The organism is Pseudomonas sp. SK (assembly GCF_012975065.1).
Classification (GTDB): Bacteria; Pseudomonadota; Gammaproteobacteria; order Pseudomonadales; family Pseudomonadaceae; genus Aquipseudomonas; species Aquipseudomonas anuradhapurensis.
This window is the reverse complement of sequence record NZ_CP051857.1, coordinates 4,550,721-4,663,363: the sequence shown is the minus strand read 5'-3', so window position 1 is coordinate 4,663,363 and position 112,643 is coordinate 4,550,721. Positions and strand designations below refer to the sequence as shown.

106 protein-coding genes, 1 other RNA gene and 2 pseudogenes (2 of these 109 cut by a window edge) are annotated in these 112,643 nt (G+C 63.3%); 66 read left to right on the top strand and 43 right to left on the bottom strand.

All coding sequences use genetic code 11. The features are described from left to right. The 7 genes from HG549_RS21325 to HG549_RS21295 form a co-directional block, all read right to left on the bottom strand. A protein-coding gene (locus tag HG549_RS21325; RefSeq protein WP_170032503.1) for an alginate O-acetyltransferase crosses the window boundary here: on the bottom strand, positions 1-878 show its 5' portion. It extends 565 nt beyond the left edge of the window; 878 of the gene's 1,443 nt are visible here — the first part of the coding sequence; it begins with the start codon at positions 876-878; its stop codon lies beyond the left edge, outside the window. A gap of 13 nt (positions 879-891) precedes the next feature. Beyond that, complete coding sequence (gene algG, locus HG549_RS21320) at positions 892-2,451, bottom strand: mannuronan 5-epimerase AlgG (RefSeq protein ID WP_170032501.1); 1,560 nt, start codon at positions 2,449-2,451, stop codon at positions 892-894. A 22-nt stretch (positions 2,452-2,473) separates the two neighbouring features. Beyond that, positions 2,474-3,952 (bottom strand): alginate export family protein, encoded by a 1,479-nt coding sequence (locus HG549_RS21315; RefSeq protein WP_170032499.1) that lies wholly within the window; start codon positions 3,950-3,952, stop codon positions 2,474-2,476. Further along, the gene (gene algK, locus HG549_RS21310) at positions 3,949-5,376 is read right to left on the bottom strand and encodes an alginate biosynthesis TPR repeat lipoprotein AlgK (protein WP_170032497.1); all 1,428 of its coding nucleotides are present in this window, start codon (positions 5,374-5,376) and stop codon (positions 3,949-3,951) included. The genes HG549_RS21315 and algK overlap by 4 nt, the downstream gene beginning before the upstream one ends. A gap of 12 nt (positions 5,377-5,388) precedes the next feature. Further along, positions 5,389-6,555 carry an alginate biosynthesis protein Alg44 gene (locus HG549_RS21305; RefSeq protein ID WP_170032496.1) on the bottom strand — a complete coding sequence of 389 codons (1,167 nt, stop codon included), beginning with the start codon at positions 6,553-6,555 and terminating at the stop codon, positions 5,389-5,391. 36 nt (positions 6,556-6,591) lie between these two features. Beyond that, positions 6,592-8,073: a glycosyltransferase family 2 protein gene (locus tag HG549_RS21300; RefSeq protein WP_170032494.1), complete on the bottom strand. Its 1,482-nt coding sequence runs from the start codon at positions 8,071-8,073 to the stop codon at positions 6,592-6,594. A gap of 86 nt (positions 8,074-8,159) precedes the next feature. Further along, the gene (locus HG549_RS21295; protein ID WP_170032492.1) at positions 8,160-9,476 is read right to left on the bottom strand and encodes a nucleotide sugar dehydrogenase; all 1,317 of its coding nucleotides are present in this window, start codon (positions 9,474-9,476) and stop codon (positions 8,160-8,162) included. Between the two features lie 854 nt (positions 9,477-10,330). Here HG549_RS21295 and HG549_RS21290 point away from each other — a divergent pair. From HG549_RS21290 to HG549_RS21280, 3 genes and pseudogenes are all read left to right on the top strand, one after another. Further along, positions 10,331-10,846 carry a hypothetical protein gene (locus tag HG549_RS21290; protein ID WP_256665987.1) on the top strand — a complete coding sequence of 172 codons (516 nt, stop codon included), beginning with the start codon at positions 10,331-10,333 and terminating at the stop codon, positions 10,844-10,846. A gap of 97 nt (positions 10,847-10,943) precedes the next feature. Continuing rightward, complete coding sequence (locus tag HG549_RS21285; protein WP_170032490.1) at positions 10,944-11,732, top strand: hypothetical protein; 789 nt, start codon at positions 10,944-10,946, stop codon at positions 11,730-11,732. A gap of 14 nt (positions 11,733-11,746) precedes the next feature. Beyond that, positions 11,747-12,085: pseudogene (locus HG549_RS21280) on the top strand (ATP-binding cassette domain-containing protein); the annotation flags it as partial. A 46-nt stretch (positions 12,086-12,131) separates the two neighbouring features. On the opposite strand, the gene yaaA reads toward HG549_RS21280, so the two are convergent. After that, positions 12,132-12,911 carry a peroxide stress protein YaaA gene (gene yaaA / locus HG549_RS21275; protein WP_170032486.1) on the bottom strand — a complete coding sequence of 260 codons (780 nt, stop codon included), beginning with the start codon at positions 12,909-12,911 and terminating at the stop codon, positions 12,132-12,134. 137 nt (positions 12,912-13,048) lie between these two features. Between yaaA and HG549_RS21270 the strand changes: the two genes are divergently transcribed. The 5 genes from HG549_RS21270 to moaE all read left to right on the top strand — a co-directional run bounded on the left by HG549_RS21270 (position 13,049) and on the right by moaE (position 17,107). Then, positions 13,049-14,185 carry a polysaccharide deacetylase family protein gene (locus tag HG549_RS21270; protein ID WP_170032484.1) on the top strand — a complete coding sequence of 379 codons (1,137 nt, stop codon included), beginning with the start codon at positions 13,049-13,051 and terminating at the stop codon, positions 14,183-14,185. Between the two features lie 272 nt (positions 14,186-14,457). Further along, positions 14,458-15,852, top strand: coding sequence for a PhoH family protein (locus HG549_RS21265; RefSeq protein WP_170032482.1), 1,395 nt, complete (start codon positions 14,458-14,460; stop codon positions 15,850-15,852). 90 nt (positions 15,853-15,942) lie between these two features. Further along, positions 15,943-16,413, top strand: a complete 471-nt coding sequence (gene moaC / locus HG549_RS21260) for a cyclic pyranopterin monophosphate synthase MoaC (RefSeq protein ID WP_170032480.1) — start codon at positions 15,943-15,945, stop codon at positions 16,411-16,413. Then, a complete protein-coding gene (locus HG549_RS21255) occupies positions 16,413-16,658 on the top strand; it encodes a MoaD/ThiS family protein (protein WP_170034283.1) in 246 nt (81 codons plus the stop codon). Before moaC ends, HG549_RS21255 begins: the two co-directional genes overlap by 1 nt. Positions 16,659-16,660: 2 nt before the next feature. Then, complete coding sequence (gene moaE / locus HG549_RS21250; protein WP_170032478.1) at positions 16,661-17,107, top strand: molybdopterin synthase catalytic subunit MoaE; 447 nt, start codon at positions 16,661-16,663, stop codon at positions 17,105-17,107. A gap of 161 nt (positions 17,108-17,268) precedes the next feature. Here moaE and rhlB read toward each other — a convergent pair whose 3' ends face one another. Both rhlB and HG549_RS21240 read right to left on the bottom strand, forming a co-directional pair. Further along, positions 17,269-18,726 carry an ATP-dependent RNA helicase RhlB gene (rhlB, locus tag HG549_RS21245; RefSeq protein WP_170032476.1) on the bottom strand — a complete coding sequence of 486 codons (1,458 nt, stop codon included), beginning with the start codon at positions 18,724-18,726 and terminating at the stop codon, positions 17,269-17,271. Between the two features lie 100 nt (positions 18,727-18,826). Further along, complete coding sequence (locus HG549_RS21240) at positions 18,827-19,483, bottom strand: alpha/beta hydrolase (protein WP_170032474.1); 657 nt, start codon at positions 19,481-19,483, stop codon at positions 18,827-18,829. A 332-nt stretch (positions 19,484-19,815) separates the two neighbouring features. On the opposite strand from HG549_RS21240, the gene HG549_RS21235 reads away from it, so the two are divergent. The 4 genes from HG549_RS21235 (at position 19,816) to HG549_RS21220 (ending at position 23,973) form a co-directional block, all read left to right on the top strand. Next, complete coding sequence (locus tag HG549_RS21235) at positions 19,816-20,844, top strand: amino acid ABC transporter substrate-binding protein (protein ID WP_170032472.1); 1,029 nt, start codon at positions 19,816-19,818, stop codon at positions 20,842-20,844. A 67-nt stretch (positions 20,845-20,911) separates the two neighbouring features. Next, positions 20,912-22,090, top strand: a complete 1,179-nt coding sequence (locus tag HG549_RS21230) for an amino acid ABC transporter permease (protein ID WP_170032470.1) — start codon at positions 20,912-20,914, stop codon at positions 22,088-22,090. A 10-nt stretch (positions 22,091-22,100) separates the two neighbouring features. Further along, on the top strand, positions 22,101-23,198 hold the full coding sequence (locus HG549_RS21225; RefSeq protein ID WP_170032468.1) for an amino acid ABC transporter permease: 1,098 nt from the start codon (positions 22,101-22,103) through the stop codon (positions 23,196-23,198). 10 nt (positions 23,199-23,208) lie between these two features. Next, the gene (locus tag HG549_RS21220; protein ID WP_170032466.1) at positions 23,209-23,973 is read left to right on the top strand and encodes an amino acid ABC transporter ATP-binding protein; all 765 of its coding nucleotides are present in this window, start codon (positions 23,209-23,211) and stop codon (positions 23,971-23,973) included. Between the two features lie 163 nt (positions 23,974-24,136). Here the strand turns inward: HG549_RS21220 and algW are convergent, their stop codons facing one another. Next, the gene (algW, locus tag HG549_RS21215) at positions 24,137-25,297 is read right to left on the bottom strand and encodes a Do family serine endopeptidase AlgW (RefSeq protein WP_170032464.1); all 1,161 of its coding nucleotides are present in this window, start codon (positions 25,295-25,297) and stop codon (positions 24,137-24,139) included. A 168-nt stretch (positions 25,298-25,465) separates the two neighbouring features. Here algW and HG549_RS21210 point away from each other — a divergent pair, with 168 nt between their 5' ends. The 3 genes from HG549_RS21210 to cysN all read left to right on the top strand — a co-directional run bounded on the left by HG549_RS21210 (position 25,466) and on the right by cysN (position 29,245). After that, positions 25,466-26,224: a Nif3-like dinuclear metal center hexameric protein gene (locus HG549_RS21210; protein WP_170032462.1), complete on the top strand. Its 759-nt coding sequence runs from the start codon at positions 25,466-25,468 to the stop codon at positions 26,222-26,224. 186 nt (positions 26,225-26,410) lie between these two features. Beyond that, on the top strand, positions 26,411-27,328 hold the full coding sequence (gene cysD, locus HG549_RS21205; RefSeq protein ID WP_170032460.1) for a sulfate adenylyltransferase subunit CysD: 918 nt from the start codon (positions 26,411-26,413) through the stop codon (positions 27,326-27,328). Positions 27,329-27,343: 15 nt separating this feature from the next. Next, positions 27,344-29,245 (top strand): sulfate adenylyltransferase subunit CysN, encoded by a 1,902-nt coding sequence (gene cysN / locus HG549_RS21200; RefSeq protein ID WP_170032458.1) that lies wholly within the window; start codon positions 27,344-27,346, stop codon positions 29,243-29,245. A 93-nt stretch (positions 29,246-29,338) separates the two neighbouring features. On the opposite strand, the gene HG549_RS21195 is transcribed toward cysN, so the two are convergent. After that, positions 29,339-29,818, bottom strand: a complete 480-nt coding sequence (locus tag HG549_RS21195; protein WP_170032456.1) for an Lrp/AsnC family transcriptional regulator — start codon at positions 29,816-29,818, stop codon at positions 29,339-29,341. Positions 29,819-29,945: 127 nt separating this feature from the next. Here HG549_RS21195 and HG549_RS21190 point away from each other — a divergent pair, with 127 nt between their 5' ends. Then, entirely contained in the window at positions 29,946-31,142 is a 1,197-nt protein-coding gene (locus tag HG549_RS21190; protein WP_170032454.1) for a methionine gamma-lyase, read from the top strand. A 162-nt stretch (positions 31,143-31,304) separates the two neighbouring features. Here the strand turns inward: HG549_RS21190 and HG549_RS21185 are convergent, their stop codons facing one another. Beyond that, positions 31,305-31,739: a YhcB family protein gene (locus HG549_RS21185; protein ID WP_003257164.1), complete on the bottom strand. Its 435-nt coding sequence runs from the start codon at positions 31,737-31,739 to the stop codon at positions 31,305-31,307. Positions 31,740-31,874: 135 nt separating this feature from the next. On the opposite strand from HG549_RS21185, the gene HG549_RS21180 reads away from it, so the two are divergent. From HG549_RS21180 to zapE, 3 genes are all read left to right on the top strand, one after another. Then, positions 31,875-32,510, top strand: coding sequence for an alpha/beta hydrolase (locus HG549_RS21180; RefSeq protein WP_170032452.1), 636 nt, complete (start codon positions 31,875-31,877; stop codon positions 32,508-32,510). Between the two features lie 25 nt (positions 32,511-32,535). Next, complete coding sequence (locus HG549_RS21175) at positions 32,536-33,885, top strand: tryptophan--tRNA ligase (RefSeq protein WP_170032450.1); 1,350 nt, start codon at positions 32,536-32,538, stop codon at positions 33,883-33,885. A gap of 155 nt (positions 33,886-34,040) precedes the next feature. After that, the gene (zapE, locus tag HG549_RS21170; protein ID WP_170032448.1) at positions 34,041-35,135 is read left to right on the top strand and encodes a cell division protein ZapE; all 1,095 of its coding nucleotides are present in this window, start codon (positions 34,041-34,043) and stop codon (positions 35,133-35,135) included. A gap of 114 nt (positions 35,136-35,249) precedes the next feature. Here the strand turns inward: zapE and HG549_RS21165 are convergent, their stop codons facing one another. Then, a complete protein-coding gene (locus HG549_RS21165; RefSeq protein ID WP_170034281.1) occupies positions 35,250-36,170 on the bottom strand; it encodes a GlxA family transcriptional regulator in 921 nt (306 codons plus the stop codon). 188 nt (positions 36,171-36,358) lie between these two features. Next, positions 36,359-37,399 carry an NADP(H)-dependent aldo-keto reductase gene (locus tag HG549_RS21160; protein ID WP_170032446.1) on the bottom strand — a complete coding sequence of 347 codons (1,041 nt, stop codon included), beginning with the start codon at positions 37,397-37,399 and terminating at the stop codon, positions 36,359-36,361. Between the two features lie 258 nt (positions 37,400-37,657). Between HG549_RS21160 and rplM the strand changes: the two genes are divergently transcribed. From rplM to HG549_RS21125, 7 genes are all read left to right on the top strand, one after another. Continuing rightward, the gene (gene rplM / locus HG549_RS21155) at positions 37,658-38,086 is read left to right on the top strand and encodes a 50S ribosomal protein L13 (RefSeq protein ID WP_003260798.1); all 429 of its coding nucleotides are present in this window, start codon (positions 37,658-37,660) and stop codon (positions 38,084-38,086) included. A gap of 14 nt (positions 38,087-38,100) precedes the next feature. Next, positions 38,101-38,493: a 30S ribosomal protein S9 gene (rpsI, locus tag HG549_RS21150; RefSeq protein WP_003260797.1), complete on the top strand. Its 393-nt coding sequence runs from the start codon at positions 38,101-38,103 to the stop codon at positions 38,491-38,493. A gap of 262 nt (positions 38,494-38,755) precedes the next feature. Further along, complete coding sequence (gene petA, locus HG549_RS21145) at positions 38,756-39,349, top strand: ubiquinol-cytochrome c reductase iron-sulfur subunit (protein ID WP_170032444.1); 594 nt, start codon at positions 38,756-38,758, stop codon at positions 39,347-39,349. Then, positions 39,349-40,560, top strand: a complete 1,212-nt coding sequence (locus HG549_RS21140) for a cytochrome bc complex cytochrome b subunit (RefSeq protein WP_170032442.1) — start codon at positions 39,349-39,351, stop codon at positions 40,558-40,560. Before petA ends, HG549_RS21140 begins: the two co-directional genes overlap by 1 nt. Then, positions 40,560-41,339: a cytochrome c1 gene (locus HG549_RS21135; protein ID WP_170032440.1), complete on the top strand. Its 780-nt coding sequence runs from the start codon at positions 40,560-40,562 to the stop codon at positions 41,337-41,339. The genes HG549_RS21140 and HG549_RS21135 overlap by 1 nt, the downstream gene beginning before the upstream one ends. A 117-nt stretch (positions 41,340-41,456) precedes the next feature. After that, the gene (locus tag HG549_RS21130) at positions 41,457-42,080 is read left to right on the top strand and encodes a glutathione S-transferase N-terminal domain-containing protein (RefSeq protein ID WP_170032438.1); all 624 of its coding nucleotides are present in this window, start codon (positions 41,457-41,459) and stop codon (positions 42,078-42,080) included. 10 nt (positions 42,081-42,090) lie between these two features. Beyond that, positions 42,091-42,519 carry a ClpXP protease specificity-enhancing factor gene (locus tag HG549_RS21125; protein WP_170032436.1) on the top strand — a complete coding sequence of 143 codons (429 nt, stop codon included), beginning with the start codon at positions 42,091-42,093 and terminating at the stop codon, positions 42,517-42,519. 50 nt (positions 42,520-42,569) lie between these two features. Here HG549_RS21125 and HG549_RS21120 read toward each other — a convergent pair whose 3' ends face one another. The 5 genes from HG549_RS21120 to HG549_RS21100 form a co-directional block, all read right to left on the bottom strand. Further along, positions 42,570-42,788, bottom strand: coding sequence for a YgdI/YgdR family lipoprotein (locus HG549_RS21120; protein WP_170032434.1), 219 nt, complete (start codon positions 42,786-42,788; stop codon positions 42,570-42,572). 99 nt (positions 42,789-42,887) lie between these two features. Next, positions 42,888-43,466: a BON domain-containing protein gene (locus tag HG549_RS21115; protein ID WP_170032432.1), complete on the bottom strand. Its 579-nt coding sequence runs from the start codon at positions 43,464-43,466 to the stop codon at positions 42,888-42,890. After that, a complete protein-coding gene (locus HG549_RS21110; protein WP_170032430.1) occupies positions 43,463-44,056 on the bottom strand; it encodes a phosphoheptose isomerase in 594 nt (197 codons plus the stop codon). The genes HG549_RS21115 and HG549_RS21110 overlap by 4 nt, the downstream gene beginning before the upstream one ends. Positions 44,057-44,142: 86 nt before the next feature. Then, positions 44,143-44,514, bottom strand: a complete 372-nt coding sequence (locus HG549_RS21105) for a YraN family protein (RefSeq protein ID WP_170032428.1) — start codon at positions 44,512-44,514, stop codon at positions 44,143-44,145. Next, positions 44,514-46,331, bottom strand: a complete 1,818-nt coding sequence (locus HG549_RS21100; protein WP_170032426.1) for a penicillin-binding protein activator — start codon at positions 46,329-46,331, stop codon at positions 44,514-44,516. Before HG549_RS21100 ends, HG549_RS21105 begins: the two co-directional genes overlap by 1 nt. 267 nt (positions 46,332-46,598) lie before the next feature. On the opposite strand from HG549_RS21100, the gene rsmI reads away from it, so the two are divergent. From rsmI to lpxC, 18 genes are all read left to right on the top strand, one after another. Continuing rightward, the gene (gene rsmI, locus HG549_RS21095) at positions 46,599-47,393 is read left to right on the top strand and encodes a 16S rRNA (cytidine(1402)-2'-O)-methyltransferase (RefSeq protein WP_234454629.1); all 795 of its coding nucleotides are present in this window, start codon (positions 46,599-46,601) and stop codon (positions 47,391-47,393) included. Between the two features lie 67 nt (positions 47,394-47,460). After that, an RNA gene (gene rnpB, locus HG549_RS21090) (RNase P RNA component class A) lies at positions 47,461-47,820 on the top strand. A gap of 307 nt (positions 47,821-48,127) precedes the next feature. Beyond that, positions 48,128-48,583: a division/cell wall cluster transcriptional repressor MraZ gene (gene mraZ, locus HG549_RS21085; protein ID WP_004575120.1), complete on the top strand. Its 456-nt coding sequence runs from the start codon at positions 48,128-48,130 to the stop codon at positions 48,581-48,583. Further along, complete coding sequence (gene rsmH, locus HG549_RS21080) at positions 48,580-49,527, top strand: 16S rRNA (cytosine(1402)-N(4))-methyltransferase RsmH (protein WP_372241535.1); 948 nt, start codon at positions 48,580-48,582, stop codon at positions 49,525-49,527. Before mraZ ends, rsmH begins: the two co-directional genes overlap by 4 nt. After that, the gene (ftsL, locus tag HG549_RS21075) at positions 49,524-49,817 is read left to right on the top strand and encodes a cell division protein FtsL (RefSeq protein ID WP_056801817.1); all 294 of its coding nucleotides are present in this window, start codon (positions 49,524-49,526) and stop codon (positions 49,815-49,817) included. The genes rsmH and ftsL overlap by 4 nt, the downstream gene beginning before the upstream one ends. After that, a complete protein-coding gene (locus tag HG549_RS21070) occupies positions 49,817-51,559 on the top strand; it encodes a penicillin-binding protein 2 (RefSeq protein WP_170034277.1) in 1,743 nt (580 codons plus the stop codon). The genes ftsL and HG549_RS21070 overlap by 1 nt, the downstream gene beginning before the upstream one ends. After that, positions 51,559-53,046, top strand: coding sequence for a UDP-N-acetylmuramoyl-L-alanyl-D-glutamate--2,6-diaminopimelate ligase (locus HG549_RS21065; RefSeq protein WP_170034275.1), 1,488 nt, complete (start codon positions 51,559-51,561; stop codon positions 53,044-53,046). Before HG549_RS21070 ends, HG549_RS21065 begins: the two co-directional genes overlap by 1 nt. Next, positions 53,039-54,406 carry a UDP-N-acetylmuramoyl-tripeptide--D-alanyl-D-alanine ligase gene (gene murF, locus HG549_RS21060; protein ID WP_170032422.1) on the top strand — a complete coding sequence of 456 codons (1,368 nt, stop codon included), beginning with the start codon at positions 53,039-53,041 and terminating at the stop codon, positions 54,404-54,406. The genes HG549_RS21065 and murF overlap by 8 nt, the downstream gene beginning before the upstream one ends. Further along, a complete protein-coding gene (gene mraY, locus HG549_RS21055; RefSeq protein ID WP_170032420.1) occupies positions 54,406-55,488 on the top strand; it encodes a phospho-N-acetylmuramoyl-pentapeptide-transferase in 1,083 nt (360 codons plus the stop codon). The genes murF and mraY overlap by 1 nt, the downstream gene beginning before the upstream one ends. Positions 55,489-55,494: 6 nt before the next feature. Beyond that, the gene (gene murD / locus HG549_RS21050) at positions 55,495-56,841 is read left to right on the top strand and encodes a UDP-N-acetylmuramoyl-L-alanine--D-glutamate ligase (RefSeq protein ID WP_170032418.1); all 1,347 of its coding nucleotides are present in this window, start codon (positions 55,495-55,497) and stop codon (positions 56,839-56,841) included. Then, positions 56,838-58,052 (top strand): putative lipid II flippase FtsW, encoded by a 1,215-nt coding sequence (ftsW, locus tag HG549_RS21045; RefSeq protein ID WP_372241534.1) that lies wholly within the window; start codon positions 56,838-56,840, stop codon positions 58,050-58,052. The genes murD and ftsW overlap by 4 nt, the downstream gene beginning before the upstream one ends. Continuing rightward, a complete protein-coding gene (gene murG / locus HG549_RS21040; protein WP_170032416.1) occupies positions 58,042-59,121 on the top strand; it encodes an undecaprenyldiphospho-muramoylpentapeptide beta-N-acetylglucosaminyltransferase in 1,080 nt (359 codons plus the stop codon). Before ftsW ends, murG begins: the two co-directional genes overlap by 11 nt. Then, positions 59,114-60,562: a UDP-N-acetylmuramate--L-alanine ligase gene (murC, locus tag HG549_RS21035; protein WP_056801830.1), complete on the top strand. Its 1,449-nt coding sequence runs from the start codon at positions 59,114-59,116 to the stop codon at positions 60,560-60,562. Before murG ends, murC begins: the two co-directional genes overlap by 8 nt. Further along, positions 60,559-61,515 carry a D-alanine--D-alanine ligase gene (locus HG549_RS21030; protein WP_170032414.1) on the top strand — a complete coding sequence of 319 codons (957 nt, stop codon included), beginning with the start codon at positions 60,559-60,561 and terminating at the stop codon, positions 61,513-61,515. Before murC ends, HG549_RS21030 begins: the two co-directional genes overlap by 4 nt. Before the next feature lie 5 nt (positions 61,516-61,520). Then, complete coding sequence (locus HG549_RS21025; RefSeq protein WP_170032412.1) at positions 61,521-62,390, top strand: cell division protein FtsQ/DivIB; 870 nt, start codon at positions 61,521-61,523, stop codon at positions 62,388-62,390. A 14-nt stretch (positions 62,391-62,404) separates the two neighbouring features. Further along, entirely contained in the window at positions 62,405-63,661 is a 1,257-nt protein-coding gene (gene ftsA, locus HG549_RS21020) for a cell division protein FtsA (RefSeq protein WP_015271706.1), read from the top strand. A gap of 55 nt (positions 63,662-63,716) precedes the next feature. Further along, positions 63,717-64,913 (top strand): cell division protein FtsZ, encoded by a 1,197-nt coding sequence (gene ftsZ, locus HG549_RS21015; RefSeq protein WP_003251871.1) that lies wholly within the window; start codon positions 63,717-63,719, stop codon positions 64,911-64,913. Positions 64,914-65,025: 112 nt separating this feature from the next. After that, positions 65,026-65,937, top strand: coding sequence for a UDP-3-O-acyl-N-acetylglucosamine deacetylase (gene lpxC, locus HG549_RS21010; protein ID WP_112250319.1), 912 nt, complete (start codon positions 65,026-65,028; stop codon positions 65,935-65,937). Between the two features lie 190 nt (positions 65,938-66,127). Here the strand turns inward: lpxC and HG549_RS21005 are convergent, their stop codons facing one another. Next, positions 66,128-66,583, bottom strand: a complete 456-nt coding sequence (locus HG549_RS21005) for a DUF721 domain-containing protein (RefSeq protein ID WP_170034271.1) — start codon at positions 66,581-66,583, stop codon at positions 66,128-66,130. A 391-nt stretch (positions 66,584-66,974) separates the two neighbouring features. Between HG549_RS21005 and secA the strand changes: the two genes are divergently transcribed. The 4 genes from secA (at position 66,975) to HG549_RS20985 (ending at position 72,814) form a co-directional block, all read left to right on the top strand. Beyond that, positions 66,975-69,710: a preprotein translocase subunit SecA gene (secA, locus tag HG549_RS21000; protein WP_170032410.1), complete on the top strand. Its 2,736-nt coding sequence runs from the start codon at positions 66,975-66,977 to the stop codon at positions 69,708-69,710. 177 nt (positions 69,711-69,887) lie between these two features. Beyond that, complete coding sequence (gene argJ / locus HG549_RS20995; protein WP_170032408.1) at positions 69,888-71,105, top strand: bifunctional glutamate N-acetyltransferase/amino-acid acetyltransferase ArgJ; 1,218 nt, start codon at positions 69,888-69,890, stop codon at positions 71,103-71,105. A gap of 135 nt (positions 71,106-71,240) precedes the next feature. After that, positions 71,241-71,873: a glutathione S-transferase family protein gene (locus HG549_RS20990; RefSeq protein WP_170032406.1), complete on the top strand. Its 633-nt coding sequence runs from the start codon at positions 71,241-71,243 to the stop codon at positions 71,871-71,873. Further along, positions 71,870-72,814 (top strand): Nudix family hydrolase, encoded by a 945-nt coding sequence (locus HG549_RS20985; RefSeq protein WP_170032404.1) that lies wholly within the window; start codon positions 71,870-71,872, stop codon positions 72,812-72,814. The genes HG549_RS20990 and HG549_RS20985 overlap by 4 nt, the downstream gene beginning before the upstream one ends. A 191-nt stretch (positions 72,815-73,005) precedes the next feature. Here the strand turns inward: HG549_RS20985 and HG549_RS20980 are convergent, their stop codons facing one another. The 3 genes from HG549_RS20980 to HG549_RS20970 are packed head-to-tail and all read right to left on the bottom strand — an operon-like array spanning position 73,006 to position 76,560. Further along, positions 73,006-73,572 carry a cob(I)yrinic acid a,c-diamide adenosyltransferase gene (locus HG549_RS20980; protein WP_170032402.1) on the bottom strand — a complete coding sequence of 189 codons (567 nt, stop codon included), beginning with the start codon at positions 73,570-73,572 and terminating at the stop codon, positions 73,006-73,008. A 1-nt stretch (position 73,573) separates the two neighbouring features. Further along, entirely contained in the window at positions 73,574-75,604 is a 2,031-nt protein-coding gene (locus HG549_RS20975; RefSeq protein WP_170032398.1) for an ATP-binding protein, read from the bottom strand. 38 nt (positions 75,605-75,642) lie between these two features. Further along, the gene (locus HG549_RS20970; RefSeq protein ID WP_170032396.1) at positions 75,643-76,560 is read right to left on the bottom strand and encodes a putative 2-dehydropantoate 2-reductase; all 918 of its coding nucleotides are present in this window, start codon (positions 76,558-76,560) and stop codon (positions 75,643-75,645) included. A gap of 100 nt (positions 76,561-76,660) precedes the next feature. On the opposite strand from HG549_RS20970, the gene HG549_RS20965 reads away from it, so the two are divergent. The 3 genes from HG549_RS20965 (at position 76,661) to HG549_RS20955 (ending at position 79,563) form a co-directional block, all read left to right on the top strand. Then, a complete protein-coding gene (locus HG549_RS20965; RefSeq protein WP_170032394.1) occupies positions 76,661-77,146 on the top strand; it encodes a YajQ family cyclic di-GMP-binding protein in 486 nt (161 codons plus the stop codon). Between the two features lie 113 nt (positions 77,147-77,259). Next, a complete protein-coding gene (locus HG549_RS20960) occupies positions 77,260-78,102 on the top strand; it encodes a mechanosensitive ion channel family protein (protein ID WP_170032392.1) in 843 nt (280 codons plus the stop codon). A gap of 216 nt (positions 78,103-78,318) precedes the next feature. Then, the gene (locus tag HG549_RS20955) at positions 78,319-79,563 is read left to right on the top strand and encodes an MFS transporter (RefSeq protein WP_170032390.1); all 1,245 of its coding nucleotides are present in this window, start codon (positions 78,319-78,321) and stop codon (positions 79,561-79,563) included. 70 nt (positions 79,564-79,633) lie between these two features. Here HG549_RS20955 and HG549_RS20950 read toward each other — a convergent pair whose 3' ends face one another. Both HG549_RS20950 and HG549_RS20945 read right to left on the bottom strand, forming a co-directional pair. After that, positions 79,634-81,181, bottom strand: a complete 1,548-nt coding sequence (locus HG549_RS20950) for an AmpG family muropeptide MFS transporter (protein WP_170032388.1) — start codon at positions 81,179-81,181, stop codon at positions 79,634-79,636. 43 nt (positions 81,182-81,224) lie between these two features. Beyond that, positions 81,225-81,578 carry an MGMT family protein gene (locus tag HG549_RS20945; RefSeq protein WP_170032386.1) on the bottom strand — a complete coding sequence of 118 codons (354 nt, stop codon included), beginning with the start codon at positions 81,576-81,578 and terminating at the stop codon, positions 81,225-81,227. Between the two features lie 151 nt (positions 81,579-81,729). Between HG549_RS20945 and HG549_RS20940 the strand changes: the two genes are divergently transcribed. From HG549_RS20940 to groL, 5 genes are all read left to right on the top strand, one after another. Further along, complete coding sequence (locus HG549_RS20940; RefSeq protein ID WP_170032384.1) at positions 81,730-82,740, top strand: DUF481 domain-containing protein; 1,011 nt, start codon at positions 81,730-81,732, stop codon at positions 82,738-82,740. A 156-nt stretch (positions 82,741-82,896) separates the two neighbouring features. Then, positions 82,897-83,628 carry a HugZ family protein gene (locus HG549_RS20935; protein WP_170032382.1) on the top strand — a complete coding sequence of 244 codons (732 nt, stop codon included), beginning with the start codon at positions 82,897-82,899 and terminating at the stop codon, positions 83,626-83,628. 67 nt (positions 83,629-83,695) lie between these two features. Beyond that, complete coding sequence (locus HG549_RS20930; protein ID WP_170032379.1) at positions 83,696-84,157, top strand: FxsA family protein; 462 nt, start codon at positions 83,696-83,698, stop codon at positions 84,155-84,157. A 324-nt stretch (positions 84,158-84,481) separates the two neighbouring features. Then, positions 84,482-84,775, top strand: coding sequence for a co-chaperone GroES (locus HG549_RS20925; RefSeq protein WP_003260750.1), 294 nt, complete (start codon positions 84,482-84,484; stop codon positions 84,773-84,775). 49 nt (positions 84,776-84,824) lie between these two features. Then, on the top strand, positions 84,825-86,465 hold the full coding sequence (gene groL / locus HG549_RS20920; RefSeq protein ID WP_170032376.1) for a chaperonin GroEL: 1,641 nt from the start codon (positions 84,825-84,827) through the stop codon (positions 86,463-86,465). Between the two features lie 242 nt (positions 86,466-86,707). On the opposite strand, the gene HG549_RS20915 is transcribed toward groL, so the two are convergent. Continuing rightward, positions 86,708-87,436 (bottom strand): phosphatase PAP2 family protein, encoded by a 729-nt coding sequence (locus tag HG549_RS20915; protein WP_170032373.1) that lies wholly within the window; start codon positions 87,434-87,436, stop codon positions 86,708-86,710. Positions 87,437-87,617: 181 nt separating this feature from the next. Between HG549_RS20915 and colR the strand changes: the two genes are divergently transcribed. From colR to HG549_RS20890, 5 genes are all read left to right on the top strand, one after another. Then, positions 87,618-88,301 (top strand): two-component system response regulator ColR, encoded by a 684-nt coding sequence (gene colR / locus HG549_RS20910; RefSeq protein WP_003255215.1) that lies wholly within the window; start codon positions 87,618-87,620, stop codon positions 88,299-88,301. Continuing rightward, on the top strand, positions 88,291-89,595 hold the full coding sequence (locus tag HG549_RS20905) for a HAMP domain-containing sensor histidine kinase (protein WP_170032370.1): 1,305 nt from the start codon (positions 88,291-88,293) through the stop codon (positions 89,593-89,595). Before colR ends, HG549_RS20905 begins: the two co-directional genes overlap by 11 nt. 107 nt (positions 89,596-89,702) lie before the next feature. Further along, positions 89,703-90,386: a class I SAM-dependent methyltransferase gene (locus tag HG549_RS20900; RefSeq protein ID WP_170032368.1), complete on the top strand. Its 684-nt coding sequence runs from the start codon at positions 89,703-89,705 to the stop codon at positions 90,384-90,386. Positions 90,387-90,392: 6 nt separating this feature from the next. After that, positions 90,393-91,094, top strand: a complete 702-nt coding sequence (locus HG549_RS20895) for a lipopolysaccharide kinase InaA family protein (protein ID WP_170032365.1) — start codon at positions 90,393-90,395, stop codon at positions 91,092-91,094. Continuing rightward, entirely contained in the window at positions 91,091-91,324 is a 234-nt protein-coding gene (locus tag HG549_RS20890; RefSeq protein ID WP_170032362.1) for a hypothetical protein, read from the top strand. The genes HG549_RS20895 and HG549_RS20890 overlap by 4 nt, the downstream gene beginning before the upstream one ends. A gap of 69 nt (positions 91,325-91,393) precedes the next feature. On the opposite strand, the gene HG549_RS20885 is transcribed toward HG549_RS20890, so the two are convergent. The 10 genes from HG549_RS20885 to HG549_RS20840 all read right to left on the bottom strand — a co-directional run bounded on the left by HG549_RS20885 (position 91,394) and on the right by HG549_RS20840 (position 104,493). Then, on the bottom strand, positions 91,394-94,438 hold the full coding sequence (locus HG549_RS20885; protein WP_170032359.1) for a multidrug efflux RND transporter permease subunit: 3,045 nt from the start codon (positions 94,436-94,438) through the stop codon (positions 91,394-91,396). A gap of 12 nt (positions 94,439-94,450) precedes the next feature. After that, the gene (locus HG549_RS20880) at positions 94,451-95,599 is read right to left on the bottom strand and encodes an efflux RND transporter periplasmic adaptor subunit (RefSeq protein WP_170032355.1); all 1,149 of its coding nucleotides are present in this window, start codon (positions 95,597-95,599) and stop codon (positions 94,451-94,453) included. 232 nt (positions 95,600-95,831) lie between these two features. Further along, positions 95,832-96,929, bottom strand: coding sequence for a DUF1513 domain-containing protein (locus tag HG549_RS20875; protein ID WP_170032352.1), 1,098 nt, complete (start codon positions 96,927-96,929; stop codon positions 95,832-95,834). A gap of 2 nt (positions 96,930-96,931) precedes the next feature. Continuing rightward, complete coding sequence (locus HG549_RS20870; protein WP_170032350.1) at positions 96,932-97,996, bottom strand: imelysin family protein; 1,065 nt, start codon at positions 97,994-97,996, stop codon at positions 96,932-96,934. Positions 97,997-98,016: 20 nt separating this feature from the next. Then, positions 98,017-99,444 (bottom strand): di-heme oxidoredictase family protein, encoded by a 1,428-nt coding sequence (locus HG549_RS20865; protein ID WP_170032347.1) that lies wholly within the window; start codon positions 99,442-99,444, stop codon positions 98,017-98,019. Between the two features lie 112 nt (positions 99,445-99,556). Continuing rightward, a complete protein-coding gene (locus tag HG549_RS20860) occupies positions 99,557-99,943 on the bottom strand; it encodes a hypothetical protein (protein ID WP_170032344.1) in 387 nt (128 codons plus the stop codon). Then, a complete protein-coding gene (locus HG549_RS20855) occupies positions 99,936-100,439 on the bottom strand; it encodes a hypothetical protein (RefSeq protein ID WP_170032341.1) in 504 nt (167 codons plus the stop codon). The genes HG549_RS20860 and HG549_RS20855 overlap by 8 nt, the downstream gene beginning before the upstream one ends. A 143-nt stretch (positions 100,440-100,582) precedes the next feature. Further along, complete coding sequence (locus HG549_RS20850) at positions 100,583-101,920, bottom strand: imelysin family protein (RefSeq protein ID WP_170032338.1); 1,338 nt, start codon at positions 101,918-101,920, stop codon at positions 100,583-100,585. Between the two features lie 158 nt (positions 101,921-102,078). Continuing rightward, positions 102,079-104,133: a bifunctional diguanylate cyclase/phosphodiesterase gene (locus tag HG549_RS20845; RefSeq protein WP_170032335.1), complete on the bottom strand. Its 2,055-nt coding sequence runs from the start codon at positions 104,131-104,133 to the stop codon at positions 102,079-102,081. Positions 104,134-104,250: 117 nt separating this feature from the next. Further along, positions 104,251-104,493 (bottom strand): hypothetical protein, encoded by a 243-nt coding sequence (locus tag HG549_RS20840; protein ID WP_170032332.1) that lies wholly within the window; start codon positions 104,491-104,493, stop codon positions 104,251-104,253. On the opposite strand from HG549_RS20840, the pseudogene HG549_RS26095 reads away from it, so the two are divergent. Further along, positions 104,472-104,690 (top strand): annotated as a pseudogene (locus HG549_RS26095) (TIM barrel protein); the annotation flags it as partial. The gene HG549_RS20840 and the pseudogene HG549_RS26095 sit on opposite strands and share 22 nt — an antisense overlap. A gap of 153 nt (positions 104,691-104,843) precedes the next feature. Here the strand turns inward: HG549_RS26095 and HG549_RS20835 are convergent. Together HG549_RS20835 and HG549_RS20830 are read right to left on the bottom strand one after the other, a co-directional pair. Continuing rightward, positions 104,844-105,440 carry a superoxide dismutase gene (locus HG549_RS20835; protein ID WP_003255187.1) on the bottom strand — a complete coding sequence of 199 codons (597 nt, stop codon included), beginning with the start codon at positions 105,438-105,440 and terminating at the stop codon, positions 104,844-104,846. Between the two features lie 437 nt (positions 105,441-105,877). Next, positions 105,878-106,477, bottom strand: coding sequence for a LysE/ArgO family amino acid transporter (locus tag HG549_RS20830; RefSeq protein WP_170032329.1), 600 nt, complete (start codon positions 106,475-106,477; stop codon positions 105,878-105,880). A gap of 100 nt (positions 106,478-106,577) precedes the next feature. On the opposite strand from HG549_RS20830, the gene HG549_RS20825 reads away from it, so the two are divergent. The 3 genes from HG549_RS20825 (at position 106,578) to HG549_RS20815 (ending at position 109,469) form a co-directional block, all read left to right on the top strand. Next, on the top strand, positions 106,578-107,468 hold the full coding sequence (locus HG549_RS20825; RefSeq protein ID WP_170032326.1) for a LysR family transcriptional regulator ArgP: 891 nt from the start codon (positions 106,578-106,580) through the stop codon (positions 107,466-107,468). A gap of 49 nt (positions 107,469-107,517) precedes the next feature. Continuing rightward, complete coding sequence (locus HG549_RS20820) at positions 107,518-108,513, top strand: NAD(P)-dependent oxidoreductase (RefSeq protein WP_170032323.1); 996 nt, start codon at positions 107,518-107,520, stop codon at positions 108,511-108,513. An 86-nt stretch (positions 108,514-108,599) separates the two neighbouring features. Then, positions 108,600-109,469, top strand: a complete 870-nt coding sequence (locus tag HG549_RS20815; RefSeq protein WP_170032320.1) for an ATPase — start codon at positions 108,600-108,602, stop codon at positions 109,467-109,469. Positions 109,470-109,580: 111 nt separating this feature from the next. Here the strand turns inward: HG549_RS20815 and HG549_RS20810 are convergent, their stop codons facing one another. Then, positions 109,581-110,630 (bottom strand): alkene reductase, encoded by a 1,050-nt coding sequence (locus HG549_RS20810; RefSeq protein WP_170032317.1) that lies wholly within the window; start codon positions 110,628-110,630, stop codon positions 109,581-109,583. 17 nt (positions 110,631-110,647) lie between these two features. After that, entirely contained in the window at positions 110,648-110,950 is a 303-nt protein-coding gene (locus HG549_RS20805; RefSeq protein WP_170032314.1) for a helix-turn-helix transcriptional regulator, read from the bottom strand. 150 nt (positions 110,951-111,100) lie between these two features. On the opposite strand from HG549_RS20805, the gene HG549_RS20800 reads away from it, so the two are divergent. Then, the gene (locus HG549_RS20800; protein ID WP_170032312.1) at positions 111,101-111,685 is read left to right on the top strand and encodes an ACP phosphodiesterase; all 585 of its coding nucleotides are present in this window, start codon (positions 111,101-111,103) and stop codon (positions 111,683-111,685) included. Between the two features lie 55 nt (positions 111,686-111,740). Here the strand turns inward: HG549_RS20800 and HG549_RS20795 are convergent, their stop codons facing one another. After that, positions 111,741-112,529: a lysophospholipid acyltransferase family protein gene (locus tag HG549_RS20795; RefSeq protein WP_170032309.1), complete on the bottom strand. Its 789-nt coding sequence runs from the start codon at positions 112,527-112,529 to the stop codon at positions 111,741-111,743. Then, positions 112,529-112,643, bottom strand: partial view of an L-ornithine N(alpha)-acyltransferase gene (gene olsB / locus HG549_RS20790; protein WP_170032306.1) — the 3' portion only. It continues 641 nt past the right edge of the window; 115 of the gene's 756 nt are visible here — the last part of the coding sequence; its start codon lies off the right edge, out of view; it ends in the stop codon at positions 112,529-112,531. The genes HG549_RS20795 and olsB overlap by 1 nt, the downstream gene beginning before the upstream one ends.

The window sequence follows — 112,643 nt, the reverse complement described above, 5'->3', positions numbered from 1 at the left end:
AGCACGTCGGCACCGATGTACTGTTGCAGGAAGCCGGCGAAGTTGTAGTTCTTGCCGCTGTGGCTGGTGCCGACCAGGGTGATCTGGGCGTTGCCGGCGTCACCGAACAGGTCGTCACCGCCACCGTCGGAGCCCTTCGGCTCGGTGGTGAACTGGTCCATGTACTGGACGGCATAGCTGGTGCCACAGAGCTGGCCGGCAACGTTGTGCAGGGTGCCGGTCTTGCCCATGCGGCCAGACTTCTTCGTCTCGAATTCCTTGCGCGGGATGCCTTCGAAAGCCGGCATCTTGTGCACGGTTTCGGCCACGATCTTCGCCGCGCGCTCGGCGCCGTACGGCGTCCAGTGCTGGTCGCCACGGAAGTAGAAGTCCTTGCCCTGGTCGGCGGCAGCCAGCTGTTCGTTGGTCAGCGGCGACAGGTCGGGCACGTTGTAGCCCATGCTGGCGAAGCGCTTGAGCATCGCCTGGTAGTTGCCCAATGCCTTCTGGTAGTCGAAGGCAGCTTTTTCTGCCGGGTTGAGCATGTTGCGGTTCACCAGGCCACGGGTCGGCTGGTACACCACTACCAGTTCCACGCCGCGCTTCTTGAACGCGTCGTGCACCTGCTGCAGGCGCTTGTAGCCAGCCGGGGTGGTGGTGAACTCGGTGCGCAGGTCTTCGCGGGTACGGAACAGCCAGTCACCCTGGGCCTGCACCAGCGTGGTGAAGTTCTGCTGGTAACGGGTGGTGTAGCGGCTGGGGTCGTGCGCTTCCGGGCACAGCTGGCAGCAAGGCTCGGCGGTGAAGGTCGGGGCCTTCACTTCGTCGGCGCTCACGCCCTGGCTGATGGCCAGGAGGGCAGTGGACAGGCCCAGCAGTTTCATCAGGTGTGGAGTCATGGTCTGGGCTTCCTTATTCGATCATTTCGGTCTGGCGTTCGACCGGGTCGATCAGCACAGCCTTTTTCTGGCGGACCAGCAGGTCGAGGATTTCGTCCTGGCGTTCACCGAGGATGCCGTTGAGGCTGATGCCGCTGGCCTTGCGCGGGGCGAGCATGGACACCTTGTACAGCTCGACCGACAGCGGCGAGTCGATCGACAGCGGGCCGGAGCCGTTGGCGGCGAGTTCGCCACCGACCAGGATCAGCGACACCTTGGTGTCGAACGGGTCGAGGGCGATGTCGCGGTCGGTGTCGGACAGGTCCTTGATGTGGCCGTACACGCCCACCAGGCCGTTGGCCATGGCGACGTTCTCGTACAGGCGGATGTTCACGCTGTTACGCACACGGATGCCGTGGCGGCGGTTGTTGATCAGCTTGTTGCCCCAGATCAGGTTGTCGCCGCTTTCGTACAAGGTGATGCCGTCGGTGTGGTTGCGGTAGATCTCGTTGTAGGCAATCAGGTTGTTGACGCTGTTACGGTCGATCACCACCCCGGAGAGCTTGTTGTCGTAGCTCTTGTTGTTGATGATCCAGCTGTCGTTGACCTCACGCGAAATGATGATGCCGTGCTTCTTCTTGGTGCCGTACACGGTGTTGCCGGCGATGATCAGGCGGTGCGAGCGGTCGTGCGGGTCGATGCCATAGACGATGTTGTCGCGGTAGGTGTTGTCCTTGACCACGAAGTCCTGGGTCTCGTAGCAGTAGAAGCCGTACCACATGTCGCTGAATTCCGAGCCGATGATCCAGCCGGTGGGTTCCGGGCGGCCCATGCGCTTGGCCATGTTCGGCGTGTACTGCGAGATACTCACGCCGTACGACTTGGACTTGGCATAGCCGAAGCTGGCCATCTTGCTGTTGACGATGTAGGTCTCGGTGCCACCCCACGACAGCAGGAACGGGCGGAATTCCTTGGGCGAGCGGAAGGTCGCCGGGCCGTTGTCCTTTTCGCGCCAGCCGGTCACCTGGGTATCGGTGACGAACAGCTTGCCGTCGTTGACCAGGAACGAACCGCCCTCCTGGGACAGGCGCAGCTGCTTGACCTTGCCGTCGATCTCGAGGATGCCCTTCTGCCCGACCACGATCGGCAGGCGCGCCAGGTACACGCCCGGCTCGACTTCGCTGAGGTACTGCTTGGGTACCTTCTTGCTCAGCTCGACCAGGTCGACATGCCCGTCATCGACGAAGATCGCCTGCGGAATGCCATGCTGGCGCTGGACCCACTCGGCCGCCTTGTTGTCGCCACCGACGAACTCCTTGAGGGTGTCTTCCTGGAACATGCGGCGCAGGCTGACCTTGCCCTTGTGACGGCGGTCGATCTTCTTCTGTACCGCCTCGGCGGTGTAGCCGGTCAGGTCGGGCAGCTTTGGCGGGTCCATGTGCAGTGGTTCGACCGGGGCACTGGAGACCGTGTAGGTCTTGGCCTGCTGCAAGCCCTTGGCCGTGGTGGTGGGCTCTGCGGCGGCGGCCAGGCCTGCGGCCAGCAGCAAGGCGCTGGCCAGCAGGCTGTGACGTAGGTGCGGGTGAAGGTTCATAACGGTAAGTCCCCTACCGGCCTCAGAAGCGCCAGATCACGTCGACGAAGGCACGGTGCATGTACGAGTCCGCTTCCTTGCCGTAGGCGTCGCCCGGCTTGAACACGCCGGCACGCAGGCGCACCAGGGCGGATGGCTCGTCGATGGCCTGGCTCATCGAAGCCGGCAGCAGGCCTTGCTTGAAGTACTTGGTCACGACCACGTCCATCTCCTGGCCGAGGTCTTTCTCGCCATCGACCAGCGGGCGGTTCACGCCGTTGTCGTTGACCACCGCGTTGATGCCGCTGGAGCCAATGTTCTGGTTGCCGTCGACACGCCAGAACTTGTGGTAGATGAAGCTGGCGTCGTAGTCGTCGCGCAGCTGCCAGGAAGCGAACAGGGTGGCCGCCTGCAGGTTGCCCAGCTCGCCGCGGAAGGCTTCACCGAAGCGGTGCACGCGCGAACGGGTACCGGTGTAGTTGGAGCGGTTGCTCTCCAGGCCGGTCTGCTCGTAGTTGCTCGAACCGTCGTCGCCGCCACCGCCGCTGCCACGGGCGTAGGCTGCACCGACCTGCCATTGCGGGTCGAGGCGCACGCGGATGCCGAGGTCGGTGGCCCAGGCGTTGACGTCGCCGCTCTGCTTGCCGGTGGCTACGTTTTCGTCGCCCACTACCTGGCTGCTGAGGGTGTCGCGGTCACCGGTGAGCCAGGTGACACTGCCCCAGTAGTTGACGGTGTGGTCGTTGCGCCAGTTGTAGGCATCGCTGTTGGCTTCCAGGCCCAGCCAGGTCAGGTCGCCGGTGCGGGTCTTGTCCAGCGCGTCGACGGTTTCGCCCGGGTTCTTCAGGCTGCCGCCGTCATGGGTGTGGTGGGCGCGTACGCCGACCCAGTGGCCAGGTGTCCACTGCGTGGCGACGTTGCCGTAGAGGTGCGTGCGGTCCTTGTCTTCCGGGGCCAGCTCGGTGAGGTCGGTGCGGTATTCGCTGAAGCGCTGGGCTACGCCCAGGTCGGCCTTGAGCAGGGTGGTGTCGAAGGTCCAGTTCAGCGCCTCGATGTTGGTGTCACGCCACATGCCATCGTCGCTGCGCAGGCGCTGGCGACCGAAACGCAGCTGCTCGCCGGGGTAGGCGGTGAGGCCGCTGTAGCCGACCCAGAATTCGCGCATGGCCAGGTAGCTCTTGTCCTGCTCGCGGCCGTCGGCGGCGGTGTCGGTGGTGGTGCCGTCGTCGTTCTGGCGCAGGGTGTCGGTTTCGATGGTGTCGGTAGCAGTGACGGCCTGGCCCATGGCATAGGCGCTCCAGTTGCCGCGCTCGCCATATACCCAAGGGCGCAGGTCGAGGCCCAGGCCGCTGACGTCGCCGCCGGAGCGGGTACCGAGGTCACGGTCGTCTTCCGACTGGCCGGTGATTTTCACATCCAGGCCGAAGTTCTTTTCAGCGGTCATTTCCGCCAGGGTCGGGCAGGACCACAGCAGGGCGAAGCTCAGGCCGATGCCGGCTTTCACGAAGGGATTGAGCGTCATAGCGAGTCCTCACCGGTTACTTCTTTTTCGTCGTCTTGCAGGGCTTCGATGGCCAGGGTGCTGTTGGCGCCCTGGCTCATGCTGCCGCGTGCCTGCTTCTCTTGCGCCAGCAGGGTCTGCGCCTGGCTGCGCTGGTCAGGCGTGAGTTGCTGGTCGAGTTGCTGCAGCAGTTCAGTGGACTGCGGCGTCGGGTTGACCTGGGCCAGCTGGGCGAATACCCAGGCATTACCCGGTTGCGGGCGAATGCCATGGCCTTCGCTGAACAGCTGGGCCAGGGCATAGTCGGCGCTGTTCTGTCCGCCACGGGCGGCAGCCAGCAGGTGGTCGACGGCTTTCTGTGGCTCGACGTTGCCCAGGTAGCCACGGCGGTACAGCTGCCCCAGGTAGTAATGGGCGCTGACTTCGCCAGCATCGGCGGCAGCCTGCAGGTGTTGCTCGGCTTTTACCGCATCGGCAGGCAGGGTCTTGCCTTCGTAGTACAGGCGGCCGAGCAACAGTTCGGCGCGTGGCTGTTCGGCTTCGCGGCCTTTGTCGATGTAGGCCATCAGCTGGTCGGTATCGCCCAGCTCGGGGAAGTCGTAGACCAGCTGCGCCAGGCTGACCCAGGACGCCGGGTTGGCCGGCGCCACCTGCTCGAGCAGGTCCTTGGCGGTTTTTTCGTCGGTCTGGCCGAGGCTGCGGTCGGCCAGGACACGGGCGACGCTGTCGACCCGGGTGGCCGGTACCGCGCCGCGGGCATAGGCCGCCTTGAGCTGGCCGAGCAGGGCAGCCTGCTGGTCAGCCTGGCCACGCTTCTGGTACACGGTGGCCAGCTCGACGTAGCAGATGTCGGTGGCGGCGAGGGCGGCCTTGCAGATTGTTTCCACGTCGCCCAGGTGCTGGTCGTAGCTGCCCTGGGTGCGGTACAGCAGAATCTGGGCCAGGCCCGCTTCCGGGTTGCCGGCGGCACGCCACTGGTCGATCTGCTGCTGTGCATTGACCTTGGGGAAGCTCTGCGGGTAGCTCAGGTAGAGCATCGCCAGCGGTATCAGGGTGTTGCCTTCGCCCTGTGCGGCGGCTTGCTTGAGCAGCTTCTCGGCTTCTTCGCGTTCGGCCTGGGTGCTGTCGGGCTTGGCCACCAGTAGCCGGCCAAGGCGCGCCTGGGCGCGCGGCGAGGTGCCAGCCGCGGCGCGGTAGGTGGCCTCGGCTTCCTTGATTTTCGCCGGGTCGCGGGTGGCGACCTTGATGTCGGCCAGGCCCACTTGCGCTTCGCTGTAGCCCAGGTCGGCCAGGGCCTTGTAGTTGCGCTCGGCCAGTGCCGTGTCACCGCGCTTCATGGCTTCGTTGGCCAGACGCTGGTCGGGCAGGCCGGCACAGCCGGCCAGGGTGATGGCTGCAGCCAGGGCACACAGGCCCAAGCTGGCGCTTTTCTTGTGGGGAATCATACGGCGATCCTCTTACAGCCCACGGGCCATGGCTTTGTCGATCAGCCAGTTCAACGAAGGGCCACGGTCGCTGTTGACCGACGCCGGGCGCCCGGCCAGTTCGGCAGGCATGGCGCCGTCGGGCTTGATCTGCACGCGGATGTCGGAGGCCAGGTCATCGCTGTTGAGGCTGGCGCTGCTGACGATCTGGCCGGTGCGCACTTCGTCTTCGCCGGCGACCTGGAAGTTGACCCGGGTACCTGGCTTGACCTCGTCGAACTGGCGATAGCTGAAACGCGCCTCGACCATCGGGTTGGTGGTGCGCGGGATCAGCTGGAAGATCGGCTGGCCCTTGGCCGCGTACTGGCCGTTGTCCACCAGCTGGCGGGCGACCACGCAATCGCAGGGGCTGGTGAGGGTGCCGGACAGCTGCTTGCCGAACAGTTCCTCGATCTTGGCCGGCTCCAGCTGTGCGTCTTCCAGGTTGCCCTTGAGCATGTCCAGCATGCTGGTGGTGAAGGTGGCCAGTGGCGCACCTTTGCCGATCATCCCGCCGCTGTCGACCAGGCTGCTCACGGTGCCGTCGCGCGGCATGGTGATGGTGGTGGTCGGCACTGCCACCACGCCGGCTTCGGCGTGGCTGACGAAGTACATGCCGTACAGCGATTTGGCGACGAAGCCGAAGGCGGCGACACCAACCACGAACACGCCAAGGGTGACGGTGACCGCCTTGAGGCGGCCGAATGCGCTCAGGCCACTGCCGCCGTCCTTCTGCTTGCGTGCCTTGGTGAAGTTGTCGCGCTGCAGGGTGCTGAGTACGTCGCCGACACTGATCAGCTCACCCGACAGGTGGGTGGTGATGATGTGGCGCAGGGTGGCGATGTCGCGTGGCTCGAGGTTCTGGAACTGCGCGCCGGTACGGCCGCTGTCCGGGTGGTAGGAGCGCACCTGGAACTCGATGTCCATCGACAGGCCGAGGTTGTCGACCGTGAACTGCAGCCGTCCGCGCAGCACATCGCCAACCGACAGGGGTTGCTTGGTGTGGAAGCTCAGGCCACCGGCGGAGAGGTCGTCGACCTTCACATCGTGGGCCTGACGCTGAGGGTCGAGGAACCGCAGCTTGGCGGGGATGCGTACCCGGGCATGCTGGCGCTGGGCTTCGGACTCATGCACGACGTTGACGTTCACGGCGGTATTCATGTGGTTTGTTCCTGTTAGTTCCGATCCGGGTTGGGCTCACACGACCATGAACAGCACAGCGACGAAGATGCTGGCAGCCGAGAAGGTCATGGTCCGCGAGGACCAGGTGTTGAACCATTGTTGAAAACTGGCGAGGTCACGCTTGAGGGCAGTGGGCTGACGCGTCCAGGACTGTTTGTCGAGGCGGAAGAACACGTAGATCTTCATCAGCGCGCCGATGATCTGGTTGTAATAGAGAATCAGCGGGTAGGCCGGGCCGACGTTGTGGCCGGAGCACAGCAGCATGATGGTGAGGATCAGGCGGGTGATGCCGATCCACAGCAGGTACACCAGCAGGTAGCCCATGCCGAACTTGAGGCTGGCGATCACCGCCACGGTCAGGCCCAGCAGGCTGGTCCACATCGACACGCGCTGGTCGAACAGCACGATGCTGGTGAACAGCCCCAGGCGGCGCAGGCCCAGGCCCAGCGCACGGGAGTTCTGCCGCAGGTTGTTGCCATACCAGCGGTACATCAGCTTGCGGCTGGCCTTGAGGAAGCTCTTTTCCGGCGGGTGCTCGACCGTGTTGATGGCGGCATCCGGCACGTAGAAGGTGTCGTAGCCCAGGCGCATCAGGCTGAACCAGCTGGACTTGTCGTCACCGGTGAGGAACTTGAAGCGGCCCAGACGCCAGTGCATCAGCGAGTCGCTTTCGACGTCGGCGATGAATTCCGGGTTGGTCACCACGCTGGCGCGGAACATCGACATGCGCCCGGTCATGGTCAGTACGCGCTTGGACAGGGCCATCGAGCACATGTTGATATGGCGCTGGGCAAAGCGCAGCTTGTGCCACTCGCTCATGATGTAGCCGCCACGCACTTCGCAGAACTCGTTGGTGGTCAGGCCACCGACGTTGGGGAACAGCTTGAACCACGGCACGGTCTTGCGGACCACGCCGTCGCCGAGCACGGTGTCACCGTCGATCACCGCCACCACGGCGTTGTCGTCCGGCAGCATGCGCGAGATGGCACGGAAGCCATAGGCCAGGCCGTCACGCTTGCCGGTACCGGCGATGCGCACGATGTCCAGCTTGACGTGGGCTGGCGGGTTGTACTTGGCCCACAGGCTTTTCACCAGCAGTTCGTCCGACATCTCCACCAGCGAGCAGACCACGGTGGTGGGGAAGCCACAGTTGATCGCCTCGCGGATCACCGAGCTGTACACCTGGGCGGTGGTCAGGGCTTCGATACGGAAGCTGGTCACCATCAGGTACACGTGCGACGGGTCGGCGGCATTGCCCATTTTCTGCACCTTGCGGCGCAGGTACGGGTACACGCCGTAGAGGAAGATCATGCCGCGGATGAAATGGGTGGCGCCCATGGAATAGCGCCAGATGCCGACTGCGCCGACCAGGAAGATGAAGTGCTTCGACTGCGAGTCGAAGATATCGGCTGGCAGGGCCAGGGCGATCAGCATGAGCAGGCTCATGTAGAGCAGCCACCCGGCGCACTGCAACAGCACTGTCTGGAGCCTTTGCATGTTCAGCATCCGTCGAGAATTCGGGAAAGGGTGGGCGACGCAGGTATCACCTTGGTGGGCAACACCTGCGCCGCCAGCGCCTGCTGTTACCAGCAGATGCCTTCGGTACGGCTGGTAGCGCAGGTCGGTTTGCTCATGAAGCCGACCAGGTCGATCACGTGCTTGCCAGCTGGCGCTTGCTCGGCAAGTGCGCGGAACTGCTCGTCACGGTTGCCCAGGACGATGATGTCGGCGTTGTCGATGACCTTCTGGAAATCGGCGTTGAGCAGCGACGAGACGTGCGGGATCTTCGACTCGATGTAGTCCTTGTTGGCGCCGTGGACACGGGCGTACTGGACGTTCTCGTCGTAGATGTCCAGCTGGTAGCCCTTGCCGATCAGGCGTTCGGCCAGTTCCACCAGTGGGCTTTCGCGCAGGTCGTCGGTACCGGCCTTGAAACTCAGGCCGAGCAGGGCGACCTTGCGCTTGTCGTGGGCTTCGATCAGCTCGAAGGCGTTCTGTACCTGCGACTCATTGCTGCGCATCAGCGAGTCGAGCAACGGTGCGCGGACATCGAGGCTGGCGGCGCGGTAGGTGAGGGCGCGCACATCCTTGGGCAGGCACGAGCCGCCGAAGGCGAAGCCAGGGCGCATGTAGTACTGGGACAGGTTCAGCACCTTGTCCTGGCACACCACGTCCATCACCTCACGGCCATCCACGCCCACCGCCTTGGCGATGTTGCCGATCTCGTTGGCGAAGGTGACTTTGGTGGCGTGCCACACGTTGCAGGTGTACTTGATCATCTCGGCCACTTCGATCGGCTTGCGGATGATCGGGGCGTCGAGTTCTTCGTACAGCGCTTGCAGAATGTCGCCGCTGGCGCTGTCCAGTTCACCGATGACGGTCATTGGCGGGTGGTCGTAGTCCTTGATCGCGGTGCTTTCACGCAGGAACTCCGGGTTCACCGCAACGCCGAAATCGACGCCGGCCTTTTTGCCCGAGCAGTCTTCGAGGATCGGGATCACCACGTTCTTCACAGTGCCCGGCAGCACGGTGCTGCGCACCACGATGGTGTGGCGGCGATCGCTGTCGCGCAGTACGTAGCCGATTTCGCGGCACACCGACTCGATGTACTCAAGGCCCAGGTCGCCGTTCTTCTTGCTCGGGGTACCCACGCAGATCATCGACACGTCGCTGGCACGAATGGCTTCGGCGAAGTCGGTGGTACCGCGCAGGCGGCCATTGGCGATGCCCTGTTGCAGCAGTGCTTCCAGGCCAGGTTCGACGATGGGCGACTTGCCCTGATTGATCAGGTCGATCTTGGTGCTGGACACGTCCACACCGATCACTTCATGGCCTCGCGCCGTCAGGCAGCCTGCACAGACTGCACCCACATAACCCAAACCAAAGATGCTGATACGCATCGCTATCACCTCATGTGTTTATCACGTCGGCGCCTCCGCAGAGAGCCAGACTGGGTGGATTAACAACAGTTTTCGGGCGCACGGATCCATGGCGAATGCACACTTCGCCGAGCGCAGGCAAAATAAATCCGGAGCGCAAAAGTTATGCACTCAAACTTGGCAGTAAAAGGCCATCAATTAAAAAACGTGCCCTGGAATGCAGCCGTCTTTATTGCAAAGCGCTACTTGGCGCGTTGCTGTGCTTGTTCTTTCAACTGGAAAAACCCTTTGAAATCAACCACTAGGACGAATTGTAAGGGACGCGTCTCTCCTGCATGGACAGGGGCTCGGGGTGTGCCCGTTATACCTGTCGAAGTTATTAGGGCGGGTAGTGGATACCTGCCGTTGTCATCTGTAAGTCATCTCGTACAGCCCGGGGGCAGGAAAATCGTTACGGCACTATGAGCGATTCGGCGTAGCAGAAGTTCCGGGTCGGTTCGGCCCGGATGAAAGATTTCTAAATATTTTTTCAGTGGCGGACAGATTTCAATCTGATAGCACGCAGGTGTTTCGCCCCGATATATAAAGGGCGAAACTGTTGCGAGATATTTTTTTGCCAGCATCCAAAAAATTTTTTCAAAATTCGTCAAAAAAGGTACGAACGGTCTTATGGCGTTTGGCGATAACGCTGGGGGTGATGGTTTTTTGGCGTCGAACAAATGACATGCTGGCAATGTGAGGCCGGCTCTGGACCGAGGCAGCGCGTTAGCACATGCGGAAACACATGATGGCCACATGAATGCTAAGGCTTTTGCCGCGCTGGCCGTTACCCCCTCTGGACGCTCTGCGGAGCTGTTCATGAACGAAGGAGCGTCTTGGGCAGCCTCGGGCCGCTGGCCACCGAGGGCGTCTCATCCATTTATCACATGGAAGAGACGAGAGAACGCCAAATGAAGAAGACATCGCAAATCCTGATCGCCAGCGGTTCCTTGTTGCTGGCTGGCATGGTGCAGGCGGGGCCTCCCGTAGACGTGACCATCAAGAACCTTGGTTCGCAACCCGCGACCATGACCTTGGTGACCTCCAACGAGAGTTCTACCTACCAGATTGCCAACCCCCAACCGTCGAAGACCATCCAACCGGGCGCTTCGACCTTCATGCGGGTCCAGCGTGTCATCAGCCCGGATGTGAACGCCGCCATGATCCGATACACCATAGGCGGAAAAACGTGCGCCTTTGGCACGACATTCCAGCTGAAAACGTCAGCGAATGGAATCAAACAGCCCGTTTGGACCAAAACTGCAACTCCGAGCGGTGGCGCAATCTGTACGGCTGCCATCACCGGAACCGCGGCGGATTATTCGTGGAAAGTTGAGTTTACCCTGAAGTAGCCGGTCAACAAATGACTGCACTTTCGGCGGACAAGCCAGGGAGTGCAGTTTGGGAGGACTGTTGTCTAAATTTACCCAGGGAAATAAGGTGTGATTAATGGACATGATCAATGGTCGAGGCATTCCTGGTAATGCATTGGGCGCGGTGACGCGCATTCGGAAAATGGAGGATGGTGTTAATCCCGACCAGTCGCTAGTTGCGGGTAACCAAGAGCAAGCTGAAGATGACTATCTGTCTAGCTTGGCGAAAAAGCTGAGTATTGCTGCCGAGCTGGCAGCGCAGCGCGATAGCCGCCACTCACGCAAGGAACTGGCGGAATTGGCTACTAGGATCATCGACAGGCTAGGCGGCCTAACCTACTCATTAGCAAAGGATTTTTACGATTCGCAACTGCCTGATACGCAGGATCGGGAGTGGCTTGAGCGTGCCCGTCAGGCCAATGGTTTTGCCAAGGGAAAAGCAGAGAACCCCTTTAAGGGATTCTCCCGCGAGCAACTCAGCCTCATTGTATATGACGAAAGCGGCGCCTTTACCGTCAGCGAACGTCGCGCGGCGTTGGCAGAGAAGACCGAACTGCACAATCAGTGGGCGCAACACATGATCGAAAAGATGAATGTGGAATATCAGCAGACGAGGCGAAATGATAGCGGATTGCGCGAAATACTAGATTTCTATAATTCGTTGCCACCTATTGAAGTGGCAGAGTATGGGAACCATGAGGCTCAGATCATGATGCAACTATCCATGCATGAGGTGGAATGGCCAGAATTTGATACTTCATTGGTCAATATGATCGCAAACGACTGGGGAGCCAGAGAAAAGACATCGCTCGAGCCGTTCGATCGCATGGACGCAGGCACTGCCGAGGAGGGCGTGACAGAGTGACGCGAAGTATCGTCATGCAAGGCATTGCACGCTGGATAGGCAACGAAGGTATTTTGCGTGATGTGTCGTTTTCACTTCACGCGGGCCAATCCTGCGCCATCACCGGCCCCTCCGGTTCAGGCAAAAGCACCTTGCTCAACCTGATCGGCCTGCTCGACCAGCCGTGCCGGGGGCGGCTGGTACTGGACGGTTGCGACATGACGCATGCCACTGCCGATCAACGCGCCATCACCCGTAACCGCCTGCTGGGTTTCGTGTTCCAGAGCTTCAACCTGCTGCCCCGCCTGTCCATTCTCGACAATGTCGCGTTGCCGCTGAGTTACCGCGGCATCGGCCTGGCCTCGGCACGGCGGGAGTACCGGTGGGGGCGGGTTCAACCTCGAGGCGGCCGTTACAGGATCACTCGGCAGGATGATCGCGCAGGAACACCAGGTGGTCCGGTTTCGACTGTTCGGCACTGTAGTAGTAGCCCTGCACATCGAACTGCTTGAGCTGTTCCGGGTCGTTGATGCGCCGCTGGATCACGAAGCGGCTCATCATCCCCCGTGCCTTCTTGGCGTAGAAACTGATGATCTTGTACTGGCCGTTTTTCAAGTCCTTGAAATCGACGTTGATCACCCGCGCCTTCAAGGCGCTGCGTTTCACCGCGCTGAAGTATTCGTTGCTGGCAAGGTTGAGCAGCACCTCATCGCCCTGCTCGGCCAGGGCCTGGTTCAACCATTCGCTGATGCGCGTGCCCCAGAACGCGTACAGGTCCTTGCCGCGGGCATTGGCCAGCTTGGTGCCCATTTCCAGGCGATAAGGCTGCATCAGGTCCAGCGGGCGCAGCAGGCCGTACAGGCCCGAGAGCATGCGCAGGTGCTCCTGCGCGTAGCTGAAATCGTCCTCGCCCAGGCTCTCGGCATCGAGACCGGTGTACACGTCACCCTTGAACGCCAGCAGTGCCTGCTTGGCATTGGCCGGGGTGAAGTCCGGGGTCCAGCTGCCAAAGCGCGCGGCATTCAGGCCAGCGAGCTTGTCGGACAAATGCATCAGTTCGCTGATCTGCGCTGGCGACAGCTCGCGCAGTTGCCGAATCAGTTCCTGGGAGTCGTCCAGGTATTGCGGCAGGGTGTAACGCTCGGTCACCGGCGGGGTGTCGTAGTCGAGGGTCTTGGCGGGGGAAATCACCGTCAGCATCGGGTCGGCTCCTGGCATCGTTGGCCGGGGATTCTACGGGCTGGGCGGTACAAGTCCAAACTATGGCGACGATAGTCACAGACCATGGCCGGTACAGGCGCTATAGTGCGCGTTTCGCCGTTGCGGAGCCTTCAACCGTGCGCATTGCTTCTGCCTTGCTGGCCGGCCTGCTGAGCCTGGCCGTGCAAGCCGCCCCATCACCCCAGGTAAGCCTGGACCGCAGCCTGTGGCCCGAACAGCTGGACAGCCCGGCGTTGTTCGATGTGGCCTCGCGGGCGGAAATCCTCTCGTTCGCCCAGGTGCTGCACGAAAGCGAGCTGCTGGACGAGGCGACGCTGGCAACCCGCTTGGGCTTGCGCCAGATCAACCTGCAGAAGGTACGCCTGCTGCGGGCGCGCATGTGGCAGCGGTTGTGGCAAGGCTATCAACAGGCACAGCGCAGTTGCGAACAGGATGCGTCGTTCTGTTATCCGGTGACCTCGATGGCAGAGTTGCGTACCCAGGCGGCAACCTTCGCTGCCGATGTCGGCACGTTCTACACGGGCTGGATCGAACCCAGCCACCAGTTCCATGTGCACTACCTCGACGAGCAACTGCGCAAGGCCGCATTGCTGCCGCAAACCAGTAGCGAGGTGGAGCGGCTGTCGGCGCGCGAGCGCAATGGTGATGAACTGAATGACCGCATGTTCCTGCTGACCTTCGTCGGTGGGCCCGGGCCGCAGGGTGGCACGACCGACCAGCTCACCGATTACCTGCGTCGGCAGAAGCTTGCCGGTACGTTCTTCGTGCTCGGCAACCGCCTGCAGCAACGCCGCGACGCCGGCGCGGCAAGCGCCTTGCGCCAGCTCTATGGCGGCCAGTGCGTGGGCATCCAGGGCTGGGAATATCGCTCCCATGCACAGTGGACGGGCTGGCAGGACTCGCTGCGGCGCAGCCAGGCGCGGGTGCAGGCCGACCTGCCGCAACAGTATGTGCCGTTGTTCCGGCCACCTTATGGGCAACGCCGCGCCGACGGCGAGACGTTCATGGCCAGCCAGCAACTGCGGGTATCGTTGTGGGATATCGATGCTCAGGATGATGGTGCACTGACGGCGCAAGCCTCGGCGCAGCGGGTGCTGACCTTGATGCTGCTGTGGCGCAAGGGGGTGATCCAGTTCCATGACAGCTTGCCCAAGGCGCAGCCGGCACTGGACTGGTTGCTGCGCAACACCGCGCAGAGCGGTATCGGCTGGGAAGGCTGCCGCGAGTATGGGTACCGCGAACCAGGGGTGTGACTTCTGACTGTAGTCCCCTCTGGCGCTGCCGCCAAGGCCCCTTCGTCATTCGGCAAAATAAACTTCAAAAACTCGTAAAAACGCTTTTTCCGGTCATGGCTTTTGCGGTATGAAGAAACCAGACAGCCGATTCCTGCAGCACAGGTGGCGTCATCCAGGCCCACCTAGCCAGGTTCGCTTCCCGCCCGTAACAACGCGGATACGGGGAGAACGGCAGTCACTCTGCGGCGTAACAGACCACGCCGTGTGGCTTCGACATAAGGTGACCGAGTATGGATGACCAAGGACGCAACCCTTCCTCCAGCAAGCCAATCCTGTATGTGCTCGATACCAACGTCCTGATTCACGACCCCAACGCGTTACTCAACTTCGAGGAGCACCATGTCGCCATCCCGATGACGGTGCTGGAGGAACTCGACAAGCTCAAGACCGGCAAGCAGAGCATCGCAGCCGAATGCCGCCAGGCCATTCGCCTGATCGACCAGACCCTCGGTGACGCCTCGCCCAACGATGTCGAGCAGGGCGTGCCGATCCAGCGTGGCAAGAGCGGGCCCAAGGGCTTCCTGTCGATCCTGATGACCCCGCGCAACGAGCCCAACAAGCTGCTGCCGGAAAACCTCAACGACAACATCATCATCAACCAGCTGCTCGAAGTGAGGGCCCGGCGCACCGACCTGGACGTGGTGCTGGTCACCAAGGACATCAACATGCGCCTGAAGGCGCGCGCCTGCGGCATCGCCGCCGAGGACTACAGCACCGACCAGTTGGTCGATGACGTGTCCTTGCTGTCCAAGGGCTACCATTCGGTCAGCGGTTCGTTCTGGGACCGGGTAAGCAAGGTCGATACCCGCCAGGAGCGTGGCCGCACCTGGCACCGGGTGCAACTGATCGACAACCTGCCGGCGGTGCATGTCAATGAGTTCATCATCGATGAACAGGGCTTCGTCGGCTGGATCAAGGGTATCCGCAACGATGAGCTGCTGTTGCTCGACCTGCACCAGGAGCCGCTGCTGCACCAGGAAGCCTGGGGCCTCAAGCCTCGCGATATCCACCAGAGCCTGGCGCTGTTCGCGCTGCTCGACCCGGATATCCACCTGGTCAACCTGACCGGCGCCGCCGGTTCCGGCAAGACCATCCTGGCCCTGGCCGCGGCCATCGAGCAGACCATGGTCAGCAAGCGCTACCGGCGCATCATCGCCACCCGCAGCGTGCAGGGGCTGGACCAGGAGATCGGCTTCCTGCCAGGCACCGAGGCGGAGAAGATGGAGCCCTGGCTGGGCGCCATCACCGATAACCTCGAAGCCTTGCACATGGATGACGAAAGCACCCATGGCAGCGTCGAGTACATCCTTGAACGTGTGCCGTTGCAGTTCAAGTCGCTGAACTACATCCGTGGTCGCAGCTTCCAGCAAAGCCTGATCCTGATCGACGAGTGCCAGAACCTGACGCCGCACCAGATGAAAACCATCATCACCCGTGCCGGCTCCGGGTCCAAGGTGGTCTGCCTGGGCAACCTGGCGCAGATCGACACCCCCTACCTGTCCGCGACCAGCTCGGGCCTGACCTACCTGACCGAGCGCTTCAAGGACTTCCCCCATGGCGTGCACATCACCCTGCAGGGCGTACCCCGCTCGGTGCTGGCCGAGTACGCCGAATCGCACTTGTAAAACCTGCAGCCGGGCAGTTCACTGCCCGGCCCCCTGCTCAAACCTGACCCACAGGTTTACACTGCCAGTTCCCTTCACAGGAGCAGAGCAGTGCTGACACATCTTGATTCCCAGGGGCGGGCCAACATGGTCGACGTCACTGAAAAGGCCGTGACCGAGCGCGAGGCCACCGCCGAGGCGCGGGTGCGCATGTTGCCGCAGACCTTGCAGATGATCGTCGACGGCGAGCACCCCAAGGGCGACGTGTTCGCCGTGGCGCGCATCGCCGGGATCCAGGCGGCGAAAAAGACCAGCGACCTGATCCCGCTGTGCCACCCGCTGATGCTGACCAGTGTCAAGGTCGAGCTCGGTGCCGAGGGCGAGGATGCCGTGCGCATCGTTGCCCGCTGCAAGCTGGCTGGCCAGACTGGTGTGGAGATGGAGGCGCTGACCGCAGCCAGCGTAGCCGCGCTGACGATCTACGACATGTGCAAGGCCGTGGACAAGGGCATGGTCATCGAGCAGGTGCGCCTGTTGGAAAAACTTGGCGGCAAGAGCGGCCACTACAAGGTGGACGCGTGATGAAGGTCAAGGTGATGTATTTCGCCCGTTACCGTGAACTGCTGGGTGTCGATGCCGAGCGGGTGGAGGGTGCTTTCAAGGTGCTGGACGATGTGCGCCAGGCCTTGGTCGCCAAGGGCGGGCAGTACCAGGTGCTGGCCGAGCAGAACTTGATGTGTGCGCGCAACGAAGAGCTGTGCAAGCTCGATGAAGCGCTGGAAGAGGGCGATGAAGTGGCGTTCTTCCCACCGGTGACCGGAGGCTGAACATGGCAGTGCGAGTTCAGGCAGGTGCGTTCGACCCGGGTGCCGAGACCAATGCCATGCATGCGGCCAATGTCGGCGTGGGCGCGGTGGTCGCCTTTGTCGGCTATGTCCGGGACTTCAACGATGGACGGGAAGTGGCGGGGATGTTCCTCGAGCACTATCCGGGCATGACCGAGAAGGCCCTGGCCAAAATCGTGGTCGAGGCCGAGCAGCGCTGGCCGTTGCTCAAGGTCGAGGTGCTGCACCGCATCGGTGCGCTGGAACCGGGTGAACCGATCGTCTTCGTTGGCGTGGCCAGTGCCCACCGGCAGGCGGCGTTCGATGCCTGCAACTTCATCATGGACTACCTGAAGACCCGGGCGCCGTTCTGGAAGAAGGAAAATACCCAGCAAGGGCCGCGCTGGGTCGAAGGGAAGCAGAGTGACCAGGATGCTGCCGGGCGCTGGTAGCCAAGGCTGCGCCAATTCCTTGTAGGAGCGGCCTTGCGTCGCGAAAGGGCTGCGAAGCAGCCCCGGCAATCCATGCATCAAGGTTGAAATCCAGGGGCTGCTTCGCAGCCCTTTCGCGACGCAAGGCCGCTCCTACAGGGACGGTGCCAGCATTCGGATCGTCAGTGGTGCTTGCGCGGCACCGGCTTCAACAGCTCATCCGGTGGCATTTCGCACTTGATCTTGCGCCCCAGCAGCTCTTCGATCGCCGGCAACTGGTAGGAATCATCCTCACCGGCAAAGCTGATCGACACCCCGCTGGTACCGGCACGCCCGGTACGGCCTATGCGGTGCACGTAGTCGTCCGGGTCTTCCGGCAAGGTGAAGTTGATCACGTGGCTGATGCCGTCGATGTGGATGCCACGCCCGGCCACGTCGGTAGCCACCAGCACGGTGATGCGCCCTTCGCGGAAGCTCTCCAGGGTGCGGATACGCTTGTGCTGTGGCACGTCGCCCGACAGCTGGGCGGCGTTGATGCCGTCGCGCACCAGTTTTTCCTCGATGCGCCGCACCTCGTCCTTGCGGTTGGCAAACACCATTACCCGTTCCCACTTGTTCTGGGTCACCAAGTTGTACAGCAGTTTGTACTTGTCGCTGCCGGCCACGGCATACACGTGCTGTTCCACCGTTTCGCTGGCCACGTTCTCCGGCTCGATCTCGACTATCGCCGGGTTGGTGGTCCACTGCTTGGCCAGGTTCATCACGTCGTCGGTGAAGGTGGCGGAGAACAGCAAGGTCTGGCGCTCGCTTTTCGGCGGCGTCTGGCGAATGATCTGGCGCACCTGGGGGATGAAGCCCATGTCGAGCATGCGGTCGGCTTCGTCCAGGACCATCACCTCGACCATGTCCAGGTGCACCTCGCCACGCTGGTTGAAGTCCAGCAGACGGCCGGGGGTGGCAACCAGGATGTCGCAATGGCGCGCTTCCAGGGCCTTGAGCTGTTTGTCGAAGTCCATGCCGCCGACGAAGCTCATGACGTTGAGGCCGGTGTACTTGGTCAGGGCGATGGCGTCCTTGGCGATCTGCACCACCAGTTCGCGGGTAGGGGCGATGATCAGCGCGCGCGGCTCGCCCATGTAGCGTTCCTTGGGCGGCGGTGTCTGCTGCAACTGGGAAATGATCGAGATCAGGAACGCTGCAGTCTTGCCGGTACCGGTCTGGGCCCGGCCGATGGCGTCCTGGCCACGCAGGGTGTAGCCCAGCACCTGCGCCTGGATCGGTGTGCAGTAGGGGAAGCCCAGGTCATGGATGGCGTGCATCAGCTCGTTGGACAGCTTGAAGTCGTGGAAGCGGGTCTTGCCTTCCTGTGGTTCGACCACGAAGTCTTCCGGTTTCCACAGGCTGGCCTGCGGCTTGGGCTTGCGCTCACGGCGCGGTTTGTCCTTGGCCGGCTTGTCGGCGGCTGGTGCAACCACAGCAGGTTGTTCAGCCTTGGGTGCAGGGGTGGCGCGCGGGGCGGTCGGTTTTGCCGCTGGCCGGGCGTCGGTGGCGGGCGCAGGCGCCGTCACGCTGGCAGCAGGAGCGACGGCCTGTGGCGCGGCGTCTCCCTTGCCGAATATTTTCTTGAGTGCCTTGAGCACGATCGTCTCATCAACTGGTTAAGGAATGTACGCCGGCAGTGTAATGCAAGATTCAGGCGCGGCGTAGTGGCTTGGGCTGACAACTACAGGTGGCTTCTGCTTATTGCAGCTGCCTGGCCAGCCAGTCGTGGATGTCGTTCAGCTCTTCCACCACCACTTCGTGCTCCATCGGGTATTCGTGCCAGCGCGCGGCCACGCCCCAGGTGTCCAGGTACTCGAACGCGGTGCGGCCCATGGACGGAATCACCACCGGGTCGTGCACGCCATGCAGGCACAGGGCCGGGGTGCGTTGCTGGCAGGCGCTCAGCTGATGCTGGTCGTTGAAGGTAGGGGCGTAGGTGGACAGGGCGATCACGCCGCCCAGGGCTTCTTGCCACTTTATATAGGCAGTGTGCAGCACCACTGCGCCGCCCTGGGAAAAACCGGCCAGGAAGATTCGCGACAGGCTGATGCCTTTGGCTTGCTCGGCCTTGATCAGGCCAATCACCTGCTCGGCCGATTCCTCCAGTTGCGCTTCGTCGATGGCGCGGGCCGGGGTCATGGCCTTGATGTCATACCAGCTGGGCATGGCATAGCCGCCATTGATCGTCACTGGGCGGGTCGGTGCCTGGGGCATGATGAAGCGGGTAGTGAGCAGACGCTCCTGCATGAATTCGGCAACCGGTAGGAAGTCGTAACGGTCGGCACCCAGACCGTGCAACCAGATCACACAAGCGTCGGCGGTTTTTTGCGGTTCGAGAATCAGCGGGTTGGTCATGACTGCTCCGAAAGTGTGCGGGTCTCGTTAAGGCGTGCCTGAAAATAAGGCGCTGGAAATGATTGTCTGAAAAAGAATGTCGCAACGATACAACTTTACCTACTTGACGAGCGCTTAAACGCTACAGCCAAACAATCTGGTACGGGCTTTGCAATTCAACCTTCGATGCAAAGGGCAGGCCGCGACGGTAACACCCTTTGCACGCGAAGGCTGTCACAGAACAGCCCATTGCGCCAATTGACCCAATAACAAGCCAATACGGGTCGGATACGCCTCAAAAGGGTGCGGTGCAATTCCGGCTCGATACAACAAGAGCGATTTGGAGGTTGTGAATGAAGATGTTGAAAACCACCCTGGCAGTCCTGACCGCTGCCGCTGCGCTGGGCGCCGTGAGCAACGCCCAGGCCGGCGCCACCCTCGATGCGGTAAAGAAGAAGGGCTTCGTCCAGTGTGGCGTGAGCGACGGTCTTCCAGGCTTCTCGGTACCTGACGCGCAGGGCAAGATCGTCGGTATCGACGCCGATGTGTGCCGTGCCGTGGCCGCCGCCGTGTTCGGCGACGCGACCAAGGTCAAGTTCAGCCAGCTCAACGCCAAGGAACGCTTCACCGCGCTGCAGTCGGGCGAAGTCGACGTGCTGTCGCGCAACACCACCTGGACCAGCTCGCGCGATGCCGGCATGGGCCTGGTGTTCGCCGGTGTTACCTACTACGACGGTGTCGGCTTCCTGGCCAACAAGAAGCTGGGGGTATCCAGTGCCAAGGAACTCGATGGCGCGACCATCTGCATCCAGGCCGGCACCACCACCGAGCTGAACGTGTCGGATTACTTCCGCGCCAATGGCCTGAAGTACACCCCGATCACCTTCGACACCTCCGATGAAAGCGCCAAGTCGCTGGAGTCCGGCCGTTGCGACGTGCTGACCTCGGACAAGTCGCAGCTGTTCGCCCAGCGCTCCAAGCTGGCCGCGCCGGACGAGTACGTGGTGCTGCCGGAAACCATCTCCAAGGAGCCCCTCGGCCCGGTGGTGCGCAAAGGCGACGAAGAGTGGTTCAGCATCGTCAAGTGGACCCTGTTCGCCATGCTCAACGCCGAAGAGGCGGGCATCACCTCGAAGAATGTCGAGGCCGAAGCCAAAAATACCAAGAACCCGGACGTCGCCCGCTTGCTGGGCGCGGATGGCGAGTACGGCAAGGACCTCAAGCTGCCCAAGGACTGGGTAGTGCAGATCGTCAAGCAAGTCGGCAACTATGGCGAAGTGTTCGAGAAGAACCTGGGCCAGGGCACCGCTCTGAAGATCGACCGTGGCATGAACGCCCTGTGGAACAACGGCGGCATCCAGTACGCGCCACCTGTGCGCTGATGGCTGCACCCTGCGGCGGCATTCGGCCGCCGCAGGTTGTTCGGAACCCTACTTTCCGGGGCACTTCATGCAAAATCGAATTGGCGCACAAAAGGGGTTATCCCTGAGCGATCCACGTGTGCGTGCGTGGCTGTTCCAGATCCTCACGATAGCCTTCGTGGTCGGTCTGGGCTGGTACCTGTTCCACAATACCCAGACCAACCTGCAACACCGAGGTATCACCTCGGGCTTCGACTTCCTCGAACGCAGTGCCGGCTTCGGCATCGCCCAGCACCTGATCCCCTACGTGGAATCCGACAGCTATGCGCGGGTGTTCGTCATCGGCCTGCTCAACACCCTGCTGGTGACCTTCATCGGCGTGATACTGGCGACCATCCTCGGCTTCATCATCGGTGTGGCACGGCTGTCGTCGAACTGGATGATCAACAAGCTGGCGACGGTGTACGTGGAAACCTTCCGCAACATCCCGCCGTTGCTGCAGATCCTGTTCTGGTATTTCGCCGTGTTCCTGACCCTGCCGGGGCCGCGCGGTAGCATCAACCTCCAGGACACCTTCTTCATCAGCAACCGTGGCCTGAACATGCCTGGTGCGACCATGGCCGACGGCTTCTGGCCGTTCGTCATTGCCCTGGGCGTGACCGTGCTGGCCATCGTCGCGATGGTGCGCTACGCCAACAAGCGCTTCGACGAAACCGGCGAGCCATTCCACAAGTTCTGGGTGGGGCTGGCGCTGTTCATCGCCATTCCGGGTGCCTGCGTACTGCTGTTCGGTAGCCCGGTGCACTGGGAAGTGCCGCAATTGAAAGGATTCAACTTCGTCGGTGGCTGGGTACTGATCCCCGAGCTGCTGGCGCTGACCCTGGCGTTGACCATCTATACCGCCGCGTTCATCGCCGAGATCGTGCGTTCCGGTATCCGTTCGGTCAGCCATGGCCAGACCGAGGCCGCGCGCTCGCTGGGCCTGCGCGAGGGGCCGACCCTGCGCAAGGTGATCATCCCGCAGGCACTGCGGGTGATCATTCCGCCGCTGACCAGCCAGTACCTGAACCTGGCGAAGAACTCGTCGCTGGCGGCCGGTATCGGCTACCCGGAGATGGTCTCGCTGTTCGCCGGTACCGTGCTCAACCAGACCGGCCAGGCCATCGAGGTGATAGCCATCACCATGAGTGTCTATCTCGCCATCAGCATCAGCATTTCGCTGCTGATGAACTGGTACAACAAGCGCATTGCGTTGATCGAGCGGTGAGGATACGCCTGTGAATGCCCATGTTTTCAAACCCGACATGCCGCCACCGGTGAAAACCGTCGGCGTGCTCGCATGGATGCGTGCCAACCTGTTTTCCAGCTGGCTCAACACGCTGCTGACCCTGTTCGCCATCTACCTGGTGTGGCTGATCGTGCCGCCACTGCTGCAGTGGGCGCTGATCGACGCCAACTGGGTCGGCACCACCCGTGCCGACTGCACCAAGGAGGGCGCCTGCTGGGTGTTCGTGCAGCAGCGCTTCGGCCAGTTCATGTACGGCTACTACCCGACCGAACTGCGCTGGCGCGTGGACCTGACCGTGTGGCTTGCGGTGCTGGGCGCCGCGCCATTGTTCATCAAGCGTTTCCCGCGCAAGGCTTTCTACGGCCTGGGCTTCCTGGTGCTGTACCCGATCCTGGCCTACACGCTGCTGCACGGCGGCGTGCTCGGCCTGGAGAATGTACCGACCAGCCAGTGGGGCGGGCTGATGCTGACCCTGGTGATCGCCACCGTGGGGATCGTCGGCGCCTTGCCGCTGGGCATCCTGCTGGCCCTCGGGCGGCGTTCGAAGATGCCGGCGGTGAAGGTGGTGTGCGTCACCTTCATCGAGTTCTGGCGTGGCGTGCCGCTGATCACCGTGCTGTTCATGTCATCGGTGATGCTGCCGTTGTTCCTGCCCGAAGGCATGAGCTTCGACAAGCTGCTGCGGGCGATGATCGGGGTGATCCTGTTCCAGTCGGCGTACATCGCCGAAGTGGTGCGTGGCGGCCTGCAGGCCATCCCCAAGGGCCAGTACGAAGCGGCCGCGGCCATGGGCCTGGGCTACTGGCGGGCGATGGGCCTGGTGATCCTGCCGCAGGCGCTCAAGCTGGTGATCCCTGGCATCGTCAACACCTTCATTGCCCTGTTCAAGGACACCAGCCTGGTGATCATCATCGGCCTGTTCGACCTGCTGAACAGTGTCAAGCAAGCCGCCGCCGACCCGGCCTGGCTGGGTATGGCCACCGAGGGCTACGTGTTCGCTGCCCTGGTGTTCTGGATTTTCTGTTTCGGTATGTCCCGCTACTCCATGCACCTGGAGCGCAAGCTGGACACTGGCCACAAGCGTTAGGAGTTTCGAAATGAGTGAAGCGATCAAGCAGCCTGCCGGCCCCGAAGGCATCATCCAGATGCAGGGCGTGAACAAGTGGTACGGCCAGTTCCATGTGCTCAAGGACATCAACCTGAACGTGCGCCAGGGCGAGCGTATCGTGCTGTGCGGGCCGTCCGGCTCGGGCAAGTCCACCACCATCCGGTGCCTCAACCGCCTGGAAGAGCACCAGCAGGGGCGCATCGTGGTCGACGGGGTGGAGCTGACCAATGACCTCAAGCAGATCGAGGCCATCCGCCGCGAGGTGGGCATGGTGTTCCAGCACTTCAACCTGTTCCCGCACCTGAGCATCCTGGAAAACTGCACCCTGGCGCCAATGTGGGTGCGCAAGATGCCGCGGCGCAAGGCGGAAGAAATTGCCATGCACTACCTGGAGCGCGTGCGTATTCCGGAGCAGGCGCACAAGTACCCGGGGCAGCTGTCCGGTGGCCAGCAGCAGCGTGTGGCGATTGCCCGTGCATTGTGCATGAAGCCGAAGATCATGCTGTTCGACGAACCGACCTCGGCGCTGGACCCGGAAATGGTCAAGGAGGTGCTCGATACCATGGTGGGCCTGGCCGAGGATGGCATGACCATGCTCTGCGTGACCCACGAGATGGGCTTTGCCCGGACCGTGGCGAACCGGGTGATCTTCATGGACAAGGGCGAGATCGTCGAGCAGGCGTCGCCGGATGACTTCTTCGACCGGCCGCGCAGTGACCGGACCAAGTTGTTCCTGAGCCAGATCCTGCATTGATGCCGTAGCGGCTGCGCACGCGGTCCCTGTAGGAGCGGCCTTGCGTCGCGATGGGGCGCGCAGCGGCCCCGGGATTTCAGCTTCACCGCTGATATCGCCGGGGCCGCTTTGCGGCCCGATCGCGACACAAGGCCGCTCCTACACGGGTTGCCAGACCGCAGCGTTACTTCTCTTCGTTGGCCACCGCCGGCGCTGGCGGCGGCCGCAGGCCGACCTCGGCAATCAGCTTCAGCTGCTGCCCGTTGCGCATCACTTCGATGGTGATTTTCTCGTTCGGCTTGATCCGCGCCACCTGGTTCATCGACTTGCGCCCGTCACCGGCCGGCTCGCCGTTGATACTCAGGATCACGTCACCCAGCTGCAACCCGGCCTTCGCCGCCGGCCCCTCGCGGAAGATACCTGCTACCACGATGCCCGGGCGGCCTTTCATGCCGAACGATTCGGCCAGCTCCTGGCTCAGTGGCTGCACTTCGATGCCCAGCCAGCCCCGGATCACCTGGCCATGCTCGACGATCGACTTCATCACCTCCAGCGCCAGTTTCACCGGGATCGCAAAGCCGATGCCCTGCGAACCGCCGGACTTGGAGAAGATCGCCGTGTTGATACCGATCAGGTTGCCGTTGGCATCCACCAGCGCACCACCGGAATTGCCCGGGTTGATCGCCGCGTCGGTCTGGATGAAATCCTCGTAGTTGTTCAGCCCCAGCTGGTTGCGCCCAGTGGCGCTGATGATGCCCATGGTCACGGTCTGGCCGACCCCGAACGGGTTGCCGATGGCCAGCGACACGTCGCCGATGTGAATGGTGTCGGAACGGCCGATGGTGATCGCCGGCAGGTTCTTCAGGTCGATCTTCAGCACTGCCAGGTCGGTTTCCGGGTCGCTGCCGATGACCCGGGCCAAGGTCTCGCGGCCATCCTTCAGGGCCACGACGATCTGGTCGGCGCCGCTGGTCACGTGGTTGTTGGTCAGCAGGTAGCCTTCGGGGCTCATGATCACCGCCGAACCCAGGCTCGACTCCCAGCGGCGCTGCTTGGGCAGGTTGTCACCGAAGAAGCGGCGGAACTGCGGGTCTTCGAACAGCGGGTGCGAGCTCTTGTTCACCACCTTGGTGGTGTACAGGTTGACCACGGCCGGGGCGGCCAGGGTGACGGCGTCGGCATAGGACACCGGGCCCTGCATGATCCGCGAGGTCTGCGGTGCCTGTTGCAGGTTGACGTCCTGGCTGGGCAGGCCGACCCATTCCGGAAAGCGCTGGATGATCAGCATGGCGACCAGTACGCCAGTAAGCAGGGGCCAGCCAAAGTAACGCAAAGCCTTGAACATGAACGAGTCCTGGAAAGAGCAAAGGCCGGTGGGCGCGCGGTGGGGCATGAGCGCGCGCGATCATACACCGGTTCCCCCAGTGCCGGCGACGGCCCATAATGGCCGGCATTATACGGGCGTTGCATGGGCGTTGTGCCCGATAAAAATGCAGATTTCGAGGAGATTTTCATGGCCGTCGCTCTGAACACCCTGGTCGAGGAAGCCGAGCGTTACCTGGGCAGCGCGAAGATCCAGGATTACTGCCCCAATGGCCTGCAGGTCGAGGGCCGGCCGCAGGTCAGCCGCATCGTCAGCGGGGTCACCGCCAGCCAGGCGCTGCTGGATGCAGCGGTCGAGGCCGAGGCCGACCTGGTGCTGGTGCACCATGGTTATTTCTGGAAGGGTGAAAACCCGTGCGTCACCGGCATTCGCCAGCGCCGCTTGAAGACCTTGCTGAACAACGACATCAGCCTGCTGGCGTTCCACCTGCCGCTGGATGTGCACCCGGACGTGGGCAACAACGTGCAGCTGGCGCGGCAGCTGGAGATCACCGTCGAAGGCCCGCTGGACCCGGAAAACCCCAAGGTGGTCGGGCTGGTCGGTTCGCTGGCCGAGCCGCTGACCGCACGCGACTTTGCCCGTCGTGTGCAGGAAGTGCTGGGACGCGAGCCGTTGCTGGTCGAGGGCGAGCAGATGATCCGCCGGGTTGGCTGGTGCACCGGCGGTGGCCAGGGCTACATCGACACCGCGATTGCCGCCGGGGTCGACCTGTACCTGACCGGGGAAGCCTCGGAGCAGACCTACCACAGCGCGCGCGAGAACGGCATCAGCTTCATTGCTGCCGGGCACCATGCCACCGAGCGCTATGGGGTACAGGCGCTGGGCGATTACCTGGCGCGGCGGTTTGCCGTCGAGCACCTGTTCATCGATTGCCCGAACCCGATCTGACTACGGCGTGGCTTTCTTCGCGGGCAGGCTTCGCGGGCAGGCCCGCGAAGAGGCCCAAAACTTCAGTCATATGGTTAGATTTTTTCGATCTAGCCGGCCGCCTAAATAGAAGCACCCGCTGTGATAAAGTGGCTCGCTCGAACACGGCCCGCAGGCCGTCCATAAGATCGTTTTTCGTGAGTAGCCATGGTCGACAAACTGACGCACTTGAAACAGCTGGAGGCGGAGAGCATCCACATCATCCGCGAGGTGGCCGCCGAGTTCGACAACCCGGTGATGCTGTACTCGATCGGCAAGGATTCCGCCGTGATGCTGCACCTGGCGCGCAAGGCCTTCTTCCCGGGCAAGCTGCCGTTCCCGGTGATGCACGTCGACACCCAGTGGAAGTTCCAGGAGATGTACCGCTTCCGCGACAAGATGGTCGAGGAAATGGGCCTGGAGCTGATCACCCACGTCAACCCCGAGGGCGTGGCGCAGGGTATCAACCCGTTCACCCATGGCAGCTCCAAGCACACCGACATCATGAAGACCCAGGGCCTGAAGCAGGCGCTGGACAAATATGGCTTCGATGCCGCCTTCGGTGGCGCGCGCCGCGACGAAGAGAAGTCGCGGGCCAAGGAGCGCGTGTACTCGTTCCGTGACAGCAAGCACCGCTGGGACCCGAAGAACCAGCGCCCCGAGCTGTGGAACGTGTACAACGGCAAGGTCAACAAGGGCGAGTCGATCCGGGTCTTCCCGCTGTCGAACTGGACCGAGCTGGACATCTGGCAGTACATCTACCTCGAAGGCATCCCGATCGTGCCGCTGTACTTCGCTGCCGAGCGTGAGGTCATCGAGAAGAACGGCACCCTGATCATGATCGACGACGAGCGCATCCTCGAACATCTCAGCGATGAAGAGAAGGCCCGCATCGTCAAGAAGAAGGTGCGTTTCCGTACCCTTGGCTGCTACCCGTTGACGGGTGCTGTCGAGTCGCAAGCCGAGACCCTGACGGACATCATCCAGGAAATGCTCCTGACCCGTACGTCCGAACGCCAGGGCCGTGTCATCGACCACGATGGCGCCGGCTCCATGGAAGACAAGAAACGCCAAGGCTACTTCTAATTTCAGGGTTACTCCATGTCGCACCAATCTGATCTGATCAGCGAGGACATCCTCGCCTACCTGGCCCAGCACGAGCGCAAGGAACTGCTGCGTTTCCTCACCTGCGGCAACGTCGACGACGGCAAGAGCACCCTGATCGGGCGCCTGCTGCACGACTCGAAGATGATCTACGAGGACCACCTCGAGGCCATCACCCGTGATTCGAAGAAGGTCGGCACCACAGGCGAAGAAGTCGACCTGGCGCTGCTGGTCGACGGCCTGCAGGCCGAGCGCGAGCAGGGCATCACCATCGATGTCGCCTACCGCTACTTCTCCACCGCCAAGCGCAAGTTCATCATTGCCGACACCCCGGGCCACGAGCAGTACACCCGCAACATGGCCACCGGCGCGTCCACCTGCGACCTGGCGATCATCCTGGTCGATGCCCGCTACGGCGTGCAGACCCAGACTCGCCGCCACAGCTACATTGCCTCGCTGCTGGGCATCAAGCACATCGTGGTCGCGGTCAACAAGATGGACCTCAAGGGCTTCGACCAGGGCGTGTTCGAGTCGATCAAGGCCGACTACCTGAAGTTTGCCGAAGCCATCAACCTGGTGCCGAGCAGCCTGCACTTCGTGCCGATGTCGGCGCTCAAGGGCGACAACGTGGTCAATCACAGCGAGCGCTCGCCGTGGTACGCCGGCCCGACGCTGATGGAAATCCTCGAAACCGTCGAGGTTTCGGCCGACCGCAACTTCACCGACCTGCGTTTCCCGGTGCAGTACGTCAACCGCCCGAACCTGAACTTCCGCGGCTTCGCCGGCACCATCGCCAGCGGCGTGGTGCACAAGGGCGATGAAATCGTCGTGCTGCCATCGGGCAAGAGCAGCCGGGTCAAGTCCATTGTCACCTACGAGGGTGAGCTGGAAAACGCCGGCCCCGGCCAGGCTGTGACCCTGACCATGGAAGACGAGATCGACATCTCCCGTGGCGACCTGCTGGTGCATGCCGACAACGTCCCGCCGGTTACCGACCAGTTCGATGCCATGCTGGTGTGGATGGCCGAGGAGCCGATGCTGCCGGGCAAGAAGTACGACATCAAGCGCGCCACCAGCTACGTGCCGGGCTCGATTGCCAGCATCACCCACAAGGTCGATGTGAACACCCTGGAGCAGGGCGCTGCCAGCGCGCTGCAACTGAACGAGATCGGCCGGGTCAAGGTATCGCTGGACGCCCCGATCGCCCTGGACGGCTATGACAGCAACCGCACCACCGGTGCGTTCATCGTCATCGACCGTCTGACCAACGGCACTGTCGGCGCTGGCATGATCATCGCCCCGCCAGTGCTGCCGCACGGCAGCACCGGCCACCACGGCAAGCAGGCCCACGTTTCCACCGAAGAACGTGCCCTGCGCTTCGGCCAGCAGCCGGCCACCGTGCTGTTCAGCGGCTTGTCCGGCGCTGGCAAGAGCACCCTGGCCTATGCCGTGGAGCGCAAGCTGTTCGACATGGGCCGTGCGGTGTACGTACTCGACGGCCAGAACCTGCGCCATGACCTGAACAAGGGCCTGCCGCAGGACCGTGCCGGCCGCACCGAGAACTGGCGCCGCGCCGCCCATGTGGCGCGCCAGTTCAACGAAGCCGGCCTGCTGACCCTGGCTGCGTTCGTGGCCCCGGATGCCGAAGGCCGTGAACAGGCCAAGGCCCTGATCGGCAAGGAGCGCCTGGTGACCGTTTACGTCCAGGCTTCGCCATTGGCCTGCCGTGAGCGTGACCCGCAAGGCCTGTATGCAGCCGCCGGCGACAACATCCCGGGCGAAAGCTTCCCGTACGATGTGCCGCTGGATGCCGACCTGGTGATCGACACCCAGACCACCAGCGTGGACGAGGGCGTGAAACAGGTGCTGGACGTACTGCGTCAGCGTGGCGCGATCTAAGCGCTAGCCAGCAAGAAAAACCCCGCCCCGGCGGGGTTTTTTGTTTGCCCGGCATGCTTGCGCGGCCGTACCTACAAAGGTTGCGCAAGGAATTCAGATATGTTTTTCCGATACCGGAATCACCCGTCGTTCCTTGACTGCCTTGTAGGAAAAACTGGAGTAGATCTCTTTCACCCCTGGCAATCGCTGCAGTACTTCGCGGGTGAATTCACCAAACGACTCCAGGTCCCGCGCCAATATTTCCAGCAGGAAGTCATAACGCCCGGAAATATTATGGCAGGCGACGATCTCTGGAATCTCCATCAGCCTTCGCTCAAACGCCAGCGCCATGTCCTTGGTGTGCGAGTCCATCATGATGCTGACGAACGCGGTAACACCGAAGCCCAGCGATTTAGGCGAAAGGATCGCCTGGTAGCCGGTGATATAGCCGTTGTCCTCCAGCAACTTCACCCGCCGCCAGCAGGGCGAGGTGGTCAGTGCCACCTGGTCGGCCAGTTCGGCAATGGTCAGTCGGGCATTGTCCTGCAGGGCGGCGAGCAGGGCGCGGTCGGTGCGGTCGAGGCTTGAAGGCATTTTTTGCCCTCCTGATCCGGTAATAATTGTTTTTGTTCCAACAAGCGCACGATTGCGTAGGTCATTTTGGAAAAAATCGGGCAGCTCGGTGGCATAAGCTTATAACAAACCACAAGAGGCTGTTGCGATGCGCGGCTCCGACAACAACACCGGTTTTTCCACACGGGCCATTCATCATGGCTACGACCCGCTTTCCCACGGTGGCGCCCTGGTGCCGCCGGTGTACCAGACCGCTACCTACGCCTTCCCCAGCGTCGAGTACGGCGCTGCGTGCTTTGCCGGCGAGCAACCGGGGCACTTCTACAGCCGCATTTCCAACCCCACCCTGGCCCTGCTCGAACAGCGCATGGCCTCGCTTGAAGGGGGCGAGGCGGGGCTGGCCCTGGCGTCGGGCATGGGCGCGATTACCTCGACGATCTGGACCCTGCTGCGGCCCGGCGACGAGCTGATCGTCGGGCGCACCTTGTACGGCTGCACCTTCGCCTTCCTGCACCATGGCATTGGCGAATTCGGGGTCAAGATCCGCCATGTCGACCTCAACGACAGCAAGGCCCTGAAAGCGGCGATCAACAGCAAGACGCGAATGATTTACTTCGAAACCCCGGCCAACCCCAACATGCAGCTGGTGGACATCGCGGCGGTTGCCGCGGCCGCGCGCGGCCACGATGTGCACGTGGTGGTCGACAATACCTACTGCACGCCGTACCTGCAGCGGCCGCTGGAGCTGGGGGCTGATCTGGTTGTGCATTCGGCCACCAAGTACCTCAGTGGCCATGGCGATATCACCGCCGGCCTGGTGGTGGGGCGCAAGGCGCTGGTCGACCGCATCCGCCTGGAAGGCTTGAAGGACATGACCGGGGCGGTACTGTCGCCACACGACGCCGCGCTGTTGATGCGCGGCATCAAGACCTTGGCGCTGCGCATGGACCGCCATTGTGCCAATGCCTTGCAGGTTGCAGCGTTTCTCGAGCGGCAGCCGCAGGTGGAGTTGATTCACTACCCGGGGTTGCCATCGTTTGCCCAGTACGAACTGGCGCAGCGGCAGATGCGTCTGCCGGGCGGGATGATCGCGTTCGAACTCAAGGGCGGTATCGAGGCGGGGCGGCGCTTCATGAATGCGCTACAGCTGTTCGCCCGTGCGGTGAGCCTGGGCGATGCGGAGTCACTGGCGCAGCATCCGGCGAGTATGACCCATTCCAGCTATACGGCGCAGGAGCGGGCGCACCACGGGATTTCGGAGGGGCTGGTGCGGTTGTCGGTGGGGCTGGAGGATGTGGAAGACCTGCTGGCGGATGTCGAGCAGGCATTGCAGGCTTGCAGCTAGGTTGCCTGGGCCGGCCTCTTCGCGGACATGCCCGCTCCCACAGGTATCACACGGATTTCAAACGCTGTGGTGTACCTGTGGGAGCGGGCGAGCCCGCGAAGAGGCCAGTGAATCCAGCCCACAAAAAAGGCCTCTTGCGAGGCCTTTGTCATGTTCGGCAGATCAGCGCTTGAGCCCGTAGCTCTCGTCGAGCATGCCCGGCGAGTTCGGCGCCTTCGGTGCGTAGTCGCGCGGCACTTCGGCGTCCTTCGGCGGGGTCAGGCGGTCGCGCGGGCCTTGCGCTGCCTCGGAGTGCAGGGCCGCCAGCAGGCGTTGGCGAGTGACGTCGTCGAGGGCCAGGCTGTTGGCGCCTTCGGCCAGGTGATCTTGCACGTCCTGATAGCTCTGGGTCAGCTTCTTGACCAGTACGGCAGTGCTGTTGAAATGAGTTACCACTTCGTTCTGATAGCTGTCGAAGCGCTTCTGGATATCATCCAGTTGACGTTGGGTGCTGCTCGGTGCTGCATTGGGCAGCAGGCGAGCGACGACGAAACCGACCACCACGCCGATGACCAGGGCCAGGGTCGGCAACAACCAAACAAGGAGCGAGAGTTCCACGAGTCCTTCCTCTATAAACGGCTTTGCTTTACGTTAACGGCTCAGACCTGCGCTGTATACCGCGAGCGATCGCAAATCAGAACAGAATTCCTCACCTAGACGAATCGACCCCTTCCGAGGTCACGGAGTAGTGCCTTGCTTGTCCGCGAAACCCCCTTGTTCATCGATGGCCCCAGCGGCCAGCTGGAAGCCTTGTATCTGGACGTGGCCGATGCCCGTGGCGCGGTGCTGATCTGCCACCCCAACCCGGTCCAGGGCGGCACCATGCTCAACAAGGTGGTCTCGACCCTGCAACGCACCGCCCGTGATGCCGGCTATGTGACCCTGCGTTTCAACTACCGTGGCGTCGGCCAGAGCGCCGGCAGCCATGACATGGGCGCTGGCGAAGTGGCCGATGCCGAGGCTGCCGCGGCCTGGCTGCGCGAAAAGCACCCCGGGCTGCCGCTGGTGCTGATGGGCTTCTCGTTCGGTGGCTTTGTCGCCATCAGCCTGGCCGGCCGCCTGGAAGCCGCCGGGGTAACCCTGCAGCAGTTGTTCATGATCGCCCCGGCGGTGATGCGCCTGACGCCGGAATTTGCGCTGCCGCAGCAGTGCCCGATCACCGTGGTGCAGCCTGACACCGATGAAGTCGTTGCGCCGCAGCTGGTTTACGAATGGTCCGACAGCCTGTCGCGCCCCCATGAGCTGCTGAAAGTGGCAGAATGCGGACACTTCTTCCATGGCAAGCTGACCGATCTGAAGGATCTGCTGCTGCCGCGCCTTTCGAACTGAGCCAAGCCTGAATAAGCGAACACCCATGACCACGCGCATTCTTACCGGTATCACCACCACCGGCACTCCGCACCTGGGCAACTATGCCGGCGCCATCCGCCCGGCCATCCTTGCCAGCCAGCAGCCCGGCGTCGACTCGTTCTATTTCCTGGCGGACTACCACGCGCTGATCAAGTGCGACGACCCGCTGCGCATCCAGCGCTCGCGCCTGGAAATCGCCGCCACCTGGCTGGCCGGAGGCCTCGACCCGGACAAGGTGACCTTCTACCGCCAGTCCGACATCCCGGAAATCCCCGAACTGACCTGGCTGCTGACCTGCGTCAGCGCCAAAGGCCTGCTCAACCGCGCGCACGCCTACAAGGCCTCGGTGGACAAGAACCTGGAAAACGGCGAAGACCCGGATGCCGGGGTGACCATGGGCCTGTACAGCTACCCGGTGCTGATGGCTGCCGACATCCTGATGTTCAACGCCAACAAGGTGCCGGTCGGGCGTGACCAGATCCAGCACGTGGAAATGGCCCGTGACATCGGCCAGCGCTTCAACCACCTGTTCGGCCAGGGCAAGGACTTCTTCGCATTGCCGGAGGCAGTGATCGAGGAAAGCGTGGCGACCCTGCCGGGCCTGGACGGGCGCAAGATGTCCAAGAGCTACGACAACACCATCCCGCTGTTCGCCAGTGCCAAGGAAATGAAGGACGCCATTTCGCGCATCGTCACCGACTCGCGCGCCCCCGGCGAAGCGAAAGACCCCGACAACGCCCACCTGTTCACCCTGTTCCAGGCCTTCTCGACGCCGGCACAATGCGCCGAGTTCCGCGAGGAACTGCTGCAGGGCCTGGGCTGGGGCGAGGCCAAGCAGCGCCTGTTCCAGCTGCTGGACGGCCAGCTGGCGGAGAAGCGCGAGTACTACCACCAGCTGATTGCCCGCCCGGCAGACCTGGAAGACATTCTGCTGGCCGGTGCCGCCAAGGCGCGCAAGATCGCCACGCCGTTCCTCGAACAACTGCGCGAGGCGGTTGGCCTGCGTTCGTTCCGCACCAATCTGCAAGCCAGCACCGAAGTGAAGAAAAAGGCCGCCAAGAGCGCGCGGTTCGTCAGCTTCCGTGATGAAGACGGCAGCTTCCGCTTCCGCCTGCTGGGCGCCGACGGTGAACAGTTGCTGCTGTCGCGCAGCTTCGCCGACGGCAAGAGCGCCGGTGCCGTGAGCAAACAGCTGCAACAAGGTGGCGAGGCAGATGTGCGCGTCGAGGGCCTGGGCTTCGGTCTGTGGCTGAACGGCGAACAGGTCGCCGACGGGCCGCAGTTCGACAACGCCGAGGCCCGTGATGCGGCCATCGAAAGCCTGCGTGTAGCCTTGGCGCCGCAACCAGACTGATGTGGGAGCGGGCGCGCCCGCGAAACAGGCGCCGCGGAGCATGGCACCGGCCTTGCCGGTGTTCGCGGGCACGCCCGCTCCCATAGACTGATTGCCATTAAGCGGGCCTGTCGCTACAGTGACGGCCCGTTTTTTGTTGCCCCGCTAACGAAATCATGACGCCCCTAGAACGATATCAAGCAGATCTGAAACGTCCCGACTTCTTTCATGATGCGGCGCAGGAAACTGCGGTGCGTCACCTGCAGCGCCTGTACGACGACCTGGTGCACGCGCAGAACAACAAGCCAGGCATGTTCGGCAAGCTGTTCGGCAGGAAGGAGCAGACCCCGGTCAAGGGCCTGTACTTCTGGGGTGGGGTAGGGCGCGGCAAGACCTACCTGGTCGATACCTTCTTCGAGGCGCTGCCGTTCAAGCAGAAGATGCGTACGCACTTCCACCGCTTCATGAAGCGTGTGCACGAGGAAATGAAAACCCTCAAGGGCGAGAAGAACCCGCTGACCATCATCGCCAAACGCTTCAGCGAAGAAGCCAAGGTAATCTGCTTCGACGAATTCTTCGTCTCGGACATTACCGACGCGATGATCCTCGGCACCTTGATGGAAGAGCTGTTCAAGAACGGCGTATCGCTGGTGGCGACATCCAACATCGTGCCGGACGGCCTGTACAAGGACGGCCTGCAGCGCGCGCGCTTCCTGCCAGCGATCGCCATGATCAAGCAGTACACCGAGGTGGTGAACGTCGACAGCGGGGTCGACTATCGCCTGCGTCACCTGGAACAGGCCGAACTGTACCACTACCCGCTCGATGAGGCGGCGCACCAGAGCCTGCGCGCCAGCTTCAAGGCATTGACCCCTGAGTGCACCCAGGCGGTCGAGAACGACGTGCTGATGATCGAGAATCGCCCGATCCAGGCCCTGCTGACCTGTGACGACGTGGCCTGGTTCGACTTCCGCGCCCTGTGCGATGGCCCGCGTAGCCAGAACGACTACATCGAGCTGGGCAAGATCTTCCATGCCGTGCTGCTGAGCAACGTCGAGCAGATGGGCGTCACCACCGACGACATCGCCCGGCGCTTCATCAACATGGTGGACGAGTTCTACGACCGCAACGTCAAGCTGATCATCTCGGCCGAGGTGGAGCTGAAGGACCTGTATACCGGCGGGCGCCTGGCCTTCGAGTTCCAGCGTACCCTGAGCCGGTTGCTGGAGATGCAGTCGCACGAATTCCTGGCGCGCGCGCACAAGCCGTAAAGATGCTTGGGGCCGCTTTGCGGCCCATCGCGACACCAGGCCGCTCCTACAGCAACAGCGTACCCGTAGGCGCGGCCTTGTGTCGCGATGGGCTGCAAAGCAGCCCCCTGGCCCTCAGGCCTCCTGCATGAACTGCTGCCGATACTGGTTCGGCGACAACTCCGTGTGCTGACGGAACAGCCGCGCGAAGAAACTGGCATCGTCATAGCCGACTTCGTAGCTGATGGTCTTGATGCTCTTGCGCGTACTCGACAGCAAGCCCTTGGCCGTCTCGATCCGCAGCCGTTGCAGGTAATGCAGCGGCTTGTCGCCGGTCGCTCCCTGGAAGCGGCGCATGAAGTTGCGGATGCTCATGCCGTGGTTGCGGGCCACGTCCTCGAAGCGGAACTTGTCGGCGAAGTGCTCCTCCAGCCAGTGCTGGATCTGCAGGATGATCAGGTCCTGATGCAGCTTCTGGCCGCCAAAGCCCATGCGCCCCGGGGTGTAGTTGCGCTGCACCTCGTAGAGGATGTCACGGGACACGGCGCGGGCCACGTTGGCGCCGCAGAAACGCTCGATCAGGTAGATGTACAGGTCGCAGGCCGAGGTGGTGCCGCCGGCGCAATACAGGTTGTCGGCGTCGGTCAGGTGCTTGTCCTGGTTCAGCCGGATCTTCGGGAAGCGCTCGGCAAAGCTGTTGAAGAAGCGCCAGTAGGTGGTCGCCTCCTTGCCGTCGAGCAGGCCGGACTCGGCCAGCCAGAATACACCGCTGGCCTCGGCGCACAGCACCGCGCCACGTGCATGCTGCTCGCGCAACCATGGCAGCACCTGTGGATAGCGCTGCAGCAAGTTGTCGAAATCGTCCCAGAAGGCCGGCAGGATGATCACGTCGGCATCGTCCAGGCCACCGTCGACCGGCAGCTGCACATTGCTGAAGCTGTCCACGGGCTGGCCGTCCGGGCTCACCAGGCGAATCTCGAACATGGGCTGCAGGCCCAGGCCAAGCTGCTTGCCATAGCGCAGGCTGGCGAGGTGGAAGAAGTCCTTGGCCTGCATCAGGGTCGAAGCGAACACCTTGTCAATGGCCAGGATGCTGACGCGCCGCAGCGACGCGGAGGGTTGGGTAAACATCATTGTCATTGTTCTTATAGGGTAGAGTGGTCAATCACCGGCTGGATCGTCTTATTTTTTGGCGATGCTGTCCAGCCTGTGCAACTGGGGGCCGCTGCGCGACCCCTTTCGGCTCAAGGCGCCGGGTTCGGCTGCTGCTGGTGAATTGCCTCGATCGCCGCCAGCAGCTCATCGCTCAGCTTCAGCTCCAGGCTGGCCAGGTTGCTGTCCAGCTGCGCGAGGCTGGTTGCGCCAATGATGTTGCTGGTCACGAACGGCTGCCGGGTGACGAATGCCAGGGCCATCTGCGCCGGGTCCAGGCCGTGCTCGTGGGCCAGCTGCACATAACGGCTGCAGGCGGCCACGGTCTGCGGGTTGGAATAGCGGGCAAAACGGCTGAACAGGGTCAGGCGCGCATTGGCTGGCCGCGCGCCGTTCTCGTACTTGCCCGAGAGCATGCCGAAGGCCAGCGGCGAGTAGGCCAGCAGGCCGCACTGCTCGCGGATGGCCACTTCCGCCAGGCCCACTTCGAAGCTGCGGTTGAGCAGGTTGTACGGGTTCTGGATCGACACCGCCCGCGGCCAGCCACGGCTCTCGGCCAACTGCAGGAACTTCATGGTGCCCCACGGTGTTTCGTTGGACAGGCCGATGTGGCGGATCTTGCCGGCACGCACCTGCTCGTCGAGCACTTCGAGGGTTTCTTCCAGCGGGGTGAAGTGGTCCTGTGGCAGGTGCTGGTAGCCCAGTTTGCCGAAGAAGTTGGTGCTGCGCTCCGGCCAGTGCAACTGGTACAGGTCGATGCGGTCGGTGTGCAGGCGCTTGAGGCTCTCGTCCAGCGCCGCGACGATGTGCTGGCGGTTGTGCTTGAGCTGGCCGTCGCGAATGTGGCTGATGCCGTTGCCCGGGCCGGCGACCTTGCTGGCCAGCAGCCAGTCGTCGCGATCACCCCTGGCGCGGAACCAGTTGCCGATGATGCGCTCGGTGGCAGCGTAGGTTTCGGGACGAGGCGGCACCGGGTACATTTCGGCGGTGTCGATGAAGTTGACCCCGGCGGCCTTGGCCCGGGCAATCTGCTCGAAGGCCTCGGCCTGGTCGTTCTGTTCGCCCCAGGTCATGGTGCCCAGGCACAGGGCGCTGACGTTGAGGTCGGTACGGCCGAGCTGGCGGTATTCCATCGGGTAGACACTCCTTGGCAATGAAAGCTCATCAAAGCAGGTTGAAAAATTTCGCGCAATCTGGATAATTCGGACCCTCTCCGTGTGGCGGAAGTGATGCACCACCACGCAGGAAGAACCCCGTCGAACGTTGGCGTGCCTGACCCGAGCCCCCAAAAGCGTCAGTGTTCGGCTGCGCGCTTGCCCTTGGCAAGCTGTGCACTATCCAGTAAGATTCGCCGTCTATTTTTCGCTGGGCGGCCTCTGAGGCTTTAGAGAATGAAAACTTTTACTGCTAAACCGGAAACAGTAAAGCGCGAGTGGTTCGTAGTCGACGCCGCTGGCCAGACCCTGGGTCGTCTGGCTACCGAAATCGCTAGCCGTCTGCGTGGCAAACACAAGCCAGAATACACCCCTCACGTTGACACCGGCGACTACATCGTCGTTATCAACGCCGAGCAGGTTCGTGTGACTGGTGCCAAGTCTTCCGACAAGATGTACTACTCCCACTCCGGTTTCCCGGGCGGTATCAAGGAAATCAACTTCGAGAAGTTGATCGCCAAGGCCCCTGAGCGTGTTATCGAAACTGCGGTCAAAGGCATGCTGCCGAAGAACCCGCTGGGTCGCGACATGTACCGCAAGCTGAAAGTGTACGCGGGTGCTGCTCACCCACACACTGCTCAGCAGCCTCAAGAACTGAAGATCTAACGGGATAGTTCATTATGTCGGCGACTCAAAACTACGGCACTGGCCGTCGCAAGACCGCAACCGCTCGCGTATTCCTGCGTCCGGGTACTGGTAACATTTCCATCAACAACCGTTCTCTGGACGTGTTCTTCGGTCGTGAAACCGCTCGCATGGTTGTTCGTCAGCCGCTCGAGCTGACCGAAACCGTCGAGAAGTTCGACATCTACGTCACCGTTTCCGGTGGTGGTGTCAGCGGTCAGGCCGGTGCGATCCGTCACGGTATCACCCGCGCTCTGATGGAATACGACGAAACCCTGCGTGGCGCTCTGCGTCGTGCTGGCTACGTCACCCGCGACGCTCGTGAAGTCGAGCGTAAGAAAGTGGGTCTGCGTAAAGCGCGTAAGCGTCCTCAGTACTCCAAGCGTTAATACCGCTTCGGCAGTCGAAAAAGCCCGGTTCCTTGGAACCGGGCTTTTTTTATGTCTTGAACTAACCTGTCAGCATGTCAGTGACCACTTGTCGCATAGACGCAGATCAAGCAAAGCGTGGGTAGGCGCCCTTGGTCGGGGTAATCACCTTGTCAGTGTGTGGATTTGTTTCTTACCATGGCGGCCAATTTTTAGTGCCACTGACACAACCTAAGTACAGGTCTGGTTCAACAGGCCAAGCAAGCTGATGGGAGAGGACTGAATGAGCAATGACGGCGTCAACGCAGGCCGGCGCCGCTTCCTCGTAGCCGCGACATCTGTAGTCGGGGCGGCGGGGGCAGTGGGGGCTGCGGTACCGTTCGTGGGGTCATGGTTTCCCAGTGCCAAGGCGAAAGCCGCAGGTGCACCGGTGAAGGTCAATATTGCCAAGGTCGAGGCCGGGCAGCAGATGGTGGCCGAGTGGCGGGGCCAGCCTGTGTTCATCGTGCGGCGAACGGATGAAATCCTTGGCAACCTGAAGAAAGTCGCTGGTGATTTGGCCGACCCCGAGTCCAAGGCGTCGGTACAGCCAACCTACGTTGACCCGCAGGTTCGTTCGATCAAGCCGGAAATCCTTATCCTCGTCGGGTTGTGCACGCACCTCGGCTGCTCACCCACCTTCCGCCCGGAAGTCGCGCCTGCCGACCTCGGCCCGAAATGGGTTGGTGGTTACTTCTGCCCTTGCCACGGCTCCCACTATGACCTGGCTGGTCGTGTCTACAAGTCGCAGCCGGCACCTCTCAATCTGCCCGTGCCACCGCACTCTTACGAGTCGGACGAGATCGTCGTCATCGGCGTTGACCAGGAGAACGCATGATGAGCAAGTTCATGGACTGGATTGATGCTCGCTTCCCCGCCACCAAGATGTGGGAAGACCACCTGAGCAAGTATTACGCACCCAAGAACTTCAACTTCCTGTACTTCTTCGGCTCCCTCGCGTTGCTGGTGCTGGTCAACCAGATCGTCACCGGCGTGTGGCTGACCATGAGCTTCACCCCCTCGGCGGAAGAGGCGTTCGCCTCGGTCGAGTACATCATGCGTGACGTGGAGTACGGCTGGATCCTGCGCTACCTGCACTCTACCGGTGCGTCGGCGTTCTTCATCGTGGTCTACCTGCACATGTTCCGCGGCCTGCTCTACGGCTCCTATCAGAAGCCGCGCGAGCTGGTATGGCTGTTCGGCATGCTGATCTACCTGGCGTTGATGGCTGAAGCCTTCATGGGCTACCTGCTGCCGTGGGGGCAGATGTCCTACTGGGGGGCCCAGGTGATCATCTCGCTGTTCGGTGCCATCCCGGTGATCGGTGGCGACCTCACCCAGTGGATTCGCGGTGACTACCTGATCTCGGGCATTACCCTGAACCGCTTCTTCGCCCTGCACGTCGTCGCCCTGCCGATCGTGATCCTCGGCCTGGTGGTGTTGCATATCCTTGCATTGCACGAAGTGGGTTCGAACAACCCTGATGGCGTCGACATCAAGAAGAAAAAGGACGAAAACGGCATCCCGCTGGACGGTATTCCGTTCCACCCGTACTACACCGTCAAGGATATTGTCGGGGTGGTGGTGTTCCTCTTTGTGTTCTGCGCCGTGGTGTTCTTCTTCCCGGAAATGGGCGGTTATTTCCTGGAAAAACCGAACTTCGAGCAGGCCAACGCCTTCAAGACCCCTGAGCACATCGCGCCTGTGTGGTACTTCACGCCGTTCTACGCGATCTTGCGTGCCGTGCCTGACAAGCTGATGGGTGTGATCGCCATGGGGGCAGCCATTGCCGTGTTGTTCGTGCTGCCATGGCTCGACCGCAGCCCGGTGCGCTCCATGCGCTACAAGGGCTGGATCAGCAAGCTCTTCCTGCTGGTGTTCTGCATTGCCTTCGTCATCCTCGGCGTGCTGGGCGTACTGGCGCCGACACCTGGGCGTACCTTGCTGTCGCAGGTGTGCACGGTGTTGTACTTCGCCTACTTCCTGCTGATGCCGTTCTATACAAGGCTCGAGAAGACCAAACCGGTTCCGGAAAGGGTGACTGGCTGATGAAAAAGTTGATTGCAGTATTTTTGCTGGCAGTGATGCCTGCCTTTTCCTTCGCGGCTGAAACCGGTGTGGAGCTGGACAAGGTCGACATCGACCTGAGCGACAAGGCCGCCATGCAGGACGGTGCGCGTACCTTTGCCAACTATTGCATGGGTTGCCACAGTGCCAAGTTCCAGCGTTACGAGCGGGTGGCCGATGACCTGGGCATTCCTCACGAACTGATGCTCGAAAAGCTGGTGTTCACCGGTGCCAAGATCGGTGACCACATGCAGATCGGCATGAAGCCCAGTGATGCCAAGACCTGGTTCGGTGCCGCACCGCCCGATCTCACCCTGGTGGCCCGGGTGCGCGGCACCGACTGGCTGTACACCTACCTGCGCAGCTTCTACGAAGACCCGGCGCGGCCATACGGGGTGAACAACAAGGTGTTCCCGAACGTGGGCATGCCCAACGTGCTGGTTGGCCTGCAGGGCAACCAGGTGATCGGTTGCAAGCAGGTGCAGACCGTGACCGATGGCAAGAAGCAGTTCGACCCGTTGACCGGCAGCCCGATCACCCATGAAGCCTGTGACCAGCTGACCATTACGCCGAATTCCGGTACCCTGACGACCGAGCAGTTCGACGAGAAGGTCAAGAACCTGGTGACCTTCCTGGCCTATTCGGCCAACCCGGTCAAACTGGAAAGCCAGCGCATCGGTACCTACGTGTTGCTGTACCTGGCTTTCTTCTTCGTATTCGCCTATTTGCTCAAGCGTGAATACTGGAAGGACGTGCACTGATCACGCAGTAGTTTCTGGTTGTTGAACGCGCCCGTGGAGGCCAGGCAGAACTGCCTGGCCGCCACGGGCGCGTTTTCATTTACAGTTTCACAAGCATCCCGTGCGAGGAGGCGCTACATGGGCGCAACCAACAGGTTAGCCTGCTATTCCGACCCCGCTGATCACTATTCTCACCGGGTACGCCTGGTGCTGGCCGAGAAGGGTATCAGCGTGCAGGTCATCGATGTCGAGCCCGGTCGCCTGCCGCCCAAGCTGGTTGAGGTGAACCCTTACGGGAGCGTGCCGACCCTGGTCGATCGTGACCTGGCGTTGTATGAATCCACCGTGGTGATGGAATACCTCGAGGAGCGTTATCCGCATCCGCCGCTGATGCCGGTATACCCGGTGGCGCGCGGTAACAGCCGTTTGCTGATGCACCGCATCCAGCGCGACTGGTGCGCCCTGGCCGATACCGTGCTCGATCCACGCAGCAGCGAGGCGGCCCGGAGCGAGGCGCGCAAGGCCCTGCGCGAAAGCCTGACCGGGGTCTCGCCGTTGTTCGGCGAGTTCGCCTGCTTCATGAGCGATGAGCAAAGCCTGGTCGATTGTTGTCTACTGCCCATACTCTGGCGTTTGCCGGTATTGGGTATCGAGTTGCCGCGGCAAGCCAAGCCGCTGCTGGATTACATGGAGCGGCAGTTCGCCCGCGAGCCTTTCCAGGCGAGCCTGTCCTCCGTAGAACGTGAAATGCGCAAGCTTTAAGGAGCCGTTGATGAACTCCAGTCGCCCCTATCTGGTTCGAGCACTGTACGAGTGGATCGTCGACAACGATTGCACCCCCCATATGCTGGTCAACGCCGAATACCCAAAGGTCCAGGTGCCGGACGGTTTCGCCAGCGATGGCCAGATTGTCTTGAATATCTCGCCAAACGCCGTGCGCAATCTGCACATGGATAACGATGCCGTCAGCTTCGAAGGTCGTTTCAGTGGCGTGGCTCATTCGTTGTTCGTGCCGTCTGGCGCGATCCTGGGCATATATGCCCGGGAAAATGGCCAGGGTATGGTCTTCGAGCTGGAGCCGTCGCAGGATGACATGCTCGACGACGAGGACGAAGTGCAGCCGGATGATGACGGCCCACCGGAAGGTGGCGGGCAGCCACCGCGCCCGAGCGGCCGACCAAGCCTCAAAGTGGTCAAGTAATGAAAAAGGCGACCTGTTCAGGTCGCCTTTTTTTTGCCGCCAATATCGGATTACAGGTCGCTGATGGTGCGAACCTGGTCCTTGTTGATGCGGGTGCGCTTGCCGTCGAGTTGCTGGAACTCGTAGAAACCGGTATCGGCGTCGTACTCCGGTACGTCGACCGTCTGGATTTCACGGCCGTCGTTGAGGGTGATCTGGCTAGGGGTTGAGCAGCCGGCCAGAGTGGCGAAGGTGCCGATCAGCAAGGCGGGCAGCAGCAGCTTTTTCATGCGGTGTTTCCTGGATATCCGAAAGGGGTGGAGCATTGTTGTTGCCTGCCATGGCCCTGTCGCCGGTTGCCGGCGAATAGGCCCATGGCAGGCAATGAATCAGTCGATGTACTCGAACAGCTTGACGATCTTCTGCACGCCCGACACGCCCTGCACCACGGCGGTAGCCGAGTTGGCCTCCTGCTGGGTTACCAGGCCGAGCAGGTAGACGATACCGTTTTCGGTAATGACCTTGATGCGCGAACTGGGCACGGCATTGTCGGTCAGCATCTGGGCCTTGATCTTGGTGGTCAGCCAGGCGTCATTGTTGCGCGCCAGGATGGAGGAGGGCTGCATGACCTGCAGCTCGTTGTGCACTTTCTTGACCCGCTGTACCTGGCTGGCGGTTTGCTCGGCGAGGCTCTTGAGGTCGGCGCGTGGAGTCTGGCCGGCCAGCAGGACGATACCGTTGTAGCTGGTGACCACGATGTGCGAGCCCTTGTCCAGGTCAGGGCTGGCCTTGGCGATGTTGACTGCCGCCTTGGTTTCGATCAAGGAGTCGTCGATCTTGCTGCCGATGGTGCGCGTGCCGCGATCATCTTCGATCGGCGAATTGCGGGTGGAGGTCAGTACCGAGCTGCAACCGGTGATGCTCAGGCACAGGGTCAAGGCCATCAGGCCGAGGCGCATAGGGGTCATTCTTCACTCCCGAACAGTTGGCTGTCGATCAGGTCGCAGAGGCAGTGGATCGCCAGCAGGTGGACTTCCTGGATACGCGCGGTAACCATCGAAGGTACGCGGATTTCCACGTCTTCGGGCAGCAGCAGCGAAGCCATGCCGCCGCCGTCGCGGCCAGTCAATGCTACGACAATCATTTCGCGGTCATGTGCGGCCTGGATCGCCTGGATCACGTTGGCCGAGTTGCCGCTGGTGGAGATTGCCAGCAGAACGTCGCCGGGCTGGCCCAGGGCGCGGATCTGCTTGGAAAAGACCTCGTTGTAGCTGTAGTCGTTGGCGATGGAGGTCAGGGTCGAGCTGTCGGTGGTCAGCGCGATGGCCGGCAGGCTCGGGCGCTCGCGCTCGAAGCGGTTGAGCAGTTCCGAGGAAAAGTGCTGGGCATCACCGGCCGAGCCGCCGTTCCCGCAAGCGAGCATCTTGCCCTCGTTGAGCAGCGCGTTGACCATGACCAGGCTGGCCTGCTCGATGTGCGGTGCCAGGATGTCCATTGCCTGTTGCTTGGTATCGATGCTGGCCTGGAACAGCCGGCGAATTCGGGATTGCATGTCCATCTGGTGACCTTAAGTAGGGCGGTGGCCGGCGCGACGCGCAACAAGGACCAGCCCGCGAAACATAGAGCAAAAAAATCGAAGTGGGTTCAGCATTCGAAGGCGTTTTTCAGCCATTGCAGCGGCCTGCCTGCGTGGTGGCTGCCCTGCAGGGCGACTACGTCGAAGCGGCAGGGGTGGTTGCCCCAGTGGGCCTGCTGCTGCAGGAACAGGCTGGCGGCGAGCACCAACCGTTTCTGCTTGCGCCCGTCGATACTGCCGAGGGCGCCACCGAAGCCCGCGTGCAACCGGTAGCGGACTTCGACGAATACTACTGTATCGGCGTCGAGCATGACCAGATCAAGCTCACCGCCTTTGCATCGCCAGTTGCGCGCCAGCAGGTGCAGACCCTGCCCTTGAAGGTACTCAAGGGCCTGGGTTTCTGCCGCCTGGCCGGCGTTGGTGGGCGATGCCGCGGCCATCAGCGAGGGGTGTCGGGCAGGCGCTTGACCTGGCCACCGGCGAACTCGGCCCAGGGCAGCTGGCGCTCGACACGCTGGCTGGCGTTCATGCTCAGGCTACCCGAAAGGCCCATTACCCGGTTGTCCGGCAGCGCTTTCAGCTGGCCCAGGCGCGGCGCCAGGCTATAGGCATCGACGCCCATGGCATACAGGCGGCCCAGGCTGCCGGCAGCCTGTGGCCATTGCTGCACCACCTGCTGGCGCAGGCTGTTGCTGGTGTCCAGCAGCCACGGCGTTTCGCAGAAGCGGATGCCGTTCATGTCGTTGTACTGGTTGACGTCGCCGCTGGCGCTGTACAGGTTCGAGGTGGCGTAGACCGGCACGTCACCGGCGTACTGGAAGTTCAGTGTCGGCTTGATCTGCTGCGCCTGTTGCGGGGTCGAGGCGAGGAAGATGAAGTCGATGTCCTGGCGGCGCGACGGCTGTGCGGCAATGCTGCCACCGACCGTGCTCTGCAGGCTCTTGGCGCGGCCTTCGCTCTGGCGCAGCTGGAACAGGTCGGCAATCTGCTGGGCCAGGGCGACCGGCTGGGCGATGCGCTCGGCGGCGAGCAGGGTGCCACCATTGCCTTCCCACTCCTGGCGGAAGGCGGCCAGCACGCGGTCACCCCATTCGCCGCTCGGTACCAGCGCCACGGCGCGCATCATGCCATCGGCGCGGGCACGGCGTGCCACTTCGCGGGCTTCGTCTTCGGCAGCCAGGCCGAACTGGAACAGCTGCGGCGGCGCCTTTTGCCCGGCATCGGCGTAGTTCAGCGCCAGGGTGGTGATTGGCAGTTGCGGTTTGCTGGCCAGCTGCTTAACCAGCGGTTTTTCCAGCGGGCCGATGACCAGTTGCACGCCAGCGGCCTGGGCCTGGCGATAGAAGTCGTCGAGCGAGCCGATGCGCGAGCTGTCGAACACCTGCACCGCGGGTGCTGGCTGGCCGGCTTGCTGGGCCTGGAAGTGCGCGGCCATGAAGCCGTCACGCAGGGCGCGGGCGACGCCGGCCAGCGGACCGTCCTGGGGCAGCAGCAGGGCGATCTTGGTCAACGGCTGGCTGGCCAGCTCCTTGAGCTTGGTCAGCGCCAGCGGCAGTTGCTGTGCCGCAGGGTGGCCCGGATGCTGCTTGACCCAGGCATCGATAGCGGCTTGTTGCTGCTCCAGGGTGCCGGCGCTTTTCACGGCGAAGGCCAGGCTGGTCCAGCCGGCCAGGGTCTGGTCGTTGACAGGCTGCTGCAGTTGCTCTGCCGGCAGCGAGGCGACCAGGGCCCAGATGGCGTCATGGTTGGCGCTGGCGGCCGGGCCGCTGAGCAGCGGGGCCAGCAGCACACGCTGCTGCGCGGCGGCCAGGGCCTGGCCATCGGCTTCGAGGGCGGCGGCGTGCACACTGTAGGTACGCACCTGCTGTTCTTCCGGCAGTTCGCCGACACGCTGCAGGCTGGGGTGGGCCAGGGCTGTCAGCGCCGCCTTGGGCTGGTTGCGGCTCATCGCCAGTTCGGCACCGAGGGTGCTGGCGAACACCTGCTGGGCCGGTTTCAGTGGGTCCAGCGGCACCTGCTCGAGAATGCGTGCGGCGCGCGGGAAGTCCTTCTGCTTGTAGGCCAGGTCGGCCGCGCTCAGGCGCAGCAGGGCCGCGTCTTCTGCAGACTTGCTGGATGCGGCCTTTTCGAGCAGTTGCTCGATGCTGGCGTCCGGGGTGCGTGGCAGTTCGCCCAGGCTGGATGAGGGCGAGCTGGCGCAGGCTGCCAGCAGGGCAGCCAGGCAGAGGGCTGTGAACAGCCGCAGGCAAGCGATCATGTAAAGGTCCTGTTACTCGATCAAGGTGGCCGGCAATTGTACCCAAGCGCTGGCCGGGGCGCGATGTTGCCGTGTCGATCCTTCACTATAGGTGGCCTGCCACTGGTCGCCGGCGAAGTTCTTTGCGACCTGTTGCAGGCGCTCGGGCTACAATGGCGGCTTTGATCCGGACGACAGGTGTACGCAGTGACTGATGTGCCAGGGGCTTCGAAATCCACCGTGGGGACGCTGTATGTGGTCGCCACCCCGATCGGCAACCTCGACGACATGAGCGCCCGGGCGCTGAAAGTGCTGGCGGACGTGGCCCTGATCGCGGCCGAAGATACCCGTCATTCGGTCCGCCTGCTGCAGCACTTTGGCATCGACACGCCGCTGGCGGCCTGTCATGAACACAACGAGCGTGACGAGGGCGGGCGTTTCCTTGCCAAGCTGCTGGCCGGCGAGGATGTGGCGCTGGTGTCCGACGCGGGTACGCCGCTGATCTCCGATCCGGGCTATCACCTGGTGCGCCAGGCGCGCGCGGCGGGGGTCAACGTGGTACCGGTGCCGGGTGCCTGCGCCCTGATCGCCGCCTTGTCGGCGGCCGGCCTGCCGTCGGACCGCTTCATCTTCGAAGGCTTTCTGCCGGCCAAGGCGGCGGGGCGGCGGGCGCGCCTGGAGCAGGTAAAGGAAGAGCCGCGCACGTTGATCTTCTATGAGGCACCGCACCGCATCCTGGAATGCCTCGAGGACATGGAGGCGGTATTCGGCGGCGAGCGCCCGGCGTTGTTGGCGCGCGAGCTGACCAAGACCTTCGAGACGCTCAAGGGCTTGCCCCTGGCTGAGCTGCGCGCCTTCGTGGCCGGCGACAGCAACCAGCAGCGCGGCGAATGCGTGGTGTTGGTCGGTGGCTGGAGTGCGCCCGAGGGCGAGCAGGCGATCAGTGCCGAGGCGCAGCGGGTGCTCGGGCTGCTGCTGGCCGAGTTGCCGCTCAAGCGGGCGGCGGCGCTGGCTGCGGAAATCACCGGGGTGCGCAAGAACCTGCTGTATCAATTTGCCCTGGAAAAGCAGAAGGCCGAGTAGTGGCACATTGATATAAATGCCGGTATTGCTTGTTCTTGGGCGCGCCTGCCGTTAATCTTGACGGCGGAGAGTCGATCGGACAGTCGCTGCCTGTTTTTGTTCCACAAGGACAGGGGGAGGAAAGTCCGGGCTCCATAGGGCAGAGTGCCAGGTAACGCCTGGGAGGCGCGAGCCTACGGAAAGTGCCACAGAAAATAACCGCCTAAGCACTTCGGTGCCGGTAAGGGTGAAAAGGTGCGGTAAGAGCGCACCGCACGGCTGGCAACAGTGCGTGGCTAGGTAAACCCCACTCGGAGCAAGACCAAATAGGGTTCCATCAGGCGTGGCCCGCGTCGGAACCGGGTAGGTTGCTAGAGGCGTCCAGTGATGGCCGTCGTAGAGGAATGACTGTCCTCGACAAAACCCGGCTTACAGATCGACTCTCCACCTTCCTTCCCTGCTTGATTCGATAGCAGATGCTCTCTGGTAATACCGAAAAGATCTTACTCTTCATAAATCACTTTAACTTCGAACTCCACTGGCTTGTGTGGGTTTGATTTTTCTTGTGTTTTTTTCTCCTCGGCAGTCCTTCCCCCTTCCTTTAATGCGCTAAATCTCGGTCCTGTAAGGCTTTTCCTTCCGAACGTGCCTTGACGGTGCTGCGGGCGGATTCCTATAGTGTGCGCAAGTGGCAGAAAGTGGGATGAAGTGGGTTTTCTGGCACAAAAAAGATAACATTGTGGGGAATCGCAGCCGTGTTCCGCGGAGCCAACGCCGTCAGCCTCGATGCCAAGGGACGTCTCGCCATGCCGAGCCGGTACCGTGACGAGCTCGATTCGCGTTGCAATGGTCAGCTGATCGTGACCATCGACGCCGTTGACCCCTGCTTGTGTGTTTATCCCCTCGATGAGTGGGAACAGATAGAAGCCAAGTTGCGTGCCTTGCCATCGTTGCGTGAGGAAAACCGCCGTCTGCAGCGCTTGCTGATCGGCAATGCGGTTGACCTGGAGCTCGATGGCAGCGGGCGTTTCCTGGTGCCGCCCCGTTTGCGTGAGTACGCCAAGCTCGACAAGAAGGCGATGCTGGTGGGGCAACTGAACAAATTCCAGCTGTGGGATGAAGATGCCTGGAACGCGGTTTCGGCAGCCGACCTCGCAGCTATTCAACAACCGGGTGCCATGCCCGACGAATTGCGTGACCTGATCCTGTGACCATAGATAGCGGCTTCAACCACATTACCGTCCTGCTCGACGAGGCTGTCGAGGCATTGGCCCTGCGCGCCGACGGTTGCTATCTGGACGGCACCTTCGGCCGTGGCGGACACAGCCGGCTGATTCTCAGCAAGCTCGGGCCGCAAGGGCGGCTGCTGGGGTTCGACAAGGATCCACAGGCGATTGCCACCGGGCAAGCGCTGGCGGCCGAAGACGGCCGCTTTGTCATTGTGCAGCGCAGCTTTGCCGAGCTGGGCGCGGAAGTGGCCGAGCGCGGCCTGCATGGCAAGGTCAGCGGCGTGTTGCTGGACCTGGGCGTGTCCTCGCCGCAGCTGGATGACCCGCAGCGGGGCTTCAGCTTCCTCAATGATGGCCCGCTGGACATGCGCATGAACCCGGACCAGGGCATCAGCGCCGCCGAATTCATCGCCACCGCGCCCGAAGAAGAAATCGCCCGGGTATTCAAGGAATACGGCGAAGAGCGTTTCGCCAAGCGCATGGCTCGCGCCGTGGTGCTGCGCCGCGAACAGCAGCCGTTCACCCGCACCGGCGACCTTGCCGAAGTGCTGAAGGTGGCCAACCCGGCCTGGGAGAAGGGCAAGAACCCGGCGACCCGTGCCTTCCAGGGCTTGCGCATCCATGTCAATAACGAACTCGGTGACCTCGAAACAGGCCTCGAGGCCGCGATCGACGCGCTGGAGGTGGGCGGTCGCCTGGCGGTGATCAGTTTCCACTCGCTGGAAGACCGTATCGTCAAACTGTTCATGCGCAAGCTGGCCAAGGGCGAGGCAGACAACCTGCCGCGCAACCTGCCGGTGCAGCACAAGGCCTTCGAGCCGAAAATCAAGCTTGTCGGCAAGGCCCAGTTCGCCTCCGACGCCGAGCTCAAGGCCAACCCGCGGGCGCGCAGCGCCGTGATGCGGGTCGCGGAGAAGCTGCGGTGAGCAGGTTGTTTGCCAAACCTTTGCCAGGCGGAAGCTTCCTGATGCTTCTGCTGTTCGTTGCCGTGCTGGTTTCGGCGATCGCCGTGTCCTACAGCGCGCACTGGAACCGCCAGTTGCTCAACACCCTGTATGGCGAATTGAACGAGCGCGACAAGGCCCAGGCCGAGTGGGGCCGGCTGATCCTCGAGCAAAGCACCTGGACGGCTGCCAGTCGTATCGAAAGCCTGGCTTCCGAGCAGCTGAAAATGCGTGTGCCCTCCGCTGACGAAGTACGGATGGTGGCGCCATGATGAAGCTCGAAGGCGCACTGTACCCCTGGCGCTTCCGCGTGGTGATCGCCTTGCTGGCGATCATGGTCGGTGCCATCTGCTGGCGCATCATCGACCTGCAGGTGGTCGACCGGGACTTCCTCAAGGGGCAGGGCGATGCGCGCAGCCTGCGGCACATCCCTATCCCGGCACACCGCGGCCTGATCACTGACCGCAATGGCGAACCGCTGGCGGTCAGTACCCCGGTCACTACCCTGTGGGCCAACCCCAAGGAAATGCAGGCGTCCAAGGACCGCTGGCCGCAGCTGGCCGCAGCACTGGGGCAGAACCCGCAGCAGCTGATCGAGCGCCTGACCCAGCAGGCGAACAAAGAGTTCATCTACCTGGTCCGTGGCCTGACCCCGGAGCAGGGCCAGCACGTGCTCGACCTGAAAGTCCCCGGTGTATATGGCCTGGAAGAATTCCGCCGCTTCTACCCGGCCGGTGATGTCACCGCGCACATGGTCGGCTTCACCGACCTCGACGACCACGGCCGCGAAGGGGTGGAGCTGGCCTATGACGAGTGGCTGGCCGGCGTGCCCGGCAAGCGGCAGGTGATCAAGGACCGGCGCGGCCGGCTGATCAAGGACATCCAGGTCACCAAGAACGCCAAGGCCGGCAAGACCTTGGCGTTGTCGATAGACCTGCGCCTGCAGTACCTGGCCACCCGGGAACTGCGCAACGCCATTGCCGAACAGGACGCCAAGGCCGGCAGCCTGGTGATCATGGACGTCAAGACCGGTGAAGTCCTGGCCATGGTCAACCAGCCGACCTACAACCCCAACAACCGCCGCAGCATGTTCCCCGCGGCCATGCGTAACCGGGCGATCATCGACGTGTTCGAGCCGGGCTCCACGGTCAAGCCGATTTCCATGAGCGCGGCACTGCAGAGTGGCCGCTGGAAACCGACCGACAAGGTCGAGGTGTACCCGGGTAGCCTGCAGATCGGTCGCTACACCATCAAGGACGTGTCCAAGAGCGAGGGGCCGATCCTCGACCTGACCGGCATCCTGATCAACTCCAGTAACGTCGGCATGAGCAAGATCGCCTTCGATATCGGCGGCGAGGCCATCTACCGGGTCATGTCCCAGGTCGGCCTGGGCCAGTACACCGGCCTTGGCTTCCCGGGTGAACGGGTCGGCAACCTGCCCAACCACCGCGAATGGCGCAAGGCCGAGACTGCGACCTTGTCCTATGGCTATGGCGTGTCGGTCACCGCCCTGCAGTTGGTGCACGCCTACGCGGCGCTGGCCAACGACGGCAAGATGGTGCCGCTGTCGATCCTCAAGGTCGACAAGGCACCGGAAGCGGTGCAGGCCATACCGAAGGAAACCGCCGAAACCATCCAGGGCATGCTGCAGCAGGTGATCGAAGCGCCACGCGGCGTATTCCGCGCGCAGGTGCCGTTCTATCACGTGGCCGGCAAGTCCGGTACCGCGCGCAAGGCCACCGTGGGTTCCAAGGGCTACACCGAGAACGCCTACCGCTCGCTGTTCGCCGGCTTCGGGCCGATGAGCGACCCGCGCTACGCCATCGTCGTGGTCATCGACGAACCGGGCAAGGGCGGCTACTTCGGTGGCCTGGTTTCGGCACCGGTGTTCAGCAAGGTCATGTCCGGCACCCTGCGCCTGATGAACGTGCCGCCGGACAACCTGCCGCCACCAGCCCCCGTCGAACAATCGCAAGTCAATGCCGCAGCAGCCGCCAAGGGAGGGCGTGGATGATGACAATGCCATTGAGCAAGCTTTTCGCCCACGCCAGCCGTGACCCGCTGATCCGTGAACTGAGCCTGGACAGCCGCAACGTGCGCCCGGGTGACCTGTTCCTGGCCGTGCCGGGCGCCAAGGTCGATGGCCGCGCGCATATTGCCGATGCCCTGGCCCGGGGCGCTGCCGCCGTTGCCTACGAAGAGCAGGGGGCCAACGTGCTGCCGCTGACCGAGGTGCCGCTGATCCCGGTCAAAGGCCTGGTCGCCCAGTTGTCGGATATCGCTGGCCGATTCTATGGCGAACCGAGCCGTCAGCTCGACCTGGTCGGCGTCACCGGCACCAACGGCAAGACCAGCGTCACCCAGCTGGTGGCCCAGGCCCTGGACGCGCTCGGCCAGCGCTGCGGCCTGATTGGCACCCTGGGTACCGGCTTCTACGGTGAGCTGCAGAGCGGTCGCCTGACCACGCCGGACCCGATCGCCGTGCAGTCGACGCTAAACGACCTGAAAAAGGCCGGTGCCAAGGCCGTGGCCATGGAGGTTTCCTCCCACGCCCTGGAACAGGGCCGCGTCGCCGCGCTGGAGTTCGACATCGCGGTCATGACCAACCTGTCTCGCGACCACCTGGACTATCACGGCAGCATGGAGGCCTACGAGGCCGCCAAGGCCAAGTTGTTCGCCTGGCCAAGCCTGCGCTGCCAGGTGGTTAACCTGGACGATGCCTTCGGCCGTCGCCTGGCCGACGACTTCGCCCGCCGCCCGAGCTTCGACCATGTCGAGACCCGGCTGCTCAGCTACAGCCTGGAAAACCCGGACGCCTCGCTGTTCTGCCGGGAAGCGCTGTTCAACGATGATGGCGTGCGGGCCACGCTGGTCACTGCCCAGGGTGAGCGTACCCTGCGCAGCCAGCTGCTGGGCCGCTTCAACCTCAGCAACATGCTCGCCGCCGTGGCCACGTTGCTGGCGCTGGACTATGCGCTGGACGAGATTCTCGAAGTCACCCCGCAACTGCAGGGGCCGGTGGGCCGCATGCAGCGCCTGGGGGGCGGCGACAAGCCGCTGGTAGTGGTGGATTACGCACACACCCCGGACGCCCTGGAGAAGGTGCTCGAAGCCCTGCGCCCGCACGCGCACGGCAAGCTGCTGTGCCTGTTCGGCTGCGGCGGTGATCGTGATCGTGGCAAGCGCCCGCTGATGGCCGAGGTGGCCGAGCGCCTGGCCGACCGCGTGCTGGTCACCGACGACAACCCACGTAGCGAAGACCCGCTGCGCATCTTCGACGACATTCGCCCCGGTTTCGCCAAGCCTGCCAAGGTCGAGTTCGTCGCCGGTCGCGGCAATGCCATTGCGCACCTGATCGCCAGCGCCGCTGCCGACGACGTGGTCGTCCTGGCAGGCAAGGGGCACGAGGATTACCAGGAGATCAATGGCCAGCGCCATGACTTCTCCGACCTGATCGAAGCCGAGAAGGCACTTGCAGCCTGGGAGGCGCCACATGCTTAAGCCGATGTCACTCAGCCAGCTGACCACAGCACTGGGTGGTCAGCAATTGGGCGCAGACGCCACGTTCACCGGGGTCAGTATCGACAGCCGTAGTGTTACTGCCGGGCAACTGTTCGTCGCCCTGGCCGGCCCGCGTTTCGATGGCCATGACTACCTGGCCGATGTGAAGGCCAAGGGCGCTGTCGCGGCGCTGGTCGAGCGCGAAGTGCCCGACGTCGACCTGCCCCAGCTGCGGGTGGCCGACTGCCGCCTGGCCCTCGGCCAGCTTGGCGCGCTGAACCGTGCAGCTTTCGACAAGCCGGTGGTGGCCATTACCGGCTCCAGCGGCAAGACCACGGTCAAGGAGATGCTGGCCAGCATCCTGCGTACCCGTGGCCTGGTGCACGCCACCCGCGGCAACCTGAACAACGACCTCGGCGCACCGCTGACCTTGCTGGAAATCGCCCCGGAGCACAGCGCCGCCGTGATCGAACTGGGCGCCTCGCGCATTGGCGAGATCCGCTACACCGTCGGCCTGACCCGACCGCAGGTGGTCATTATCAACAACGCCGGTACCGCCCACGTTGGCGAGTTCGGTGGCCCGGAGAAGATCGTCGAGGCCAAGGGCGAAATTCTCGAGGGCCTGGGCAAGGGTGGCACGGCCATCCTCAACCTGGCCGACAAGGCGTTCGGGATCTGGCGCAAGCGCGCCGGTGACCACCGCGTTATCAGCTTTGCCCTGGACAACCCGGAGGCCGACTTCCACGCCAGTGGCATCGGCCGTGATGCCCGTGGCTGCCCTTCGTTCACCTTGCACGGGCCTGACGGCAGCGTGCCGGTGCAGCTGAACCTGCTGGGTACCCATAACGTCAGCAACGCCCTGGCTGCTGCCGCTGCCGCGCATGCCGTCGGTCTGAGCCTGGACGGTATCGCCGCCGGCCTGGCCGCGGTGCAGCCGGTCAAGGGCCGCACCGTGGCGCAGCTCGCGGCGAATGGCGTGCGCGTGATCGATGACAGTTACAACGCAAATCCCACCTCCATATGCGCGGCCATTGATATACTCGCCGGCTTTTCCGGGCGCACCGTCCTGGTGCTTGGGGATATCGGCGAACTGGGGCAATGGGCGGAAGAAGGCCACCGTCAGGTGGGCGCCTACGCATGTGGCAAGGTCGACGCCCTGTATGCCGTAGGCGCCAACATGGCGCACGCGGTACGGGCATTCGGCGCCAATGGTCGCCATTTCGCTACACAAGCTGAGCTGATCGACGCGGTTCGCGCCGAAAACGCCAGCGACACCACTATCTTGATCAAGGGCTCGCGCAGCGCTGCGATGGAAAACGTCGTGGCGGCTTTGTGCGGTGCCAGCGGGGAGAAACATTAATGCTGCTGCTGTTGGCCGAGTATCTGCAACAGTTCCACAAAGGCTTCGCGGTCTTCCAGTACCTGTCCCTGCGCGGGATCCTCGGTGTACTGACCGCGTTGTCGCTGGCGCTGTGGCTGGGGCCGTGGATGATCCGTACCCTGCAAATCCGCCAGATCGGCCAGGCCGTACGTAACGACGGCCCGCAATCGCACCTGTCCAAGTCCGGCACCCCGACCATGGGTGGCGCGCTGATCCTGTCTGCCATTGCCGTCAGCACCCTGCTGTGGGCCGACCTGACCAACCGCTACGTGTGGGTGGTGCTGACCGTGACCCTGGCGTTCGGAGCAATCGGCTGGGTCGACGACTACCGCAAGGTCATCGAGAAGAACTCGCGGGGCCTGCCGAGCCGCTGGAAGTACTTCTGGCAGTCGGTGTTTGGCCTGGCTGCAGCGGTGTTCCTGTACCAGACCGCGCCGACCAGCGTCGAGACCACGCTGATCCTGCCGTTCGTCAAGGATGTCACCATCCCGCTGGGCATCGGTTTCGTCGTGCTGACCTACTTCGTCATCGTCGGCTCGAGCAACGCGGTCAACCTCACCGACGGCCTCGATGGCCTGGCGATCATGCCGACGGTGATGGTCGGCGGTGCCCTGGGCATCTTCTGCTACCTGTCGGGTAACGTGAAGTTCGCCGAATACCTGCTGATCCCCTACGTGCCAGGGTCCGGCGAACTCATCGTGTTCTGCGGCGCCCTGATCGGTGCCGGCCTGGGCTTCCTGTGGTTCAACACCTACCCGGCGCAGGTGTTCATGGGCGATGTCGGCGCACTGGCGCTGGGCGCTGCGCTGGGCACCATCGCGGTGATCGTGCGCCAGGAAATCGTGCTGTTCATCATGGGGGGCGTGTTCGTCATGGAAACCCTGTCGGTGGTGATCCAGGTCGCCTCCTTCAAGTTGACCGGCAAACGCGTGTTCCGCATGGCACCGATCCACCACCACTTTGAACTCAAGGGCTGGCCAGAGCCACGGGTGATCGTCCGCTTCTGGATCATCACCGTGATCCTGGTGCTGATCGGCCTGGCAACCCTGAAACTGAGGTAGATGAGCGTGTCTTTGATCGCTTCCGACCAATTCCGCATCGTTGTCGGCCTCGGCAAGAGCGGCATGTCCCTGGTTCGCTTCCTGGCGAGCCGGGGCATTGCCTTTGCGGTCGCCGACACCCGCGAGCAACCGCCGGAACTGGACACCCTGCGCCGTGATTACCCGCAGGTGGAAGTGCGCTGTGGTGAACTGGACGTGGACTTCCTGTGCCGTGCCAGCGAGCTGTACGTGAGCCCCGGCCTGGCCCTGGCCACCCCGGCCCTGCAGCAGGCGGCAGCGCGTGGCGTGAAGCTGTCCGGCGACATCGAGTTGTTCGCCCGCCATGCCAAGGCGCCGATCATTGCCATCAGTGGCTCCAATGCCAAGAGCACCGTGACTACCCTGGTCGGCGACATGGCGGCCAAGGCCGGCAAGCGTGTCGCGGTCGGTGGCAACCTGGGTACCCCGGCGCTGGACCTGCTGGGCGACGAGGTCGAGTTGTACGTGCTCGAACTGTCCAGCTTCCAGCTGGAAACCACCGACCAGCTCAACGCTGAAGTGGCGACCGTGCTGAACATCAGCGAAGACCACATGGACCGCTACAGCGGCCTGCCGGCCTACCACCTGGCCAAGCACCGGATCTTCCGTGGGGCACGCCAGGTCGTGGTCAATCGCCAGGACGCGCTGAGCCGACCGCTGCCGGTGGAAGGCCGCCCATGCTGGACTTTCGGCCTCAACCAGCCGGACTTCAAGGCCTTCGGCCTGCGTGAAGTCGACGGCGAGAAATACCTGGCGTTCGAGTTCCAGCTGCTGATGCCGGTGCGCGAGCTGAAGATTCGTGGCGCCCACAACCAGAGCAACGCGCTGGCCGCCCTGGCCCTGGGGCACGCTGCCGGCCTGCCGTTCGAGCCCATGCTCGAAGCCTTGCGCGAGTTCACCGGCCTGGCCCACCGTTGCCAGTGGGTCCGCGAGCGCAACGGGGTGAACTGGTACGACGATTCCAAGGCCACCAACGTCGGCGCCGCCCTGGCTGCCATCGAAGGCCTGGGGGCCGATATCCAAGGCAAGCTGGTGCTGATTGCCGGTGGTGATGGCAAGGGCGCCGATTTCGCCGCGCTGCGCGCGCCGGTCCAGCGCTTCTGCCGCGCCGTGGTGCTGCTTGGCCGTGACGCCGAGCGCCTGGCCGAAGCCCTCGGCGATGGCGTGCCGCTGCTGCGGGTCAAGACCCTCGACGATGCCGTACAGCAATGCGCCGACCTGGCCCAGGCGGGTGATGCCGTGCTGCTGTCGCCGGCGTGCGCCAGCCTCGACATGTTCCGCAACTTCGAAGAACGCGGGCGCCTGTTCGCCCAGGCGGCAGGAGGTCTTGCATGATCTTCGGCATTCTCAAGCCGTACCCGTCGCCGCTGATCAGCGGCCGGGGCATCGACCTGGACTTCCCGATGCTGGCCGGCTGCCTGGCACTGCTGGGCCTGGGCCTGGTGATGATCACCTCGGCCTCCTCGGAAGTGGCGGCGGTGCAGTCGGGCAACCCGCTTTACCACATGTTCCGCCACCTGGTGTACGTGTTCCTCGGCCTGGTGGCCTGTGGCGCGACCATGATGGTGCCGATCGCCACCTGGCAGCGCATGGGCTTCATGATGCTGCTGGGCGCCTTCGGTTTGCTGGTGCTGGTGCTGGTACCGGGTATCGGTCGTGAAGTGAACGGTTCCATGCGCTGGATCGGCTTCAGCTTCTTCAATGTGCAGCCCTCGGAAATTGCCAAGGTGTTCGTGGTCGTGTACTTGGCCGGCTACCTGGTACGTCGGCAGACCGAAGTGCGTGAAACCTGGATGGGCTTCTTCAAGCCGTTCATCGTGCTGCTGCCCATGGCTGCCCTGTTGCTGATGGAGCCGGACTTCGGCGCCACCGTGGTGATGATGGGCGCGGCGGCGGCCATGTTGTTCCTTGGCGGTGTCGGGCTGTTCCGCTTCAGCCTGATGGTGGTGCTGGCGGTGGTGGCAGTGTTCGTCCTGGTACAGGCCCAGCCTTACCGCATGGCGCGCCTGATCACCTTTACCGACCCGTGGTCCGATCAGTTCGGCTCGGGCTACCAGCTGACCCAGGCGCTGATTGCCTTTGGCCGTGGCGAATGGCTGGGCGTTGGCCTGGGCAACAGCGTGCAGAAGCAGTTCTACCTGCCGGAAGCGCACACCGACTTCGTGTTCTCGGTCCTCGCCGAAGAGCTCGGCGTGGTCGGTTCGCTGCTGACCATCGCGCTGTTCGTGTTCGTCACCGTGCGGGCCTTGTATATCGGCCTGTGGGCCGAGAAAGCCAAGCAGTTCTTTGCCGCCTATGTCGCATTCGGGCTGGCGTTCCTGTGGATCGGCCAGTTCCTGATCAACATCGGGGTGAACGTCGGCCTGCTGCCGACCAAGGGCCTGACCCTGCCATTCCTCAGTTATGGCGGTAGCTCGCTGGTGATCTGCTGTGCCTGCGTCGGCCTGTTGCTGCGCATCGAGTGGGAAAGCCGCACGCACCTGGGCAGCGAGGAACACGAATTCAGCGAAAGCGATTTTGCCGAGGAGACCAGTCATGGCCGCTGACGGCAAGAACGTACTGATCATGGCCGGCGGTACCGGTGGCCACGTGTTCCCGGCGCTGGCCTGCGCCCGTGAGTTCCAGGCCCGCGGTTACAGCGTGCACTGGCTGGGTACCCCGCGTGGCATCGAGAACGAGCTGGTGCCCCAGGCGGGCCTGCCGTTGCACCTGATCCAGGTCAGCGGCCTGCGCGGCAAGGGCAAGCTGTCATTGCTCAAGGCACCGTTCACCCTGGTCAAGGCCGTGCTGCAGGCCCGGCGCATCATCCGCCAGCTCAAGCCGGTGTGCGTGCTGGGCTTTGGTGGCTACGTGACCGGCCCTGGCGGCGTGGCCGCGCGGCTGTGTGGCGTGCCGCTGGTGATCCACGAGCAGAACGCTCGTGCCGGTACCGCCAATCGGTTGCTGGTGCCACTCTCGGCGCGGGTCTGCGAAGCTTTCCCGAACACCTTCGAGGCCAGCGACAAACGCCGCACCACCGGCAACCCGGTGCGCCCGGAGCTGTTCATGGACGCGCAACGCGCGCCCCTGGCCGAACGCCGTGCCCGCCTGTTGGTGCTCGGCGGCAGCCTGGGTGCGGAACCATTGAACAAATTGTTGCCTAAGGCCCTGTCCGAAGTGCCCGCCGCGCTGCGGCCAGAGGTGTTCCACCAGGCCGGCAAGCAACATGCGCCGATTACCGCCGAGCGTTACCGCGAGGCCGGTGTCGAGGCTCAGGTAGAGCCCTTCATCAAGGACATGGCCCAAGCCTATGGCTGGGCCGACATGGTGGTGTGCCGGGCCGGTGCCCTGACCGTCAGCGAGCTGGCGGCAGCGGGCCTGCCTTCGATGCTGGTGCCGTTGCCCCACGCCATCGACGACCACCAGACCCACAACGCCCAATATCTGGCCCGGGAAGGTGCTGCCTTCCTCATGCCACAAGCGACAACTGGCGCAGCGCAGCTCGCTGAACGCCTGAACGAGGTGCTGATGCAACCCGAGAAACTCAACGTCATGGCAGGCACCGCGCGGCGCCTGGCCAAACCTGCTGCAACCAGCACCGTGGTCGATATCTGCCTGGAGGTGGCCCATGGTTGAGAGCCAGAAAGCCATGCCCCAGCCGAAAATGGGCCGTATCCGCCGTATTCACTTCGTCGGTATCGGCGGCGTGGGCATGTGTGGCATCGCCGAAGTGTTGCTGAACCTGGGCTATGAAGTGTCCGGTTCCGACCTGAAAGCCTCGCCGGTTACCGAGCGCCTGGAGTCGTTCGGCGCCGAGATCTTCGTCGGCCACCGCGCCGAGAACGCCGCCACCGCCGATGTACTGGTGGTGTCCAGTGCGATCAACCCGGCCAACCCGGAAGTCGCCACTGCGCTGGAACGGCGCATTCCGGTGGTACCGCGTGCCGAAATGCTCGCCGAACTGATGCGTTACCGCCATGGCGTGGCCGTTGCCGGTACCCACGGCAAGACCACCACCACCAGCCTGCTGGCCTCGGTATTCGCCGCCGGCGGCCTCGACCCGACCTTCGTCATCGGTGGCCGCCTGACGGCTGCCGGGACCAACGCCCAGCTGGGCACCAGCCGCTACCTGATCGCCGAAGCAGACGAAAGCGACGCCAGCTTCCTGCACCTGCAGCCGATGGTGGCCGTGGTCACCAATATCGATGCCGACCACATGGCAACCTACGAAGGTGACTTCAACAAGCTGAAGAAAACCTTCGTCGAGTTCCTGCACAACCTGCCGTTCTACGGCCTGGCCGTGATGTGCCTGGACGACCCGGTGGTGCGCGAGATCCTGCCGCAGGTCAAGCGCCCGACCGTGACCTACGGATTCAGCGAAGAAGCCGACGTGCGCGCCATCAATGTGCGCCAGCAGGGCATGCAGACCCATTTCACCGTGCTGCGGCGTGACCGCGAGCCGCTGGAAGTGTCGGTGAACATGCCTGGCAATCACAACGTGCTCAATGCCTTGGCCACCATCGCCATCGCCACTGACGAAGGCATCAGCGACGAGGCCATCGTCCAGGGCCTGTCCGGCTTCCAGGGCGTCGGTCGGCGCTTCCAGGTGTACGGCGAACTGCCGGTCGAAGGCGGCAGCGTGATGCTGGTCGACGACTACGGTCACCACCCGACCGAAGTGGCGGCAGTGATCAAGGCCGTGCGCGGTGGCTGGCCAAGCCGCCGCCTGGTGATCGTCTACCAGCCGCACCGCTACAGCCGCACCCGCGACCTGTACGACGATTTCGTCCAGGTGCTGGGCGATGCCAACGTGCTGCTGTTGATGGAAGTCTACCCGGCAGGCGAAGAGCCGATCCCCGGTGCCGACAGCCGCCAGCTGTGCCACAGCATCCGCCAGCGCGGCAAGCTGGACCCGATCTACATCGAACGTGGCGTCGAGCTGGCGCCACTGGTCAAGCCACTGCTGCGCGCTGGCGACATCCTGATCTGCCAGGGTGCCGGTGATGTCGGCGGGCTGGCCCCGCAATTGATGAAAAGCCCGCTGTTCGCAGGCGCCAAGCAGGAGAAGTCGAAATGACCAGCGCCTACGCAAAACTGCACTCGACCCTGGACGTCAAGGCGTTCGGCCGCGTCGCGGTGCTGTACGGCGGCAAGAGTGCCGAACGGGAAGTGTCGCTGAAGTCCGGCGCCGCGGTGATCGACGCACTGACCAGCGCTGGTGTCGACGTGGTCGCCATCGACGTGGGTGACGACCTGCTCGAGCGCCTGCAAAGCGAGAAGATCGACCGCGCCTTCATCATCCTCCACGGCCGTGGCGGTGAAGACGGCAGCATGCAAGGCCTGCTCGAGTGCCTGGGCATCCCCTATACCGGCAGTGGCATCCTTGCCTCGGCGCTGGCCATGGACAAGTTGCGCACCAAGCAGGTGTGGCAGAGCCTGGGTATTCCAACCCCGCGCCACGCGGTGCTGGGCAGCGAACACGATTGCGTTGCCGCCGGCACTGAACTGGGCTTCCCCTTGATCGTCAAACCGGCCCATGAAGGTTCGAGTATCGGCATGGCCAAGGTGAACAGCGTGGAAGAGCTGGTCGCCGCCTGGAAAGATGCCGCCAAGTACGATTCGCAAGTCCTGGTCGAGCAATGGATCCACGGCCCGGAGTTCACCGTCGCGGTATTGCGCGGCCAGGTGTTGCCGCCGATCGCCCTGGGTACGCCGCACGTGTTCTACGACTACGACGCCAAGTACATCGCCAACGATACCCAGTACCGCATTCCGTGCGGCCTGGACAGTGTCAAGGAACAGGAACTGATCGACCTGACCGCACGCGCCTGCGATGCCATCGGCATCGAAGGCTGGGGGCGGCTGGACGTGATGCAGGACGAGCAAGGCCGGTTCTGGCTGCTCGAAGTCAACACCGCACCCGGCATGACCGACCATAGCCTGGTGCCCATGGCGGCCCGCGCGGCCGGCCTGGACTTCCAGCAACTGGTGCTGGCGATCCTGGCCGAAAGCGTGGCGACGCGAGGTTAACCATCATGCAAGGCGCGATGATACGTCAGCAGCAACCCGTTACCGGCCGTAGCAAGCCGGTGCCGCGTGGTGCCAGCCGGCTGGTGGCCGACGAGCCCGTATCGGCGCGCCTGCCGCGGCCCAGCCTGGGCGGCCTCAAGCGCCTGCTGTGGCCGGTGGTGCTGGTGGCGGCCGGTTTTGCTGCCTATGAAGGCGCCATTCGGCTGATGCCGTACGCCGACCGGCCGATCACCAAGATCGACGTGCAGGGCGACCTCAGCTACATCAGCCAGCAGTCGGTGCAGCAACGCATTGCGCCCTACGTCGCGGCGAGCTTCTTCAGTGTCGACCTGCCGGCGATGCGTGCCGAGCTCGAGCAGATGCCGTGGATCGCCCATGCCGAAGTGCGCCGGGTGTGGCCCGACGAGGTGGTGATCCACCTGGAAGAACAGTTGCCGGTAGCGCGCTGGGGTGACGAGGCTCTGCTCAACAACCAGGGCCAGGCCTTCACCCCGCGCGAACTGGCCAACTACGAGCACCTGCCGCAGCTGGCCGGGCCGCAGCGTGCGCAGCAACAAGTCATGCAGCAGTATCAGGTATTGAGCCAGATGCTGCGCCCCTTGGGCTTTTCCATCGCTCGCCTGGAGCTGCGCGAGCGAGGCAGCTGGTTCCTGACTACCGGTGCGAGCAGCGCCGGGCCGGGTATCGAGCTGCTGCTGGGGCGCGACCATCTGGTGGAGAAGATGCGCCGTTTCATTGCCATTTACGACAAGACGCTTAAAGAGCAGATCACCAACATCGCCCGCATTGATCTGCGATACGCCAACGGACTTGCCGTTGGATGGCGGGAACCGATTGCACCGACGACGGCCCAACCCGCCGTTGCGAAGAATTAGAGAGAGGCAGGACCATGGCAAACGCGCATAGCGGCAAAATGATCGTCGGGCTGGACATCGGCACCTCCAAGGTGGTGGCGCTGGTGGGTGAAGTGGGCGAGGACGGCACCCTGGAAATCGTCGGGATCGGTACCCATCCGTCCCGCGGCCTGAAGAAAGGCGTGGTGGTGAACATCGAGTCCACCGTGCAGTCGATCCAGCGCGCTGTCGAAGAAGCGCAGCTGATGGCCGGCTGCCGCATCCACTCGGCGTTCGTCGGCGTGGCCGGCAACCACATCCGCAGCCTGAACTCCCACGGCATCGTCGCCATCCGCGACCGCGAAGTCAGCCTGGCCGACCTGGAGCGCGTGCTCGATGCCGCCCAGGCCGTGGCCATCCCGGCCGACCAGCGGGTGCTGCACACCCTGCCGCAGGACTACGTGATCGACAACCAGGAAGGCGTGCGCGAGCCGCTGGGCATGTCTGGCGTACGCCTGGAAGCCAAGGTCCACGTGGTTACCTGCGCGGTCAATGCGGCACAGAACATCGAGAAGTGCGTGCGCCGCTGCGGCCTGGAGATCGACGACATCATCCTCGAGCAGCTGGCCTCGGCCTACTCGGTACTGACCGACGATGAGAAAGAACTGGGCGTGTGCCTGGTGGACATCGGCGGCGGCACCACCGATATCGCCATCTTCACCGAGGGCGCGATCCGTCACACCGCGGTGATCCCGATCGCCGGCGACCAGGTGACCAACGACATCGCCATGGCCCTGCGTACGCCGACCCAGTACGCCGAAGAAATCAAGATCCGCTACGCCTGCGCGCTGGCCAAGCTGGCCGGTGCCGGCGAGACCATCAAGGTGCCGAGCGTGGGCGACCGCCCACCGCGCGAACTGTCGCGCCAGGCCCTGGCCGAAGTGGTGGAGCCGCGTTACGACGAGCTCTTCACCCTGATCCAGGCCGAGCTGCGCCGCAGCGGCTACGAGGACCTGGTGCCGGCCGGCATCGTCCTTACCGGTGGCACCGCGAAGATGGAAGGCGCCGTGGAACTGGCCGAGGAAATCTTCCACATGCCGGTACGCCTGGGTGTACCGCACAGCGTTCGGGGGCTGAGCGACGTGGTTCGCAACCCGATCTATTCCACCGGCGTGGGCTTGCTCACCTACGGCCTGCAGAAGCAGACCGAAGACCTGCCCCTGACCGGTAACAGCAGCAACAACAGCTATGGCGATGAACCGAAGGCCCCGGTGCTTGAACGCTTCAAGCGCTGGGTCCAGGGCAACTTCTAAGTTTCAAAGCAGTAGTGGTAGGCGCGACAACTAGAGAACTGTAAGGAGAGGGAAAATGTTCGAGCTCGTAGACAACGTCCCGCAAAGTCCGGTCATCAAGGTGATCGGCGTTGGCGGTGGTGGCGGCAACGCCGTCAACCACATGGTCAAGAGCAGCATCGAAGGCGTGGAATTCATCTGCGCCAACACCGATGCCCAGGCGCTGAAAAACATCGGCGCGCGCACCATCCTGCAATTGGGCACTGGCGTGACCAAGGGCCTGGGTGCCGGTGCCAACCCGGAAGTCGGCCGTCAGGCCGCGCTGGAAGACCGTGAGCGCATCGCTGAAGTGCTGCAGGGCACCAACATGGTGTTCATCACCACTGGCATGGGCGGCGGTACCGGTACCGGTGCTGCGCCGATCATCGCCGAAGTGGCCAAGGAAATGGGCATTCTCACCGTTGCCGTGGTGACCCGTCCGTTCCCGTTCGAGGGCCGCAAGCGCATGCAGATCGCCGATGAAGGCATCCGCATGCTGGCCGAAAGCGTCGACTCGCTGATCACCATCCCGAACGAGAAGCTGCTGACCATCCTGGGCAAGGATGCCAGCCTGCTGTCCGCCTTCGCCAAGGCTGACGACGTACTCGCCGGTGCGGTGCGCGGTATTTCCGACATCATCAAGCGCCCGGGCATGATCAACGTCGACTTCGCCGACGTGCGCACCGTGATGGGTGAAATGGGCATGGCCATGATGGGTACCGGCTGCGCCAGCGGCCCGAACCGTGCGCGTGAAGCGACCGAGGCGGCCATCCGCAACCCGCTGCTGGAAGACGTCAACCTGCAGGGCGCCCGCGGCATCCTGGTGAACATCACCGCCGGCCCGGACCTGTCGCTGGGTGAGTACTCCGACGTGGGTAGCATCATCGAAGCCTTCGCCTCCGACCACGCCATGGTCAAGGTCGGCACCGTGATCGATCCGGACATGCGTGACGAGCTGCACGTGACCGTGGTGGCCACTGGCCTGGGCGCGCGCATCGAGAAACCTGTGAAAGTGGTCGACAATACCCTGCAGACTGCCCAGCAGGCGTATGAAGCGTCCAACCCAGCGCCGGTTCGCCAGGAGCAGCCTGCAGTCAACTACCGTGACCTGGAGCGCCCGACCGTAATGCGCAACCAGGCCCATGCAGGCGCTGCTGCAGCGGCTAAACTCAACCCGCAGGATGACCTGGACTACCTCGATATCCCGGCATTCCTGCGTCGCCAGGCTGATTAATGGAATTTATCAGGGGTATAAAGGTGATTGGTATTCATCAAAGGTTGGGTCTGTTATCATCCCCAGCCTTTGTTGATACCTGTTCGCAATTTGCGCTGAAGCGGCCAATGCCATGATTAAACAACGCACCCTGAAGAATACCATCCGTGCCACAGGTGTCGGTCTGCACTCCGGGGAGAAGGTTTACCTGACCCTCAAGCCTGCACCTGTTGACACCGGCATCGTCTTCCGCCGCGCCGACCTCGACCCTGTGGTCGAAATCCCGGCGCGCGCGGCCAACGTCGGCGAGACAACCATGTCGACGACGCTGGTCAACGGTGACGTCAAGGTCGATACGGTCGAGCACCTGCTCTCCGCCATGGCGGGCCTGGGCATCGATAACGCCTACGTCGAGCTCTCCGCCTCGGAAGTGCCGATCATGGATGGCAGCGCCGGACCCTTTGTATTCCTGATTCAGTCTGCCGGCCTGGAAGAACAGGACGCAGCCAAGAAGTTCATCCGCATCCTGCGCGAGGTTACCGTGGAAGAGGGCGACAAGCGCGCCACTTTCCTGCCTTTCGACGGGTTCAAGGTGAGCTTCGAGATCGACTTCGATCACCCGGTGCTTCGCAACCGGACCCAGAGCGCCAGCGTCGACTTTTCCAGCACCTCGTTCGTGAAGGAAGTCAGCCGCGCGCGTACTTTCGGTTTCATGCGTGACATCGAATACCTGCGCAAGCACAACCTTGCGCTGGGTGGCAGTGTCGAGAACGCCATCGTGGTCGATGAGGACGGCGTGCTCAACGAAGACGGCCTTCGTTACGAAGACGAATTCGTCAAGCACAAGATCCTCGACGCCATCGGCGACCTCTACCTGCTGGGCAACAGCCTGATCGGCGAGTTCAAGGGCTTCAAGTCCGGCCACGCGCTGAACAACCAGCTGTTGCGCAAGCTGATTGCCGAAACCGATGCCTGGGAAGTGGTCACCTTCGAAGATGCCAGCACGGCACCGATCTCGTACATGCGCCCTGTTGCGGCCGTGTAAGTTCGAACACTCTCTAGTTCATTAAGGCCACCTTCGGGTGGCCTTTTTTATGGCTGGCGCATTTTGCCCGGCAGGTCCGGCCATTCGCGGGCACGCCCGCTCCCACAGGGTGCTCACCGCCTCTGGAGCGGCGCAGGACCTGTGGGAGCGGGCGTGCCCGCGAATGGACTGCGCAGCAGTCCCGAAGGTGTCAGCGCTTGTCCTGGGCGTGAGCTGCCAGCCTTTCCAGCGCTGCGCGCAGCTTGGGGTCAGTGATGCCCTCGGCGGTATCGCGCAGGCTTTCGGCTGCATTATTGGACAGTTCCGCAGCATGGCCACCACGCTTGGCTGGCACCAGCGGGGGTTGGACCTTGTACAGGATGCGCCTGAGGTTGGCGAATGCCTCCATGCCCTGTAACGCCGACATCAGGCGTTTTTGCTGATAGCGCAGGCGGGTTGCCCAGTGGCCGTCGGTTACCACCAGCAACAAGGTGCCATCGCGCCACGACGCCACATGGCAGTGCTCGCGGGCGGCCGGTTGCAGCTGGCTTTCCAGCAGGCGCTGCAGGTGCTCCAGGCGTTCGGCCTGGTTCAGCAGCAGGCGCAGCGGGCGCACCTGGCGGAGCAGGGCCGAGGGCGGCTGGGCGGGGGAGGGTTTGTAGGCCATGGGGGTACGCATGAGGTTACATGGTCCGCAGTCTAACACCTCTATGGCCTGAACCGGCCTCTTCGCGGGCTTGCCCGCTCCCACAGGATCACCACAGACCTCAAGTGTCGTGTAATGCCGGTGGGAGCGGGCAAGCCCGCGAAGGGGCCGGTTCAGGCAATACAAGCCAAGAGTCATTCTCGACACCTTTCATCTTGGCGAACCTTGAACTCAGGGAAAATGCCCCTATCTAAAACCAGCCCCCGCCAAAACGCTGTACAAGCATCGTGGCAATCCACCACTTTCCTCACCATCGTTTCCGGGTAGAATGCTCGTTCGCATGCGGCCTCAGGGCTGCACGGGCGACTCATGGGGCCGCCCTCCATCCCTACGTGTGGAAGATCCTGCCGATATGTTTGCGCCTTTGTTAAAGAAACTTTTTGGAAGCAAGAACGAGCGTGAAGTCAAACGCATGCTCAAGACGGTGAACATCGTCAATGCTCTCGAAGAGAAGATGGTGGCCCTCTCCGACGAGCAGCTGCGGGGCAAGACCGCAGAGTTCAAGGAGCGCCTGGCCAAAGGCGAGACACTGGACCAGTTGCTGCCGGAAGCCTTCGCCGTGGCCCGTGAGGCCGGCAAGCGCGTGATGGGCATGCGCCACTTCGACGTGCAGCTGATTGGCGGCATGACCCTGCACGAGGGCATGATCGCAGAAATGCGTACCGGTGAAGGCAAGACCTTGGTCGGTACCCTGGCCGTGTACCTCAACGCATTGTCCGGCAAGGGCGTGCACGTGGTCACCGTCAACGACTACCTGGCCCGCCGTGACGCCAACTGGATGCGCCCGCTGTACGAGTTCCTCGGCCTGTCCGTGGGCATCGTTTCGGCCTTCCAGCCGCCGGAAGAAAAGCGCGCAGCCTACGCGGCCGACATCACCTACGGCACCAACAACGAATTCGGCTTCGACTACCTGCGCGACAACATGGCGTTCAGCCAGGAAGAGAAGTTCCAGCGTGAACTGAACTTCGCCGTGATCGACGAAGTGGACTCCATCCTCATCGACGAAGCGCGTACCCCGCTGATCATCTCCGGCCAGGCCGAGGACAGCTCCAAGCTGTACATCGAGATCAACCGCCTGATTCCGCGCCTGAAGCAGCATATCGAGGAAGTGGAAGGCCAGGTCACCCAGGAAGGCCACTTCACCATCGACGAGAAGAGCCGCCAGGTCGAGCTGAACGAAGCCGGTCACCAGTTCATCGAAGAGATGCTCACCCAGGCCGGCCTGCTGGCCGAGGGCGAGAGCCTGTACTCGGCGCACAACCTGAGCCTGCTGACCCACGTCTATGCCGGCCTGCGCGCGCACAAGCTGTTCCACCGCAACATCGAATACATCGTCCAGGACGGTCAGGTTCTGCTGATCGACGAGCACACCGGCCGTACCATGCCGGGCCGTCGTCTGTCCGAAGGCCTGCACCAGGCCATCGAAGCCAAAGAGAACCTGAACATCCAGGCCGAGAGCCAGACCCTGGCTTCGACCACCTTCCAGAACTACTTCCGCCTGTACACCAAGCTGTCCGGCATGACCGGTACCGCCGATACCGAAGCCTTCGAGTTCCAGTCGATCTACGGCCTCAACGTGATGGTCATTCCGCCGAACAAGCCGTTGGCGCGCAAGGACTTCAACGACCTGGTGTACCTGACTGCCGACGAGAAATACGCTGCAATCATCGCCGACATCAAGGAAAGCATGAAGCAGGGCCGCCCGGTGCTGGTCGGTACGGCGACCATCGAAACGTCGGAGCACATGTCCAACCTCCTGAAAAAGGAAGGTATCGAGCACAAGGTGCTCAACGCCAAGTACCACGAGAAGGAAGCCGAGATCATCGCCCAGGCGGGTGCGCCAGGTGCGCTGACCATCGCCACCAACATGGCCGGCCGTGGTACCGACATCCTGCTGGGCGGTAACTGGGAGGCCGAAGTGGCCGCCCTGGAAAACCCCACCGCCGAGCAGATCGCCCAGATCAAGGCCGACTGGCAGAAGCGCCACCAGCAGGTGATCGAGTCGGGTGGCCTGCATGTAATTGCCTCCGAGCGCCACGAGTCGCGCCGTATCGACAACCAGCTGCGTGGCCGTTCCGGCCGTCAGGGTGACCCGGGTTCCAGCCGCTTCTACCTGTCGCTGGAAGACAGCCTGATGCGTATCTTCGCCTCTGACCGGGTGAAGAACTTCATGAAGGCGCTGGGCATGCAGTCGGGCGAAGCGATCGAACACCGCATGGTCACCAACGCCATCGAGAAGGCCCAGCGCAAGGTCGAAGGCCGCAACTTCGACATCCGCAAGCAATTGCTCGAATACGACGACGTGGCCAACGAGCAGCGCAAGGTGATCTACCACATGCGCAACAGCCTGCTGGCCGCCGAGAACATCGGCGACACCATCGTCGAATTCCGCAAGGAAGTGCTGGACGCTACCATCAGCCAGCACATTCCGCCGCAGTCGCTGCCCGAGCAGTGGGACGTGGCCGGCCTGGAAGCTTCGCTGGCCAGCGATTTCGCCATCAAGCTGCCGATCCAGCAGTGGCTCGACGAGGACGATCACCTCTACGAGGAAACCCTGCGCGAGAAGCTGCTGAACGAAATCACCAGCGCCTACACCGAGAAGGAAGACCAGGCCGGTATCGAAGCCCTGCGTACCTTCGAGAAGCAGATCCTGCTGCGCGTGCTGGACGACCTGTGGAAAGACCACCTGTCGACCATGGACCACCTGCGTCACGGTATCCACCTGCGTGGTTATGCGCAGAAGAACCCGAAGCAGGAGTACAAGCGCGAGTCCTTCAGCCTGTTCCAGGAGCTGCTCGAGTCGATCAAGCGCGACACCATCCGCGTGCTGTCGCACGTTCAGGTGCGCCGCGAAGACCCGGCCGAAGAGGAAGCCCGCCTGCGCCGCGAGGCCGAGGAACTGGCCAGCCGCATGCAGTTCCAGCACGCCGCTGCGCCGGGCCTGGAAAGCGAGCAACTGAGCGAAGAGGGCGCCGAAGTGGCGGTTGCCTCGGCGCCGGTACGCAACGACCAGAAGCTGGGCCGCAACGAGCCGTGCTGGTGTGGTTCGGGCAAGAAGTTCAAGCATTGCCACGGGCAGATCGAGTGATCTGACCAGGCTGTTGTAACCTGAAACATCCGGGGGCCGCTTTGCGGCCCATCGCGACACAAGGCCGCTCCTACAGGAATTGCGTAATCCCTGTAGGAGCGGCCTTGTGTCGCGATGGGGCGCGAAGCGGCCCCGCTCTTCCATCACCTGTTCACCGTATTTTCTAGGAGCGCTCTAATGGCTGTTGGTCTTGGTCCTTTGCCCACCCTGCACCCGGTACCGGGTTTTGAACTCGGTATCGCTTCTGCCGGTATCAAGCGCCCGGGGCGCAAGGATGTGGTGGTGATGCGCTGTGCCGAAGGTTCCAGCGTGGCGGGCGTGTTCACCCTCAATGCCTTCTGCGCAGCGCCAGTGATCCTCTCCAAGCAGCGTGTACAGGGCACTGTGCGCTACCTGCTGACCAACACCGGCAACGCCAACGCCGGTACCGGCGCGCCAGGCCTGGCCGCTGCCGAGCGCACCTGCGCCAAACTGGCCGAGCTGGCCGGCGTACCGGCCGAGTCGGTACTGCCGTTCTCCACCGGCGTGATCGGCGAACCGCTGCCGGTCGAGAAGATCGAAGGCGCGCTGCAGGCTGCCCTCGATAACCTGTCGGAAAACCACTGGGCCGAAGCCGCCACCGGCATCATGACCACCGACACCCTGCCCAAGGGCGCCAGCCGCCAGTTCCAGCACGATGGCGTGACCGTGACCGTGACTGGCATCAGCAAGGGTGCCGGCATGATCCGCCCGAACATGGCCACCATGCTCGGCTACATTGCCACTGACGCCAAGGTTGCCCCGGCGGTGCTCAAGGACCTGATCCTCGACGGCGCCAACAAGTCGTTCAACCGCATCACCATCGATGGCGACACCTCGACCAACGACTGCTGCATGCTGATTGCCACCGGCAAGGCCAACCTGCCGGAAGTCAGCGAAGCCAGCGGCGCGCTGTTCGAAGCGCTGAAGAAAGCCGTGTTCGAAGTGTGCATGGAAGTGGCCCAGGCCATCGTCCGTGACGGCGAAGGTGCCACCAAGTTCGTGACCGTGCAGGTCAACGGCGGCGGCAACCACCAGGAATGCCTGGATGTCGGTTACGCCGTGGCCCACTCGCCGCTGATCAAGACCGCGCTGTTCGCCTCCGACCCGAACTGGGGGCGCATCCTTGCCGCTGTCGGCCGTGCCGGCGTGCCGGAGCTGGATGTGAACCTGATCGACGTGTACCTGGACAACGTCTGCATCGCCAGCAAAGGCGGGCGCAGCCCGAGCTACACCGAAGCACAGGGTTCGGCAGTGATGGCCCAGGAAGAGATCACCATCCGTATCGAGCTTGGCCGTGGCCAGTGCAGCGAAACCATCTGGACTACCGACCTGTCCCACGAATACGTGAAGATCAACGCCGAATACCGTACCTGATGTAAATGGGGCCGCTGTGCGGCCCTTTCGCGGAGAAATCCGCTCCTACAGGGGCTATGTGGTCTTTGTAGGAGCGGATTTATCCGCGAAAGGGCTGCAAACAGCCCCAAAATCCCAGATACATGGAGCCGAACCATGAGCTATCACCTGATCATCGGCGACAAGCTGTATTCCTCCTGGTCGCTGCGCGGCGCGCTGGCCCTCGAACTGGCTGGCGTGCCCTACGAAGAAACCCTGATCAAACTCAACCAGCCTGACACCCGTCAGCGCATCCTGGCGTTTTCCGCCACTGGCAAGGTGCCGCTGCTCAAGACCGAGCACGGTGTGATTGCCGACTCGCTGGCCATCGCCGAATACCTCAACGAACGCCACCCCGAGGCCCAGCTGTGGCCGGCCGACGTGGCTGCCCGGGCCCAGGCCCGCTCGGCCTGCGCGCAGATGCACAGCGGCTTCCTTGCCCTGCGCGGTGCCATGCCGTTCGACCTGTCGCGCGACCAGGCGCTGGACAGCGTGCCGCTGGAGGTACAAATCGATATCGACCGTATCGTTGCGCTGTGGTCCGAATGCCGCCTGGTGGCCAAGGACAGCGGCCCGTTCCTGTTCGGCAAGCCGAGCCTGGCCGATGCCTTCTTCGCCCCGGTGGCCGTGCGCCTGCGCACCTACCGCGTGGAAGTGCCTGCCGAGGCGGCGGCCTATATCGAGACCATTTATCAATGGCCGGCCTTCCAGGCCTGGCAGCGGGCTGGCCTGGCGGAGCGTGAAGGGTGAAACGGATTCATGTTGTAGCAGCCGTCATTCGCGGTAGCGATGGCCGCATCCTGATCGCGCGCCGTGCCGATACCCAGCACCAGGGTGGGCTGTGGGAGTTCCCCGGTGGCAAGGTGGAGCAGGGCGAGGGCGTCGAAGCGGCGCTGGCCCGTGAGCTGCGCGAAGAGCTGGGCATCGAGGTAAGCCGTTCGCGCGCGCTGATCAAGGTCAGCCACGATTACCCGGACAAGCAGGTGCTGCTGGATGTCCGTGAGGTCGAGGCGTTTACCGGTGAACCGCATGGCGCCGAGGGCCAGCCGCTGGCTTGGGTTGCCCCGCGTGATTTGCCGCAATACCAATTCCCCGAGGCCAACAAGCCGATCGTTGCCGCCGCGCGCCTGCCGGACCAGTACCTGATTACCCCGGATGGCCTGGAAGTGCCGCAACTGCTCAAGGGGATCCAGAAGGCGGTGGCCGGCGGCGTGCGCCTGATCCAGCTGCGTGCCCCGGACATGTATGACCCCAAGTACCGCGACGTGGCGGTGGACGCGGTCGGGCTGTGCGCGGGCAAGGCACAGCTGATGCTCAAGGGGCCGCTGGAATGGCTGGGTGACTTCCCTGCGGCGGGTTGGCACCTGACCGCGGCGCAATTGCGCAAGTATGCAGCCAATGGCCGGCCATTCCCCCGTGAGCGTTGGCTGGCTGCTTCCTGCCATAGCGCTGAAGAGCTGGCGCTGGCGGAACAGATGGGTGTCGACTTCGTGACCTTGTCGCCAGTACAGGCAACCCAGACTCACCCTGACGCCGTGCCGCTGGGGTGGGATGAAGCGCAGCGGATGGTTGCCGGGTTCAACAAGCCGGTCTACCTGCTGGGCGGGGTCGGGCCAGGTGAGCGGGAGCAGGCCTGGGCTGCTGGGGCGCAGGGTGTGGCCGGGATCCGGGCGTTCTGGCCGGAGATTTGAGTCGCCGGTAACTAGGGCCGCTGTGCGGCCCATCGCGACACAAGGCCGCTCCTGCAGGTACACGCGATTGCTCAAGGATGCCGCGGTTCCCGGCCTTGTGTCGCGGATGGGCTACAGGGATACGCGATTGGTGCGGTTCCCCTGTAGGAGCGGCCTTGTGTCGCGATGGGCTGCAAGGCAGCCCCAATATCTCAGCCTTCAGACTTGGCAGCAGGCTGCCATAACACCTCGGCCACCCCCTGCCGCCGCCCGATGATCCGCGCCGCCACGAACAGCAGATCGGATAGCCGGTTGATATACGCCAAGCCAACCCCCGCCAATGGCTCCACGGCATTCAGATGCTGACACCGCCGCTCCGCACTGCGCGCCAGACTGCGGCACACATGCGCCTGCGCCACCAGCGCCGAGCCACTGGGCAAGATGAAGTTCTTCAGCGGCCCCAGCTCTTCATTCCACACATCGATAGCCGCCTCCAGGCGCTCCACCTCTGCCAGGTCCAGCGCCTGGTAGCTGGGCATGGCCAGCTCACCGCCCAGGTCGAACAAACGGTGCTGGCAGGGCGCCAGCACCTGGCTCACTTCGTCCAGCCCTTGTTCGGCCAGCCCTGCCAGCAGCAAACCCAGCTGGCTGTTCAGGCTGTCCACCTCGCCGATCGCCTCGATCCGTGGGTGGTCCTTGGGTACTCGGCGACCGTCGCCCAGCCCGGTCTCGCCCTTGTCGCCAGTGCGCGTGTAGATCTTCGACAGGCGATAGCCCATGTCATGCCTCCGTTTTCGCCGGCGCCGTCGCGGCCGGCTGGGCAAGGGGCAGGCGCAGGGTGAAGCAGGTGCCCTGGCCGGGCGTGGACTGCACTTCCATCTGCCCCTTGTGGTTGTTGGTGATGATGAAATACGAGACCGACAGGCCCAGCCCGGTACCCTGGCCGATTTCCTTGGTGGTGAAGAACGGTTCGAAGGTACGCTTGCGCACCCCCTCGGGCATGCCGATGCCGTTGTCCTCGACCTGGATTTCCGCCCACGGCGGGTTCAGCCGGGTGCGCAGGGTGATGCGCCCGGGCTCGCTGGGCTGCGGCCGTTGGTGGATAGCCTGGGCGGCGTTCTTCAGCAGGTTGAGCAGCACTTGCTCCAGTTCGTTGGCGGTGCAAGGCACCGGGCCCAGTTCGGGGTCGAATTGGCGCACGATGGCCGTGCCCTTGAAGTCGAAGCCAATGGCCAGGTCGAAATCGTTGCCGGCGATCTCCAGCGCCTGGTCGATCAGCGCCGGCAGGTCGCACGGCGCCAGCTGGCGGTTGCTGCGGCGGCTGAAGCTGAGCATGTGGGTAACGATCTTCGCCGCCCTGGCACCGGCCTGCTGGATGCCGTCGAGCAATTGCGGTACATCGCGGCTTTCCAGATAGCGGTTGACCGTAGCCAGGTCGATGCCCAGCTCTTCGGCCTGCTCGAGGTTGCGTGGCAGCTCTGGCGACAGGCGTCGGCGGATGTTCTGCACGTTATGCAGGATCGCGCCCAGCGGGTTGTTGATCTCGTGGGCCATGCCGGCAGCCAGGCCGCCGACCGAAAGCATTTTCTCCGATTGCACCATCATTTCTTCCAGCGACAGGCGCTGGGTGATGTCGTCGATGCGGATGACCACGCCACGGCCACCGCCGCCGGTCAGCGGGTAGAAGGTCAGGGCGTAGTGGCGCAGGTCGTCGCCCTTGGGCCAGGTGACCCGCTCGATCTTCGCCACCCGGTGCTTCTCCACGGTTTCCTTCAGTTGTGGCAGGAACGGCTTGAGCGGTTCGAAGGCAATAAAGATCGGCTGGTTCAGCGCCTCGTCCAGCGGCGTGCCGGAAAGCACCGTGGCTTCGTGGTTCCACTGGGTCACGTAGAGCTGTTCGTCGAGGGCGATCAGCGCCGAGGGCATCGAGTCGATGATGCTGTTGAGGTAGTTCTGGAAACCGGTGAGCTTCTTCTCGATCTTGCTGCGCACCTGTACTTCCAGCTCCAGCTTGCGGTTGGTGTGGCGGGTTTCCTCGGCCAGGCCCTGGGCTTGGTCGTAGGCTTCCTGGAACTCGTCGCGGGTGCGCTTGAGCTGTTGTTCGCGGGCTTCGATGCGTGAAAGCATGGTGTTGAACGCTTCGGCCAGGCTGCCGATTTCGTCGTCATTGCCGCGCTGGGCGCGCAGGGCGTAGCTTTCTTCGCGGGTGACCTGGCGGCTGAGTTCCTCGAGCTGGTTGATCGGCTGGGTGATCAGGCGTTTGATCTGCCGGGCAATGAAGATCCACAGCAGGATGCTGAACACCAGGATGGCCAGGCTGGCGCTGAGGGTGCCGGTGTAGAAGGCGGTAGGCAGTTCACTGCTGGCCACCAGCAGCAGGTGGGCGGGCGGGTTGGCCTCGCGTGGCATGCGGATCAGCTGGGTGCTGCGAAACTCCATCAGGCGCCAGCCATCGATGTTGCGAAAACGCTTGGGCAGGGTCAGCGGCTCGCCATGCTGCAGCTGCGCCAGCATGCGGCCGTCGCCACCATAGACGGCGGCGGCGCGCAGCGGTGTGTAGCTGTCCAGCTCCTTGAGCAGGGCGCTGGCGGCGTCCGGGTTGTCGCCGGCGCGAGCGGCCAGCTGCGGGTTGGCCACCAGCCGGCCGATGGTGTGCAGCGCCTGTGGTGCCATGCTCTCCTGGGTGATCCAGTAGGCGGCGCTGATGAAGGTGAGGTTGGCCACCAGCAGGATGGTCACCAGCAGTACCAGCAGGGCCGCCAGCAGCTTCTGCCCGACCGGGAGGTTTTCCAGGCGTTGGCGCAAGGTCATGGGCGAGGCAATGTCCTTATCCGGTTGAAAGGGCCGCGTCAGTCGCAGGGCAAACCACGCAGGCGCAGGTTATCGACCAGGCGCTGCTGCAGGCGTTCCAGCGCTGGCAGCTGCAGGCCATGCCGGCCGGCGGCGCGGCAGGCGTGGCCGAGCAGGTAATGCACCTCGGTGCGGCGGCCGGCGCGAACGTCCTGGTACATGGAAGAGTAGTTGGCTGCGGTGGCGACGATCACCCGCTGGACTTCCTCGTTCAGTTCCGCCGCTGCCTGCGGCTGACCGCAGCGGCGCAGCAGCTGGGCCAGCTCGGCGCACAGTGCGTCCACTTCGTCCAGGTGCCCCAGCAGCCCGCCGTTCTGGCAGTCGTGCAGCACGGTCAGCGGGTTGATCGCGCAATTGAGCGCCAGCTTGCGCCACAGGCGGGTGAGGATGTCCACCGTCCATTCGCCAGGGATGGCGGCTTCGTGCAGGTCATCGAACCAGGCCGGCACCGCGGGGTTGCGCGGGTCGCCCAGCCAGTTGAAACCGTGGCCGGCAAACCGTACCTGCCAGTCGCCCTCGCGAAACGCACCTTCGGTGCTGGAGGCGAAGATGCAGCGTGCGCGCGGGACCAGGTCGGCGACCTCGTCCTGGCTGCCCAGGCCATTCTGCAGCAGCAGTACCTCGGCGTCGTCGGCCAGCCGTGCGGCCACGCCGGCAATCGCCGGGGCGGCGTCGTAGGCCTTGCAGGCCACCAGCAGGCGGTGGATCGGGCCATGGGCCTGCGCGGTTTCGGCCGGGATGGCGTAGTGGCGCGGCTGGTCCTGTTCCACCAGGGTCAGGCCGCCAGCCTGCTGGTAGGCCTGCAAGCGTTGCCCGTCGCGCAGGATCAGGCGCACTGCCTTGCCCGCGCGCGCCAGGCGGCAAGCCCACAGGCTGCCCAGGCTACCGGCGCCGAGAATATGCCAGGTGCTGCTCATATGCGTTTCGCAACCCGTTATAATGAGCCCGCATTTTAACCGTCAAACCCAGCGCGCTCCATCTTCAGCCTGAGCGCGCTTTTATTTTGGGAGAACAACCATGCCTTCGTTCGACGTGGTATCGGAACTGGACAAGCACGAAGTGCAGAACGCGGTCGACAACGCCATCAAGGACCTGGACCGCCGCTACGACCTCAAGGGCAAGGGCAGCTTCGAGTTCAAGGACAAGGAGCAGACCGTGATGCTCACCGCCGAGGAAGAGTTCCAGCTCGAAGCGATGCTGGAAATCCTGCGCCTGGCGCTGGTCAAGCGCAAGATCGACGTGAAGTGCCTGGAAACCAAGGACCCGTACGCCTCGGGCAAGGAAAAGAAACAGGAAGCCAAGTTCCGCGAAGGCATCGACAAGGACCTGGCGAAGAAGATCGTCGCCACCATCAAGGACGCCAAGCTGAAGGTGCAGGCCGCCATCCAGGGCGAGCAGGTGCGTGTTACCGGCAAGAAGCGTGACGACCTGCAGGAAGCCATCGCCCTGCTGCGGACCAAGGAATTCGACATGCCGCTGCAGTTCAACAACTTCCGCGACTGATGCAAGTGCCACCCGGAACCCGGATGGCGAAATGATGTCCATGGGGCCCGGGCTGCGCAAACACGCGCGGCCTGTTCTACCGTGTACTTGCCGCTCGGCATCAGGAGATGAATATGGATTTGAACGCTGAAGTCGATCAGCTGGTCCGCCAATCGCAGACCTGGATTCCCTTGATCATGGAATACGGCAGCCGTGTGCTGCTGGCATTGCTGACCCTGGCGGTCGGCTGGTGGATCATCAACAAGGTCAGCGCCCGCCTGGGCAAGCTGGTCGGCCTGCGCAACGCCGACCAGGCGCTGCAGGGCTTCATCAGCACCCTGTCGAACATCGTGCTGAAGGTGCTGCTGCTGGTCAGCGTGGCGTCGATGATCGGTATCGAGACCACCTCGTTCGTCGCCGCCATCGGTGCCGCCGGCCTGGCCATCGGCCTGGCCTTGCAAGGCAGCCTGGCGAACTTCGCCGGTGGCGTGCTGATTCTGATGTTCCGCCCGTTCCGCATCGGTGACTGGATCGAGGCGCAGGGCGTGGCCGGCACCGTCGACAGCATCCAGATCTTCCACACCGTGCTGCGCACCGGTGACAACAAGACCGTGATCATGCCTAACGGCAGCCTGTCCAACGGCATCATCACCAACACCAACCGCCAGCCGACGCGCAAGGTGGTGTTCGATGTGGGCGTGGACTACGAGGCCGATCTGCAGAAGGCACGCAACGTGTTGCTGGAGCTGGCGCAGGACCCGCGCGTGCTGCAAGACCCAGCGCCGCAGGCGGTGGTCGCCACCCTGGGCGACAGCGCCATTACCGTGTCGTTGCGCCTGTGGACCAAGACCGCCGATTACTGGGACGTGATGTTCATGCTCAACGAGCATGCGCGCGACCGGCTGAAGGCCGAAGGGATCGACATTCCGTTCCCGCAGCGGGTGATTCGCGTGGTGCAGGAGACTGCAGCGCAGTAGCATCGCGTTGTCATCGACCGGGGCCGCTTCGCGCCCCATCGCGACACAAGGTCGCTTCTACAGGGGATCGCGTAACCCTTGTAGGAGCGGCCTTTGTGTCGCGATGGGGCGCGAAGCGGCCCCGGCCTTTCTACCCCTGATTACACTTGTTCACAGCAACACCAGGCCATTTCTGGCATATAGCCTGACCCCTCCTGCCACACCCGATACGCCATCATGAAACCACTGCTGTACATCACGCCCCTGCGCGCCTTGCTATTCGGCCTTACCCTGGCCCTGTTCGAGCTGCTCACCTACCTGGCCAGCGACGCGGTCATGCCGGCCATGCCGGTGGTGGTCGGCGACCTCAACGCCAGCCCCGAATACATTCCCCACGCGCTCAACCTGTACCTGCTGGGTGGGGTGGTACTGCAATGGCTGATCGGCCCGCTGGCCGACCGCTATGGCCGGCGTCCGTTGCTGCTGATCGGCTGTGCCTGCTTCGGCCTGGCCTGCCTGGCAACCTTCTGGGTCGACGATATTGGCCTGTTCAACCTGTTGCGCCTGTTGCAGGGCATTGGCCTGGGCTTTGTGGTCACGGTCAGCTACCCGGCCTTGAACGAAGCCTTCAGCGAGGCAGACGCCGTGCGCATGATGGCGCTGCTGGCCAATATCGCATTGCTCTCGCCCCTGCTCGGGCCGCTGGTGGGTACCTTGTTGCTGCAGTGGCTGGATTGGCGCTGGCTGTTCGTGGCCTTTGCCGTGGGTGCGGTCATGGCCTGGCTGTTGCTGTACCGGCTGATGCCGGAAACACTGGGGGTGGAGCGCCGGGACGGTTCGCGCCTGGCATTCACGCCGATTCAACTGTTGCCGCTGCTGGCCGGCTACGGCCAGTTGCTGGTCAACCGCCGTTTTGTCGCTGGCAGCGCGGCGCTGGGCCTGGTCGGCCTGCCGTTGATTGCCTGGATCGGCTTGTCGCCGGTGCTGCTGATCCACGATGAGGGGTTGAGCACGCTGGAGTACGCCTTGTGGCAATTGCCGGTATTTGGCGGGTTGATCCTGGGCAACCTGATCATCAACCGGATTGCCGAGCGCTACCCGTTGCCGTCGTTGGTGCGTGGCGCGCTGTGGCCGTACCTGGCCGGGCTGGGCCTGATGCTGTTGGCGACCTGGTACTGGCCGAGCGTGACCAGCGTGGTGGCAGGCATGTCGCTGTATGCGCTGGGGCTGGGCGTGGCCAATGCGGTGCTGTACCGCATGACGCTGTTCGCCAGCGAACAGAGCAAGGGCCTGGTCTCGGCCATGCTGGGGATGATCACCATTGCCCTGCTGGGGCTGGGCGGCGCACTGCTGGCGATGATTGGCGCCGGGGCCAGTTTGCTGCATTTTGCCCTGGCGGCAGGTGTGGCGGGGGCGCTGGCGCTGTGGCCGTTGTGGTTGGTGGTGGGGCAGCGGCCTGGGGAAGGGGCTGTTACCGAATGATCTTTTGGGCCTGAACCGGCCGCTTCGCGGGTTTGCTCGCGAAGCGGCCGGTTCAGGCTGGAAATATCCCTCAGGGCCGCTCGGCTGCCGAGTTCTCCGCTGCCACCGGTTTGCCCGGCCCTGCCTCCTGGCGCCACTGCAGCGCAATCAGGATCAGGGTCGGCACGCCCAGCAAGGCGGTGATCAGGAAGAAGTCGTGGTAACCGAACTTCTCCACCATGACCCCCGAATAACCGCCGATCAGGCGCGGCAACAGCAGCATGATCGAGCTGAGCAACGCGTACTGGGTCGCCGAGAACTTCAGGTTGGTCAGGCTCGACAGGTAGGCGACGAAGGCCGAGGTGGCCAGGCCGGAGCTGAAGTTGTCCAGCGAGATGGTCACCACCAGCATCTGCAGGTTCGGGCCCATGTCGGCCAGCATCAGGAACAGGATGTTGGTAGCGGCCGAAGCTGCGCCACCGATGAACAGGATCGGCATGATGCCGAAGCGCACGATCAGCAGGCCGCCAATCCCGGCGCCGACCAGGGTCATGATCAGGCCGAAGATCTTGCTGACACTGGCGATCTGGTCCTTGGTGAAGCCCATGTCGATATAGAACACGTTGGCCATCACGCCCATCACCGTGTCCGACATGCGATACGTGGCGATCAGGCCGAGCAACAGCAACGCCTGCCAGCGGTAGCGGGCGATGAAGTCGTTGACCGGTGTCAACACCGGGGCCAGGCCGCGACGGCCCAGGCTCGACAGGCATGCCCAGGTCAGCAGTACATAAAGGATCAGGCGCAGGAAGGCACGGTCTTCGAGCAGCAGGTCGAGGGGGGTGGCATCACCGGAGATGACGCTGGCCCAGCCGGTGTTGAACATCTGGGTGAAGCTGGCGGGGACCGACACCAGCAGGATGATCAGCACGAACACCGAGGCCAGCTGGTGTACCAGCCCATAGCGCGCTGCCGACAGCTGGGTGCGCATGGGGACGGGCGGTTCGCGCATGATCAGGGTGGTGAACACCGCGGGCAGCATCATCACCGCGAACATCACGTAGGTGCCGGCCCAGGCCTTGTGCAGGTAGCTGAAGCCGGTGGAGCCAAACCACTCGGCGAAGAACAGCGCGCCGGCCGTCGCCAGCAGCGCCGCTACCCGGTAGCCGGCCATGTAGCTGGCAGCGAGCGCAGCCTGGCGCTGGTCATCGGCGATTTCCAGGCGATAGGCGTCGACGGCGATGTCCTGGGTCGCCGAAGCGAAGGCCACCAGTACCGCCAGGGCAATCAGCCAGGACAAGTGTTGTTGTGGGTCGCACAGGCTCATGCCGACCAGCCCGATCACCACCAGCGATTGCGACAGCAACAGCCAGGACCGGCGGCGCCCCAGGCTGCCGAGCAAGGGCAGGCGCCATTGATCGAGCAGCGGCGACCACACCCACTTGAAGGCGTAGGCCAGGCCGATCAGGCTGGCGTAACCAATGGTCTCGCGGGCCACGCCCGCTTCGCGCAGCCACACCGAAAGGGTGGAGAACACCAGCATGTAGGGCAGACCGGCGGCGAAGCCGAGCAGCAAAAGTACCAAGGTTGACGGGCTGGCATAGGCAGCAAGCGCAGCGCGCCAGGTTTTACGGGGCATGGGCCAACATCTGCCTCAAGTTTGCGAAAACAAAGCGCGCACTCTAACCGCTGTGCTCCATCGGGCGCCAGCCATGGCGCATCATATCCACACGATTGTTGGTTACATTCACACCCTCCGCGCGCAGCCGCGCCCGTTGTTCATCCCCCGACGGGGTACCCAGTGCCAGGCTCAGCCTGCCGCCCGCACCGAGCACCCGGTGCCAGGGCAGGCGAGTGTCCGGGGGCAGTTGCCCGAGGGTGCGCCCGACCCAGCGTGCCGCACGGCCAAGCCCGGCCAGCTCGGCCAGTTGACCATAGCTGACCACCTTGCCGGCCGGCACCTGGCCCAATACCGAATATAGCGCCGTTCGTCGGCCCTCGGCGTCGTCGAGGGCGTGTTCATGTGCAACAGACATCAGGCCCCCCCTGGGCTGCAGATGAAACCGGACCGACGGTGCGGCAAATGAGAGTTGAACTCAACGGCAGGCTCCCGGTCTGTCCTTGCTGTGGTCGTCGGTATCTGGATAATGCCCGGCTTTTTTGTCTAATCGAACCCGTAGTGCGTTTATGTATTCTAGATCCCTGTTGTGTCTGCTTGCTGTTTCCTTGTGCGCCTCGCCGGTGTTCGCCGATACCGTGTGGATGAAGAACGGTGACCGGCTCAGCGGCAAGATCAAAGTATTCGATGGTGGCAAGCTGCTGCTCGAAACCCCCTATGGCGGTTCCATTGCCCTGGACTGGAAACAGGTCCAGACCCTGGAGAGTGACCAGGAGCTGCTGGTCAAGCAGGACGCCTACAGCGGTGAGCGGGCCAAGTCGCTGAAGGCCGCCGAGCCCGGCAAGGTGACCCTGGCCAACGGCGAGGCGCCGAAGACCGTGGAGCTGGCCAGCATCGAGCAGATCATGAAGCCCAAGCCGCTGGTCGAGGACTTCGTGTGGAAGGGCAACGTCGACGTGGCGCTGGACTACAAACGTGCCGAGAACGATACCGACGACTATGACGTCGGCTTCAAGACCAGCGCCCGCCACGGTCGCTGGCGGCACAACGCCGAAGGCGAATACAACCGCGAGACCAAGGACGACGTCACCACCACCGACAATTGGAGCGCCGAGTACGCCCTGGACCGCTTCCTTACCGAGAAATGGTTCTGGCAAGGGCGCATGGAATACAAGCGCGACCACGTCGAAGACCTGGCCCGCCAGCGCACCGTGGGTACCGGCCCGGGTTACCAGTTCTGGGATGATGAACTGGGCGCGTTCTCGCTGGGTTCACTGATCAACCGCACCGACTTCGAATACCAGGACGGGGCCAAGGACAACTTCTATTCGGCGGCGCTGAAGTGGGACTACACCCGTTACCTGATCGGCAAGAACGTGCAGTTGTTCACCAACGGCGAGTTCGCCAAGCCGCTGGGTGGGGTGGCCGACTACTCGCTGGATGCCGAGGTTGGCCTGCGCTACAAGGTGACCGAGTGGGCCTCGCTCAACCTCAAGGCAGAGAAGGACATCATCACCGGTACGCGTGAGAGTGACCTGGACAAGACCCGCTATACCGCTGGGTTTGGCGTTACCTGGTAAATCTTTGGCGCCGCATTGGGCACATCGCGACACAGGATGTACGCGATCCTTGTAGGAGCGGCCTTGCGTCGCGATGGGCTGCAAAGCAGCCCCATTGGCACCGGACCTGAAAATGCTATCGTGTGGCCACCCAGTCTGCCGCCAGGAGCCCGCCCAGTGAGTACCACCGCCATCCGCCCCGCCCGGGAACTGCTGCTCAAGGAATACCGCGGCGTGCTCTCGACCCATTCCCGGTCGATGCCGGGCTACCCGTTCGGCTCGGTCGTGCCGTACTGCCTGGACGCCCAGGGCAACCCGCTGATCCTGATCAGCCGCATCGCCCAGCACACCCACAACCTGCAGAAAGACCCCAAGTGCTCGCTGCTGGTCGGTGAGCGGGAAGCCGAGGACGTGCAAGCCGTGGGGCGCCTGACGGTCATGGCCGAAGCGCACAAGCTGGTCGACGAGGCCGCCATCGAGGCCGCCGCCGAACGCTACTACCGCTACTTCCCGGACGCTGCCGACTACCACAAGGCCCACGACTTCGACTTCTGGGTACTGCAGCCTGTGCGTCACCGCTACATCGGCGGCTTCGGCGCGATCCACTGGCTTGACCAGGTGACCCTGGCCAACCCGTTCGCCGGCAAGGCCGAGGCGAGCATGGTCGAACATATGAACCGTGACCATGCCAACGCCATCGCCCATTACGTGGAACTGACCCACTTGCCCCGCCATGCGCCCGCGCAACTGGTCGGCGTGGACAGCGAGGGCATGCACCTGCGGATTGGCCAGGCGGTGTACTGGTTGCCTTTCCCGGGTACCTGCAACACCCCGACACAAGTCCGCGAAGCCCTGGTTTTGCTGGCGCGCGCCGACCGGTGGCCGGTTGCGATGGACGCCGAGGCTTGAAAAGCCGAGCGCACGCATCCATCTGTTGGTCTTACAGGAAGGTTCTCTTCCGACGAGGAATGCTTTGATGCGTGCTTTTCTATTGTTGTTTCTCCTGTTTCCCGTGCTGGAGCTGTTCGTCTTCGTGAAGGTCAGCGCCGCCATCGGTTTCTTCCCGGCGCTGCTGTTGATCATCGCCGGTTCCGCGCTGGGTGTGCTGGTGATGCGGGTGGCCGGGCTGGCTACTGCGCTGCGCGCCCGGGAAAGCCTGCAGCGTGGCGAACTGCCCGCCGAGGACATGTTCCAGGGCCTGATGCTGGCCATCGGTGGTGGCCTGCTGTTGCTGCCAGGCTTCATCAGCGACGTGCTGGGCCTGCTGTGCCTGCTGCCATTCACCCGTCACCTGGCCGCCCGCAAGATGCGTGAGCGCGCCGAGGCCCAGGCCCTGCGCCAGCGGGCGTTTCAGGACGACCCGTTCCAGGCGCAGCCGCGCGATGGCGGCCACCGCCCGAACGTGATCGAAGGCGAGTACGAGCGCCGCGACAAGTAATAGCCGGGGGCCGCTTCGCGCCCCTATCGCGACACAAGGCCGCTCCTTCAGAGTTCGCAAGCCCCTGTAGGAGCGGCCTTGTGTCGCGATAGGGCTGCGAAGCGGCCCCAAGCTTTTCAGGCTGATGAAAAATTTTCTGAAGCAAGCCTTGTAATTGAATATGGCGGCCTCATGTATGTGGTCACCGCAAGGTTTCTGGTGGCAACACCAGACATGACTCAGGCGGTTCGCCCTGCGCGAGCTGCCTTCCGGCTACGCCGGACAGCATCAACCCGCCGGTGTCGACACCGGCCGATGAAAACCACAATTTGGGAGAGATCGACAATGAAGCTTCGTCCTCTGCATGACCGCGTCGTTATCCGTCGCAGCGAAGAAGAATCGAAAACCGCTGGCGGTATCGTCCTGCCGGGTTCGGCCGCTGAAAAGCCAAACCGCGGCGAAGTAGTCGCCGTCGGCACCGGTCGCATCCTGGACAACGGCGAAGTTCGCGCGTTGGCCGTGAAAGTGGGTGACAAAGTGGTTTTCGGCCCTTACTCGGGCAGCAACACCGTGAAAGTCGATGGCGAAGACCTGCTGGTCATGGCCGAGAACGAAATCCTCGCCGTCATCGAAGGCTGATTTCCCCGACTTCCCGTTACTCCAAAGAATTCCAAAGGATTAAACGATCATGGCTGCTAAAGACGTAAAATTTGGTGATTCCGCCCGTAAGAAAATGCTCGTTGGTGTCAACGTTCTGGCTGACGCCGTAAAAGCCACCCTGGGCCCGAAAGGCCGCAACGTGGTTCTGGCCAAGAGCTTCGGCGCGCCGACCATCACCAAGGACGGCGTTTCCGTCGCCAAGGAAATCGAGCTGAAGGACGCCTTCGAGAACATGGGCGCCCAGCTGGTCAAGGAAGTTGCTTCCAAGGCCAACGACGCTGCCGGTGACGGCACCACCACCGCTACCGTTCTGGCTCAGGCCATCGTCAACGAAGGCCTGAAGGCCGTCGCTGCCGGCATGAACCCGATGGACCTGAAGCGCGGTATCGACAAGGCCACTGCTGCCGTCGTCGCCGAGCTGAAGAACCTGTCCAAGCCATGCGCCGACTCCAAGGCCATCGCCCAGGTAGGTACCATCTCCGCCAACTCCGACAGCTCCATCGGTGAAATCATCGCCGAAGCCATGGAAAAGGTCGGTAAAGAAGGCGTGATCACCGTTGAAGAAGGCTCGGGCCTGGAAAACGAACTGTCCGTCGTGGAAGGCATGCAGTTCGACCGTGGCTACCTGTCGCCGTACTTCGTGAACAAGCCGGACACCATGGTTGCCGAGCTGGAAGGCCCGCTGCTGCTGCTGGTCGACAAGAAGATCTCCAACATCCGTGAGCTGCTGCCAGTGCTGGAAGCCGTTGCCAAGGCCGGCCGCCCACTGCTGATCGTTGCCGAAGACGTCGAAGGCGAAGCGCTGGCTACCCTGGTGGTCAACAACATGCGCGGCATCGTCAAGGTTGCTGCGGTCAAGGCTCCGGGCTTCGGCGACCGCCGCAAGGCCATGCTGCAGGACATCGCCGTCCTGACTGGCGGCCAGGTCATCTCCGAAGAAATCGGCCTGTCCCTGGAAACCGCTACCCTGGAGCACCTGGGTAACGCCAAGCGCGTCATCCTGTCCAAGGAAAACACCACCATCATCGACGGCGCTGGCGCCGACGGCGAGATCGAAGCACGCGTCAAGCAGATCCGTGCCCAGATCGAAGAAACTTCCTCGGACTACGACCGTGAGAAGCTGCAAGAGCGTCTGGCCAAGCTGGCTGGCGGTGTTGCCGTGATCAAGGTGGGTGCCGGCACCGAAGTTGAAATGAAAGAGAAGAAAGCCCGCGTAGAAGACGCCCTGCACGCTACCCGTGCAGCCGTTGAAGAAGGCGTGGTGCCTGGCGGTGGTGTGGCCCTGGTACGCTCGCTGGCGGCCATTGCCAACCTCAAAGGCGACAACGAAGACCAGAACGTCGGTATCGCCCTGCTGCGTCGCGCTGTCGAAGCGCCGCTGCGCCAGATCACTGCCAACGCCGGTGACGAGCCAAGCGTTGTCGCTGACAAGGTCAAGCAAGGTTCGGGTAACTTCGGTTACAACGCTGCTACCGGCGAATACGGCGACATGATCGAGATGGGTATCCTGGACCCAGCCAAGGTCACCCGTTCGGCGCTGCAAGCGGCTGCTTCGATCGGCGGTCTGATGATCACCACCGAAGCCATGGTTGCCGACCTGCCGGAAGACAAGCCAGCTGCTGGCATGCCTGACATGGGCGGCATGGGTGGCATGGGCGGCATGATGTAAGCCAGCCTTACCCCCTGCACCATCAAAAGCCCCGGTTCGCTAGAACCGGGGCTTTTTTTTGTTTTCCTGTTGGGGCCATTGGGGCTGCTGCGCAGCCCATCGCGACGCAAGGCCGCTCCTACAAGGGATTGCGTAACCTGAACTGCGCCCCTGACGTTGGACAAAAAATCCAACCTCAGGGGCGTACTTCAACCTGGAGGAGCGGCCTTGTGTCGCGATCGGGCCGCAAGGCGGTCCCTGGGTCAGGCGACGCTACGCTCAGCGGCAGGTACCTCAACCATTCCCCGCCGATACAGAACCAGGTAATACGACCCCAACCCGATCAACCAGCAGAACACCGCCGTCCACACGTTATGTGACAGGAAGTGCGCCCCCTGCATCATCCGCCCCAGCGACAGTACCGACCCGGCCACGAACGCCAGCGCCAATGCTGCCCGTGCCAAGCGCGGTTTGCGGTCACGCAGCATGAAGAACAGGCCGAACAGGCAGAACCCGGTCGCGGCATGCCCACCCGGCCAGCACAGCCCGGGCTTGTCGGTAGCCGGCCGTGGTTCCAGCAGCTTGCTGTAGGTTTCGCTGCCGCCAAACTGGGTCAGGCTCCATGGGCATTGCACCTGGGTCACTTTTTTCAGTGGCGTGACGAACGCCGTGGACAGGCCCAGCGCCAGCACCAGGCAGCCCAGCTCGCGACGCCAGCCGAACAGGCGCTTCCAGAAGAAGCTTGCGGCAAAGGTGAGCAACGACAACACCCCAAGCAGGATCACCCCCTGCTTGACCCGGTCATGCAGGATGTTTTCCAGCAAGTAGCTGTGGCGGCCGATGAACTGCCCGGCAACGGGGTCGAAGAACAGGTTGGCGATGTCCATGTCGACCGAGGTCAGTTCCAGCAGGATCAAGCCCAGCGCGGTTGCCAGGGGCAGGCCCAGGTATAGCCAGAAGTTGATGGGGCGAGGACGGCTTCGATGCTGCATGGCGGCTCCAGGGCGCGAAAAAGATCGGGCATTGTCGGCTGCCCGCTATCCTGTGTCCGTGAAGGATCAGTGAAAAAACCGTCAAGGTAGGCGAATGCTTCGCAGGGCTGGCACCCTGCAGGCATAGGCCTTAAGCTGCGCCTGCCGCGCCACAGCGAGAAGCGCCGCACAGGAGAAACCGATGCGCATTCTTTTGGTTGAAGACAACCGCGATATCCTGGCCAACCTGGCCGATTACCTGGGCATGAAAGGCTACACCGTAGACTGCGCCCAGGATGGCCTGTCCGGGCTGCACCTGGCTGCCACCGAGCACTACGACCTGATCGTGCTCGACATCATGCTGCCTGGCATCGACGGCTATACCCTGTGCAAACGCCTGCGCGAAGACGCCCGTCGCGACACGCCGGTGATCATGCTCACTGCCCGCGACCAGCTGGATGACCGCTTGCAGGGCTTCCGCTCCGGTGCTGACGATTACCTGCTCAAGCCGTTCGCCCTGTCGGAACTGGCCGCACGCATCGAAGCGGTGTTGCGCCGAGCCCAGGGCGGTGGCCGCCGCACCCTGCAGGTGGCTGACCTCAGCTACGACCTCGACACCCTTGAAGTCACCCGCCAGGGCCGCCTGCTCAAGCTCAACCCGGTCGGCCTCAAGCTGCTTGCCGTATTGATGCAGAAGAGCCCGCACGTGTTGCGCCGCGAAGTGCTGGAGGAGGCCCTGTGGGGCGACGACTGCCCCGACAGCGACAGCCTGCGCAGCCACGTGCACCAGCTGCGCCAGGTAATCGACAAACCGTTCGAAAAACCGCTGCTGCACACCGTCCATGGCGTCGGCTACCGCCTCGCCGAGGGCCGCGATGGAGTTTAAGCAAAGCCTTGCCCAGCGCATCATCATCGCCTTTGCCCTGATGAGCGCACTGGTGGCCGGGGCCTTCGCCTTCGGCATCGTCGGTACCGTGCACCTGGTCGAGGAGCGGCTGATCTCCTCGGTACTGGGCGGTGACCTGCAGCGCCTGCTGCGCATGGACAGTGTCAGTGACTGGAGCCACCGGCCACGCCCCGATCAGCTGTTCTACTTCAGCGGCGGGCGTGACGATTTCGAATTGCCCAAAGACCTGCGCCACCTCGACCGCGGCTTCCACGAGGTGTTCCGTGACCAGCTGTCGTACCACGCCATGGTCGAGATCGTCGATGGCCGCCGCTATGTCCTGCTGCAGGACCAAAGCGACTTCGAAGAACGCGAGCGCCTGCTGTTCGCAGTGGTGGTGGTGGGCTTCGTGCTCAGCCTGGTGCTGGCAGTGATCCTCGGCTGGCTGGTAGCGCGCCGGGTGATGGCGCCGGTGATCCGCCTGGCGCGCCAGGTGCGCCACCGTGATCAGTTGCTGGGCCTGGCCCCGCCGCTGGCGCCAGACTATGCGGCGGACGAAGTCGGCCAGCTGGCGGTGGCGTTCGACGATACCCTGGGCCGCCTGCGAGACGCGTTGACCCGCGAACGGCTGTTCACCAGCGACGTCAGCCACGAACTGCGCACGCCCTTGATGGTGCTGGCCACTTCTTGCGAACTGCTGATGGAAAACCCCAACCTCGACACCCGCTCACGCAGCCAGGTGGAACGTGTGGCGCGGGCTACCGAGGAGATGCGCGAGCTGGTCAAGACCTTCCTGATGCTGGCCCGGGCGCAGCGCGACGAGGGCGCTGTGGCATCGCGCGCGACCTTGCGCGAAGTGGCCGACGAACTGGTCGGGGTGTGGCGTGACACCATCGAGCAGAAGGGTCTGGCCTTGTATTTCGACGGGCGAGTCAGTGCCAGCTCGGTGCTGTACAACGCCACTTTCCTGCAATCGGTGATGGGCAACCTGTTGCGCAATGCCGCGCACTATACCGACAGCGGCTACATCCGCCTGAGCCTCGAAGCCAATGGTTTCAGTGTCGAGGACAGCGGCGTGGGCATTCCTGAAGAGCAGCGCGAAGCCATGTTCCGGCCGTTCGTGCGCGGTGATGAACGGCGTGGCGAGGGCCTCGGCCTGGGCCTGTCGCTGGTGCAGCGAATCTGCGACGACCAGGGTTGGCAGGTCACGCTGACGTCAACCTTGCCGCATGGTTGCCGGTTCCACGTCGACCTGAGCAATACCGCGACCAAGGGCGACCTTGAGGCGGAGTAAAGCTTTGTAACAGCGCCCTCGGCGTATGACGTTTTTTTCACATGGGTATGACCTGATTCCTACGCTCGCTTGCCTAATGTGGGCGGAATGGAGTCAGGAGATGCCCAATGCGTAGTCCCATCAAGCTTGAATTTTCCGAGAAGTACGACAAACAGCACGCCCGTGAGTACTTTCTCAAGCATCAGGATGGCTTGGCGCGACGCCTTTCCCACAAGCGAGATGAGCAATTGGCACGTCGCGCCCTGGCACTGGCAGGTGAGCCTGGCCTGGTCCTCGACCTGCCATGCGGTGCCGGGCGTTTCTGGCCATTGCTGGCGGAAAAGCCCAACCGGGTGATCATTGGTGCCGACAACTCCGAGGCGATGATCGAGACAGCCTGTGCCGCGCAACCGCCAGAGGTGGTGGCACGGGTACGGCCCTTGCAGACTTCGGCGTTTGCCATCGACTTGCCGGACAATTCGGTGGACAGCATCTTCTGCATGCGGCTGTTCCACCACATTGGCGAAGCGGCCCACAGAAAGACGATTCTTTCGGAATTTCAACGGGTTAGCCGTGATAGTGTGATCCTGTCGTTGTGGGTGGACGGCAACTTCAAGGCCTGGCGCCGGAAAAAGCTGGAGCAGCGCCGCAGTGCCCGCAAAGCCGAGCAGGACAATTACCAGAACCGTTTCGTGTTACCGGCCGACACGGTTGAAGAAGAATTCACGGCCGCCGGTTTCAGAATCCAGGAACGCCTCGACTTCCTGCCGTTCTATGCCATGTGGCGAGTCTATGTATTGCGTAAGGGGTAGTGTTTGATGGCTGTAGCCCAGAAAGGGGAGTCGCGGTTCGATTTTTACTGGCGCCAGCAGGGCGAGTGGGTCGAGGAGCCAAACCAGCGGCGGGGTGGCGAGAGTGGCGTGCAACGCCTCAACGATGCCGATGGCAAGCTGCTGTATGCCAAACGCCAGGTCGGGCACATCTACCGCAGCCTGCTGCACCCTTTCGGCCGGCCGACCGTATTGCGCGAACTCGATGCGTTGCACAGCTTCGAGCAGCTGGGGGTGCGCGTGCCGCGCATCGTCTTCTGTGGGGCCGAGCGCGATGCCGAGCATCAATGGCGTGCGCTGCTGGTCAGTGAAGCACTCGACGGCTTCGTCGAACTCGACACCTGGCATGCCGAAGGTGCCCGTGAGCGTTATCCGCAGGTGGTGCATGAGCGCATGCTCAAGGACCTGGCGGACAACCTGGCGCGCATGCACCTGGGCCACTGGCAGCACGGCTGCCTGTATGGCAAGCATGTCTTCGTCAAGGTAATTGGCGAAGGCGAGCAGGCCCGGGTCGAGGTGGCGCTGCTGGACCTGGAAAAGTGCCGACGGCGCATCAGCTGCCAACGTGCGGCGGGCAATGACCTGCGCCAGCTGCGCCGCCATTCGTCGTTGAACGACGCGGAGTGGCAAACCTTGCTCTATTTTTACCAGATGGCGTTTGGCAGCGCTGTCAAAGGGTTAGAGCAATGAAACTAGAAATTACTCGAGCTTTGTTTCTGGTAGCTGGCCTGGCGGTGACCACCGTGGCGGTGGCTGCATGGGAAGAGCCGAGGCCGACCGTGTTCAGCAAGGCCGAGATGGCCGACCAGTGCGCGTTGCCGCGGGACGTGAAACCGCAGCAGCAGGCCAAGGTTGCGCCGGATCAGGACCTGCTGCTGTTCCTGTTCGGGATGCGCCAGGGGTTGCGGCCGTTTGGTTGAACCCGGCGCTAGATGGAAATGCCAGAGGCCTCGCGATTGCGGGGCCTCTGGCATTTTGCAGCGGCCGGTTCAGGCCACCGCTGTTTCCCTGGCAACGTCCTTGTGCGCCAACAAGGTGTAGATGCAAGGCAACACGAACAGGGTGAACAGCGTGCCGATCGACATGCCGGTGGCAATCACCGTACCGATGTCAAAACGGCTGACCGCCCCGGCCCCGGTGGCCAGGATCAGCGGCACCATGCCAAATACCATCGCCGCCGTGGTCATCAGCACCGGCCGCAGGCGAATGGCCGCAGCTTCCTCGCTCGCCTCACGTACGCTCAGGCCCAGTTCCTCACGCAACTGGTTGGCGAACTCGACGATCAGGATGCCATGCTTGCTGATCAGGCCGATCAACGTCACCAGCCCGACCTGGGTGTAGATGTTCATGCTCGATACGCCGAGGAACAGCGGCAGCAACGCGCCGCAGATCGACAACGGTACCGTCACCAGGATCACCAGCGGGTCGCGGAAGCTTTCGAACTGCGCCGCCAGCACCAGGAAGATGATCGCCAGTGCCAAACCGAAGGTCACCCACAACGCACTGCCTTCCTGCACGTACTGGCGCGCCACTCCGGCATAGTCGAAGGCGAAGCCCTCCGGGGCCTCCTCGCGGGCGATGCCCTGTACGGTCTGCAGCGCCTCACCGAGGCTGACCATCGGCACACCCTGGATGATCGCCGAGTTCAATTGCTGGAACTGGTTGAGCTGGCGAGGGCGGGCGCGGTCGCTGAGGGTGATCAGCGTCGACAACGGCAGCAGCTGGCCCTGGTCGTTCTTCACGTAGTAGTTGTTCAGCCAGCCGGGGTTGTCGCGGTAGGGCCGTTCGACCTGGGCAATCACCTTGTAGCTGCGGCCTTCGAGGGTGAAGCGGTTGATTTCCCCCTCGCCCAGCAAGGTCGCCAGGGTACCGCCCAGGGTGTCCATCGACACCCCCATCTGCGCCGCCTTGGCGCGGTCGATATCCACCACCACCTCGGGTTTGTCGAACGCCAGGTCGATGTCGAGGAAGGCGAACTTGCCGGACTCCTGGGCGCGGGCCTTGATGCGCTGGGCGACTTCCAGCAGGGCAGGGTAGTCACCGGCGCTGTTGATCACGAACTGGAACGGCAGGCCTTCGCCAGTGCCGGGCAACGATGGCAGGTTGAAGCCGAAGATCTGCAGGCCGCCGATTTCCTCGAGCTTGGCTTGCACCAGCGGCAGCAATTCCATTTGCGTGCGCTCGCGCTCGTTCCACGGTTTCAGCAGGAAGCCACCGATACCGGTCTGCACGCCATTGAAACCGTTGATCTGGAACGACGAGTAGTACTCGGGGAAGATCTTGAACAGCGGGGTGAACGTGTCGGTATAGGCGTTCAGGTAATCCAGGTTGGCGGTTTGCGGCGAGCTGCTCATCATGAAGATCACCCCCTGGTCCTCGTTGGGCGCCAGTTCGTTCTGGGTGAACTTCAGCAACACCGGGATCAGGCACAGGATGATCACGGCAAACACCAGCACGACCGGCCGGCTGTCGAGGGTAGCGTGCAGCAGGCGCTGATAGCGCACCTTGAGGCGCTCGAACAGCAAGTCGAGGCGGTGCGCCAGGCCGCTGGGGTTGTGCTCCTGGCGCAGCAGCAGGGCGCACATCATCGGCGACAGGGTGAGGGCAACGATGCCGGAGATGATCACCGCCCCGGCCAGGGTCAGGGCGAACTCCTTGAACAGCGCGCCGGTGAGGCCGGTGAGGAAGCCGATGGGGGCATAGACCGCCGCCAGGGTGATGGTCATCGACACCACCGGCATGGCGATTTCGCGGGCACCCTCCAGGGCGGCATCGAACGGCGACTTGCCCTCTTCCATGTGCCGGTGGATGTTCTCTACCACGACAATGGCATCATCCACCACCAGGCCGATGGCCAACACCATGGCCAGCAGGGTCAGCAGGTTGAGCGAGTAGCCCATCATCTGCATGAAAAACAGCACGCCGATCATCGACAGCGGAATGGTCACCACCGGGATCAGCACCGAACGCAGGGCGCCGAGGAACAGGAACACCACCACGATGACGATCAGCACCGCTTCGCCGAGGGTCTTGATCACTTCGTCGATGGAGGCCTGGATGAACAGCGTGGCGTCGTAGGCGATCGATACCTTCAGCGCCGAGGGCAGCTGGCTTTCCAGCTCGGGCATGATGCGCCGTACTTCCTTGATCACGTCCAGCGGGTTGGCCGCCGGGGTGGCCTTGATGCCGATGTACACCGACGGGGTGCCGTCGAACGAGCTGACCGTGTCGTAGTTTTCCGCGCCCATCTCGACCCGCGCCACATCGCCCAGCAGTACCCGGCTGTCACCGTTGGTCTTGACCGGCAGGGCCGCGAAGGCCTCGGCCGACTTCAGCTCGGTGCTGGCGTTGATGCTGGTGACGACATATTCGCCCTTGACCTCGCCGGCGGCGGAAAGGAAGTTGTAGCGGCGCACGGCAGTGGTCACGTCGCTGGCCGACAGGCCGTAGCCTGCCAGTTTCACCGGGTCGAGCCAGATGCGCATGGCGAATACCTGGTTGCCGAGGATTTCCGCCTCGGCCATGCCCGGCAATGTGGCCAGCTTGGGCTGGATGACCCGCGACAGGTAGTCGGTAATCTGCGGGTTGCTCATTTCCTTGCTGTAGAAGCTGATGTACATCAGCGCCGAAGCATCGGCGGCTTCCTTGCTCAGGACTGGATCCTCCGCATCCTGGGGCAGCTTGTTGCGCACCTCGTTGGCCTTGGCCAGCAGTTCGGTGAACAACCGGTCGCTGTCGGCGCCGATGCGCGCGTAGATGGAGATGACCGAGAAATTCTGCCGGCTCACCGAAGTCATGTAGTCGATGCCTTCGGCGCTGGCCAGGCTTTGCTGCAGCGGCTGGGTGATATAGCCCTGGATGGTTTCGGCATTGGCACCGGGATAGGCGGTGGTGACCGTGATCAGGGCGTTCTCCATTTGCGGGTACTGGCGGATCTGCAGCTTGTTCCAGGCCTGGAAGCCCAGCAGCAGGATCAGCAGGCTGACCACGCTGGCCAGCACCGGGCGGCGGATGAACGGGTCGGTGAATGCCATGCCAGCCTCCTGTCAGTCCTTGCCCGGCGCGCCCGCTTCGGGCTTGAGGGCTTTGTCCTCGCCGATGCGGATCGCGGCCCCCGGGGTCAGTTTCAGTTGCCCGGCGGTGACCACCTGTTCCCCCGCCTGCAGGCCCTTGCTGACCACCACCAGACCGTCACGGCGCTCGCCGGTCTGTACCGTGCGTTGCTCGGCGGTAAGCTGCGGCTGGCCCTTGTCGTCGTTAACCGGCTTGCCGTCCTTGTCCTTTTTCGGCGTGGCGACATACACCGAATTGCCATACAGCGTGTAGGTGATGGCGCTCTCCGGCACTACCACGCGTGGTTGTGGGTTGGGCAGCAGGATCAACAGGCTGGCGAACATGCCCGGCAGCAACTTGCCGTCCGGGTTGGCCATGGTCGCGCGCACCAGCAAGTTGCGCGTGGCTTCATCGACCTTGGGGTTGATCGCGCTCAGGCTGGCAGGGAAGGTCTGGCCCGGGTACGCGGCCACTTGCACCAGCACCTGCTGGCCCACGCTCAGGCGCGGCAGGGCCTGCTCCGGTACATTGAAGTCGACGTAGAGGCTGGACAGGTCCTGCAGGGTGGCGATCACCGTGCCGGCAGCCAGGTAGTCGCCGACATCCACCTGGCGGATGCCGATGGTGCCGCTGAACGGGGCGTTGATGCTCTTCTTGCTCTTCGATGCCTTGAGTTGCTCGACCAGTGCCTGGTTGCGCCGGTACTGCGCGGTGAGGCGGTCGAACTCACCGCGGGAGATGGCCGCGTCACCGACCAGCTGGCTGCCGCGACCGAAATCGACCTTGGCCAGGCCCAGGTCGGCCTGGGCGGTACCGAGCAGGGCGGTTTCCTGGTCGTCATTGAGCTGCAGCAACAGTTGCCCGGCCTTGACCTGCTGGCCAGAGTCGAAGTGCAGGGCCTTGACGATGCCTTCCACTTCCAGGCTCAGCTCCACACCCTGGAGCGCCTTGAGGCTGCCAACGGCGGGCAGGCGCTCTTGCCATGGGCGCTGTTCGGCCAAGGCGGCTGCCACGGTGATGGGGGGCCGTGGGGCAGTGAACATCTGGATCTGCTGGTAGATCGAGAAGGCTTTGTAGCCCCCCAGGGCCAACACGATCAGCAGAACCACGGCCAACATGATGAGCATGCGGCGGCGCAGCATAGTCCGTTTCCTTGGATGCAGTTGTTATTCGTTTGGACACGACAACGGGCGTTCCTGCCCACGTGTGGATGGGGGGATTATCGACTGTTTTCTGCAGGAAGGGGAGTGCGATGCCTGTGTCGGCCTCTTCGCGGGCACGCCCGCTCCCACAGGGACCGCGTAACCCGCTGATTGCGCGGCCCCTGTGGGAGCGGGCGTGCCCGCGAAGAGGCCGGTGCAGGCAGCAGCAAAATCACACCAGATGCAGGTGGTTGTCCCAGAAACCGGACGGCAGGTTCAGCGGTTGCCCGACCAGTTCGGCCTTGCGGCAATCATAGAAGCGGCAACGGCCCTGCCCGGAGGTGACCACGAAACCGTCCTGTACCGCGCCAACCCCGGCGCAATCGGGCATCGGTGCGTCCAGCCGCACCGCACCGCTGTCCAGGTCCCAGACGAACAGGCGGTTGGCCCGTGGCGCGGTCAGTGCGACCAGCCGCAACTCGCTGTGGATGGCGACACTGGCGGTGTACTGGGCCATGGCCTGCAACTGCCGCTCCGCCACCGGGAAGGCCTTGAACGGCTCGCCCGGACGCTTGATCGCCAGCAGCTCGGCGGTTTCATCGGCAGGCCCCATGAATTGCTGGCAGGCGGCGATGGTGCCGTCGCTGCCCACCGCCAGGTGGCGCACGCTGTTCATCTGCTGGGCCAAGGTTTCCTTGCTCAGCAGGGTGCCGTCGCGCTGCATCAGCACCAGGCTCGGCGCCATGGCGTCGAGGTTCATCTCCACCCGGCTTTCGGCTTCGGTGCGGATACCGCCGTTGGCCACCACCAGGGTCTCGCCGTCCGGCAGCCAGGCCAGCTCGTGCGGACCGATGCCGTGGGTCGGCAGCTCGCCGCTGTGCACCAGGCGTTCGCCTTCGAAGCGGTACACGCCGAGCACGCCACGCCCCGGGTCGGTGGTGTCGTTCTCGGTGGCGTACAGCCATTCACCACTCTTGTGCACCACTGCATGGCCGTAGAAATGCCGGTTTGGCTGCGAGTGTACGGTTTGCAACAGGCGCCCGTCGCGCAGGTCGACCAGGTAGCTTTCGGTACCCGGGCGGCGCGCGACGAACAGGGCGATCGGCAACTGCGGGTGGTGGATGATGGCATGGCAACGCTGGGCGACCTGGGTGCTGAACACCTGGGTGCCGTCCAGGCGGAAACCGACCGCATAGTGCTTGCCGTCGCCGTCGTCACGCGCCGACAGCAGCAGCGGTTCGCTGCCTTTGTTGCGGAACAGGCTCCAGCCGCCCAGGGTGAGGGCGCTGAGCAATACGCTACCGAGTTTGAGCGCCTGGCGTCGCAGCATGATCAGTCACCGTCGTTGGCATTGAAGCCCAGCTGGATGTTCAACGCCTTGGCCAGGTCGCCTTCGTGCAGGCGGTGGACGACGTTGAGGCTGTCGTAGATCTGGTTGAGGGTTTGCTGGCCGGCGTCGTCGGCCAGCAGTTCACCCAGGGTCTTGTGGTTGTCGGCCAGCAGTTTGAGCGCGGTCGCGTAGGCATCGTCGATCTTGTCTGCCAGGGCTTTCTGGTCGCTGGGCAGCAGGCCACGCAGGCCTTGGTTGTCGACCCCGACCCACACCGCTTCGGCGGCCTTGAGGCTGGCCTGCAGGCTGTTCAGCGAGTTGTGGCTGCGCCACGCTTCGGCCTGCAGCGGCTGCGGGATGCCCTTGCTCTGGCGGCCCATCGGCGCGCCGAGCTTCTTCTTCAGGCTGTCCAGCGCGGTCACCTGGGCACGCAGCAGGTCGGCAATCGCCTCATGGGAGTCGGCGTAGCGCTGGTTGGGGAACTTGGTCATCTGCGACAGCATGCCGTCGGTGCTGTTCCAGCTCTTGAGGATGTCTTCGGCCAGCGCCTTCTGGTGCTCACCGATGGCTACCAACAGCGGGCAGTAGCGGGCCTTCTGCTCGGCCGTGGCGATGTCCGGCTTGCTGTCGAACAGGATGTACTCGTAGGCCGAGAGGCCACGCACCACGACGCTGGCCTTGCCCAGCGCTGCGGCATCGACCGGTGTGTCGGCGTTGACCAGTTGCTCGACCTGGCGACCGACCAGGTTCTTCTTGTCCGGCCAGAACTGTACTTGCCAGGCGCGGTTGCCTTCGGCCAGCGGGCCGACCAGCAGCGGTTGCAGCTCGGCCCAGGCCTTTTGCGCGTTGAGGAAGTCGGCACGGGCCTTGTCCAGGGTTTCCTTGCCTTCGCAGTAGGCCAGGGCGCTGGCGGCCAGCATGCGGTCGGCTTCGACCCAGCGGCTGTAGGTAGGCAGGATCACCTGCTTGGCGATGGCAGCGGAGGTCACGGCTTGCGGGTCCTGCGGCGAGCAGGCGCCGAGGGCGAGTGCGGCGAGGCTGGTGAACAACAGTTTGGGTCGGAACATGCCCGGCTCCTTTGCGCTTTTCAAAGTGAATTCAGGAACGCCAGCAGCGCGGCACGCTGCCCGGCATCGAAAGTGAGGACGAAATTGCGCGCAGCCTCGGCCTCGCCACCGTGCCAGAGCACGGCTTCGAGCAGGTTGCGAGCGCGGCCGTCATGCAGGAACTGGCTGTGGCCACTGACCGTTTCGCTCAGGCCGATACCCCACAATGGCGGGGTACGCCAGTCCTGGCCGTTGGCGGCGAATTCGGTACGTTCGTCGGCCAGGCCCGGGCCCATGTCATGCAGCAGCAGGTCGCTGTAGGGGCGAATCAGCTGGTTGGCCAGCTCCGGCTCGGCGGCATTGGCGGCAGTGGTGAACTGCGGTGTGTGGCAGCCCTGGCAGCCGGCCTGGTAGAACAGGTTCTTGCCTGCCAATACCTCTGGCGAGCCCACATCGCGGCGCGCCGGCACGGCCAGGTTGCGGGTGTAGAAGGTGACCAGGCGCAGAATGTTGTCGCTGACTTCCTTCTCGCCGCCGGCGCCATCGCCGTTGGGTGCGGCCAGGCAGGTGGCCTGGGCCGGGGTGCAATCGTCGTTGGGGTGCAGCGTGGTGGTCAGGCCCATGTCGCCGGCAAAGGCATGCACGTTCTGCTGGTTGACGTTGGGCTGCCCGGCCTTCCAGCCGAAGCGGCCGACCACGGTCTTGCCCAGGGCGTCGTCCCATACCCGGTTGGCGCGCCCGCGGATACCGTCGTGGTTGCGGTCGTCCGGGTCTTCGTTGGCCAACAGGTCGGCTTCGGGGATGGCTTCGAGCAGGCCAAGGCCGATCATCGGCGGTGCCACGCGTGCCGAAAAGCGCGTGTCGGGGTGCATCACGCCATAGCCAAGCTGGGTGATCTGCAGGGCCGGCTTGCGCAGTTCGACCTGGTAGCCATCCTTGAACGCCAGCGTTTCCTGGGTATAGCTGACCCGGACCTTGCCTTCCGGGGTTACACCGGGAATGGCCATGTCCTGCAACTGGGTGCCATAGACCGGCTCCGGCACCACGCCGAGGCGCTCGACCACCTTGGCCAGGTACGGCTGGTCGGGGATCGACAGGCGCACCAGCATCGACACTGCGTTGCTGTCGCCCGGCTCTGGCGGGTGGCCGCGGCCGTCGCGCACGTGGCAGTTCTGGCAGGCATTGGTGTTGAACAGCGGGCCCAGGCCGTCACGTGCAGTGGTGGTGGACGGGGCGATGACCCACGGGTTGCGGAAGAAGCTGTTGCCCACGGCAAAGTCCAGGCGCCGCTCGGGCGAGAGGTTGGCCGAGGGCAGGGAATAAGCGTTGCGGTCACTGCGCTGCACGGTCGCCTGGCCAGCCGACAACGCTTCGCCGGGCTCGGCCTGGGTGAAGCGCGGGGCGTCGTCACAGGCAGCGAGGGCAAAGGCCAGTAGCAGGGGAGAGAGTCGAAACAGCGACGAGGACATCGAGGATCCTGGGCGTGAGCGAAAAACCGGCGTGCAAGCTTAGCAGGCCCAGGATCTTTGAATAAGAGCAATTTGCGTTTGCTTGATGAAATCGTCGCTGCAAGAAAACAGCTCAGGCCATGTACAGCTCGAATTGCCGGTTGACCAGGCTGACGATCAGGTTCTTGTTGCCACCATAACGGTTGTCGCCCGCCACCTCTTCGATATCCAGGCTGGTGTAATCCATCGACGAGGCGCTGAGGAACTTGATCGCATCCTTGTGCGCGGGTTCCCAGTAATCCTGGAAGATCCAGATGCTGGTCTTGGCAGCCGGGCCAAGGATCAGCCGCATGGCTTTGTAGTTTTCTTCCGCTTTGCCGATCCAGGGGATTGCCAGCGAGCCATTCCAGACGTCCTGGGCGCCGATTGCCAGGCTATGGCTGCGGTTTTCACCGTCGATCAGAGTCAGGGTGTAGGGGGTGTTGTTGGCGATGGAGCGCAGGTAGGTCACGCTAGCCATGGGGCATTTCCTTCTCTTGGTGGGTGTCCGGTCGTGGCAACGGGCCGCTCGGGGCGCGATAGACATAGGCCGCGAGCAAGGTGATTTCGTTGAAGGGGGGCTCGAGCTTGGCGGGGTCAAAGCGCCCCAGCAGTTGCAGGCCCTCGGCGAAGGCGACTGACTCGAACCTGCGGCGGTCGGCTTCGTTGGGGTCGTACAGGTAGATCTTGCCGGGGCGTGCAACCACCCGGCACATCTCTTCGGCGACGTGCTGCGTGATCGGCGCACCCATCAGGGTGACATGGGGAACCTGGTAGGAATCGAGCGGGAAATCGGGGGCGTCGTATTCGTAGACGATGATCAGGTTGGGAATATGCTCGCCCGTGGCAGGGCCGTTGGAAACGCGTTGGCCCGCCTTGTTCAGGTTGTAGGCGTTGTTGAAGCCGGTAACCAGGTCGTACCCATTCATGCGTTGCACGATGCGGCCTTCACCCCACACATCGAGAATCTGCAGCACGGTGCCTCCTGCGTGACATTCAAAGGAAGGTCACCAGCATGAGCACCCGGCCGACCAGCTGCCAGCGGGAAGCGTTGTCCCTGCCGGGCAAACGAAAACGCCCGGCACAAGGCCGGGCGTCTGGGTGAAGCGCCGTTAGCGGATCAGAACTCGTGGTCTGCGGTATCCGGGTTCAGGTTGGCAATGCCCAGCTTGCCGGCGGCCTGTTCGATCGCGCCAGTCTGCTTGACCAGCGCGGCGATGGCGTCACGCACGATCTGGTTGCCGGCAGCGTTGTCGGCGGCGATCAGTTGGTCGTAGTGTTCGCCCTTCAGGGCGTGATCGACGATGACCTGGATCTTGGCTTCGGTGGCTTCCAGGTCGGCCTTGAGGGTGGCGTCGGTGGCCGGGTCGACCTTGGCCACCAGCGACGACAGGCTTGGGCCGGTCACCTTGCTGCCGTCCGGGCGGGTGTACTCGCCCAGGTACACGTTACGGATGCCCTTGGCGTCGTAGAAGTGCGAGTAATGGGTGTTGTCGCTGAAGCAGTCGTGCTCGTCTTCCGGCGAGTTGGCTTCCAGCGAAACCTTCATGCGCTCGCCGGCCAGTTCGCCCAGCGACAGGCTACCCATGCCGAACAGCATCTTGCGCAGGCCGTCGTTGACCGGCTCGGCTTCCAGCTTGGCGCGGTAGTTGTCGGCGACGTTCGGCGCCCAGTTGCCGACCATTTCCTCGAGGTCCTTGACCAGCAGGTCGGTAACCGCTTTCAGGTAGGCCCGGCGACGGTCGTTGTGGCCGCCAGTGGCGCCCTTGCCTTCCAGGTAGTCCGAGGCCGGACGGTTGCCCGCACCCGGACCGGTGCCGTTCAGGTCCTGGCCCCAGAGCAGGAACTCGATGGCGTGGTAGCCGGTAGCGACGTTGGCTTCGGAACCGCCCAGCTCATTCAGGCTGGCCAGCTTCTCGGGGGTGATCTGCTTGACGTCGATCTTCTCTTCGCCTACCTGGATCTCGGTGTTGGCGATGATGTTGGCGTTGGCCGCCGGGTTGCCCAAGGCGTGCTCGTAGCTCTTGTCGACGTAGTCGATCAGGCCTTCGTCCAACGGCCAGGCGTTCACCTGGCCTTCCCAGTCGTCGATGATGGTGTTGCCGAAGCGGAAGGCTTCGCTCTGCAGGTACGGTACGCGCGAGGCGACCCAGGCTTCCCGGGCGGCCTTCAGGGTTTCGTCGTTGGGCTTGGCCAGGAACGCGTCGACAGCGCTCTGCAGGGTCTTGGCGGTGCTCAGGGAGTCGCTGTACACGGCATACACCAACTCGGCGTAATGCTTGACTACGGCTTTGCCGGCGGCTTCGTCGACGGCCCCGGGCGCTGCAGCGGTGGTGCTGGCGGCAGCCGGTTCCAGGGCTTGCGGCGCGGCGGCCTTGTCGTCCTTGCCTTCACCGCAACCGGCGAGAGCGATGGCGATGGCCAGCAGACTGGCGGAGGCCAGAGGCATTCGAATCATTGTTGGTTTCCTGCGTCGTGTGGTTGGACCAAGGGGGAGACCGTGCGCCGTGGCACGCGAAACTACAACATCATGCGAAAGATTTGCATTTGCTGTAAAGGGGCGGGAATGTAAATTGCGCGAATGTCGCTCACCGCCTGCAGTCGCCCGGGTGGACTTCAGGACATCGAGACCTGGTTGCGCTGCGCCTGTCTGAGGAAGTTGGTCAGCTCACGGGCCGACAGCGGTTTGCTGTAGTGGTAGCCCTGGCCTTCGTGACAGCCCTGGGCAACGATATAGCTTTCCTGCTCGGCGGTTTCCACGCCTTCGGCAATCACCTGCATGCCCAGGCTTTTGCCCAGCTGGATGATGGCGCGAACGATGGTGGCGTCGTCATCGTCGTCCAGCAGGTCCTGGACGAAACTCTTGTCGATCTTGATCTTGTCCAGCGGCAGCGATTTCAGGTAGCTGAGCGACGAGTAGCCGGTGCCGAAGTCGTCGATGGCGATCAGCGCCCCGGAGCGGCGCAGGCTCAGCAGGTGCTGGGCGGCGGTGCTGATGTCTTCCATCAGGCCGGTTTCGGTCACCTCCAGTTCCAGGCTGCGCGGGGGCAGGCGGTAGGCCTGCAGCAGGTTGTTGACCACCCGCGGCAGTTCGTTGTGGTGCAGTTGCACGGTGGACAGGTTGACCGCCATGCGCAGGTCGCTGAAGCCCATGTCATGCCATTCGCGCAATTGCCGGCAGGCCTGGTCGAGCACCCATTCGCCGATGCCGATGATGCTGCCATTCTGTTCGGCCAGGGGAATGAACTGGTCGGGTGGCACCATGCCCAGCTCCGGGTGCTGCCAGCGCAGCAGCGCCTCGACACCGACCACGCGGTGGTCGCGGTAGCTGATCTGTGGTTGGTACACCAGGTACAGCTGGTTGCGCGGCAGGGCTTCGCGCAGGTCCTTTTCCAGCTCGCGGCGACGGCGCATCTCGCTGTCGACGCTGGCGATGTAGAACTGGTAGCGGTTACGCGAACGGGCCTTGGCCAGGGTCATGGTCTGTTCGGCTTTCTGCAGCAGCTTTTCGGTGCTGTCGCCATCTTCGGGGAACAGGGTGATGCCGATGGTGGCGCGCAGACGGATCTGCTGATGGTGGTCGAGGTCGAACGGCACTTCCAGGTCGTCGAGGATGCTTTGCGCCAGTTCGGCCGCCTCGTAGGGCTGCTCGATATTGGCCTGGACCAGGGCGAACTGGTCGCCGCCCAGCCGTGCCAGGGCGCCCAGGCGGCCACTGTGGGCGCGCAGGCGGTCGGCCAGGGCCAGCAGCAGCTGGTCGCCGACCTGGTAGCTGAACTGCTCGTTGATACCCTTGAAGTCGTCCAGGCCCACGCACAGCACGGCCACGCGGTGTTGCAGACGGCCGCCGTCGACGAGGATCTTGTCCAATTGCTGCTGCAACTGCTGGCGGTTGGGCAAGCCAGTGAGGAAATCGTACTGGGCCATGCGTTGCAGGCTGTTTTCCGCCTCGTGGCGCAAGTGGGTGTTGCGCTCGATCGAGGCCAGCAACTGGTTGGCGGTATTCACCCACAGGCCCAGTTCATTCTTTTCATGGCCCTTGAGCAGCGGCAACTGGTGCTGGCTGGGGCGGTCGGGGTTGATCTGGGTGAGATGCTCGATGATCTTCGACAGTGGCTTGGTCAGCAGCCAGTGGTAGACCAGATACAGCACCAGGCCCATGGCCAGGGCCCGCAGCACGCCGGAAATGAAGATGATCACCGCGTTGATCAGGAAATCCTTGCCGTAGGCCGAGGTGTCGAGGGTGATGCTGAGGTCGCCGTAGTATTCGCTGAAGGGGCCGCGGCCGACCAGTTGCGTGGTATAGGTGCGTTCCTGGCCGAGGATCAGGTCGGTCAGCCAGCGCATGGCCATGTCCTGCAGCGGACGGGACTTCTCGGCCAGCATGGTTTCGTTGGGGTGGCCGATGGAGGCCATGCGCACCGATTCATCCTGGAACAGGCCTTCCATAACCTGCATGCCCATTTCGCGGTCGAGGCTGTACACCGCCTGGGTCGAAGGGTCGCGGAACATGTCGAGGATGCGCTGGGCATCGTTGTTTACGGCCTGGCGGGTCTTGTAGGTGTCATAGATGATTTGCGCACAGCTGAGCACGACGCCGACCGCCAGCGCCGACAGCAACACGACCCTGAGCAACTTGACCGACAAGCTGTTCCGCAATTCCAGCTTCAATGGGGTTTCCTTAATCCATGCGCATGGCATCATTTTGCCATCATCGATGACGATACACTACCGGCCGATCATGAGCAGTGTATCGGTTGCCTGACCCCGCAACTTGAATGCGCTGTATCAATCTTCCAAAGGTTTGATGTTAGCGTGGTATGCGGGCTGAGCAAGCGTTTTGCAGGTGGCGTGACTCAGCTTTTGAATCGGCGAACGTTTTTCCAGGATGGATATGTACACACGCTCAAATTCAATGCGCACCTTGGCTTCCAGTTCAACGAAGTGCTTTTTCTGCAGCGTATCGAAGCGCCGCTGTCGCTGGCTTTCGCGCAGTTTCGCAGAGCGCAAATGCAGCCGATGTGCTGGCACGGTTCTTTGCGCGGACGGTGCATGTGCAGATAGCCGACTGCCCGGGGCGGCACCAGCCGGGGACGGGGCAGATGGGCATTGCCGGGTTGTTGGCGATGCTCGAACAGCGCGGCTATGCGGGGTGGGTCGGGTGTGAATACCGGCCTGCGGGTGCGACTATGGATAGCCTTGGCTGGCTTGACCGGTACCTGGCATGAAAGCCCGGCGCGCTGACCCCGCGCAAACGCCCTGAAAAAATCCGGTGCCAGAGGACTGGCACCGGATTCTGTGCAGAAGCCCCGGGGTGGGTGGCGATGCAGAAGTGGCAGCATCACCGCACGGGGCGGGCTTCTGGTTCAAGGCAGGATGGTTCAGGCCTTGAAGGTCTTGCCTTCGAACTGTTCGGCAACGAAGGCCCAGTTGACCAGGTTCCAGAACGCCTCGACGTACTTCGGACGCAGGTTGCGGTAGTCGATGTAGTAGGCGTGTTCCCAGACGTCGCAGGTCAGCAGCGGGGTGTCGCCGCTGGTCAGCGGGCAGCCGGCGCCGATGGTGCTGGCCAGGGCCAGGGAACCGTCAGCCTTCTTCACCAGCCAGCCCCAGCCGGAACCGAAGGTGCCAACCGAAGTCTTGGTGAACTCTTCCTTGAACTTGTCGAAGGAACCGAAAGCGGCGTTGATGGCGTCAGCCAGGGCACCGGTCGGCTGGCCACCGCCGTTTGGCGACAGGCAGTTCCAGTAGAAGGTGTGGTTCCAGACTTGAGCGGCGTTGTTGAAGATGCCGCCCGAAGAGCTCTTGACGATCTCTTCCAGGGTCTTGCCTTCGAATTCGGTGCCTGGGACCAGGTTGTTCAGGTTCACGACATAGGTGTTGTGGTGCTTGTCGTGGTGATACTCCAGGGTTTCCTTGGAGATGTGCGGCTGCAGGGCATCGTGGGCGTACGGCAGCGGCGGCAATTCAAAAGCCATGGTGGATCTCCTGATTCAGGTCTGTTTGCGGTTTGCGCAAGGCCGATCACGGGCGGCCCGATCAGCGTCAGCGAGATTGTACTCTTTGCGACGCAAGGGCTGGATCATAGCACCGGGCCCGGCGCATAACCACGCAACAAAGATAGGGAATAGAGGTTCCAGAGCGGTTGGCGGGTGGCGATCAGTGGTGGTCGTTTCCAGGCAGGCGAATGTGCCAATGCCTCTGTAGAAGCGGCCTTGCGTCGCCCTAGGCTCTGTACGAAAAGCCTTGATACTTGTTCATGCTGCGTTGAACACAGCCTCGGAATGCTCATGTACTCCAGTACACTCCGCTTCCTCGGCTGTTTTCGCCTTGCCTGACCTGCGTCTCAAGACTTTTCGTACAGAGCCTAGGGCCGCAGCGCGGCCCGTTTAGGAGAGGTGATGAAACCCTGTGGTCAGTTGAAGACCAGCTGCGCCGCCACCGCGAACATCATGACCGCGACCATCAGGTCCAGCATGCGCCAGGTCGCTGGCCGTGCCAGCCATGGCGCCAGCCAGGCCGCGCCGATCGCCAGGGTCGAGAACCACACCAGCGAGGCGCTGGCAGCCCCGGCCACATAGGCCCCCGGCGCGGTCTGCTGGGCCCCCAGCGAGCCGATCAGCAACACCGTGTCGAGGTACACGTGCGGGTTCAGCAGGGTCACCGCCAGGGCGCTGAGCAGCACTGCGCGGCGTGACCGTGCGCCCTGGCCTTGCTGGTGCTGCAGGCTCTGCCTGGAACAGGCGCTGCGCAATGCCTTGGCGCCGTACCAGATCAGGAATACCGCGCCACCCCAGCGGGCGACCGCCAGCAAGGTCGGGTTGTGCGCCAGCACGGTGGCCAGGCCGAATACCCCGGCCGCCACCAGGATGGCATCACACAGGATGCACAGCGCCGCCACCGGCAGGTGATGCTCGCGGCGCAGGCTCTGGGCGAGGACGAAGGCGTTCTGGGCGCCGATGGCCATGATCAGGCCGAAGGCCACCAGCATACCGTTGAGATAGCTTTGCCACATGGCCCGCTCTCCATGAATGTCGAGAAAAGATGCTGGCTATTGTGGGGAAACGGGTTGTATAAGAAAAACAAATAGCGCTGATCCGTCATTAGGAAAATCGATGTTCGACTACAAACTGCTGGCCGCCCTCGCGGCGGTGATCGAACAGGGTGGTTTCGAGCGCGCAGCGCAGGTGCTGGGCTTGTCGCAGTCGGCCATATCGCAGCGCATCAAGCTGCTCGAGGCACGGGTCGGGCAACCGGTGCTGGTGCGGGCCACGCCGCCGAGCCCGACCGAGGTCGGCCGCCAGTTGCTCAACCATGTACAACAGGTGCGCCTGCTCGAGCGCGACCTGCAACGCCAGGTGCCGGCGCTGGACGAGGAGGGCATGCCGGAGCGCCTGCGCATCGCCCTCAACGCCGACAGCCTGGCCACCTGGTGGGCCGCAGCGGTGGGCAACTTTTGTGCGCAGCACAAGCTGCTCACCGACCTCGTCGTGGAGGACCAGGAAGTCGGCCTCAAACGCATGCGCGCTGGTGAGGTGGCGGCCTGCCTGTGCAGTAGCGAGCGGCCGGTGGCCGGCGCGCGTAGCCTGCCGCTGGGGGCCATGCGTTACCGGGCGCTGGCCAGCCCCGGGTTCATGGCGCAGCATTTCCCGCAGGGTTTTGCTGCCAGCCGCCTGCCCCGTACCCCGGCGATCGTCTACGGCCCGGACGACTTCCTACAGCATCGCTACCTGGCCTCGCTGGGTATCGAGGACGGTTTCCTGCACCACCTGTGCCCGTCCTCGGAAGGCTTCCTGCGCATGACCGAAGCCGGCCTGGGTTGGGGCCTGGTACCCGAACTGCAAGCCCGTGAGCAGCTGGCCAGCGGCCGGTTGGTGGAAATCTGCCGCGATACGCCCATCGATGTGCCGTTGTACTGGCATCATTGGCGCAACGGCGGGCAACTGCTGACGCAACTGACCGAACACCTGCGGCATTGCGCAAGGCACTGGCTGGTGCCCTTGTAGCCACGGCTGGCGTCAGTTGCATCTGAAATCTGGCAAGACGGAGTGTTACATGCGAATTCTGGTCACCGGCGCGAGCGGCTTCATTGGCGGGCGCTTTGCGCGCTTTGCCCTTGAGCAGGGCCTGGACGTGCGGGTCAGCGGCCGCCGCGCACAGGGGGTCGAGCACCTGGTCAAGCGCGGCGCCCAGTTCATTCCCGGCGACCTCGGCGATGCCGAGTTGGCCCGCCGCCTGTGCCAGGGCGTCGAGGCCGTGGTGCACTGTGCCGGCGCGGTGGGTAGCTGGGGGCGCTACCAGGACTTCTATCAAGGCAACGTGGTGGTCACCGAGAACGTCGTCGAGGGCTGCTTGAAGGAACACGTGCGACGCCTGGTGCACTTGTCGTCGCCATCCATCTATTTCACCGGCCGCTCGTGCCTGGATATCCGTGAAGACCAGGTGCCGCGTCGCTTCCACGACCATTACGGGCAGACCAAGTACCTGGCCGAGCAGAAAGTGTTCGGCGCCCAGGAGTTCGGCCTCGAGGTGTTGGCATTGCGTCCTCGTTTCGTCACCGGGGCTGGCGACGCCAGTATCTTCCCGCGGTTGCTGCAGATGCAGCGCAAGGGCCGCATGGCGATCATCGGCAACGGCCTGAACAAAGTGGACTTCACCAGCGTGCACAACCTCAACGAGGCGCTGCTCAGCGCCCTGTTCGCTGACCACCGGGCGCTGGGCCAGGCCTACAACATCAGCAACGGCCAGCCATTGCCGCTGTGGGACGTGGTCAACTATGTGATGCGCAAGATGCAACTGCCACAGGTCACTCGCTACCGGTCCTACGGCCTGGCCTACAGCCTGGCCGCGCTGAACGAGGCGGCCTGCCTGCTCTGGCCGGGGCGCCCGCAACCGACCCTGTCGCGCCTGGGGATGCAGGTGATGAGCCGCGATTTCACCCTGGATATCAGCCGCGCCCGGCAGTACCTGGACTACCAGCCCAAGGTCAGCCTGTGGACGGCGCTGGACGAATTCTGTGCCTGGTGGCAGCACCAGCCGCCAGGGCGATGAAGCCGCTGGGCCGATGACGATGATCAACGCGCTGCGCTGGCGGTTTATACTCGTGCCTCTTGCGACTACCGCGGTTGAATGTATCCATGCGTAACCATGCTCACGATGACTACGATGACGTGCCTAGCTTGCGCGCCGGCACCCATGACGATGACGAACTGATGCCGGCGCACGTGGTGCGCAGCCGTCAGAAAGCTGCCCGCGGAGCCAGTACGGCGCCGCTGTGGGCATTGCTCGGGGCCTCGTTCATCGCCTTGGCGGGCCTCGGCTGGTGGAGCTTCCAGCAGATTTCCCTGATGGAGCAGCAGCTGGTGGCGACCCAGGAGAGCTTTGCCCGCATCAGCGAAGAAGCGGCCGGGCGCCTGCAGGCCATCAGCGGCAAGGTGGCGGCCAGCGAGTCGGGAGCCATGACCAATAGCGAGGCGCTGAAGCTGCAGTTGCGCCAGTTGCAGCAGGGCATGGCCGGGCAGACCGGTGACCTGGGCAAGCGCCTGGAGCAGGTATTGGCGGATACCCGTGAACAGCAAAAGGCGGTGACCGAGTTGCAAGGCCAGCTGCAGGCGCAATTGAAGCAGGTGAACGGCGAGCTGGCCGCATTGCGTTCGGGCCAGGTCGATGGTGGCAAGCTGGATGCCCAGCTCAAGGGCCTGAACGAACAGGTTGCGGCGCTGAAGGCCGCGCAGGCCGACGGCGGCAAGCTTGATGGCCAGCTCAAGAGCCTGAGCAGCGAGGTGGCGGCGCTGAAGAAGCAAGGTAACCCGAGTGCGGCTATCCAGGACCTGGAGCAGGACATCCTGGTGCTCAAGAGCCAGATCGACAATCGCCCGGCTGCGGCGGCCTCCGCTGGGGCGTCGGTGCAGGAGTTCGATGCCTTCCGGGCGCAGACGACCCGCAACCTGAATACCTTGCAGAGCCAGGTGCAGAACCTGCAGCAACAGATCAACGCCCGGCCGTGACCTGGCGCGGGAGGGCTTTGCCCTCCTTTCGCGACACAAGGCCGCTCCTACAGGAAATCGCGTTCCCCTGTGGCGCGGCCTTGCGTTGCAAAGTGGTCCCGGCGCTCCCGGTTACAACCGTGGATAGTCGATATACCCCACCGGCCCCTTGCCATAGAAGGTCTCCGGCCGTGCCTCGTTCAGCGGTGCATCTGCCGCCAGCCGCGCCGGCAGGTCGGGGTTGGCGATGAACGGTACGCCAAACGCCACCGCATCCGCCTTGCCACTGGCCAGGGCCGCATTGGCACTGGCCTTGTCGAACCGCTCGTTGACGATGTACGGGCCGCCGAACGCTAGCTTGATCAACGGGCCGATGCTGTCATCGGCTTCCCGTTCCCGTGAGCAGATGAAGGCAATGCCCCGCTTGCCGAGCTCCCGGGCCACATAGGTAAAGGTTTCGGCGCGGTCGGCATCGCCCATGTCATGGGCATCGGCACGTGGCGCCAGGTGCACGCCAACACGGCTCGCCCCCCACACCTCGATGGCCGCATCGGTTACCTCCAGCAGCAGGCGCGCACGGTTTTCCAGCGAGCCGCCGTAACGGTCGGTGCGCTGGTTGGTGCTGCTTTGCAGGAACTGGTCGAGCAGGTAACCGTTGGCGCCATGGATCTCCACACCATCGAAGCCGGCGGCCTTGGCATTCTCGGCGCCGCTGCGGTAGGCCTCGACGATATCGGCGATTTCTTCGGTTTCCAGCGCGCGTGGGGTGGGGTAGTCACTCAGCGGGCGTACCAGGCTCACATGGCCCTTGGGCTGGATTGCGCTGGGGGCAACCGGCAGTTCGCCATTCAGGTAGCTGGGGTGGGAAATGCGGCCAACGTGCCACAGTTGCAGGAAGATGCGCCCGCCCGCAGCATGCACGGCCTTGGTCACATTGTTCCAGCCACGTACCTGCTCGTCGTTCCAGATGCCAGGGGTATCCGGGTAGCCGACGCCCATGGGGCTGACCGAGGTCGCCTCGCTGAGGATCAGCCCGGCACTGGCGCGCTGTACGTAGTATTCGGCCATCAGTGCATTGGGCACGCGGCCTTCATCGGCACGGCAGCGGGTGAGTGGGGCCATGATGATGCGGTTGGGCAACTGCAGGTCGCCCAGGGTGATCGGATCGAAAAGCGTGGTCATGACGGTTACCTGCCTGTTCAGAGTGCTTGGCGCAATTGTTCGAGAAACGCCTGGATGGTGGTTTCGTTGCGTTTGAAGAAGTGCCACTGACCGATCTTCTGGCTACTGACCAACCCGGCGCGTTGCAGCGTGGCCAGGTGGGCGGAGACGGTTGACTGCGACAGGCCGCAGCGTTGGTCGATCTGCCCGGCGCAGACACCGTTCTCGGTGCTGTGGTACTGGTCCGGGAACTGCGTTGCCGGGTCTTTCAGCCAACCGAGGATTTCTCGCCTGACCGGGTGGGCCAGCGCTTTTATGATTTCGTCGAGATCGAGAGGCATGGGTGGAGGCTCGTGGTAGCGGTATATCGCGATAGGGCGAAATGTAAATCGTGAAATGCCGATATACAAATACCAAGAGGTTCTGAGCTGAGCGCGAATCGCTATATCGCGTTATAACGATATAGCGGCGGACGGTGCTAGACTGCGGCCATGAACTACCTCGCACACCTTCACCTGGGCGGCCCGGCGCCGCAACAACTGCTTGGCAGCCTGTATGGCGACTTCGTCAAAGGCTCGCTGGAAGGGCGCTTTCCGCCAACGCTGGAGGCGGCCATCCGGCTGCATCGGCGTATCGACAGCTATACCGACCAGCATCCGTTGGTACTGGCCGCACTGGCACGCTTTCCGCGCGAGCGGCGGCGCTTTGCCGGCATCGTTGTGGATGTGTTCTTCGATCATTGCCTGGCACGGCATTGGCAGGATTATGCCGAGCAGCCGCTGGAGCAGTTCACTGGGGAATTCTATCGGGTGCTGCTGGCGGAGCCTGAGCTTCCCGGGCGCCTGGCGCGGATCGCGCCGTTCATGGCGGCCGATGACTGGCTGGGCGCATACGGTGATTTCGCCACGCTGGAACAGGTGTTCAACGGCATTGCCCGAAGGCTGTCGCGGCCACAGGGGATGGTCGGGGTGATGGATGAGCTGGAGCGGCTGTATGAGCCGCTGATGGCGGATTTTCGCGAGTTCTATCCACAGTTGCAGGCATTCGCGGCCGTGGGGCGGATGTCAGACAGCTAGGCCTGGGCTGGCCTCTTCGCGGGCAAGCAGGCGAAGAGGCCGGCCAGGCACAAACTCAGGCAGCCCGCGCCTGCCGCCGAGTCACCAGTTCGACTTCTGCAGCGCCGAACAACGCCAGCTGGATCGCCTGCTGCGCCTGCAACGCCAGCACCGCGCGTTCCTTGCCGACGCTGCCGATCGGCTGCAACAGCTGGATGCTCACCTCAGCCCGCGGCTGGGCGAACAGGCGCAGCAGGTGCGAAAGCAGGTCATCCTCACCGATGAAGGGCGCAAGCGGGTCGATCTGGCCGTTGCGCAAGTACTGGATGGCCACCGGTTGTACTGCCACCCCGCGGTCGATGGCGCCCGCCAGCAGGCGGCCATGGAAGGTGCGCAGGGTACGCCCGCTGGTGGTAGTGCCTTCGGGGAAGATCAGCAGCGGGCGGGCCAGGCCCAGTTGCCCGGCGATCTGTTCGCGCAGGCGCTGGCTGTCACCGCCACCCCGGCGGATGAACAGCGTGCCGGCCTTTTCCGCCAGCCAGCCGGCCACCGGCCAGTGGCGCACTTCGGCCTTGGACAGGAACGACAGCGGCAGCAGCATGCCGAGCAAGGGGATGTCGGTCCAGGACACGTGGTTGCTGACCCACAGCATTGGCCGTTGCGGTAGCTCGCCGATCACGCGCACGTCGAACGGCAGCGCCGCGACCAGGCGTTTCATGAACAGGCAGGTCCAGCGCTGGCGGCGCGCTATCGATGGCTTGAAGCCCAGGCGTTCGCCCAGGGTGATCGCACTGGCCAGCAGCATGCCCAGCAGCAGTACCAGCAGCAGTCGTGTCAGGCGGGCCATTACCCGCAGCTTCGGCATCAGACCGCTGCCTTGAAGTGGCGGGCATAGCGCGGGCACAGCTCGTCGCGCTTGAGCAGGATGAACACGTCGGCCACCTGGAAGTCTTCGTCCCAGCACGGCTCGCCGCAAATC

Excerpts from the sequence above, each read along its gene's own strand:
- algW (WP_170032464.1), bottom strand. The coding sequence starts at position 25,297 with ATGTTCAAGGCTTTGCGTTACTTTGGCTGGCCCCTGCTTACTGGCGTA.
- HG549_RS20930 (WP_170032379.1), top strand. The coding sequence starts at position 83,696 with ATGCGTGCTTTTCTATTGTTGTTTCTCCTGTTTCCCGTGCTGGAGCTG.
- HG549_RS20980 (WP_170032402.1), bottom strand. The coding sequence starts at position 73,572 with ATGGGCTATCGCCTGTCGAAGATCTACACGCGCACTGGCGACAAGGGC.
- ftsA (WP_015271706.1), top strand. The coding sequence starts at position 62,405 with ATGGCAAACGCGCATAGCGGCAAAATGATCGTCGGGCTGGACATCGGC.
- HG549_RS21240 (WP_170032474.1), bottom strand. The coding sequence starts at position 19,483 with ATGACCAACCCGCTGATTCTCGAACCGCAAAAAACCGCCGACGCTTGT.
- HG549_RS20950 (WP_170032388.1), bottom strand. The coding sequence starts at position 81,181 with ATGCCCCGTAAAACCTGGCGCGCTGCGCTTGCTGCCTATGCCAGCCCG.
- HG549_RS21220 (WP_170032466.1), top strand. The coding sequence starts at position 23,209 with ATGAGTGAAGCGATCAAGCAGCCTGCCGGCCCCGAAGGCATCATCCAG.
- HG549_RS20895 (WP_170032365.1), top strand. The coding sequence starts at position 90,393 with ATGGCTGTAGCCCAGAAAGGGGAGTCGCGGTTCGATTTTTACTGGCGC.
- moaE (WP_170032478.1), top strand. The coding sequence starts at position 16,661 with ATGGCAGTGCGAGTTCAGGCAGGTGCGTTCGACCCGGGTGCCGAGACC.
- HG549_RS21105 (WP_170032428.1), bottom strand. The coding sequence starts at position 44,514 with ATGGCCGCGGCATCGCCCACCAACGCCGGCCAGGCGGCAGAAACCCAG.
- HG549_RS20940 (WP_170032384.1), top strand. The coding sequence starts at position 81,730 with ATGTATTCTAGATCCCTGTTGTGTCTGCTTGCTGTTTCCTTGTGCGCC.
- HG549_RS21005 (WP_170034271.1), bottom strand. The coding sequence starts at position 66,583 with ATGGCCTACAAACCCTCCCCCGCCCAGCCGCCCTCGGCCCTGCTCCGC.
- zapE (WP_170032448.1), top strand. The coding sequence starts at position 34,041 with ATGACGCCCCTAGAACGATATCAAGCAGATCTGAAACGTCCCGACTTC.
- HG549_RS21120 (WP_170032434.1), bottom strand. The coding sequence starts at position 42,788 with ATGAAAAAGCTGCTGCTGCCCGCCTTGCTGATCGGCACCTTCGCCACT.
- murC (WP_056801830.1), top strand. The coding sequence starts at position 59,114 with ATGGTTGAGAGCCAGAAAGCCATGCCCCAGCCGAAAATGGGCCGTATC.
- HG549_RS20915 (WP_170032373.1), bottom strand. The coding sequence starts at position 87,436 with ATGCAGCATCGAAGCCGTCCTCGCCCCATCAACTTCTGGCTATACCTG.
- yaaA (WP_170032486.1), bottom strand. The coding sequence starts at position 12,911 with ATGCTGACGGTGATTTCCCCCGCCAAGACCCTCGACTACGACACCCCG.
- HG549_RS21190 (WP_170032454.1), top strand. The coding sequence starts at position 29,946 with ATGCGCGGCTCCGACAACAACACCGGTTTTTCCACACGGGCCATTCAT.
- HG549_RS21230 (WP_170032470.1), top strand. The coding sequence starts at position 20,912 with ATGCAAAATCGAATTGGCGCACAAAAGGGGTTATCCCTGAGCGATCCA.
- HG549_RS20965 (WP_170032394.1), top strand. The coding sequence starts at position 76,661 with ATGCCTTCGTTCGACGTGGTATCGGAACTGGACAAGCACGAAGTGCAG.
- petA (WP_170032444.1), top strand. The coding sequence starts at position 38,756 with ATGAGCAATGACGGCGTCAACGCAGGCCGGCGCCGCTTCCTCGTAGCC.
- HG549_RS21265 (WP_170032482.1), top strand. The coding sequence starts at position 14,458 with ATGGATGACCAAGGACGCAACCCTTCCTCCAGCAAGCCAATCCTGTAT.
- HG549_RS21315 (WP_170032499.1), bottom strand. The coding sequence starts at position 3,952 with ATGACGCTCAATCCCTTCGTGAAAGCCGGCATCGGCCTGAGCTTCGCC.
- HG549_RS21130 (WP_170032438.1), top strand. The coding sequence starts at position 41,457 with ATGGGCGCAACCAACAGGTTAGCCTGCTATTCCGACCCCGCTGATCAC.
- cysD (WP_170032460.1), top strand. The coding sequence starts at position 26,411 with ATGGTCGACAAACTGACGCACTTGAAACAGCTGGAGGCGGAGAGCATC.
- HG549_RS20990 (WP_170032406.1), top strand. The coding sequence starts at position 71,241 with ATGAGCTATCACCTGATCATCGGCGACAAGCTGTATTCCTCCTGGTCG.
- argJ (WP_170032408.1), top strand. The coding sequence starts at position 69,888 with ATGGCTGTTGGTCTTGGTCCTTTGCCCACCCTGCACCCGGTACCGGGT.
- HG549_RS20945 (WP_170032386.1), bottom strand. The coding sequence starts at position 81,578 with ATGTCTGTTGCACATGAACACGCCCTCGACGACGCCGAGGGCCGACGA.
- HG549_RS21065 (WP_170034275.1), top strand. The coding sequence starts at position 51,559 with ATGACAATGCCATTGAGCAAGCTTTTCGCCCACGCCAGCCGTGACCCG.
- HG549_RS21115 (WP_170032432.1), bottom strand. The coding sequence starts at position 43,466 with ATGACCCCTATGCGCCTCGGCCTGATGGCCTTGACCCTGTGCCTGAGC.
- HG549_RS21175 (WP_170032450.1), top strand. The coding sequence starts at position 32,536 with ATGACCACGCGCATTCTTACCGGTATCACCACCACCGGCACTCCGCAC.
- HG549_RS21255 (WP_170034283.1), top strand. The coding sequence starts at position 16,413 with ATGAAGGTCAAGGTGATGTATTTCGCCCGTTACCGTGAACTGCTGGGT.
- HG549_RS21210 (WP_170032462.1), top strand. The coding sequence starts at position 25,466 with ATGGCCGTCGCTCTGAACACCCTGGTCGAGGAAGCCGAGCGTTACCTG.
- HG549_RS20970 (WP_170032396.1), bottom strand. The coding sequence starts at position 76,560 with ATGAGCAGCACCTGGCATATTCTCGGCGCCGGTAGCCTGGGCAGCCTG.
- HG549_RS20875 (WP_170032352.1), bottom strand. The coding sequence starts at position 96,929 with ATGCTGCGACGCCAGGCGCTCAAACTCGGTAGCGTATTGCTCAGCGCC.
- HG549_RS21165 (WP_170034281.1), bottom strand. The coding sequence starts at position 36,170 with ATGCAGGCCAAGGACTTCTTCCACCTCGCCAGCCTGCGCTATGGCAAG.
- HG549_RS20865 (WP_170032347.1), bottom strand. The coding sequence starts at position 99,444 with ATGTCCTCGTCGCTGTTTCGACTCTCTCCCCTGCTACTGGCCTTTGCC.
- HG549_RS20870 (WP_170032350.1), bottom strand. The coding sequence starts at position 97,996 with ATGTTCCGACCCAAACTGTTGTTCACCAGCCTCGCCGCACTCGCCCTC.
- lpxC (WP_112250319.1), top strand. The coding sequence starts at position 65,026 with ATGATTAAACAACGCACCCTGAAGAATACCATCCGTGCCACAGGTGTC.
- ftsZ (WP_003251871.1), top strand. The coding sequence starts at position 63,717 with ATGTTCGAGCTCGTAGACAACGTCCCGCAAAGTCCGGTCATCAAGGTG.
- HG549_RS20835 (WP_003255187.1), bottom strand. The coding sequence starts at position 105,440 with ATGGCTTTTGAATTGCCGCCGCTGCCGTACGCCCACGATGCCCTGCAG.
- HG549_RS20820 (WP_170032323.1), top strand. The coding sequence starts at position 107,518 with ATGCGAATTCTGGTCACCGGCGCGAGCGGCTTCATTGGCGGGCGCTTT.
- cysN (WP_170032458.1), top strand. The coding sequence starts at position 27,344 with ATGTCGCACCAATCTGATCTGATCAGCGAGGACATCCTCGCCTACCTG.
- colR (WP_003255215.1), top strand. The coding sequence starts at position 87,618 with ATGCGCATTCTTTTGGTTGAAGACAACCGCGATATCCTGGCCAACCTG.
- HG549_RS20805 (WP_170032314.1), bottom strand. The coding sequence starts at position 110,950 with ATGCCTCTCGATCTCGACGAAATCATAAAAGCGCTGGCCCACCCGGTC.
- rpsI (WP_003260797.1), top strand. The coding sequence starts at position 38,101 with ATGTCGGCGACTCAAAACTACGGCACTGGCCGTCGCAAGACCGCAACC.
- HG549_RS20975 (WP_170032398.1), bottom strand. The coding sequence starts at position 75,604 with ATGACCTTGCGCCAACGCCTGGAAAACCTCCCGGTCGGGCAGAAGCTG.
- rplM (WP_003260798.1), top strand. The coding sequence starts at position 37,658 with ATGAAAACTTTTACTGCTAAACCGGAAACAGTAAAGCGCGAGTGGTTC.
- HG549_RS20800 (WP_170032312.1), top strand. The coding sequence starts at position 111,101 with ATGAACTACCTCGCACACCTTCACCTGGGCGGCCCGGCGCCGCAACAA.
- HG549_RS20810 (WP_170032317.1), bottom strand. The coding sequence starts at position 110,630 with ATGACCACGCTTTTCGATCCGATCACCCTGGGCGACCTGCAGTTGCCC.
- HG549_RS21295 (WP_170032492.1), bottom strand. The coding sequence starts at position 9,476 with ATGCGTATCAGCATCTTTGGTTTGGGTTATGTGGGTGCAGTCTGTGCA.
- HG549_RS20960 (WP_170032392.1), top strand. The coding sequence starts at position 77,260 with ATGGATTTGAACGCTGAAGTCGATCAGCTGGTCCGCCAATCGCAGACC.
- HG549_RS21025 (WP_170032412.1), top strand. The coding sequence starts at position 61,521 with ATGCAAGGCGCGATGATACGTCAGCAGCAACCCGTTACCGGCCGTAGC.
- murG (WP_170032416.1), top strand. The coding sequence starts at position 58,042 with ATGGCCGCTGACGGCAAGAACGTACTGATCATGGCCGGCGGTACCGGT.
- HG549_RS21160 (WP_170032446.1), bottom strand. The coding sequence starts at position 37,399 with ATGGAATACCGCCAGCTCGGCCGTACCGACCTCAACGTCAGCGCCCTG.
- HG549_RS20900 (WP_170032368.1), top strand. The coding sequence starts at position 89,703 with ATGCGTAGTCCCATCAAGCTTGAATTTTCCGAGAAGTACGACAAACAG.
- groL (WP_170032376.1), top strand. The coding sequence starts at position 84,825 with ATGGCTGCTAAAGACGTAAAATTTGGTGATTCCGCCCGTAAGAAAATG.
- HG549_RS20850 (WP_170032338.1), bottom strand. The coding sequence starts at position 101,920 with ATGATTCGAATGCCTCTGGCCTCCGCCAGTCTGCTGGCCATCGCCATC.
- mraY (WP_170032420.1), top strand. The coding sequence starts at position 54,406 with ATGCTGCTGCTGTTGGCCGAGTATCTGCAACAGTTCCACAAAGGCTTC.
- HG549_RS20880 (WP_170032355.1), bottom strand. The coding sequence starts at position 95,599 with ATGCTGCGCCGCCGCATGCTCATCATGTTGGCCGTGGTTCTGCTGATC.
- HG549_RS21030 (WP_170032414.1), top strand. The coding sequence starts at position 60,559 with ATGACCAGCGCCTACGCAAAACTGCACTCGACCCTGGACGTCAAGGCG.
- HG549_RS20860 (WP_170032344.1), bottom strand. The coding sequence starts at position 99,943 with ATGGCTAGCGTGACCTACCTGCGCTCCATCGCCAACAACACCCCCTAC.
- HG549_RS21125 (WP_170032436.1), top strand. The coding sequence starts at position 42,091 with ATGAACTCCAGTCGCCCCTATCTGGTTCGAGCACTGTACGAGTGGATC.
- HG549_RS20890 (WP_170032362.1), top strand. The coding sequence starts at position 91,091 with ATGAAACTAGAAATTACTCGAGCTTTGTTTCTGGTAGCTGGCCTGGCG.
- HG549_RS21140 (WP_170032442.1), top strand. The coding sequence starts at position 39,349 with ATGAGCAAGTTCATGGACTGGATTGATGCTCGCTTCCCCGCCACCAAG.
- HG549_RS21100 (WP_170032426.1), bottom strand. The coding sequence starts at position 46,331 with ATGATCGCTTGCCTGCGGCTGTTCACAGCCCTCTGCCTGGCTGCCCTG.
- HG549_RS21070 (WP_170034277.1), top strand. The coding sequence starts at position 49,817 with ATGAAGCTCGAAGGCGCACTGTACCCCTGGCGCTTCCGCGTGGTGATC.
- HG549_RS21285 (WP_170032490.1), top strand. The coding sequence starts at position 10,944 with ATGGACATGATCAATGGTCGAGGCATTCCTGGTAATGCATTGGGCGCG.
- HG549_RS20830 (WP_170032329.1), bottom strand. The coding sequence starts at position 106,477 with ATGTGGCAAAGCTATCTCAACGGTATGCTGGTGGCCTTCGGCCTGATC.
- HG549_RS20955 (WP_170032390.1), top strand. The coding sequence starts at position 78,319 with ATGAAACCACTGCTGTACATCACGCCCCTGCGCGCCTTGCTATTCGGC.
- HG549_RS20905 (WP_170032370.1), top strand. The coding sequence starts at position 88,291 with ATGGAGTTTAAGCAAAGCCTTGCCCAGCGCATCATCATCGCCTTTGCC.
- ftsW (WP_372241534.1), top strand. The coding sequence starts at position 56,838 with ATGATCTTCGGCATTCTCAAGCCGTACCCGTCGCCGCTGATCAGCGGC.
- murF (WP_170032422.1), top strand. The coding sequence starts at position 53,039 with ATGCTTAAGCCGATGTCACTCAGCCAGCTGACCACAGCACTGGGTGGT.
- algG (WP_170032501.1), bottom strand. The coding sequence starts at position 2,451 with ATGAACCTTCACCCGCACCTACGTCACAGCCTGCTGGCCAGCGCCTTG.
- HG549_RS20885 (WP_170032359.1), bottom strand. The coding sequence starts at position 94,438 with ATGGCATTCACCGACCCGTTCATCCGCCGCCCGGTGCTGGCCAGCGTG.
- algK (WP_170032497.1), bottom strand. The coding sequence starts at position 5,376 with ATGATTCCCCACAAGAAAAGCGCCAGCTTGGGCCTGTGTGCCCTGGCT.
- secA (WP_170032410.1), top strand. The coding sequence starts at position 66,975 with ATGTTTGCGCCTTTGTTAAAGAAACTTTTTGGAAGCAAGAACGAGCGT.
- HG549_RS20815 (WP_170032320.1), top strand. The coding sequence starts at position 108,600 with ATGCGTAACCATGCTCACGATGACTACGATGACGTGCCTAGCTTGCGC.
- HG549_RS21110 (WP_170032430.1), bottom strand. The coding sequence starts at position 44,056 with ATGGACATGCAATCCCGAATTCGCCGGCTGTTCCAGGCCAGCATCGAT.
- HG549_RS21235 (WP_170032472.1), top strand. The coding sequence starts at position 19,816 with ATGAAGATGTTGAAAACCACCCTGGCAGTCCTGACCGCTGCCGCTGCG.
- HG549_RS21305 (WP_170032496.1), bottom strand. The coding sequence starts at position 6,555 with ATGAATACCGCCGTGAACGTCAACGTCGTGCATGAGTCCGAAGCCCAG.
- HG549_RS21195 (WP_170032456.1), bottom strand. The coding sequence starts at position 29,818 with ATGCCTTCAAGCCTCGACCGCACCGACCGCGCCCTGCTCGCCGCCCTG.
- HG549_RS20825 (WP_170032326.1), top strand. The coding sequence starts at position 106,578 with ATGTTCGACTACAAACTGCTGGCCGCCCTCGCGGCGGTGATCGAACAG.
- HG549_RS20925 (WP_003260750.1), top strand. The coding sequence starts at position 84,482 with ATGAAGCTTCGTCCTCTGCATGACCGCGTCGTTATCCGTCGCAGCGAA.
- rsmI (WP_234454629.1), top strand. The coding sequence starts at position 46,599 with ATGAGCGCCCGGGCGCTGAAAGTGCTGGCGGACGTGGCCCTGATCGCG.
- HG549_RS21135 (WP_170032440.1), top strand. The coding sequence starts at position 40,560 with ATGAAAAAGTTGATTGCAGTATTTTTGCTGGCAGTGATGCCTGCCTTT.
- HG549_RS20795 (WP_170032309.1), bottom strand. The coding sequence starts at position 112,529 with ATGCCGAAGCTGCGGGTAATGGCCCGCCTGACACGACTGCTGCTGGTA.
- HG549_RS21300 (WP_170032494.1), bottom strand. The coding sequence starts at position 8,073 with ATGCAAAGGCTCCAGACAGTGCTGTTGCAGTGCGCCGGGTGGCTGCTC.